Below are 99,923 nucleotides of genomic sequence, written 5' to 3'. Positions count from 1 at the left end.
AGCTATATGACTACGTAAATTGGTTCAACAAACATCGCATCCATGGAACCTTAGGCTATATGAGTCCAGTAGATTACAGAAGATTATCCCTTAAAAAAGCTGTCTGATTTAGTGTTGACAATCCAAAAACGCATTTAAATTCACTAAAAATGATAATAAATAGTTACTCTTGAAAATCAATAACTTTGGCATCAATTCTGAATAGAAGCCGAGAGCATCACATAACACCGTATCTACGCTGAAGGCTTCGCTCTATGACCCTAGTCGCTTGCGCTTTTATAAACTTCTCGGGTTCATAGATACAAGAACGTTATGTGAAATTACTGTAAAATTAATTTGAGGGGATATTTCATGAAGTTAGAATTAAATAAGACACTTGATAACAAATTAATAAATACATCTTTGAATCTAATAAATTTATTGTACTCCACATTTCCATGCGGGCTTCTTGATAATTTAATGGCAAACAAGAAAACCAGTAAATTAGTATATGATTTTGAGTAACTTGGATTTATCGAATCCAGAAGACGAATTGGTCGAATTATGAAGTCACAAGGCCTTGTATCCTCCTACACAGTTGCTCAATACAAACCTCACAAGGCTGCATGTAACGAATCACAGCAATCCAATGAATTGGAATCGTCAATTGAAGCTAAACGTGTAAGCGATTTAACGTATGTCAGAGTCAAAAATAGATGGCGCTATATCTGTGTGCATTAGTCGATCTCTTTAAATCGAGAAATTATTGGTTCCAGTGTGGGATCTAACAAAAATGCTGCACTATTAGCACGGGCATTTGCTTCCGTACAAGGTCATCTTCGTCAAATTCAATTCCGATCGTGTTAGTGAGTTTAAGAACAAGTTGATCGATGACGTTGACTGTGTTCAAAATCGATCGTTCTCTAAGCATGAAAGGTTGTCCCTACGACAATACCATTACTGAAGCCGTATTTAAGATCAAGAAAAAGGAGTTCATTAACCAAATGAGCTTTCATCGCCTTCAGCATCTGAAATTGGAGTTAAATGATAATGTAAACTGCTACAATAAACACTGAAGTCACGGAACACTAGGCTATATGAGCCCACTTTATTATAGAAATTTGGTCTTTAAAAAAGTTGTCTAGTTTAGTGTTAACAGTCCAAATACATGTTTATTGGAGATATGGATTAAACCTGTAACTTTAATGATTTTCATTATGGAGTTAGTGAATGGTGAATTATAAGAACAGTACATAACCCCTTTGAAAGAGCTATTTAGAGACTGTTTAACTACGTCCAACTTTGGTATTAAAAGGTGGAAATAAGTGGATTCTTCGATCTTTCTAAGATAGGTGTTATCTATGAAATATCGACATCATGAATACGAGAACGATGCGATAGACATTAAAAATTTAGGAGTAGCTATGAAAAGACTAGAGATATTTGCTTGGAGTATTTTGGGTGCGCTTGTAGTCTATTTTGCTTACTTGTTGACTAAGAATAAGTTTCAGTTTGCGGATATAAAAAATACATTGGCTAATCATAGTCATTTTTTTGCATATGTTTCTGTGCTAGTAGCAGTTTTAGGTATTTGTATAGCTTTGGTAGCTTATAATCAATCTATTAAGCAACCTGAATTTAAAGTGTCTGTGGTAAATGAACAAGGTGAGTATTCAGAAACTATGGGGGGGAACTTATTTTTAGAGAGATATTCTAATGATGAAATCAGATATAGTTTCTCAGTCCCGACTACTTGGAGATTAAAAATTACAAATACCGGGGAACGTTCTGCGAAGAATATTGTTGTAAAGCTATTATTTGATAACATTTCCTTTGAAAGTGAAAATGTATATGATTTTACTTTAAGTCATCATCAGAGGGGGATTGGGGGATACCAAGGTCTTATCTATGATGATGTTGAGTTAATACTTCCTGGAGAAAGTATCGATCTTCCCTATCTCCCTTTAAAGGGACAGGGGCATATAAATAATGCTATTGAGAATTCGGCACAGATCAGTAATAGTGGAATGATAGTGCAAATTTATTCTGACGATGTAAAAAAGTATTCCAAAAAGTATTCAATTGATATTGTGAATCCACAACATGGAGAATTTGAAACAGAATATAACGGTTATAAAAAGTTTAATGATATTTTAAAGGAAGTTAATAGTAATGAGTACTCGATATTCACGGGTGTAAACTATCCAGTAGAAATCCCAAAAAGTATAATTGATGCAGATGTAAAATTTGCCTACTATTTTTGCTTGGGGAAAATAAACAGTAAAAAAGCAGAACAGATGACTCAGTATACGCTTTGGTTTGGGCGAGAATATTACAATAGGCTATTCAACGATGCTAAGCTTTCCGAAGAAAAAATAAAAAATGACATTTTAACTACAAAGATCAGCTCTCATAGAAGTTAGTTTACAAAAAGTCGATCGCATAAACCAGTTAATCGAAGTCAATAGTTAGTTAGCCAGATACTATACCATTATTCAAGTATTGACACACTTAAATAAGCTTACTTGGGTAAAGTGGCATTATGTTTAGATATACATAGCGAGGGCCATAAATCCGCTTTGAAATTCTGGGGGAAGTTGCCTGATAGAGTGTTGTCGAAGATGAGCTGAACCTCATTATACCAAGACTATATTCACGCTGTGTCGCTATCACCTCCTTGGTCTGAAGAGGCCTTCCGAGGAAGTTTATCAGCAGACAACCCTGCGAGGCTAATTAAACATTACATAAACTCTTTGAAAATGCTGATTAGAACCTGTCTGACTGATAAAAAACAAATAGGTATAGGGATTTTTGAATCTAAATCAAAGATAACGAATTTCACAGAACATCACGCATCGGGATGTTCGACTATGGTCTTCCCGACAAATTGGAATCAGGCAGACGACTCCTGTGAGGATAAGTCCGTAAGCGGCTTCAGTTGCTGCGTTCCGTTTAGCCTCTCGGGCTCGTAGATAGAAGAACGATATATGACTCGCCTGAAGAAATTTACCCGTGAGTTTAAGGGACAAATGGCTTCAGTAATACGAGAATGGAAAGTCAATAGCAGAAAATGTAGAGTCGAACTGAGTGCATCTACCTAAAAACATATGATCAAACTATGTCACAGTCGGGATCATTCTTAGAGAAAGACAATCGCTTGCTGAAGTAAATGAACTTATTAACTTATTGCATTACGTATGATTCAGCCGGACATACTCGACTTTGTCCCCATTGATCAATTAGTTAAACTGCGGGGCGTTCACCCTCGGTCTGTCTGAAGGATTTCGGGGATGCGAGAGCAGATAGAAACATCCATCTGCCGGTGGATATCGGAATACAAGTTAGTGACTTAAAAAATAATATATAGGAGATGAATAGTTAATGGAATTTTCCGGAGTGATGGGTTTTCTAAAGAATAAGGATAGTTATTGGAGTTGCCGTGGGCATGAGGAGTTAATTATTCCTTTTGATGTACTGCCATCAGAATACTTATCTTATTCTGAATATGATATTGAATCAGGAATTGAAAAGCGGCATAGATTAATTAATACACTATCAAATGCAAAAAGGTCTCTTGATTGTCAAATTGATTCTTTATTGATTGCATTTGGATTGTATGGATTGGCCAAAAAGGAAAAATGGAATATACCTAAAAAAATAGAAAAATTAAAAGAACTAGGAATTATCGCACCGAGAATATTAAATAAAATCAACTCAGTTAGGAATTTGGTTGAACACAAATTTGAGGTTCCGAATGAAGAACAAGTATCAGATTTTTTAGATGTAGTTGCTTTGTTCAATGCGAGCACAGAAAGATACATTTATGATTTCCCAAGGGATAGTCAAATTGAGAATGACTCTATCGATGATCTTTATTTAGATGTTAGGTTTAATCGCGAAGAAAGTAACATCAAAATTGAGGCAAGAATGAATGAAATATATACTTTTATTATTGATTCTAGCCATGATGATTATATTGAGTTTATTAATCATTATATTAAAAAATTCTCAAAGTCTTAATGATGGTACTCCAAGATGGGATGACATCACTTAACACCGTATGCACGATGGGGAACTCCGATCTTTGGTCAGCAAAAAATGATTTGTGGAAGTGAATCAGCAACAATCCTAAGGGCCTAACAGCGTTTAGTCTACATAAGCTTAATTAAATCATATAGTTATAATTGTTTTACAATCTACGAGGGCTTCTAAAAAGTACTCTCATTTTATTGATTCCGATTAATTTCATTTTCTGTTTATTCTTTTCACGGTGCACTTTGTTAATTAAATTTGAGTGCAATATAATGCTCATTTATTTGTTTAAATTGTGTATATATGGTATTTTCGGTTTTAACTTAATGTAAGCGTGCATTTGAAAGAAGGTGATGATTTGAGTAATGAAAATAGGCTAATCGGTGAGTTAATTTACGATTATCGGAAGAGTCGTAGATACACTTTACCGCATTTATCTACTTTATCAGGTATTCCTAAAGGAACGATATCGAAAATCGAAAGAGGAGAGACAAAGCATCCTGAATTAACTACTATTCTTTCCTTAACTTCTTCGTTATCCATTCCATATTCGGATGTGGTTGGTCATTACATCGTAACGGAGAGGCGTAAGAAGGTGCTGCACCGTCTGCTAATGGAAGCTATTCAGAGGGGCGAAAGCACAGTTATTGAAAAGATAGCAGCCAGGTTCCTGCAATCTGACAGTGAAGACAGCTACGATTTAATTGAAGAGCTGTACAAAATGACAGAAGCTGTGACTGATAATGCGATCAGACTCAGATTATTTGCTTTAATCGCAAAGTATGCCAGAGAGCACGGAGTACAACCTTACGTTGCCAAAGCTTTTTTTCAAACGTACTTGATTGAACGTAATGATTTTAGCAGGCTGGAGCAGACATTCCATACTGGAATATACCTTCTTAATTACATTAGTTTTTTCCCAGAAGAGGAGAAAGCGCTTATTCATTTCAAATTAGGGTTTCATGCTTACGCGCTACAAATGCATGAGAAGAGCATTGAGTTACTCTCTGCTGTTGTGGAAAAGTATAAGAGTGATTCACTTACGAGAGCTCGTGCTTTGCTTCTGACTTGCAATGCCTATTACTATTTGGGTATTTACTTTTTGGCGGAGCAATACATGCTCGAAAGTAAGAAATACCCGTTTGAAGAGATACATGAAAATGTTAAGCTTAATGAAGCTTGCATCCTTGGCAAGAAAGGACATATTGAGCAGGCCATATCACAACTCCTTATCTGTTTAGAGCTATCCTCATCTGATCAAATCATCCATATCATTAATGAGCTTTTCGAATTATACCTTCATAATAAAGATCTAGTTTCAATTAACATGTTACTAAAGAAGTATGAATCTCAAATAATAAACACTGAATATAAGACGCCTTTCAAAAAATCTGAATTGGCTCTGTATTTTAAGTTAAAAGCTGGATATTACATACTGCTAAAGAAATATAAAGAAGCTATTGACTGCTTCATGCTGAGTATTTTGCATTATATAGGTGTAGATTCTCGTGTCAGGGCGAATGATTGTTTCAATTTATTATTATTTATATTACCCAAATGGGCACAGCAACAAGTTGATGACTCGACCAAGTAAGAGGAAGGAAAGTAATTATTATTACTTATCCTACCTCTTATTTTTTTATGGCAGAATATGTCGAAAAGGTTTTGTTAGAGGAAAAAAATTACGAATATAGGAAACCTGGTTTAAATTGTCATTGAGAAGGGGGTATCCAATCTCGATGCTAACTCAAGAAGAGGAATTTATTCAATTAAAAGTTAAAGAATTGCGTGAACGATTGGCAAGAACAGTAGAAAGTATGAAAAACCTAAGTGATAGACATGTAGTGGAAATTAGTCAGGAACTCGACTGGTACATATTGCAGCTTCAAAAAATGAATTTTTCGGAAACGAAGAATAAAGGTAACGAAAAGACGATAGAAGGAGCTAGTCGTATTCTTTTCTATCAAGCAAGATAAGTCGATTAAAGAGGTTGTCTCAAGGTTGCTACATGTTAGTTATGCTAGCTCTCTTGTTTCAATAATATAGAGTCGATTCCAGATGAGCATAGGCAGGCAACACCAAAAATCGACTCCGATGCGCTCTTTCCTTTGCCTTGCAAAGCAAACAGCTAGAGTCATTATAACACCAACTGAATCTTTGTAGTATTGGATTGGGTAGCCATTAACATAAAGGGGGGGTGACTTTTTGTTGTAGTGTTCAAAACTTTTACACAGTCAGCATATATGTACGCTACATCAAGCTTGCATTTAGTGTAGATTCATTTGAATTGGCCCTGTGGTTGCATCTCTAGAAAATTTAAATCATATTATATAGGGAGGAAGATTTTTTTGAAAAAAGTAGTGGTTGCAGTACTCTCTTCAGTTATTCTGACAACGGCAGTTGCACCTTCAATTTCAGCAGCAGCAGTTAATCCAAAACCAGTCACTTATAATATTATTACACAATCTATTCCCACGACAGTCATTTACCAAGGATCTCAGGTGAGCGTAAAGTCTCTTCCAACTTCAATGTTGAAGAAACTGATTGTGAATGGTCTCCGTTACGGTGGAGAACTGCTTGGGGATCTTCTGAAAATCATCAGCAAAGATGGGTCGGACTGGATCAAAAAAAATGCAAGTAAGGCTGCTGACTTTTTGGACAAACTTACTGAATGGCAGACTGAACCGATTAAATTAGGACTTGTTGCACTTGGATTGTCACCTGGAGATGCTCTTACCATTGCAGAATGGATTGTACTCTTTATTGGACTCTAAGCTAATTTGGGACACAAAGGGCTATTAAAGCTCTTTGTGTCCCCCTTATACTTTTATTTAGTAGGGGGGAGATGGTATGACCTATTTGCTGTTTGTGATAATTATTTTTATTGGTTTTTTACATCTTATGAATTATATAGTCAATCGTAAAGATAATGAACCCAAGCCGCCATTTAAAGTAAAGTTGTGGCTAATACCAGTGTTGGCACTTCTATTACTCACAATCGTTTCGTTGTTGGCTGGATTATTCGCAGTATTGTTAACCGGAATCGGAGCATTAAACCAAACACTCTCATTTCCAAATCATTATGCCGCATTCACAGTTTCGATGTACATAATCCTCTTGTTTCTGCTGGTAGAATCATTTATACATCCGTTCATTTATGCGTTATTATTGGCTCTCTTGAAAAAAAAGCCTACTCGCGTGATGAGTCACATTGTCAATGTAATTGGAGATACGTTTGTTATTTACTTCGTCTTTAACATTTTTCCGTATGTATCCATTTCAGGATTGGATACCGCTTTTTATATCTCTGTTCTCCTCTCCATTCTTGGACAAATATGCATCGGGTTTGAGTACTGGATTACGAAAATTAAGCACAGAAAAAAGAAATGACTACATAGATCTATGTTGATTTACATGCAAACCTGCTAGTTTCAATAGCAGTTACATTTTTTGTTCTCGATCTATTCCCAGTCTAATGGTTTATTTCTTTTGATAATTGACGGAGTTCCGAATGGGTTTCATTAATTACATGGCAAGAAGTATTATAAAGAGGTTCATGGCCACGGGTACAAAATATTGCATTTGGCGGAATCGTTCAAAATAAAATAACTTGGCAGGGAGTTGCTGTCACATACAGCGATTCAGAAACAAAGAGCTGGGTAAATGCACTTAATCAAGGTGCAGGCTTATCTGGGTTTTTAGCAAGCATGGCGTCATTGATTCCTGGAGGTCAAATCATGTCGTTCTGGTCGTCGGTTGCAGGTTTCGGCGCTTTATGGTTTGCGAATGAACTGTCCTACAAAAACGATGGAAAGGGAGTAACGTTTAATTTTCATTGGCTCCCTGTACCATATTTTGTTATAACCTCAAATAATTGATCGAACAGAAAGGAGGGGCTATGCACAATATCTTGCTAATTGTATTTGCTGTTTTCATAATAGCCGCTCTTGTAGGTAGCTTGATTTTCAAAAAAACATTTTCAAATCAGATCAAACTGTAATGGTATTGTTTGTACTTATGGTTATCTTGTCATGGAACTATACAATCTCATATGACCATACAAACATATACTATTCGATTACTCTGACGGTTGTCTTGATTTTATTTGCACTAAAAACATTCTTGTGGAGTAAGAAGAAGTGACTTAATAGGGTACGTTAGCTATCACACCATCAAGCATGACCTAAATCTCATTAAGCTGAAATGAGCGGATTGAACTCACAGTAACAGAAACTTGTAGCTTGTGAGTTCTCTCTCATAATTAGAAGGGAGAACGAAGCTTGGAAACTAAGGAGTAAAAGAAATGAATATGGTAGACCCTGTAGTCTGTCAAGGAGTTGAGGACTTTGAAGGTAAGCAGAAGCTCTTTTTTATTTTTTACTATACTCGTTATTACCACTTCGTTCACATTAACAAGCTGTGGAGAAGAGCAAGTCTATAAAGGTAGTGGTGAGTTTTGGAATGTTAAAGTTGTGCAAAATTCGGTACCCGATCACTTTGAGATCGGCTTCGAATATATTGGACAAGAAAGTCTATTGAATTCATTGGAATTCAAGTTTCTAAATAGCGATTTCAATGCTTCTGGATCGACGCAGATCAACAAAGAACCTCCCTACATTTATAGTGTGAAGTATGTAAAAGAACAAGATGCAGGTGAGAAACTTCAAACAGATTCATTAAAAGCAAAGATCAAATGGAATAACAAAGAAGAGGAAGTAACGCTTTCGAAAAGATAGTCCAATTTATGAGTTCAGCAATTACTTAGAGGAATATATCAAAATTATCTGAGCCTTTTACTGAAATGGGACGCTAGAGAACCTCTGGATAGCTTGGAGGCAAGCAAAAAGTCAGTTCTGTTAGAAGAAAAGCTCCTTCCCCATGAAATTGAGGATGAAATAGAAGAATAATGATTTAATAATTACTCTAGGTGAGGATATGATGAAAAAAGAAGCCAGCTTCAATAGTTGGCTTCTTTACTTGTAACCATGTTATTAAAAATGAGGATAGAAAACGAAAAGGAATAAAGAATCATGAAAAAGATAGTTCCTATTGTATTTGTAAGTATACTGTTGCTTATTATTCTGCTCGGCGTGGCTGCCTTTTTCCTATTCTTCCATATTGGTATTTTTGAGGTATTAGGAATTCAATACGAATCGTGGACATCGGTGTTTCTGTTTATCGGTCTATCATTCGTTGCTGATGCGGTTACCAAAGTATTATTTATATTTTTGAAGACAAGGTATTTCCTCTCTACAGGTCTACATTTTAAGCAGTACCATGACGCTATTTTTCGAATATTCCTCGATTTTATTGCCGTTCATCTGATTGATGAATGGATGACATCCGTTCATTTTTCTATATTTTCTGAGATTGGTTTTGTTCTTATTATCTATTTGATTGATACTTTACTTTTTCAGAAAAAAGAATAGGATCGTAGATCATTATAATACCTCCACAACTTTGATACGCTCCAAAACAACAAACCAGATATTGAAGCCTTCTTACAGCACAATTACTCCTACTTTATAAACGAAATTTTGCAATACAGGAACGAGGCGGATAGATGTTTTTAACATTGGTAAAATGATTCCATTCGGTTAACGGGGAGTGAACATTACATTGTCAGTTGTTCGAGAGTATATTCGATTGTATGCAAAAATAACGTTGAATCAGAAAGTAAGTTTTTTGTGGTACTTGCTTTTACCCTTAATTCTTTTTTTCGTATATCATTACAATTGGATCTTGACTAGGCCAGAAGCTTCTTTTTTTCAATATCAAGCCAGCATGTTCTTAGCTTATATTACATTCGTTATGTCTATTGAGGTTACGACAAGTTTGATCCGTACGAGAGAAGATGGCTTCTTGAAAATGTTCGCATTCGTTTCGGGCACGAAGTACCCTATGATTATAGGAAAAGTCTTTACGCAATTATCCTTCCTGATTCTTTCGATCCTCATCTTTTCTCTAGTGACCAGCTTATGCAGTCTACATAACCCTACAGAAATTATATTATTTATGATTAGTTCCGTCGTTGCGGGCTTAATCGGGGCAATTCCGATAATGTTCTTCTTTTTAATACTTATGATCTTCCCGATGAAGCAAGAATCACTAGTTACTGTATTGAATATGCTCCTACTTGTATTTTTGTTAGTAACCGCTAACAATTTGTCACAATCATTGTCGTGGGGAATCCTGCTGTTATATATCAATCCATTAGAACTGGTTAGAGCTTTGAATTTATTAATAGCAGAATTCATAACGGGTAAGGAATATATGAATTTTGGCTCGGCTCATATCGTATTCGGCCTGATTTTATATACGGCTATCGGACTTTTGGGGATGAGATATACAAGAATCGTATCCTCGACAAATCGAACATGAATTGGGGCAGGTATATGATTATAATTGAGAATTTAAATTATAGGCATAAGAATTGTAATAAGAGTAATTTGGAGAATGTAACTGTAGGTTTTAAACAGGGTATAGTAAACGTCATTATAGGTAAAAATGGTTCCGGCAAGACGACGCTTTTTGATTTGATTACAAATGTTATCCCAAGACCCAAAGAAATCAAAGGTGTACCTAACCATTCTGAAATTATTTATCAGTTACAGGGATTATCATTTCCTTCGACTTTGAAAGGGAAGGATTTGTTTCGATTTTTTTTGTACACGGATCACAATAATCATATAAAAGTTTCGAATACTCCTTATACCGATAAATACATGGAATCTTCGGAAATTGAGTTAATGGAAAAAGTATGGGATACCCAATTTGGTCAGTTATCTATAGGCGAGCGACGGTACTTAAGTATTTTGGCGGTAACGCTTATGCAAAGGAAGCTGTATGTATTCGATGAACCGACTTCCGGAGTTGATCCCGAAGCAAGATTGCAAATTTTAAAAAGAATAGAAAGACTTACTCTTGGTACAAGTTCTACAGTCATTCTTTCCACTCATACTTTACATGAGTTTCGAAATATACATTGTAAAATTCATTTATTGCACAAAGGGAGTATAAGATTTCAAGGAACGTATGAGCAATTTACCGAAAAAGGCGAAAACGGCGATCCAGACTCAGCATTTTATCAAAACCTCTTGCTACATCAAGCAGAGTAATGATAAAGTCCACCCAATACATTTCACATCCGAAGAATTCATATGGGCACTGTAGAGCAAATAATAAGCTCTATTGTGTCCTTTTGCTTTTTGGTCAAATATGCGTTGGTTTTGAATACTTGATCAAGAAATATATGAAAAAATAGACTTCATAAAAAAGAATAATCTGCATAATATTCCCTGGTAAGCCACAGCATTGAGTGAACCATTATCGCTAAAGTATCGGAACAGCTGTGGATTATAGGGAGGGAAGGAGGAGCGTTTCAATGAAGGTGGGAATTATCAGCGATATTGCATGTCCGTGGTGTTATGTGGCCAAAACACGTTTCTGGCGTGCGTTAAGCGAATTTTCTGGCTGTAATCGATGACATTAGGTACGCTTGCAACCAAGGATTGACAACGGTAAGAGCTAGTAAGGTTCAAACAAGGAGGAATAGGATTTGATTCGAAAATTGTCAATGATTTTGATGATGCTGGTACTATTCAGTTCTGAAGTGATGGTGGTCTCTGCCGAGACTAATTCCTACACAGACGGAACCTACACATTAGAAGTGAATAACGAGGATCCTTCTTTTGATTCGACAGTGAAACAACGAATGATTGATACCTTCTTTATCGTATATCCTCAAATGGTTGCACGTTTCAATGGTCAGGCAGCTCGGAAAGTACATTTTACAATTGATCCGACATACTCTGGTGTTGCGGAAGCAGGTGGGGGTAATGTTAAATTCAGCTCTAATTGGCTGCGAAAGAATCCGGAAGATATCGATACGGTGACCCATGAGTTAATGCATATCGTTCAAGCCTACCCTGGGGGAAGTCCGGGATGGATAACCGAAGGGATTGCAGACTATGCCCGTTATAAATATGGCAGAAATAATGGCCCGGCAGGATGGTCCCTGCCTAATTATAGCCCTAATCAAAAATATACGGATAGTTACCAAGTTACAGCTCGCTTTTTCGTATGGCTGGAAAATCGGATCCGTCCGTCGATTGTCAATGAGATGGACTTCAATCTTCGTAATCGAACTTATAGTGAACAATTATGGGTGAACGTAACTGGCCAGACTGTCGATCAGTTATGGCAGCAATATTCCAAGGATCCAAACTTGACTAGCAACGATGTGCTTGTGGGAAGACCCTATAAATTAATTAATGTAAACAGTGGGAAAGCATTGGATGTTCAAGGATCAGGGGTAGCGAATGGCACCAATGTTCAGATTTATTCAGATAACGGATCAGCAGCTCAACGTTGGACCGTGTATCGAAACCAAGACGGCACATATAAACTGATTAACGCGGTTAGTGCCAAAGCACTGGATGTGACAAGTTCGGGGACAGGAGACGGTACAAACGTGCAGATTTGGGATGACAACGGTTCAGGTGCACAGAAATGGAGTTTCATACGCAATACAGATGGCTCGTATAAACTAATTAATAGTAACAGCAATAAGGTTCTGGATGTATCCTCATCAGGCACGAACGACGGTACGAACGTGCAGATCTGGACGGATAACGGGACCGCTGCTCAAAAGTGGAAGTTGGTACTTTTAAATTAATATGGGTAGGGATTCAGATGACCAGTTAGATCAAATTGATCTAGCTGTTTTTTCATATTCTCGCGTAATCGGAAGGACTTTGCCCCTTTGCCCGAATAAGTAAGATTCGACTTGTTCGTCTCGGCACCTTGCTGAATGAAGTCATTCACGCTCTCGTCGATGGACAGATTGTTGCCCGCGAGCGGGTCGTTAGGGCTCGTATACAAGCCAGTATTTTTACATATTCCATATCGTTCATTCGCTATATAGCTTTGACAGCTAATTCATTTTATTTTATAGTAAGTAACACACTAACTACTAAAGGAGTTGCCATGGAAGAACTTTTTAAAGAACTTCAGAAATGGGGCTTTTCACAATATGAATGTAAAGCGTACATAGGGCTTTTGAAAAATTCCCCTATAACCGGATATGAAATAAGCAAAAGGTCGGGTGTGCCTCGTTCAACGATTTATGAAGTATTGGCAAAATTAATGGATAAAGGTGCAGTTTATACAGTACCTTCTGACCCTGTAACCTATGCGCCGTTACCAGCAAAAGAATTAATCCGCCGATTGCGTAATGACTTTGACAATTCTATGGATTATCTTGAAAAGAATTTATCTGCCTTAGAAAGTGAGCAAGAAGTAGATGTTATTCGACGCATCAGCAGTGATGAGCGCGTTGTGGCCGAAATGATTGACATAATCGATAAAGCTAAAAAAGAAATATGGTTGTCGATCTGGGAACCACAAGTCGATTCGATAAAAGGTGCTGTAGATACGCGGATAAAGGATGATATCCACGTCTTTTCTATTCTTTTTGGAGCACCTGAGATTCAGCTTGGAGCAACTACGCATCACAATTACATGGCTCCAGAAGTAGCTGAGGAACGTATGAACGGTCGCTTAACGATTGTTGCACGGGACAATGAGGAAGTATTAATTGCAAATTTCTCGCCAAATACACCTGCATGGGCGGTAAAAACGGAAGACCCGGCACTTGTGTTAATCGCGATGGAATACATCAGGCATGATATTATGTTCTCAGAATTAGTGAAAGAAGTGGGCCCAGAGAAAGCAGAAGCGCTTTGGAAAAACGCTCCTAACCTATTTCATGTTGTTACCGGGAAACGGTTCAAATAAATTGAACCGTATTTTCTTTCACTTTTTCGTAGTAGTTAGTAAGTTAGCTTCTAATACTTGAAAATAAAGAGGGAATGAAATGAGTCTGTCGAACGTCCAAATGAATTCGTCTCCGAGAGATGAAGATGGCTTTATCCAAGGAGTAAAAGATTGTGTCCCCACGCTGCTGGGTTATTTAAGTATCGGATTAGCTGCAGGTGTGATCCAAAAGACTGCGGGACTTAGCATCGCTGAGATCGCTCTGATGTCTATGATTCTCTATGCTGGCTCAGCTCAGTTTATTGCTGCGGGTATGATAGCAGCAAGTAGTTCGATTACTGCCATTATTATTACGATTTTCTTTGTCAATCTTCGTCATATTTTACTTAGTGCCGCACTAGCACCTTATTTCCGGCATCTTACTCCACTTCGCAACATGCTAGTAGGTTCTCTACTCACCGATGAGACATTCGGTGTCGCGATTACCGAGGCGGCCAAGAAAAAGCGAATCAGTGAGAAATGGATGCATGGTCTCAACATAACCGCTTATGTAAATTGGCTTGTAGCGAATGTAGCAGGAGCATTTTTGGCACAATGGATTTCGAATCCGGAGAAATTCGGACTAGCATTTGCCCTGCCAGCTATGTTTATTGGCATTCTCGTACTCTCCATGTTAGGGCGAAATAGAATCAAACTTGATATCGTTGTCGCAATTATTGCAGTGGTCATTGCTGTAGGAAGTTCTTTCTTTTTGTCCAGCAGTATGGGCGTTATTGTGGCTACAATTATCGCTTCAACAATAGGAATGGTGGTAGAAAAATGGAAGTAAGATGGGACATTTTTTTGATTATTCTAGGCTCAGCTTTTGTCACGTTCATTCCAAGGGTCGTTCCTCTTATGGTGCTTAGTCGTTTTGAATTACCAGAATGGGCAATGCGTTGGTTAAATTATGTTCCCATTTCTGTAATAGCTGCTCTGATAGGTCAAGAGATATTTATCCATGACGGAAAGCTTACATCTCTTACCAACAACATTGAATTTTTTGCAGCCATACCGACTTTTTTAATTGCGATAAAAACAAGAAGTTTATTGGGAACCGTACTGGGCGGTATTATTTCCATTATCATTTTACGCTTATTGTTTTGAATCTAGATCCTAGAGTTTTATAAAGGATGCAAGGCTATAAATATGAAATTGATATGCGCGATGTACTAAGGGTCTAGCGGCAAGCCGCTAGATCTTTTTGTATGCAGCAACCATTTGAATAGAGCCCCTTTTTCTTTTGTGGTCAGGTACTCTACATATAACCATACTAAATCGATTCATTTGAATAAATTATAGAGATCTTTGTGCTTCTTACAAATCGCTCAAGGAGGAATCATATGGATGACTCATGTATACTAGGCCCTTTAGATCCAAAGGAACGGCGGCATAAAGCATATAAAATTCGAAAACAAGCTGCTAAAGAAGAAAAGTCGCACAAAATCTTGCCGCAGCCTTGCAATCACGATGAGAGAAAATATCCGAACAAAATTGGAAACTTCACGAAGGGACTGCCGCATAACGGTCTTGGAGAAGTTGATCAACATGCTTACCAGGCATATCTCAAAGCATTGAAAAGCGGGAAGCCAAGTAAATTCGAGGATATTCCCCTCGGGGGAATGCTCAAACTCGTTAATCCGCAAGGGGCTTACGTGTATGATCTTGCCGGGCCCGACGGACATTCCTTAACGATTCCAGCTCCTCCTTCGATAAACAGTGCTGCGGCCGCCAGCGATATGGTAGAACTATACTGGCAATCGTTGTTGCGGGATGTTCCGTTCAACAGCTACGACAGAGATCCATTAGCCGCTGCAGCAGCGGAGAACCTTTCGAATCTGAAGGATTTTTACGGGCCTAAAATAAATGGACAAGTAACACCGCAAACTTTATTTCGCGGCGTTACGCAAGGCGATCTGGTAGGGCCGTATATCTCGCAATTTTTATATAAAGATATTCCATTTGGCGCCACTTCTATTATTCAAAAATACAAGGTTCCTTTGGCGGGTCAACATTTCTTAACGGATTATCAAACATGGTTGAGCATTCAAAATGGTGCTGCTCCGTCTGCTTCCATTGTCTATGATCCTGAACCTCGTTTTTTAAGAAACGGAAGAGATCTGAGTGAATGGGTGCATAAAGATTTTTCTTATCAAGGTGTGTTAATGGCCTGTTTATATTTGTTGAGCTTAGGATCTTCCGCACTTGATCCAGCTAATCCGTATTTTCATTCGCGCACCCAGACTGGATTTGTTACCTTTGGTTCTCCGTATATTTTGGATTTGGTCGCACGGGCCGCGAATTTCTCGATGGAATCTGCCTGGTATCAGAAGTTTCTTGTGCATCGGAGACTGCGGCCGGAAGAGTTTGGCGGTCTCGTTCAACAGAAAATAACGAACAATGCAAATTATCCGATTAATGAGCAGCTCCTGAATTCTCCCGCAGTGGATCTAACCTTCAATAAATACGGAACCTACTTGCTGCCGCAGGCTTATCCGGAAGGCTGCCCGGCACATCCGTCCTATCCGGCAGGTCATGCTGTAATTGCCGGCGCAGGCGTTACGATGTTAAAGGCATTCTTCAATGAAGATTTTGTTCTCCTGAACCCGGTTACAGTGAGCGAAGACGGTCTGTCCCTTGAGCCCTTTAACGGAGCGCCGCTCACAATAGGCGGTGAATTGAATAAGCTTGCCAATAACTTTGCTATCGCTCGGGCATTTGCTGGCATTCATTATCGCTCTGACTGTTTCCATGGCATGGAATTGGGCGAGGCTGCCGCCATTGGTTTGCTTCGCAACTACAGGCATACGTTTAACGAACCATTCTGCGGATTCAAGCTTACGAAATTCGACGGTACAACCATAATTGTAAAATGATCGCTGGGGATAAAGCAGCCTTAGCCCGAAGGAACACGAGCTAAGGCTGCTTAAGCATATTACTGTTTATTTGAACGTGGGCGATTCAGTCACGGATTGAAATATGAAAGATACAGCCTTCTTTTTTCAAATTAGTTAGAGATCCTTAAATTAAGCGTACCGCTCGATCAGCGTCTCATACACGCTTTTTGGACGGAGTCCGACGAGTTTCTCTACCGGCTCGCCGTTATGAAACATAATGACCGTCGGCATAGACATAACTCGGTACTCGGACGCGATGGCAGGGGAGTCGTCACAGTCTACCTTGACTACGTTTACCCGTTCCCCATATTGTTGATCCAACTCGTCGAGAATTGGCAGAAGCGCTTTACATGGCGGGCACCACGTTGCTCCGAATTCAACAAGTGTAACCCCTTGCTCGCGAATAGATCCGTGAAAGGATTGTTCATTAACTTCGTATATACTCATCGTTATTCCTCCCGGTTTGTTGTTTTTCTTTCCTTCATAATGAAGCGGATGCGCTCTTGCAGATTGGACTTTATAGATTGAAGAAGATGGATTTGCTCGTCGATTTCCGCAAGCTTTTGCTCATATATCGGGAGCACCTCTTGGCAGAAGGCTTCTTCATTCTTGAGGACGCATTGCAGAAATCCAGCGATTTGCTCCGTTGTGAGTCCAAGGCTTAAATAAAACTGAATGGTGCGCACTTGTTCTTCCGCAAACGTTGAATATTCGCGGTAGCCATTCGTATGCCTAGCGGGAGTAAGCAATCCCTGCTGCTCATAATAACGCAGTGAGCGAAGGCTAACCCCAGTTCGGGTGGAAAGTTCCCCGATTCTCATGTTCAAATCCCCTTCATGAATGATTCTTTTTCATTATAAACCCTGACACTGGTGTTAAGGTCAACCACTAGTTGATGTTTTGTATGAATAACTATAGTCAAGCAAGAAGGGGTGTCTTAACATTTGCGCAAATACAGCAAAACCTCCAGTTCCACATCGTGGGCTGGAGGTCTTATTGTTTTGAATGGTGATCCCTAAAAGGGCACCAAGTATCCTATTTAAATAGATTCAGCGTCGTAATGATGAACGGCATGGCAAACACGTCGATAAGAAAGGCGCCTACAATGGGAACGATCAGGTACGCTTTACGATAAGACCGAAGGTTGCTGCATTGGTATGCGGATGGCGTCAACAATTACATCAAACAAGCCAAAGCCGCCAGATCGCTGCCAGTCGAATTTACGATTCTGGGGTATGAACCCGTGGAATGGCAGCCTGTGGACTCCTTGACGATTGGCAAATACATGGCCTATGATCTGGCAGGCAACTGGGAGGATGCCAAGGTTTATCAAGAGGAAATTAAGGTAAAAGTGGGGGCACCGGTGCCCTATGAAGTTGTCGTGACCCGGAATGGGCCGATTCAGTGTTTTTTTCGGAGTGGTGCCGATCGGATTCGAGTTTGTAGTCGACTTTCTCCCGTTTGTTGGAATGCCCGATGGACGTACGACGCTTGTAAATGAGCTTCCACTTCTCCGAATCCCGAGCGGTTTGGGGGAAGAACCCAAGGTGAAACGTTGCTAGAATTCAACTGTGCTCATGACGAGACTGACTGCATCATGCCGTGAGGCTGGCTGAAGTCTTGGATACAGGGGCAAATCGCATATGCTATCCGCCACAGAAATCATGTACATGTGATAGCCGTTGAAGTACTTTTCTCTGGCGCTGTCCCAACCTGGTCGTGCTAAGTGCCGAAAGATCCCCGAGCAAGCCCAAATTCGCTGAGACCGTAAGAATCTGAGATTGGAAGAAGTCAGATATCCGGTCAGCAGGCAAAGCAGTCTTCTTGTCGGTGTGACGCATCATCCACTCCACGAGACGCTTGATTCTTCTTGGAGTCGTGGTAGGAGCTTTTTCTCCCTTCTTGCCTTTCTTTGTTTTGTTTTTACGCTTGCGTTGTTTCTTGGGTTTGAGATTTTTGTCCACAGTAGGCCTGAGTTGGTTGAAAAAAGAGTTTAACAACGTTTCACACATATTTTTACCAATTGAAGATGTAGTAGAAATAAAGAATCCCCCTACAGAAGTAGGAGGATGACAAGCCCTCGCTATTCGACAGCTTCGACCGTGACGATCGGATTAGCCAGCAGATTCACCTTGATCGATGCATCACCGCTGTCCTCCAGCTTGCCGTCCTCCAGTTGCGCCTCGAAATAATTCTTGAACCGGCTGAAATGCTCCTGCATCCGATCTGCGGCCCGCCAGCATTTGAATCCCCTTGAAGCCAATCATTACCACCGCGGCAGTGCATAACAAGATCATCATATTCAGCGGGTTCAGGACGTTTCGGATCGTCATATACATCAGCCTCTCCCGGCCGAGTCCTGAAAGTCAGGATCCCATTCGTATTTCTCGCGCACAATCCGGTTCACCTCGTCGGCGATGCGATCCCATTTTTCATGCGGGTGCTGTCGAATCATCCGGTGCAGCCGGAGCAAGCGCACCTTCGGCAGTCGATGGGCGTAGCGCCGTACCAATCCGGGATAGGCGAGCACGTAACGCTTCATGCGTACGGCCGCGCCGGCTACGCCCGCCAGGATGTCCTGGCCGTTGTCCAGCCCGAGAATTTCCGGCTCATAATGGATGACGAACTGGAACGTGCGGTCCTTGATCAGATCCCGCTTGATTTTGGCGATCTCGCCGATGTAATCGGCCAACAGCGGATCATATTGCTGTAGCAAGAGCGGTTCCAGTTCCAGCTCCATATCTTTGCGCAGTGCGAAGTAATGAAGCAGTGCCAACTGCTGCAGACGAATCGTATCGTTGCGGATTAACGGCAGCAGCTGGCGCAGCAGTTCGTAGGTGAGCTGCTTGTCGTCATCCCAATGCGAGAAGGCGTGCTCCCAGTCGCGGTATAGATCCTGAGCCAGCTTCTCCTGCTCGCGCTGCAGCAGCTGGTCCAGCTCGCGGCTGGCTTCGGCGGACCTCTCCTTGCGCTGGACGAACCAGAGCAGGCCGATAAGCAGAATGGACGCTGCGGCGCAGAGCGCCATATGACCGAATGTGTCGCTAATCAGGATGCCGATGAGCCCAAGCAGCAGGGCGAAGAGCTGCTTCGTCTGCATTGATCGCCTCACCCGGGCGGCCGCGTACCGTTCGATCGGGCGCAGTGAGGTTTTGCCGCAGACAGGACAGACATCTTCCTCCAGCGCGGTGAAGGCCTGACACGAGCCGCATCGATGCACGAGATGATAGAGCTGCTTCGGCTTGTGGTACGGTCTGAAATAGACAGGTATTTTTTTCATGTCGATCTCCCGCTCTCTCCGTTCACAATAGAGACAAGCCGGGCGTCAATATCCGCCGGCGAAGGCGTCGTCTTCCGCCGAACCCAATAGAGGACGGTCTGGCTGGCGACAAATAGAAACAAAATTGCGATACAACAGTATGTTAACATAGTGAGTCCCTTCCTTTTAACAGCAAACTAGAGTAATAGGATATGCTCCGCAAGCCCATAGTAAACTATCAAGGCTGCGTGTCCTTGTATCGTATACTGATTAGACAAATTTCGACAATGGTATCCTTCATTCGGATGACTTTGTCCCTATTGCATAGTGTCGAATAAGGTTGAACTTTATAGTTACTGATTATATCATAATGACAGATTGGTGGTAGAATCGACAAATATGTTGTCATTTCAGACGATATGGTGGCGGGGAAGCCGAGAAAATTCAGAAAATGTTCATCTAATCTTAATAACTATAAGGTATAACAAAATAGTGCCTTCTTCAGTGGCGCTTGTGTGCCTGCCATTAACCTATCACTTTATGATAAAGGAGTACAATTATGCTTCGGAGAAAATTAGCTGCTTACATGATGTTATTCACTCTGGCATTCGGCTTGCTGCCCGTGCTCGGGAAGGTGCCTGCAGCGCAGGCGGCCGAGGCGGCCTCGAAGATCGATGCCATGCTTGTTATCGATGTGAGTAATTCGATGGATACGAGCGATACAGACAAGATCGGCAACGAAGCGATGAAGATGTTCATCGATATGCTGTCTTCCGCAGGCGACAAAGTCGGCATCGTCGCTTATACCGATAAAATCGAACGTGAGAAAGCGCTGCTGGAAATTCAGTCCCAGGAGGACAAGGAGGATCTGAAGCAGTTCATCGATCAATTGAACCGCGGGGCCTATACCGATATCGCGGTCGGGTTGAAGGAAGGCGTCAAGGTGCTCGAGCAGGGAGCCGACCCGGCCCATGAGCCGATGATCGTGCTGCTGGCTGACGGCAACAACTATTTGAACAAGAACAGCGGCCGCACGCAGGCGAAGTCGGATCGGGAGCTGAGCGCGGCGGTAAAAGAAGCGAAGCAAAAGGGCATCCCGATCTATACGATCGGACTGAACGCCGACGGGCAGTTGAACAAGGAAGCGCTGGCCGAATTGTCGAAGCAGACGAACGGCAAATCGTTCGTCACATCGTCGGCGGACGACCTTCCGCAAATATTGAGCGAGATTTTTGCCAGCCATCAGAAGCTGAAAATCGTTCCGATCCAGCCGATCACCGGGAACGGGAGCTATCAGGACGTGACGGTGAACGTGCCGAATGCGAACGTCATGGAGGCCAATATTTCCATCCTGTCCTCGAAGCCGGTTGAATTGAAGCTGTACGACCCGTCCGGCAAGGAGGTCGCGATTCCTTCCGATGACGTCCAGCTATCCCGTTCGAATAGCTATTCGCTCCTGAAGCTGATCCAACCGGTCCAGGGCGACTGGAAGCTGCAGGTCAAGGGGGCGGATAAGGACAAGATCGATATTAATCTCGTCTTCAACTATGATCTGGATCTGACGATGGACCCGATTTCGGCCAAAACGTATAAAAAAGGCGATAAAATCAAAATCGGCGCCTACTTGACCAGCAATGGCCAGAAGCTGCAAAATGATGCGCTGTACCAGAACATGAGCGCCGTGCTGAATGTCAAGGATCTCGATACCGGCGATACGGTCGATCTACCCCTCGCTCAGGCGGGCAACCGCTTCGAAGGGGAATTCGAGGTGAAGGACAAGCATGATTACGAGATCATAGTAAGGGCGGAGGAGAAGAGCTTCTACCGGGAGACGGAGCCGGTCAAGGTGAGCGCCAAGCCGGCGGGCGCCGGATCGTCCGCTCAAGCAGGGGCAGGCGAAGGAAATGCGGCTAAGCCGTTCCCGACGTGGATCGTCTATGCGGCTATCGGCCTCATCGTCCTCGCTCTGGCCGGCGGGTTCCTCCTCGCGGCATGGAAGAAGGCGAACCGCGGCTTCGTCGGCCAGATGGTCATCGAGATCCGCGATGAGAATACGGGAGAGAAGACCTATCCGCAATATAAGAAGTTGACCGCCTTCAAAGGCAAATTCACGATTCACCAACTGCTGCAGTTGGCGCCCGAGTTCAAGGAGACCGAGAAGATGGTGTTTATGCCGGGCAAGAGCGACCGCATCCTGCTCAAGAACGGATCGGCCGGGACAGTTGAGAAATCGGGCCGCGCCGTCGATGCGAGCAGAGGGCTGGAGATGAAGAGCGGCGACCGGATTACAGTGCCGCTGCAACAGGTTGATAAAACGGTCTGGATTGAATATATCGTGTAGAACCGTTCCGCAAGCCCGTTTTTGAATTTGAAATGATAGGGAGGAACATCCATTTATGAAACCAATCGTCAGAGAACATATTCAGCAATTGGACGTATCGCTGGGCGGAGGCATCGTCAGCGACAAGATCCGCGTCGACACGATCGACAATCCGATCCTGATTATCGGCTTGGGAGGGACCGGCATCGACGCCCTGCTGCGGTTGAAGTATCAGATCAATCGCAGATTCAAGCTGCCAGAGGATCCGATCTCGAAGAAGAAGCGTGGGAAGCCGGACAATGTGGAGTTCCTGGCATTCGAGACGAATGAACAGGATCGCAACAAAACATACCGCGGCATCGGACTCGATCCGCTCAATGAATTCGTGCTGCTGTCGAACGCCGAGATAGGCGGGCTGCTGCAGAACCGCAGCATTCTGGAGCCATATATTACCGAGTGGCTCTCCCCTGAGCTGAGCATCACCGACGGAATGAACGGCGCCGCCGGCGTGCGCCAGGCGGGCCGCCTGCTGCTGTTCACCAAGATCAATCAGGTCGTGCAGGCGATTGACAAGAAGATTAAGACGCTGTCCGTCGGCACGAACAAGAAGCTGATGGTGTTTCTGCTGTCCGGCTTGTCCGGCGGGACCGGCAGCGGCTGCTTCTTGGACATCGCCTATATCGTGCGCGGCATTATCGAGCGGGATTATGGCTCGGCAGGCATCGATCGCGTCAATACGCTCGGCTATCTATTCACTCCGGACGTGAACCTGTCGAACAAGAGCCTAAGCGAGCATACGCGCGAATATATCAAGAAGAACGGCTACGCTGCGCTCAAGGAGCTTGATTACTGGATGAACGTCGATGGCCGCGGCGAGCGCTTCCGGCAGAAGTACGGCAACATTTTGACGGTCAATTCTCCACTGTCACCGTTCAACCTGTGCCATCTGATCTCGGCGACGAACACGGAAGGGAAGCTGCTGGAGAACGCGTATGACTACTGTATGAACGTGACGGCGGAGAACATCACGAACTTCATGGCGAGCGAGGAGAAGCAGTCCGGCGAGGAATTCGCGATTCACGATTACATCAGCAACATCCGCACGAATATCGCCCAGATGAACCGGGCGTATCCGGCGAATTACGAATATAACATCATCGGGGCTTCGTCGGCCGTCCTGCCGATCGAAGAGATGACAACCTATCTCGGGTACCGCCTGTTCCAGAAGATGGAGAAGATGTTCCAGAAGGCGCCGAGCCAGGAGGAGGTCGAGAAGTTCGCCCGCAAGCTAGGCGTCGATCTCGACACGATGGTGCAGACGTTCGAATCGCGCGTGCCGGAGCCGCTGCCAGGCTTCGAGAACAGCGAGCGCCTGAGCTATAACAATGTCATCAAAATGCAAGTCGTCAATATGGATACGGAGCTGGAGCAGACATTCCTAGCACGGGCGCGCGAGGAATACATCAAGGCGAAGAAGCAGCTTCCCGGCGAGATCGTCGGCAGCTTCACCGATCAGATCCGGCGGATGTTCCTCCATCCGGAGCAGGGGCCGTTCTATGTGTCTCGTCTTATCTACACGGAGAAGGGCTTCTGCTTGTTGAAAATGCTGCTCTCCTACATCGAGACGCTGCGCGAAAATCTGCATCATATTCCGCGCGACATCGAGGCGGCACAAGAGCAGGCGAGCGAGCGTCTCGGCGATGCGAAGAGCGCCTTTATTTCCAAGGACAAGAAGAAAAATATGTACATCGAAGCCAAAATTCAGGAATATTGGCTGCATGCCGATGTGGAGCGCACGGAGCAGATGATCGAATTCTACGAAGATCTGTATCAGTTGCTGAACCATGAGAACAACCGCATTTATAGCGTATTTACTGAAATATTGAACGCTCTCAACTCGATCTTCGAGAAGAACGGCGACATTCTGATCAACGGCGAGGAGCAAGCCGACCATAAGGGGAACCGGACCTATTACTGGAACATCGTCAGCGTACCGGACATCTCGAAAGTGATCAGCAACATTATGGATCAGAAGGAAGTCGACGACCTGATCCGCGACTTCTCGCTGGAACTGCTGAATCACTCGAACCAATGGGTCAAGGAGCAGGAGCTTGATATCGTCAGATCGATTTCAGATTTCCTGTCGGACAAGTTCGGCGATCTGATTACGCAATCCATGGAAGAGTTCCTTGTCATGAAGTTCGGCAACGACGAGTCGATCGATAAGTTCGTCGAGCGCCAGATCGCGAGCAAGCTGGATGACGAGGCGGTTCCGGTGTTCCATTTGAGCAACAGCTCGGGCAATCTGCATTTTCCGCGCTGGGGCTTCGTATCAGTGCCCGTCAAGGCGCCGAGCATTCTCAAAGGGATCCGCAACTACCAGAACAATGCGGTCGGCAAGTCGAACTTCACCGTCAAGGAGAGCGAGGTGAAGAACCGCATATTCTGGCTGAATACGCATAACGGGGTGCCGCTCTTCGTCTATACGCCGCTCAAAGTATACGAGGAGAGTTATGAGCGCACGATTCTCGACAAAGAAGGGATCGGCCGCCATCTTGTGCAGACCGACAAGGCGAACTGGACGTATCTTCCTTCCCCAATCCCGGAGCAATCTTGGGGAGATACGTACCGGAACGAACGGGTGCAGAAATACAACGCCCGCGTCCGCACCGAGTTCGAGCGGGGCGCGCGGTTCAAGACCGTCATCGAAAAGGGGATGGACGACAATACGAGCAACCGCTATGCCATCGTCTTCACGAAGCCGTTCAACCTCACGGACATGCTCACAAGCTACGATATGCAGCTGCAGGCCGCGAAGCCGAATCTCGGGGAAGTGAAGCGCGCATACCTGGATCTGAAGCGGCTGCTCGAAGAGGGCTTGGAGCCGGTTGAGACCAAAGATATTTTCGGCAGCATCACTGAGGAGCTGGCGAAGGAGAATCTGATCCGTTCGCCGGAGCTGATCGCGCGTCTGCGTGAGGAGCTGGCCAAGTACGAAGCGATCAAGGCGAAGGTGGCGGAGTTCGAGCAATTGCTCGGCCAGCATCAGGACGAGGAGAAGCAGCAGGATCAATTCATCGAAGCGATGTACACCGGAACGATCTGCAAAAAAGGCGCGCTCTATGTATATGACCGCGACGAGGAAGAGGAAGCGTGGGAGCCGTTCGTCAATCTGATGAAGAGCCGGGATTATGTCGAGTACGAGGTATACGAGCATTTCCGCGGCCTGGATGAGAAGCATCGCGGCACGCTGCTGCGCAAATCGGCCCGCCGCGCCGCCGAGATGACGGCAACGGAGGATGTCGATCCGCTGCTGGCGAAGCTGGATGAGCTGTACACGGCGTTCCTAGAGGCGCGCGAGCGGCTGGAATACGAGAAAATCGAGCTGGCGAACGGCGAGGATACGTACCAGTTCTACAAGCAGTTGACGACCAAGCTGAACGCCATTCGGAGAAAGTTGAAATAAGATGATGACGCAGACCAAAGTGGAAAGGTTCGCAACCGAATATGCGCGCGACGAGGATCGACTCACCGGCCGGGACGATAACCAGAGCAGCATTCATTATCCGACGGTGTTCCTCTTCATCGGCGACAAGGCGGGGGACGCGATTGAGCCGATGATCCAGATTAGCGACCGGAAATGGGATAACAGTGCCGGCGTCATGTACGTGCACATTGCGTCCCGTGGTCTAGGGGTAGAAGTCTCCGGCGGGGAAGATTCCGCCGCCCGCAGCGCCGCTTCTGCACGGCATGGCGCAGAACCCGGCGGCAGAGTTGCCCGGCTCGTGCTTCCGCTCGGCGGAAGCGGGGATAACGACAGCCGCAGGACGATACGCCGCGATGTGCACCGTAAGTTCTACGCGGAGGAGGGCGGCCTGCTTGAGCTCAACCGCATCTTGCGGAAGGTGAGCAGCGATATCGCGGAGTACGGCCGCCTCTATGCTTCGTTCGACCGGATTCATCTGGCGGTCATTACGCGGGCCGATGATCCGCTCACTGTGCTGGTGCCGGAAATTACGCTGCTGGCGGAAGCGATTTTTCAGCAATCGTTCAAGTCGGTGCAGACGGATTTGTACGCGCTCATCAGCGAGCGGGAGCAAGCCGAATCCTTCGGCTATGCCAGCTCGGCTGGAGTCGCGTTCCTGCGTGAGCTCGATTATATGCAGAGTCCAGACTACTCGTTCTCGGCCCCGCTGCATGTGACGGAAGACAGGATTGCGATCGAGGTGACGCATCCCGCTTCGCCGTTATTCGATCTCGTCTATGTGCTGACGGACAAAAATGAACGTGGCATGTCATCCTTCGACGAAGAAGACAATTACGAGATCATTTGCCATATGAACCTGTTGAAAAACCGGAAGCGGATCGACTCGGCTGGGGCGCATGGAATGGATAGCTACAACAACACCTCCCTGCGTAACAATCTGATGACCGAATCCGGCCGGATCGGGTTCGTCTCGGCGGGCTTCTCAAAGGTGAAGCGCCCGAATCATTCGATAGCGCTCGCTGTGCTGTACCATTTCTGCCGGGAGCTGACCGAGCGGATGAAGGGCGGGCCCGAGCGAACGGCCGCGGAGAAGCTTGCCTGGTTCGGACTGAACACGGAAGCGATAGAGGCCCAGGTCGATCAGACGGTCCCGGCCGCGGAGCGGCTCGGCGACATGAACGGCTTGATGACGCATGGCATCAGCTTCAGCCAGCTGAAGCGCATGACGCTGCGCGAAGCAGAGGAAGCGCTGTTCGGCAGCGGCTGCACCGCTTTTTTCCGGGAGAACTATGAACGGGCCGCCGAGAGCGCGATCCGGCAGCTTCCGGACGACGAGCTGCATGATGCGGTCCGGCAGCGGTTGGCCGCCCAGACGGATACCTGCTTCTATCATGTGTACGCCTGGACGAACGAGGCCGAGGAAGCGGGCAGCGTCTGGCCGCTTCTGCACGGCCGCATCCGCGAGGCGGCAAGAGCGCTGGAAGCGGCGCGGGCGGAGCTGGAGCAGAAGTATAGCGAGACGGTGGAGGCGCAATCGTTCCAACGGCTGCCGCTGATGGATAAGCACAATGTACGCAGCTTCATCCGCGCCTTCTTCGACACCGTGTACTTCCAGAAGCTGGAGGTGCTGCGGCTGGAGACGGAGCTGCGGCTGTATCGGAAATATGAAGCGGAACTGGAACGGCTGCACGCGATCTGCAAGCAGTACGTGCAGCAGATGGAGTCGCTGGAACGGACGCTCCGGGAAGCGGCGCTCGCCAGCATCCGCCGGGCTGATGATTATATCGGCCAAAATATTATGGAGTATTATGAACGTGTGACGGCGGATGTCATGCGGGACATCGAGGCGAAGCGGGGGCCGGGGGCCTTCGGCGAAGAGCGGTATATGGGCAGCGTCACTCGCCTGCTGGAGCAGGGGATAGAAGCCTTGGCCGCGCGACTGTGCGAGGTATGCCGGGATCATATGTTGACCGCGGCTCCGTTCCGGCAGACGTTCGAGGAAGAACTGCTGCGGCGGGCGAACGTGACGATCGACTATAGCAACCAGGAGGTGCTGTCGCGGGACGAACTGTTCAAGAAGCTGTATCGGACGCTGGAGGAAAATGCTGGCATTCATATCCGCTTGCTCGATTATACGCATAAGCACCGCTACGAGGAGAAATATTTTTTCGGCGACGCGACGAGCGAATTTATGCGGTATGCGTTGAACGAGGAGGAGACGTCCCGCATCTACAAGCTCGGCTGCGTGCACGAGAAGCGAAGCAGCGGGGTAGAGAAGCTGAACATGATGGGCGGCTTCCGCGTCGAGGACCTGATGTATTACCGGAACGGCAAAATGTATTACGAGAGCTACGTGCAGAACGGGTACCGATTCCATGGTATCGATCCTGGACTGCTGCCGCCTATCCGTTAATCCGGGTATGCCAGGCGAGCTTCCGCCGGGCTTCCGTGCGGGACAGCAGGCGTTCCGTACAGACTGCTGCCGTTCTCGGGGGGGATGGCGGGGAAACGGAACGCCAGCGCATCGATCCGGGGGGCAGAAGCTGCGTCCGGGGCAGCGGACCTGGCATGGAGCGGGTCATGACGATTACCTGAACGTATATGTAAATACCGGCCTTTATGAACACGTATTTTATGTGAGGTTATGTGAAAGGATGCTATATTTATGCAGCGAAAAGTGAATTGGCTCATGGTGCTGTTCAGCCTGATTGGAGGCATGGTCGGCTGGGCCGCCGGGGAGTGGCTGCTGTGTCGTATGGTTGGCCACTGGCCGGATGTCGTGGTGAGCGGGCTCTACTTCGGGATCATCGCCCTATTCATCGGCCTGGCCTGTCTGACGGCCGAGATGATCTCGCCCCGGCTGAATGGCCAATCGTGGCGGCAGCGGTATGCGGGCACATCGTGGCTGGTGCTCGTGCCCGCGACGCTCGTCCTGCTGTTCATCGCGGGGCTGACGCTCGAAGCAGCCTACCAGATTGAAGCGGGCGGCGTGAAGTCGATCGAAAATATCGTGCTTGTGATCGACAATTCGGGCAGCATGGAGCAGACGGATCCGAACCAGGATCGCTATAAAGCGGCCAAGCGAATGATCGAAGATATGGATCGGGACAAGCGGGTAGCTGTGTTTGTATTTAACGACAGCGTGACCCTGCTTCAGCCTTTCGTGCAAGTGAAGGATCAGGCTGTCAAGGATGAGCTGTTCGCTAAGATGGATGGGCTCCAGCCGACGCAGGGCCGTACGGATATCGGCCTGTCTCTATCCGAAGCGATGAAGCATATTAAGGACAATCCGGCTGATTCGGGCGGCACGATGGCCGTCCTGCTGTCGGACGGCTTCAGCGAAGTGAATACGAACGAAGTGCTCGCTGATTATAAGGCGAAGCATATTGCCGTTCACACGATCGGCCTCAGTCTGGTGGACGCGGAAGGCTCGGGCCTACTACGCCAGATCGCGGACGAGACCGGCGGCCAGTATTACGATGTGTCCAAAGCGGACGATCTGTCGTTCGTTTTCGAGCAGATCTACAGCAGCATCGGCGATCGGACGTTGGTGACGGAGCGTTCCGGGCCGCTTCGGGACAGCGGCTATTATAAGGCGCTGCATGTCATTGCCCTCGCGCTGATTGGCACTACGCTTGGCTTGTCGCTCGGCCTCGTGTTCGACAACCGCTATCTTGCCAAGAGCTTCGCTATCGGCGGGGCTGTGGCGGGGCTGCTTGCTGGTCTATTGCTGGAGGCCGGCTTGTCCGGACGACCGCTTGCGGACGGAGCCGTGCGCCTCGGCGCCGATCTAGTGCTGGCGGGCGTCATTGCGCTGTTCACGCTGGCCGTGCCTGTGCAGGAGAGCCAGCGGCAGCAGGAAAGCCGCCGGCGAAGAGGAGCGGCGGGGAATGAAGGCAGCAGCCTGTCCGGACGGCAGACCGATCAGAACAGCCGTGGATTCTAGTGTGGAGGGGGCTATGATAGATGTATTATTCGGAAGCGGGTCCGGAGACGCCGATCATCCGCAGACTGGCACATAGTATTGACGAAGATCGATGTACGCTGCGATGGCTGTGGCCCGATACGATTCAGGCCGTCTACGTGCACAAGGCGGCGGCGGATCGCCCGGCGGCCGAGCGTCCGCCGGCTGCGGAGCTGAAGCTGTATACGAGAGACGAGTACAAAGCCAACAACGGGTACCATGACCGGATTGATGGGATCGGGCGGCTCGTCTATACCATCTACGCTTGTCTGCTGCAGGAGGACGGACAGCAGCAGCTCGTCATCCAGCAGGATGGCGGGAACCGGATCGCACTGAGCACCGGCCGGGCGAGAATCTGTTATTCGATCCGCTATAAAGGCGGCTGGTTCAAAACATTCAAGACGGCGCAAATCCAGGTGGCGGCAGAGGTGCCGCTCCCTGCGGATGTGCTGTGCTATGTGAAGAAGCACGGCGGCTATCCCGCCAGTAAAGACGACGGCACGGTCTACCCGTTCGTCGAGCCGTTCGCCCCGGGCCGGAACATGCTGCCGGAGATTGAGATCGGGAAGGACGATTTTATTCGGCTCTTCTTCACCGACGGCCGCCAATACGGCCAGCTGTACGAGCTGATACCGGAATGAGGAGGAGAAGACATTGGGGATTTTTGATTTTCTGAAGCGCAAGCCGCAGCCGGCGTCACGGCCGCTGTTCTATGATATCGTATGCCCGTACTGCTTCAGCAAGTTCTCGCCGGCGGAGGTTGTGTTCCGCGCGGCGCATCACCGCGAGGATGACGAGAATTATGCGCTGCAGGAGGATGAGAAGCTGAACAAATACCGGGATCGCTTCGGTTTGGACACGGTCTATGATATGGAGGCGGTCATCGAGCCGCGCGATGTTCCCGAGGAGCATCATCTGTATTCCGACCATGTGCTTATCGGGCTGAATGACCGCTATGGCGTCGTCACGCGCAGAAGGCTGTGTCCGCACTGCCATAATGAGCTGCCCGTAACGGCAGGGAAGGTGCCGAGCAATATCATTTCCATTATCGGAGCTTCCCAGGTCGGCAAATCGGTCTACATGACCTCGCTGATTCATACGCTCCAGCATGTGACGGCCGATCATTTCGATGCCGCCTGCATGCCGCTCAATGCGGAGATAAGTCGCAAGTTCCGCACGTTGTACGAGGAGCCTCTGTTCGAACGCGGCGATCTGCTCGCGTCGACGCAGAAGGAGAAGATGCAGGAGCCGTTCATCTTTCAATTCGTCTTCAAGGATGAGACGAAGCCGCCGCTCACACTGGTGTTTTTTGATGTCGCGGGGGAAGGGATGGTCGATCAGGATTATCTTGGCCTGCATGGCCAGCATATTAAAAATTCGACCGGCATTCTGTTCATGATTGATCCGCTGCAAATTCGGTCGATTCGTGAAAAAATCCGTATGCAATACGGCGGAGCCTCCGACGATTGGGTACCGCAATATGACGAGCCGCGCGATGTCGTGCTGACGCTGTTCGGCGACTTCATCGCTTACCAGGACAAGAATAAGACCGACATCCCGACGGCGGTCGTACTGACGAAGAGCGACATGCTGCATGCGTTGAAGGATGAGGATGGAGACTATATTAAGTCGAATAGCAATATTTTTCACAATATGGTTCATCGCAAATATCTTGATCTGACGGAATTCCATAATATCGACGGCGAGATCCGGCGCTTCATCGAGAAGGTGGACCGTCCATTCAAAGGAACGATGGATGTCTATTTCTCCAATACGGCCTACTTCGCCGTGTCGGCATTGGGCAGCAACCCGGTCAATCAGAAGCTGCAGGGGGTTGTCAGTCCAATCCGGGTAGATGAGCCGTTCATCTGGCTGTTGCATCAATTGAATTATATCGAGGGGAGAGAGCAGCATTGACATCGAACAGATCCTCTCGCATCCAGCAGCAAATGTACACGCGGGAGCGGCGCGGTATTTTCCGTTCCAACGAAGGCTTCGACACGATCGCGGTCTCCGGCGGGCTTGATACCGGATTCATCAAAAAAGTACTGCACCCGTTCTGTGTCTATGACGCACCGGCGGAGCTGGCCGCGCGCGGTGAGAAGGACGAAGCGCGCTATCCGCAAGCACTGCACCTGTTCCACGCTGAGATGGGGCAGCTCGTCCTAGGCCGCAGCATCTATCAGGCGGCGGATTTCACGGGCTTGCGCAGCGCCTTCTTCACCCATAACTATATTATGCCCGCCGATCAGGCGGCTGAAGCGGTGAAGGACTACCCCTCGCTGCTGAACGCGGACTTCGGCGGCAGCTATGACATCGAGCAGGGCACAGAGCTGCCTGAGTTGGAGAGGATTCCTGCCGCGGCGGAAGCGCGCCGTCCGGCTTCGCCGGCCTCCCTGCTCGCCAGCCTCGGCATCGACGAGAAGATGTTCAAGAAGCTGTTGTTCGCCGTCATCTCGTCCGTTGTCACAAGACGCAAAGTGTTCGTGGCGCTCGACGTCGCGGTGGAGGAATTGTCAGAGACTGCCTTGCAGCTGGTCGGCGTGCTGTACGGCAGTCTGCCGTATGCGTACCGCCGTGCGTTCGGCTTCCTGACGTTCTCGAAGGAGCCGCAGAGCCGGAAGGGCATTCATCTGACGTTCGTCGAGCAAGGGAGCTTGCGCCCGAATGATCGCAGCATCGACAAGGATTATACCTTCGATCTCGCGTCCAAGCGGGTGACGAATGTCGATATCGATCTGGGGAAGCAGCCCTACTTGAGCTTCGCCTGGAGCAATCTGGATCAGCCCGGGCGGGCGGAAGCCTTCTATGTCTTCCACGAGCAGATGCTGGAGGGTATGGACTCGCAGCGGCATACCGCGATCGCGAGCTGCCACGAGCTGGCTGTCTTGTACCAGATCGAGGAAGGCAGTGATTCTGTGTATATGCAGAATCGGGTTGGCGCGCTGCGTTCGATGCTCGATTACTTGGCGCCGGAAGGGGCTGTTCAGTCGAAGCGGCGGCTGGCGGAGCTGTTCCGCGGAGGCTTCCAGCGCGAGTATGAGCTCGTCAAGCAGGGCGAGATGCCCGATCCGGCTATCGTGAAATGCTTCATGGAATTCGAAGCGCTTGCCGGGGCGGCGCTGGGCAGCGATCTGCTCGGGTACTTGATCCGGAGCTTATATGAAGCCAATCAGGCGAAGAGCCGTGAGCGAACGGAAGCCTATTATGCGCTCATCGAGGGCAGCGACAGCGTCAGCAAGCCTTTCTTCGACACGTTGCTGCGGGGCGGCAAGACGGTGGAGCTTTTCTTCCCGTATATGCGGCAGAAATTCCAGGAGATCGTCCGGGCCGAGGAGCTTGTGAAGCTGGCTCACCATTGGTCCAGCCAGCATCCGGTACTGCTGCGCAAGGCTGAGTTCACCGAGCTGGCTGCCGGGCAGCTTGCCGAGAAGCTGCGGCATGATGCGGAGCCGGTGTCCGCCGTGAACGCGGTGCTGGATACGGTAGACCGCCTTCTCGCGGAGAAGGGGCGGATTGCCGGCGAAGATATGCTGCTCTTGATGGAGCAGTTGTCTTATGCGGCGAATGTGTTCCTGCTGACGGAGCTGAATCTGGAGCAGACGCGCCAGGAAGCGTTCCTCCAGATCGGTTTCCTAGCGCACCCGGGCGAGGTGAGGGAATGGGTCGCCCGTTATTCGCCTCAGGTGCAATCCACGGCGAATGTCATGCTGGCTGCATACCGCTGGTTCCGCGACGCCGAGCCGGATGAATCGATCTTCGGCGGGTTATCGCCTGCCGAGCTGGATCGGTTGCAGCAACTTGGACGACGCTGGCTGCAGAAGGATCTGGAGCCGTCCCGCTTCCGGCGGCTAGTGCTGGCGTTCTACCGGGATGCCGACACAGGCTTGATCGAATACGGAGCGCTGCTCCATTATTTGCACCTGCATGCGCCGAACCGGGAGACCGTCTATCTGTTCATGAACTGGTCCGAGAAGCAGCGCTTGTTCTCGCGAGAAAGGAAGCTCGAGCCGGGATATGCCGCGGCGGTGGTCGCTTATTTCAAAAAATACGACCAAGACGCGTTCAAAAACCGGACGAACCGTAAGCTCTATTTCGAGCAGGCGGGTGCGCCGCTTCAGGCTGCATACGTCAAGGCCCGCAGTGAGTTATCGCCGCCCATCGTCAGATGGCTGCGGCGCAACCGGAAAGCGATGGTGTGGTTCGCGACCGCGATCCTGGTCATCGGCGGCGGATTGGCGGCTTCCGGTGTCTTCGACAGCGGCAAGCCCGCAGTGGCGGATATCACTGCGTCCAATCCTGCGCCGTCTCCGCAAGAGCGGACCAATAAGATCGAACCGCAAGTCTACGCGAGGCAAGTCGAAGATTCCGTGGACGGCGAATGGAAGCCGACGACAGAGCTTGTATTCGAGTTCGGAACGGAGGCGGAATGCTCTGCTTTTCAGGCGGGCACGATTACATTGAAGCTGGAGGGTGGCCCCGAGCAGACGTATAAGGATCGTCCTGTGCAGCATCTCTGTTCTTCGGGGGCCGCTTCTTCTTCCACAAGCGGCGGGCAGCAGGCTCAGAATGGCGGCGGGAGCGGACAACCAGCCGATTCTTCTGATAGCAAGCCAGGCTCGACAGGGGAAGAGGACAGTGCGCAGCCGAACGAGACGGTGGGAGCCACGCCGCCGGTAGACACACCGCCGGGAGAAGCGGCGCCACCAGCCGGAGGAGCAGATGGCAGCGCTGGCGGGACTTCGGCCGAGCCGACCCAGCAGCGATCCTATCAAGCGATTGTTTCTTTGGGTGAAATGGTAGATGTAGGGGAAATAAGCGAAGTACTTGTGAATCAGAAAATAGTTGAGTATATTGAGAAATAGAGGCTGACAGTCAGCCTCTATTTTTTTGTCATCCTGTACCGAATGACAGAGAAAACTATGAGCCATGCGCTCGCTGCCGGTACGCTTGAACCGCGAACGCGAATGGATTCGATGGGAACGGTGCCATCGCTCGTGCTGACGATTGGATTGTGGGGCGTCCGCTATGTGGCGGAGGGTGCGGAGAAAGATAGATTCGAATAAACATTGAATGCTAGGTTACTAGGGGGATGTCGGATATACAATGTCTAGTTTGGAAAACGGCCTAAATCATTTTGTCGCGTTTGGCTTGACATCCGTCTTTTTACGTGATATGACATACAATTCATGTCCGCGCATGTCTGCTTGGAGATGGGGAATAAGAGCCATCTTCTCTGGTATAGAAATTTCTTTGTATCGGTCGATTTCTGTAGACTTAGATTGATATCCATATGAATTCGGTGTGGAGCTTGGCGAGAAAAGATAGTAATTGGTTCTGGAACATGTTCGAGCACATGCCAAAAAGCAACGGCGTTAAAGGTTGAACCAAGCTTCATTATAAATTTCCGGAATAAATTTTTTAGTATTGATATTTGATAATCCTTCCTGAAATACCAACTCGCAATTAGAACATTGCAATAAGTTAAATTGGCTATAACGATGAAAGTATTTAATGAATTGTGATTTGCATACCGGACAATTCATGGATAGCCCTCCCCCTTCACATTATGGTATATGACTTCGTGGAGCATTGTGTTTTATCCTAAAAAAAGAAATCAGGAACAATCGTGGAACAAGGCTGGCATGACGAGTTGTTGACATTGGGTGGTTTGTATGCCCGGCTGTGAAGACGACAGCAGGAAGGGAGCGACTGGAGCTTATCTTCATGAGGCTGCAAATCTTATTACGCTCGATTCCTTGGCAGACACACTGGATTGCAGTACCATAACCAGTTTCCCCGTTGGATAAGTGGCAGTCTACAACTACGAGCGGTTACCAAAAAAATGAAGCAGCCTTAGCCCGATGAAAGCACGAGCGAAGGCTGCTTAAGCATATTATTTTATTTTATTGAGAATAAGCGTACCGCTCGATCAGCGTTTCATACACATTTTTAGGACGGAGCCCGACAAGTTTTTCTACCGGCTCGCCGTTATGAAACATAATGACCGTCGGCATAGACATAACTCGGTATTCGGACGCGATGGCAGGGGAGTCGTCACAGTCTACCTTGACTACGTTTACCCGTTCCCCATATTGTTGATCCAACTCGTCGAGAATTGGCAGAAGCGCTTTACATGGCGGGCACCACGTTGCTCCGAATTCAACAAGTGTAACCCCTTGCTCGCGAATAGATCCGTGAAAGGATTGTTCATTCACTTCGTATATACTCATCGTTATTCCTCCCGGTTTGTTGTTTTTCTTTCCTTCATAATGAAGCAGATGCGCTCTTGCAGATTGGACTTTATAGATTGAAGAAGATGGATTTGCTCGTCGATTTCCGCAAGCTTTTGCTCATATATCGGGAGCACCTCTTGGCAGAAGGCTTCTTCATTCTTGAGGACGCATTGCAGAAATCCAGCGATTTGCTCCGTTGTGAGTCCAAGGCTTAAATAAAACTGAATGGTGCGCACTTGTTCTTCCGCAAACGTTGAATATTCGCGGTAGCCATTCGTATGCCTAGCGGGAGTAAGCAATCCCTGCTGCTCATAATAACGCAGTGAGCGAAGGCTAACCCCAGTTCGGGCGGAAAGTTCCCCGATTCTCATGTTCAAATCCCCTTCATGAATGATTCTTTTTCATTATAAACCCTGACACTGGTGTTAAGGTCAACCACTAGTTGATGTTTTGTATGAATAACTATAGTCAAGCAAGAAGGGGTGTCTTAACATTTGCGCAAATACAGCAAAACCTCCAGTTCCACATCGTGGGCTGGAGGTCTTATTGCTTTGAATGGTGATCCCTAAAAGGGCACCAAGTATCCTATTTAAATAAATTCAGCGTTGTAATGATGATCGGCATGGCAAACACATCGATAAGAAAGGCTCCTACAATGGGAACGATCAGGTACGCTTTGCGGGAAGGACCGAAACGTTCCGTTACCCCGGCCATATTGGCCATTGCATTAGGCGTGGCGCCGAGGCCGTGTCCAGTAAAACCGGCGACCATCACGGCGGCGTCATAGTCTTTGCCCAGCAACCTGAACAAAACGAAAATCCCGAACAGAACGATAAAGAGGACTTGTACCAGCACGATGGCGAGAATCGGAAGGGCAAGATCTGCTACTTCCCATAACTTGATGCTCATAAGCGCCATGGACAGGAAGATGCCAAGTGTAACGTCGCTTACTAGGTTGATACTCTTCATGTCGATGGCATTCGGATTAAATTTGTCCACAATGTTGCGGACGATAACGGCCACGAACATGGCTCCGACATATCCAGGAAGGACAAAGCCTGTCGCTGACGTGAACAGCTCTCCCAAATACGTCCCAAGCGCCATACAGAATGTAATGAGCAGCACTTGAATGAAGAAGGAATTTGTCGTTATCGGTTGAACGTATGCTTCTACGCTCGCAGCTTCCTCATTTGTTTCCGTCGGCTTCAGGTTGTATTTCGCTATCAAATATTTTACCGTCGGGCCTCCAACCAGACCGCCTGCGATAAGACCGAAGGTAGCTGACGCGATCCCAATAGACAATGCCGAATGGATTCCCAGATCTTCAATGGTTTGTCCAAATGCGCTTGCCGCTCCATGTCCGCCTTCCATAGACACGGCTCCTGCCATCATCCCAATAAGCGGATGAATGTCGAATAAGGAGGCGAGGGAAACCCCGATTACATTTTGCGCCAAAGCGAGGAATCCGCAGGCAAGCCAGTAAATGACGAGCAGCTTGCCGCCTAACTTGATGAGTTGAAAGCTTGCTCCCAATCCTACCGTGGTGAAGAACGTGAGCATGAATAGACTTTGGAGCGAAGTATCCAAGGTAATTTCTAATAGACCTGTCGTTTTCAGGATCGTAGCTAGGATAGCAAACAGCAGTCCACCGACAACGGGCGCTGGAATACAAAACTTTTGCAGTACTCCCGATTTTCTGACAAAAAAGGTTCCAAGTACAAGTAGGGCTACAGCTAAAAATATCGTATTCACTTGATTAAGCGCCAGCGTCATCAGTGTTCCTCCCCATAAATGTCATGATTGCTTCATTCGTCAAGTATGCTCCCAGCTTTATGGTTCTTCCGTTCTCGTCAACAGCCGGATTTACCTCGCAAATATCAAACGAAAGCGTTTTCTTATGAGCGGCGACTGTGCGAATAAGGGTACGAACGACCATCGGTGTTAATCCGAAAGGAGAGGGAGCGCTGACTCCCGGCGCAAATGCCGCATTGAGAACGTCGGTACATAGGGTGAGCATGACATAATCTTGTTGTTCCATGAACGTGTGTAAGGATGAAATGATGGTATCGATCTGTTCTTCATGCATGTCTTCTTCTAGAATGTAGCGGGCACCGAGTTCGTCCGCTTTGTCGAACAGTTCTTGTGTATTCCCGAAACGCTGGATGCCAAGCACAAAGTAGCTGCTGCTCTGATCCTGCTCTAGTATTTGACGAAACATCGTTCCTGATGATGGCTGAGTGTCGTAGGGGCGTAGGTCGAAATGGGCGTCAATATTGATAATGCCTAGCGAAGCATCTGGTCCGATATGCTGCCGGACACCTAAATAATGTCCATACAGCGTCTCATGTCCTCCGCCTAAAATAATAGGAGTAGTGGATTTGGAAAAGAGTTCAGAGACGGCATGGCCCAATGCTGCCTGGGCTTCTTCCAGCTTGTCATTTGAACAAGTTACATTCCCCGCATCGACAAGACGATGACCTTCCGCTGTTCTCCAGGGGAGGCTTGCGAGCGCTTGCCTGATCGCATTTGGAGCGTTCGCTGCACCTAATCTCCCTTGATTGCGCCGCACGCCTTCTTCGCATTCAAAACCGATGATGGCGCAAGTGTTTGGAGAAAAGGTTTCCCATGGTGCATCCAGCTCCATCCGCTCCACAATTTGATGGTAGCGGAAGCTGCTTCTTCTCTCTGCATGATCCGTTCGGCCGACCCATACATCGGCTCCAATCGATTTTCGCAATGACCCCACCCTTTCTCGTATTCTGTTGTTTCATTATATGATGACATTCTTATAATTTTAAATATATAATACAAATATATTAATAGCTTTTAGCTATAAATAGGGAAAGGAAGATCGTTCTGGATATCAAACAACTCCATTATTTTGTGACGGTTGCCGATCAGTTGAGCTATTCCAGAGCCGCGCAAAAACTGCATATTTCACAGCCCTCCTTAAGCAACGCTATTAAAAACTTGGAGCATGAGGTCGGATCGCCGTTGTTCGAACGAAGCACGAGAAAAATCGAACTGACGGACGCTGGCAGCGTGTTGTATGAGAAATCGATTCGGCTGCTCTCCCAAATGAACATTTTGAAAAAAGAGATGGAGGAAGTAAAGCTGACCGGAAGAGGGGAGCTCGTGATTGGCATGATCGAGTCCGTAAGGCAATGGGTGCCCCAAGTGATCCGTGAATATCACAGTCGCTTTCCTTCGATGCATATTAAGCTGTTCGAGGTGCTGAGCAGAAAGGCGGTCGTCGATTCCTTGCGGAAATACCATACCCACCTCGTCATTACGAACCAGTGCATCCATGAAGACGATATTGAATCGCTCCCTTTGTATAAGGAAAGGTTAGTCCTAGTGCTGCATCGGGAACACGCTTTAGCCCAGAAGGATTCCATTACATTCAAAGAGTTGGAGAAAGAACCCTTCATTATTAGCATGGAAGGATTCCAGACGAGAGAAGATATTTTGAGAGCCTTTGCGCTTGAGCAAGCATCACCGAACATCAAATTCGAAATCGAGCGGTTCGAGACCGCTTTGACATTAGTAAGAGAAAACCTTGGGGTTGCTATTATTCCAGAAAACTATTTGGTTGAACCGAAGGATGAATCGATTGTCCGCAAAACGCTGGATTCGCCTGCTTTGGAACGTACAGTCTATTTAATGGTTATGAAAAATCGGTATTTGGCACCTGCGGTTCAGTGCTTTTTGGAAGAGATACAACGCAACTTTGCGCCGGGGCACATAGCAACGGATGTAATATATAGTATGGGTAAGGGTGAAAAAGAGAAGCTAGAGAGTAGTAATCTTTAAGGTAAGGAGGTTCGTGTCATTTCTCTACTTTGTATCTATTCGTGAAGTTCATAGGTATCATCGGGGTATTTGCAATTCGCAAAAATCACGTAATTGGAAATCAGCAGAAGAATCAAAAAAGGCCCTGAGATGCAAAAAATATATTGCGAAAACTTAACATTAAGATGATAAAATTAAGATATACCGAAGAATTAGACGGATTTGTAGGAGGTAACGAATGATATGGCAAGAAGTAAGAGAACTGTTTCCTGACCAATTTGTTCTGGTTTCAAGCCAGGGAATATCGTGTACCATACTTCAAATCAAGATTTTGTGATTCATCTTCGCCGAGATCCATTAATGAGAGTGAGACGTAATAGTAATGAAAATTAACTATGACGGCTATAGAATGAAATGGGTATAGCTTAGAGTTGGTCTTGATATGTTCAACTTATCAGCCGGAGGCCTTAAGGTGTGAGACGTCGGGAACATATTAACGTTAAATGAAATTTCAACAGCCAGGCCGTAAGTCAGCGGGTTATCCGATGATTTACGGCTTTTCATGTTATCCATAAAAATGAACATTGAACAAAGTATTCATTAATACACATATAAATAGATACTCCGTAAATTTGTAAGCGCTTAACTATTTACATTGAATAATTTTACAAAATACATCCAAAAGTCTGGAGGTGGCTTTGCATGAAGCTATTGGCCGCTGTAACCGTTCCGAGCGTCAAACGTCACAAGAAGAAACACTGGCTTCGTGTTACCGGAATCATTGTTTTGGTATTAGTCCTTTTGCTTGCCTGCGCTGGGGGATACGTTTATTGGTTCGTGAATAAAAGCCTGCCTGTCGTTCAGGGGAAACTCAACATTTCTGGACTAGAAAAGGAAGTGACGGTATGGAGGGATGCTTCCGGCGTTCCGCATATCGAGGCGCAAAACGAACATGATCTCTACATGGCTCAAGGCTATGTAACGGCGCAGGATCGCATGTTCCAGATGGATATGAGCCGAAGGCAGGCTTCCGGACAGCTTAGTGAAGTGGTGGGGGCTAAGGCTATCGACCGCGATAAATTTTTCCGTGCGTTTAGTTTGCGGCGGGCGGCGGAGGTTTCTCTTGGAGCTTACTCAAAAGAGTCCAGACAGGTGCTGCAATGGTATGCGGATGGCGTCAACAATTACATCAAACATGCCAAAGCCGCCAGATCGCTACCGGTCGAATTTGCGATTCTGGGGTATGAACCCGGGGAATGGCAGCCTGTGGACTCCTTGACGATTGGCAAATACATGTCCTATGATCTGGCAGGCAACTGGGAGGGTCAGGCTTTTAGGTACGCAATGGCGCAGAAGCTGTCCCCCGAGAAATTTCAGTCGGTTATGCCAACCTATCCGAAGGATGGGGCAATGATCATTCAAGCGTTAAAAGAACAACCGGTCGATCTGACAGCGCTGGCAGCTACCGCGGTTCCGCGGGATCCATTTAACGGCAGCAACAACTGGGTCGTATCTGGAGAGAAGTCGGCATCCGGCAAGCCAATGCTGGCCAATGACCCGCATCTGGGCCTAAGTACGCCGTCCATCTGGTATGAGACGCATCTCTCGGCACCGGAGCTGAACGTGAGCGGAGTGATTTTTGCGGGCGTTCCAGGGATCATTCTCGGGCATAACGACACGATAGCCTGGGGGGTGACGAATCTAAGTCCGGACGTACAGGATCTCTATATTGAAAAAAGAAACCCGAACAATCCGCATCAATTCGAATATATGGGCCAATGGGAAGATGCCAAGGTTTATCAAGAGGAAATTAAGGTAAAAGGCGAGGCTCCGGTGCCGTATGAAGTTGTCGTGACCCGGCATGGGCCGGTTATCTCTGAATTCGCACATGATCAGCGTCAGGAAACGGCGCTTGCGATGAAATGGACCGCCTTGGATGCAACGACCGAGCTCGAAGCGGTTCAGATGTTCGCGAAAGCGCAGAACTGGGAGGATTTCAAGCAGGCGTTGACACATTTTGAAGCACCTGCTCAAAATTTTGTTTTTGCTTCTACGGACGGCACGATTGCCTACCGTGGGAACGGCCTGATTCCGATCCGCAAAAAAGGCGACGGTTCGGTTCCGGTACCAGGCTGGACGGATGAATATGAGTGGACGGGATATATCCCGTGGGATGAACTGCCCACAACCGTGAATCCAAAGGAAGGGTTTATCGCTACGGCGAACAATAAAGTGATTGGCGACAGCTATCCGTATCATCTAACGGACGTCTGGTCCCAGCCATACCGTGAAGCGCGTATCCAACAGGTGCTATCTGCCAAGGATAAGCTAACCGTAGAGGATATGATAAAACTTCAATTTGACCGCGATAACCTTCAGGCAGAAGAGTTTGTTGATGAGTTGATTGCCAAGATCAAAGACTCGCCGGATTTGCGGCAAATCGACCGCGACGTGCTTTCGCTTGTACAAGGATGGAATAAAGTGAATGATCCGGATCTGGCTGCACCGCTTGGCTTTGAGCTGTGGATGCAGGGTTTTGATGATGTGCTATTCACATCCGAAATCAACGCTGATTTGATGGAGCTATTTAACAATAAATCGGTTGTTAAGGATGAAATGCTCCGCAGGGCGCTTCAAGGCGAGCGGGAGCCATGGATCGACGAAAAAGGCGGAATCGAGAAGGTGGCGCTGCAGGCATTCCAGCTGGCTGTGGATCAGGCTGTTTCGCTGCAGGGCAAACATCCGGACAAATGGCAGTGGGGCAAGTTCCATCAGGTTGATTTTGCTCATCCTCTTGGTGCTGTGAAGCCGTTGGATCTGATTTTTAATGCCAAGTCTGTTCCGATGGGCGGCGGCCGTGTCACCGTCGGGGCTGCAGGTTGGGATGCAAAGAGCGGCGAAGTCACCCATGGGGCACCGTGGCGAACGGTCATCGATATGTCCAATCCGACCCGTTCGTTGAATGTGGTGGGGCCCGGCCAATCCGGACATGTGCTGAGCAAGTGGTACCATGACCAGGTCGATGACTGGTCGACCGGACAATACCACGTCTCGAGTATCGAACCGAATGAATACCGAAAGGCAGGAAATGAACTGAAATTAGCGCCGGAATGAGAAAATGAGAAGAAAAATGCGATAGATTCCCAAACAACACACGACCCAGTCTAAGATAGCGCTATGTAAGGCTGGGTTGTGTGACCCTTACAAGAATACATGGAAAAACCGGCCTCGCGGCCGGCAGGAGTCTATCGGAAAAGGTACCCATGCTCTCAGATGGACATCTTCTGCAAATGCGCTTCGAGCCGGTCAAGATTTTCCTTGGTGTGTAAAGATGCGATTTCCTTGATGGCGTTGAATACGGCTTCATCTTCGAAAAGCTGGCGCATAGTTAATCTGGTTGTGCCGCCAAAATCCTCGAAGGTTGCCATGAGTTGAAAATGGGGGTCATATAGATACCGCAGCACGATCCGTTCTGGCCCGATTTCGACAAATTCGTTTTTATTGGGATAATCGACTCCGTCCGGTTCGTGCATCACAAACTCCCATATCCCTCCCGGCCGTAAATCAAATTCGAGAAAAGTGTTCGTAAACCCGTTCGGACCCCACCACTGTGCCAAATGCTCGGGTTTTGTCCAGGCTTCGTAAACGAGAGATGGAAATGCATTTATCACCCTCGTTGTTACCAACTCCTTTTCTTCCGCTGCGCTGATTTCACAGTTTGCCGCTTGGTTTCCCGTCATGTCCGTTCCTCCCTCGCCTTAGGTTCTCAGATGGACATCTTCTGTAAATGCGCTTCGAGCCGATCAAGATTTTCCTCGTTGGCTGGAGTTGCAATTTTCTTGATGGCGTTGAACACGGCAGCGTTCTCGAAGAGCTGGCTCCAAGTTAGTCTGGTTGTACCGCCTAGATCCTCGAAGGTTGCCGTGAGTTGATAATGGGGTTCACATACGTGCCGCAGTACGATCCGTTCTGGCCCGATTTCTACAAATTCGCTTTTATTGGGATAATCAACTCCGTTCGGTCCGTGCATCACAAACTCCCATGTCCCTCCCGGCCGTAAATCAAATTCGTGGAAAGTGTTTGTAAACCCGTTCGGACCCCACCACTGTGCCAAATGCTCGGGTTTAGTCCAGGCTTCGTAAACGAGAGAAGGGGATGCATTTATCACCCTCGTTGTTACCAATTCGTATTCTTCCGCTGAGCTGGTTTCGCTATTTGCCGCATGGTTTTCTGTCATGCTCGTTCCTCCTTTACATAGTTTGAATAGGTTAGTCGATCTCCAACTGCACACCCAGCTTATCCATCATCTCCTTGGTTCCGTGCTCGCGCTGAGCCGGCGTATCGTGGCCATCGAGAAAGACGCCTTGCTCGGTGAAAATCAGCTTTGTTCCTTCGCCCTCTGGCTTGAACTCGACGGTCGTTGCGGAAACGGAAATTCGGGTCTCGCCCATATCCAACGTATAGGTGTACACGATGCGTTCGTCCGGCACAATGTCGTGGTACCGGGCATTGAAGGTAAACACCGCTCCGCCGGGAGGCCCTCCTTGAGTGCGTTCACCACCGCCGACACGGAAGTCAAACTCATCTGCTTTCGAAAACCATTGCTCTTTCATGTGAGGATTCGCCCAGTAGGCAAAAACCTTTGCCGGCGAAGCTTTGTACACTCGCTCAACGACGAAAGTGTGATGAATGGCTGATCGTTCATTCATGATTTTCAGCTCCCTTGATTCGATTCGTCGGCATCCTTATCGAGGAGGTCGCCCAGCTGATCCAGGCGATGCTCCCAATTCATCCAACGTTCGAGGATCACTTTTTCTTGGCTCTTTTTCATCATTTCTAATAATTTTGTAAAATCTTCTACCGTCACTGGTTGTTTCAAAAGCATGAGGTCAGACACGGATTCCAATCCGGCCAAAAGCTTTTGTTGCATCTGGATCGTATCTTTTAGACGGGCGATTTGCAGCGACACAATTTGCAGCGGACTAAAGTGGCCGCCGGTTATTACGGACTTAATCTCCTCAAGCGATAAGCCTAGCTCCTTTAAGGACAAAATTTGCTGCAGTCTCGATAGGTCGGCTTGGTTATACAGCCTGTGCCCCGAATCGGAATGCGCCGAAGGAGAAAACAGGCCAATCTGATCATAAAATCTCAATGTTCGTAACGTGAGTCCCGTGAGCTTAGCAAGATCTCCGACTTTCCAAAGCTGCTTCATAATCACCTCTTTTTGTGCTGCGCATCAATTTGCCGGCAACTATACTATAAAACATGACGTTACGTCAGGTGCAAGTGTTATCTCTTGAAACGGAAAAAATATAACGAAAAGGCCCTAACATAACGTTATGCTAGGGCCTTTCGTATTTCTAAATCACTCCAATTACATTTAAAAATACGATTATAATTGCAATTGGTGCTATATAGCGAAGTAAGAATAACCATAATACGAATAATTTATAGCCTTTATTTTTACTTACTTCCAATTCTCTCATTAACACATCTTTTTTCATTTTTAACGGTACGAAGATTGCAACTAATAATACACCGAGTGGCATAAGAACATTACTTACTGTAAAGTCAGCTAAATCAAAGACGGTTTTGCCAAACAATTCAACATCGCTTAATACGCCATAGGATAGCGCCGATGGAATCCCTACGACAAAGATTAGTAATCCGACAATCAGTGCCATTTTTTCGCGTTTTCCGTTCCCTTTTTTCGTTAAAGAGGCAACGCTAATTTCCAACATCGAAATTGCGGATGTTATCGTTGCAAAGAAAAATAGTAACAAGAAAATAATGAAGAATAGCTTTCCGAATGCCATTTTACTGAAAATCGCTGGCAATACAATAAATAATAGACCTGGCCCTTGAGATGGTTCCATTCCAAATGCGAATACAACCGGGAAAATAGCAAGTCCCGCAAGCAATGTAATCACAAGCGTTAAACCGACGATAGAAAACGCGGAACGCGGTAAACTTTCTTCTTTCGGTAAGTATGAGCTATACGTTACCATGACTCCTACACCGACAGATAATGAGAAGAACGATTGCCCCATCGCATATAACACAATTTCAGACGTTACATGTGAGAAATCTGGTTGTAAGAAGAAACGAACTCCTTCTCCAGCACCATCTAATGTAAGTGCTCGAACAATTAAGACAAAGAATAAAACAAATAGTGCGGGCATGAAATATTTATTTACTTTTTCAACACCGTTTTGTACACCTTTACTTACGATAAAAATAGTAATCAAAATAAATAATAGCTGTGCTCCAACCGCCAAATATGGATTGGAAATGATTTCACCAAAAGTTGCTTTGTACGCGCCATTTCCTTCCCATAGTCTTCCTGTAATTGCGTTCCATAAATATAATAGAATCCATCCTCCTACAACACTGTAGAATGAAAGCAATATGAAGCATGTTACAATCCCTAATTTGCCGACCCACGGCCATAGCGTCTTAGGAGCAATATCTCTGTATGCCTCAACAGCCTCTTTTTGTGCACTTCTTCCAATTACAAATTCCGCCAATAATAACGGTAAACCAATTAATAAAGTAAAACCGATGAAAATAAGAAAGAACGCACCGCCGCCTCCAATACCGGCCATATATGGGAACTTCCAAATCGCGCCAAGGCCAATTGCTGAACCTGCTGCAGCTAAAATGAAACCTAATTTCGATGTCCATTGCTGTGAATCCATCGCTTTATCTCCTCTCTGCTTCTTCTATTTCTTTGTCTATTACGATTCGGTCTTTATTCATATTGTTCTATCGTGGATCAGTGGATCCTTTCCCATACAACCACTTCCTTTCAAATAAAAAACGTCCCTACGTAAATACGTAGGGACGATAAAATATCGCGGTACCACCCTAGTTGTGAAGATAGAACAAGAGTAAGACCTAAATAAAAACGTCCCTACGTAAATACGTAGGGACGATAAAATATCGCGGTACCACCCTAGTTATGAAGATACAACAAAAGTAAGACCTAAATAAAAAACGTCCCTACGTAAATACGTAGGGACGATATATATCGCGGTACCACCCTAGTTGTGAAAAAATTCTTCACCACTTTATTTGATAACGGTATTCACTACCGTCTTTCATTTCCTCACAACGTGAGATTTATGAAAGATGCTCCAGGACGAACTTCATGAATAATCTATATGCTGATTCACACCAACCATCAGCTCTCTGAGATAGGGAGATTTCCACTACTTTATCCTTTCATAGCCCAAATATGTAGTTTTCCGAAATGGATATTAACATTTTTATCACGCATTAAAAATAGTGTCAACTAATTTTTTGATTTTCTATGTATTATTCTTTTATTTTTCGCTATAAAAATACTCTTGAATGAATACTACTGAACCTATTTCCACGATATGCCTTTACTTGAAATTACAAACGGTTGTAATATTTAGTCAGGAAATTTCCGAAAAAATAACTGAATCTAGCTTATATTTAGTTGAGAAATTCGGATTTAAGCCGATTCAAGCAAGTAGTGAATCTGTAAGTGAAGCGGCTAAAGAGCTTAAACTTAAACATGGCCTTGATAAAGTTTATCCAGTAATTTATAACGTAGATCAAAAGTTTTTAGTAAAAAGAACTTTTGATAAAGTTAGTGGGAAATTGTCAGTAAGCGACATGTGGTCAATCAACTTTGTCACTAGTAATACTGGGATAACAGTAACTGTATTGAATATCGGCAATGATTCATAACGTGGCATCATCTAAAGTAAACAACCCTTATTTTCTCTTTCCAACTAAGTGTAGCCGATCCAAATGACCAATGATGTATAAGAGGGTGAGATAATTGAATCTAATGCAACTTAAGGTGCCAGCAGGTTATGCCGTAACCTATAACAAATTCTACGATATAGATCCTATGCTTAGTGAGGGTAATGATTACCTAATTGAGAACTGGGGATTCTTCACAGAAGACTTATTACAGATCGTTAAGCTGAAAATTAATAATGGAAAATGGTACATTCCTGAAAATGAAGACGCTTTACTCTTTGATCTAGGTTGGTACCCAGATTCAGATATTAATGGCCATTATCATTTGCAACTTGTTGATGGACAATGGAATCAAATTAAAAGTATCTCTTCAAAAGATCGATTTTTAATTAAAGTGGCACTTGAAGAATGGATGGAAGAACATCAAAAAGTGTAAATGGATCATTGTAGCGCAACTCGTAAGATCAAGTGAAACAGTAAAGGGTGAAATCCAATAAAGCTACATTACACAGAGTCGGGAAATACAGAAGCTTCTCTCATCGTTTTCTTACATGGGGGAGGAGTGAGTGGTTGGATGTGGGCGAAGCAAATTGAATACTTTACTGATTATCATTGCTTAGTTCCGGACTTACCTGGACATGGGAAGAGTCCTTGCACAGACTTCTCAATTCAGAATTGTGCCGAAGAAATATTAAATTTGATTCTAACTAAAGCACAAGGCAAAAAGGTTATTTTAATCGGATTTTCTTTAGGCGCACAAGTTGCTATGAAAATACTAAGTATGAACCCAGATGTGGTAGATTATTCAATAATAAATAGTGCACTTGTTAGACCAGCTCCATTTGTAAATAAAATGATTCAACCTGCCATCCGGTTAACTTATGGGCTAACAAAAAATCGAACTTTTTCGAAGCTTCAAGCCAAACAGTTATACATTGGTGAGGAAATGTTTGAAACCTATTATAAAGAAACCAGTAACATGGATATGAACCTTCTTATTCAGATTTTAGAAGAAAACATGTCTTTTCGTATACCAACAGATTTCAGCAAGTCTACATCAAAGATATTAATTACGGTTGGGGAAAAAGAGAAGAAAATGATGAGGAAATCCTTATTAGACATCGTAGATAACACAATCCATTGTAAAGGCGTTATCATACCTAATGTTGGTCATGGAGTATCTCTTGCCCAACCTGAGTTATTTAACAAGCTTGTTGAAGCCTGGATTCATGACCGAGAATTACCGTATGGACTTACCCTTGTAAGGTAATGGATTGACCGTACTTCGAAAAGCCGTTGATTTCCAGTTCAACCTGTTTTCCTACCCATTAGCCTTTCATAACGAGCTGAGACTTTTATATCTTCCGTTGCGAGTGCATATAAGGAGAGACTAAATTGATAATTTGTTTTTACGATAATTCCGAGATTAAGGACGAACCAATTATTAATATTGATCGTGTATATTGTTTGGATTTTGAGAAATTCACTAACGATTCATGGGATAGATTGGCTGAAATTTATTCTTTGCTCCCATCTCAAATAATTATGAATCATATTGGTCAACCATGTTGGTTTGGTGAAGAAGGTAAAACTGACTTCTTTCTATGGGCATCAGTAGAACCATCAGGGCTGCAGATTGCAGGGACTCTGGAATCAGGTGATTGGAACGAATGGGAAGGTAAATTTAATAAGTACATAGCTGTGTTTCCCTTTTTTGAATGTTAGCGATTACAGGAATCGATAGGAACTCGAAGAGAGTCATGGCCTCATCTAACACCATATTTAAGTATAGAGAAGACTATTTTTCCTTGAATGTCAGATGTATAATCATGGAAGGCGCCAACCACTTATAACACCATCTACGCAGCGGAATTTTCCAAGAACGTCATATCTATTATCAAGTAACGAATAAGGGGACGAGCGGATATGAAAGGAATTACGAATGAAAGATTCGCAGTTATAAGACGTTCCCTTCCATTTTATTTATGCGCTTTATATCTAATTTTAGAGGTCGTTACGATATGGCACTTAAGTAAAGGCGATCATCCAAAAGAAGTGAACTACTTTCAAATAACTGCTGATAACGGTGTTGTTCTTCATGTACTGAAGACGGAGCCGAGTCGTATTTCGCTTCATAGCATAAACGACAACGTCGTGAAATCGGGAACCAATGGGATAAATGGTGGATTCTTTTGGGGAAATCAGTTGTTAAGCATCGCGGCTATGGATGGTATGCCCGTAAGCGGAAGTCCGAAAGAATACGGATCAGGCTGGTTTAATGTCAAATATGCTCGGGGAACCATCGTTTATGATCGGGTCACAAAAATAGTCGACGTGCAACGAGCTGCAAGCGTCGATGATCTACATATCTCAGATGCTGCGAACTTCTGGGCTCAGGGTGGAATAAGTATGAATATAAAGGACGATAGCAACTGGTATAGAATTGCGGTCCAAGAAGAAGGGTTGCCGTTTCCCGATGACGAGCGCCTTCGCAGTGGTATGGTCTATGATAATTATGGGGAATTATACCTAGTTGTTACTTCTACCAAATGTACGGCGGATAAATTTCGTACTGCGATTAAGGGAAGTATTGCCGATGGGGAGTTGAATGAGGCCATATTTCTAGACGGGGACGGGTCTTCACAACTACTCGCTGGTAACATCGAACTGAAGGGTGACGGCCGACCAGTGGTGCAGATGATCGCGGTAAATGGAGAATAACAAGAATAACACGATCAAGGCTATCGCCCTTTGATTGTAAGCTGTATAATCGTGGATGGAATGATGACTTAGCCTGAGATAAGAGCTATCTAAGGCTGGGTCATTTCGTATATATAAAAACGTTAGAAAAACGTTAGACGGAATTGTCTGACATGAAGGGAGATAAAGTGAAAATGAAATTGGATATTATACATGTACCATCGGTTTGGGGACTGAATTAAAACATAACATTTCAGGAGATTCAAGTGGTTGGCATTTTGAGTCATTTTTGAATCGTTCTTGTATTCAGAATCTTAAAAGAAGAGGGGATGACAATCCTTTGGATTTTCTATGGTACGAGCTAGATGACATTTTACATGACAAGATTACGTTTGTTGTTATGATAGCAAAATATAAAAATGAACTAATTATAATTAGAAACAGGAATCGAAAAGTTTGGGAGCTTCCAGGAGGAAGAAGAGAAGAAGGAGAATTTATTATAGAAACAGCAAGCAGAGAATTGTATGAGGAAACAGGCTCCATAAAATTCGAATTATCACCATTAGGCATATATGCGTTTCATGATAGTTATGGGATGGCATTTTATGCAGAGGTAGAGGAAATAGATGAATTACCGGAATCAGAGATCGCTGAAATACGATTGATAAAATCATTACCCGAAGGACTGAACTATGGAGAAGTGTATTATAAGATGTATGAGAGACTAGAGCTAGTAAGGAGAACGAATAAAGGATTGAAAACGTATAAAATCAATTACATGGATCGACCTGCTAAATATGAATTTTGAAAGCAAATTCAGAAAATATAATAATTCTTAAACACTTAGCTTCGTATTTCGAAGATCCATTTGGTGATATGTTGAGAAGGATGAACGCAGCATGGACACTTTAGGTATTTGGTCGTCAGGGAAATTTTTTTACGATTGTTTTGAGGATAGTGTAGTTGTTTTTACAGGGACGGATATTGGTTATATCGTGTTTTTCAACCTTGTATGTGAGGATATTATCGTGTTTAAGCATCGAAAAGATGCTGATGGTGAGTATATAAGTACACGATTTGAATGTTCCTTCATGGACGGAAAACTTACGCATATCGAAAGAGTGAAGCAAGAAGAGAAGTTTACATACAAGCAATATGAAGAAAAGATTTATACTGGGGAAGTTGTAGAAGTTATCGAATTTGGTATGCCGGTCATAATGGATGATTCTAGATTTGGTCTTGAAACTCGAGATTTAGAATCAAGTCGTATATTTCTTACAATTCAGAAAAGACTTCAGTTAATTCCAGAGGAATATAGGGCTCTTTTATAGTAAAGTAAATGTAATCTAGGAACAGTGAGGACATAAAGATGACGAAGAAGCTATATTATGAATCCGCCTATATCCGGGAGTGGAAGACACAAATCACTCGCAGAATGGAGCGGGAGGATGGAACCTATCTGGTATTGAATGAGACAGCCTTTTATCCACACGGTGGGGGACAGCCCTGCGATCTGGGGTGGATCAATAAAATTCCGGTTCTTGATGTCGTTCTCGAGGAAGGGGAAATTCTGCACAAAGTCGAGCGTTCTCCTGAGGTGGAAGAGGTCGACTGTCGATTGAATTGGGATAGAAGGTTCGACCATATGCAGCAGCATAGCGGCCAGCATCTTCTGTCAGCTATGTGTCTGGAAGCATGCCAGGCGGAGACGCTCAGCTTCCACCTAGGTGAGGATTATGCCACGATTGATGTTGCCCGACCTGATTTACCGAAGGATCAGCTTATGATGTTGGAACTGGAGGTTAATGATCAGATTTACCTGAATCGCAAGGTAACGAATTATGTTGTGACTCAGGAGCAAGCGGCCGAGCTGCCACTAGTGAAGCAGCCGAAAGTAACCGATGATATTCGAATCGTTGAAATCGAAGGTATCGAATATAACGCATGTGGTGGCACACACGTCTCAGCAACAGGTGAGATCGGAATGATCAAGCTGTTGAGAGCTGAGAAGCAGAAGGGGCATATGCGTATCTATTTTAAGTGTGGATACCGTGCGTTGAACGAATTTAATGCCGGTGTGGAGATTCTCGGCAGTCTAGCGGCCCGATTCAATACGGGAAAGGAAGAGATCCTGGATCGGATTGAGAAATGGGATCAGGAGCAGAAGCAGCTGCAAGCTGAATTGAATGCGGTGAAGGCTGAGAATGATGCATATCTGGCTGAGAAGCTGTTGGCAGACCGCCAGGGAAGCTTAGTTAGGCATGAATTCGCGGATAAGATGCTGAAGGACATGCAGAACTTGGCTGCTAAGCTCACTGAACAAGCTGACGTTATCGTGCTTTTCGTGTCCAACTCAGATCATAAGGTACTACTCGCCCGAGGAGGAGAGGATGGTCTCGCCTGCGGTGCCTTCTTCAAACAGCATTTGGCTGATTATCGCGGCAAAGGCGGAGGCAGCGACAAGATGGCACAGGCCGGATTTGCCACTCGAGAGGATGCAGAGGCATTTTATCAATTTGCAGCAGAGTCATTATAAGGGAAATAGATTTGTTTTAAACAGACAACACGCGGCCCAGCCTAAGATACCAGCTATCTAAAGCTGGGTTGCGACGTATTTACACCTGTCATCGAGGGCATTGACTAGCAAATACATAAAATGTTCAAGCCAATGAAAAGGGACGATTCAAAGTGAAAATAGTAAAATTAGTATTATTGTTGTTATCTATGCTTTTTCTGCTGGTTGGCTGTACGACAAATGTCGAGCAAGAATTAACGAAAGAAGAAGCGATTCGATTAGCCGTAGAAGGCGAAAACCAGTTATCGACGATTGTTGTATTTGGTCAGATGGATCGTAACAAAGCGTTAGATCCCAGGTGTGATAGCTTTCAATCAGAAGATCACTACTTTACTTATATTTGTGATGCAACAACTGAAGCAGACATTAGAAACAAGCTTGATCCATTTTACACTCCGAAGTACATTGAAGAAATCATGGGAGATTTCCGTATACAACATGATAAAAACGGAGTTCTAGCGGAACTATTCGACGGAGGTTACTCCCAAAAATCAAAGGATTCTATACGCAATGTTACCATCGAACAGAATGGGAACAGAACAAAAGCAATTCTCGATATGTATGTAGGCTTAGATGGAGAAAGAGATGTTAAAACTTCAAAAGTAGAATATGAATATATACAAAACGCAGGCTGGAGGATTGCATCGAACGGTTTATTATTCTCAGAAATGAAGCAATAATAGGGCAGAAAAGAGGGTTAGATCATGAGGATCGTGTTGACCGAGCTAACCAAACGAAATATGAAAATGGCATCGGGAATCCATATCTTATTTTCGTTCATATACTTTTTCGTATTTGTATGCGATCAACCTCTATATACCGAGCACAAACTATTGATTAGCGTCTTGGGAATTATCAGTTATATCTTCATTGGATTCCTTATGAAGGAATCATCCATAGTGCAAAACTTCATTTCTGCTTCCGCCATTTCTCTTCTAGGTTTAGGATATTGGTTACTCGTTCTCATGATGTTCAACTCCGCATCGATGCATGATCAAGGCGGATCATGGGTTGGACCCGGTATTGTCTGGATATTTTATATTCCGCATATTCATGGTTTGGAGATACTGCCCATAGAAGGCGGGAATTATGCTCATCTTATCTTACTAATGTTGAACTTCGCGCTAACTCCCATCATGTTTTTGATCATACAATTGAAAGCTCTGGTTAAGAGGATGGTTAATGTTTAAAACCATTGGCCTCTATTGATAAAGTCAATATCCAGTCCAAATAGGTTCGACAAGATCTGTATCAAAAATAGTTGTGGAGCACCCGGTATCTAACAAGACGTTATTAAGAAGGGTGGATTTATTCTTATAGGAAAGAGGGAGAGATATAATAGGAAGGCCATTGATAAGATGGATTTTCATCGAAGACCTCTAATACCGGTAAAGGGTTGTTCAATGACTTCAATACATTCATTTCCGGTATAGAATACATAAAGTTCTCTAGAGGGCTCTGCCAGATGAAGTTTCTTGTAAGAAGCCCATGCATGTTTAGGGTCATCAAAATCAGAAACAACGGACATGTCATCGATAGATCGTTTGTAATTATTAGAATGAGTTTCAAGAGCTTCCAACCAGAACCCAACGATATGGGTAGATATCACGGATATTAACCCATTTCATACAGGAACACCTCCAAATGAGTTATAAATTAATTGTACAATCCTATTTAGAAACAAGCAACAATAGCGAACTTCATGAAGAATGACCCAGCGCATAACATTGCATCTAAGATGGGGACAAGCCCTTCGGTATGTTGGGGAAAATAGAGATATTTGAACGTTTGCAGCTACTAATAAAGATAGAGTGTCGGTGATTTGAAGATTAAATATCGTTAAGCTTGAACATAAATGTCGGCGGCTCGTGCCTTTAAGGTACGGGCTTTCTTTGTGTTACTTCCGTTTTTCTGGAGTGAAGCTGTTCATAACTCATATTTCGGATTAGTGGATGCACATTTTGGGTATAGATCATAAACTTTACAATTATGTCAAAAAAACAACAATTAGTATTGTGTTACAAAAAATTAACGAATTTCGACATGATTCTTAATAATTCCTTTATATAATTACAAAAGGTACCATTTGTCGCCGCGATTCGGGCGACAAGGTGCCAGCAAATTGAAGGGAAGGAAGTGATGACGTCCGTCTTGAATAGAGCGTCATTGATTATGAATTCAATAACTGTACTGTACGGATGTGAAGAAACAGAGTATGGGAACATGTAAAAAATCATATTCGGAAAGGGATGGTTTACTTGTCAAGTAAAACGTTTATCAAAACAATTCCGTTGTCAAAGGGACAAATCCCGTTTATATCGCATGAATCGATGTATCCAAACAACACTTGCTACAATGAATCGTTTGCGTGGCATATTTATTCAAAGCTGGATATAGAAGCTGTACAAAATGCTTTTATTGAATTCGTAAAACGTCATGAATGTTACCGAACTGTCTTTATAATGGAAGAAGAGCCTGTGCAAAAAGTGTATAGCGAACCAGTTCTCGATTTCAAGTCAATCGCAGTAGGGGACTGGGGAGAGTCGGCAGTTAACCAGTACCTGTTGGCAGAGTCTCAGGAGAGTTTTGACCTGAGCAATGGGCCATTGTTTAAAGTCAGGTTGCTGTGTTTTAGCGAGGAACATTATGTGCTGTATATCGTACTCCATCATATTGTTTTTGACGGCTGGTCTTTATCTCTGATATTAGATGAGTTTGGTTTATTGTATAAACGTTTATATAACGGAGATCTGCAAGAGAATACCCAACTGCAATGCGTGGAGTACTCATATTCGGACTTTGTCAGTTGGCAGGAGAGCTTGTTGCAGAGCGAAGCAGGGCAAACATCAGCACAGTTCTGGAAACATAAACTATCAGACGAACTTCCTGTGCTGGAACTGCCCGCTGATAAGAAGCGTCCGCCTGTTCCTGCTTTTGCCGGGGGATTGGCGCCTTTTGCCTTGCAGGCGAAAACGAGCGAGAAGCTGTTTGCATTTTGCAATAAAGAAGACAGGTCATTAAATCGCGTGTTTTTAGCGCTTTACTTTGCTTTTTTACATCGGTTATCGGGGCAAAACGAAATTATCGTTGGAACGCCCAGATACGGTAGAAAGAATCGAAATTTCCATCATTCTTGTGGTTACTTTGTGAATTTACTTCCAATTCGGATGCGTTTTAGTGAAAATGACTCTTTTAAACAATTGCTTCTGCAAGTACAAGAAGAATTAACGGATTGTACCAATCATCAGGATTATCCCTTCTCGCTTATGGTTAGCGAAAACAGTCTTCAGCGTGATATGAGTATTCCAGCGGTTTTCCAAGCGGGGTTTGTATTGCAAAAAGCTTGCAAGCAAGATGCGGCTATTTTTCTGGGCAATGCTACAAATGTTTTCGATTTGCACGGGCTAAAGCTCGCTCCGTTTCCTTTGGATAAGAAGGTCTCCAAATTCGATCTGACTTTATTTGTTGAACAGGAAAGTAATGGAACGATTGCAGCGAATTTTGAATATAATAAAGATATTTTTCATGAAGATTCAATTCAAAGATGGATTCGTCATTTTGATCATTTTATTCAAACGGTTCTGGATAATGCTGAAGAAAGAATGGCTGACATTCGTCTTTTATCTCAGGATGAGGAGCAGCAGCAACTGGTGGCATGGAACCTGACGAAGACGGCGTATCCACGGGATCAGGTGATTCAGGAGCTGTTCGAGGAACAGGCGGCGGCACGGCCGGAAGCGGTGGCTGTCGTTGACGAAGACTGCCAGCTGACGTATGGGAAACTGAATGCGCGGGCTAACCAACTGGCGCACTGTTTGCGAAGGAAAGGCGTGAAGCCGGAGACGCTGGTTGGAATCTGCTTGGAACGCTCGGCGGACCTGATCGTCGGGATCATGGGGATCCTGAAAGCTGGGGGCGCGTATGTGCCGATGGATCCGTCGTATCCGCAGCAGCGCTTGACTTACATGACTCACGATGCGGGGATTGAGTTAATGGTAACCCTGAACGAGGCAAGCGGATGGGTGCCGGAGCCTATCACGCGCATCTGTCTGGACAGCGCAGCCGATCAGGAGATGCTGTCACAGGAGAGCGATCGGAATCTGCCGGTCATGACGACATCGCAAAATGCAGCTTACGTCATGTATACGTCAGGATCTACCGGAAACCCGAAAGGCGTCGTTGTGGAGCAGCGGAACGTGGTTCGTCTGGTGAAACAAGCGGGCTACATCCCTTTCAGCGCCGAAGATAGAATGGCTCAAACCGGTGCCATCGGGTTCGATGCCAGCACGTTTGAAGTGTTCGGCGCGCTGCTAAACGGAGGATCACTGTATCCTATCCCAAGGGAAACGTTGCTGGATGCGCCTGCGCTTGCGGCGTTTGTACATCGTCATCAGTTGACTACGATGTGGTTGACCTCTCCATTGTTCAACCAGCTCGTTCAAAAAGACGCTGCTATGTTCGCGGGTCTTCAGCATCTCATCATCGGCGGGGATGCGCTGTCGCCAGTTCATGTCAATCAGGTGCTGCGTGCTTCTCCTGAATTGTCGCTGTGGAACGGGTACGGTCCGACCGAGAATACGACGTTCTCCACGTGTTTCTTGATTGACCGTGACCGTGCGTATGAGGAACAGATCCCTATCGGTAAGCCGATCGGCAACTCGACGGCGTATGTGGTCAATCAGCACAATCACTTGAATCCTGTCGGCGTGCCGGGGGAGCTTTGTCTGGGCGGAGACGGCGTGGCGCGCGGGTATTTGAACCAGCCTGACCTGACAGCGGACAAATTCGTATCCAATCCGTTCGTTGCGGGAGAGCGCATGTACCGGACAGGGGATTGGGTAAAGTGGATGCCCGATGGGAATCTGGTTTATTTAGGGCGGATGGACAAACAGGTAAAAATCAGAGGATTCCGGATCGAAGTCGGGGAGATTGAGACGATTCTCAACCAACATCCGACTCTGCGACAGGCGACCGTCGTCGTGCGGGAAGACAGGCCGGGGGAAAAGCAACTGGCGGCATATCTGGTCGGAGAAGGCAGCGCGCAGGAATGGCGGGCATACTTGAGCGAGCGATTGCCAAGCTATATGGTGCCAACGTTTTTTGTGCAACTTGATAGTTTACCGATAACGCCGAACGGGAAAATCGATACGAGGGCGCTGCCGATTCCGACAGTGTCGTCGTGGAGTCACGAGGACTATGCGGCACCGCAAACGCCAGCGGAGGAACTTGTTTCGGCGGTATGGAGCCAGCTGCTTGGCGTGGAGAGGATCAGTATCTATGATTCTTTCTTTGATTTGGGAGGCCACTCGCTGCTGGCGACGCAAGCGGTTTCGCGTCTGCGCGAGGTGTTCAGCGTGGAGGTGGCGGTGCGCGACCTGTTCCAACACCCGACGATCGAAAGCCTATCCCGTCGATTAACGCTGTTAGCTCAAGGTGGAGAAGGAGAGAAACGCCCGCCGATTGAAGCGGTGGAACGATGCGTGCATATGCCGGCATCGTATGCCCAGCAGCGGCTCTGGTTCCTTGATCAACTGGAACCGAACAGTCCGCTATACAATATTCCATGCGCATGGCGGTTACAGGGAGCCTGGAAGCTGGACGCGTTGGAACAGGCCTACGATGCACTGATCCAGCGTCATGAAGCGCTGCGCACCGTCATTGGCGAGGCGAACGGCGAGCCGGTGCAGATCATTCGCGAACACCAGCCCGAGCGTCTGCCTGTGACGGACCTTCGCCATCTGGCAAGCGAGGACAGAGAGCGTGAGATGAAGTCGCTCATGCAAGCGGAGGCAGATAAGCCGTTCCAACTGGCTGAGGGGCCGTTAATCCGGGCACAGGCCATCGCGATGGGCGAGAACGATTGGGTGCTGCTGTGCACGCTGCACCATATCATCTTTGACGGATGGTCGCTGGACATTTTCGTCCGGGAATGGCTCGCGCTGTATGAGGCGTTTGCGGAAGGGCAACCCACGGCATTGGCGCCGCTATCCTTGCAATATGCCGACTACGCTCATTGGCAGCGGAACTGGATGAGCGAAGACGTGATGAACCGTCAGTTGGCGTACTGGGAGGAAGAGCTGGGCGGGGAACTTCCTGTGCTGCAGCTGCCGACGGATCGTCCGCGTCCGGCGCAGCAAAGCTACCGGGGAGAGCGGTATGAAGCGGATCTTCCGGCCGATTTGCTCATCAAGCTAAAAGCGCTCAGCCGTCAAGAGGGAGCAACATTATTCATGACGCTGCTCGCCGCCTACCAAGGTTTCCTCTCCCGCTATACGGGACAGACGGATATCGCCGTCGGCAGTCCGATTGCGAACCGGCATTACGGGGAAATCGAGGGGATGATCGGATTCTTTGTCAACACCCTTGTGTACCGTGTGAATGTGTCAGCCAATCCGAGCTTCCGGGAGTTAGTGTCGCAAGTGCGCGGGAAAGCATGGAAAGCACAGGAGCATCAGGACATCCCGTTTGAGAAGATCGTGGCGGCACTGCAGCCGGAGCGGTCGGCGAGCTATGCGCCATTGTTTCAGACGATGTTTACGCTGCAAAGCCGTCCGAGCGAGCTGCCGATGGACTCGGAACGCCGGATGGATACGATAAGCAGCTTTATGTCGGTCTCGAAGTTTGACTTGACGCTCGGAGTGCAAGAAGCCGAAGAGGGGATGCGCATCAGCTTCGAATACAGCACGGACTTGTTCGACGCGTCAACCATCGAGCGGATGGCGGCACACTTCGAGCGATGGCTGCATGAAGTGGCGGAGCATCCGGAGCGAGCAATAGGCCAGATGCAGTTGATCAGTGAAGCAGAAACGAAGCAGCAACTGGAGATATGGAACCGGACGGAGACGGCGTATCCACGGGATCCGGTAATTCAGGAGCTGTTCGAGGAGCAGGCGGCGGCACAGCCGGAGGCGGTGGCAGTCGTTGACGAGGATCGCCAGCTGACGTATGGGGAACTGAATGCGCGGGCGAACCAACTGGCGCACTGTTTGCGGAAGAAAGGCGTGAAGCCGGAGACACTGGTTGGAATCTGCATGGAACGCTCGGCGGATCTGATCGTCGGGATCATGGGGATCCTGAAAGCCGGGGGCGCCTATGTGCCGATGGATCCATCGTATCCGCAGCAGCGTCTGACTTACATGGCCCACGATGCAGGAATTGAGTTTCTGGTGACCCAGAGCGAGGCAAGCGGATGGGTACCGGAGCCTATCATGCGCATCTGTCTGGATAGCGCAGCCGATCAGGAGATGCTGTCGCAGGAGAGCGATTGGAATCCGCCGGTCATGACGACACCGCAAAACGCAGCTTACGTCATGTATACGTCAGGATCTACCGGAAACCCGAAAGGCGTCGTTGTGGAGCAGCGCAACGTGGTTCGTCTGGTGAAACAAGCGGGCTACATCCCTTTCAGCGCCGAAGATAGAATGGCTCAAACCGGTGCGATCGGGTTCGATGCCAGCACGTTTGAAGTGTTCGGCGCGCTGCTAAACGGAGGATCGCTGTATCCTATCCCAAGGGAAACGTTGCTGGATGCGCCTGCGCTGGCGGCGTTTATACACCGTCATCAGCTGACGACGATGTGGCTGACATCTCCATTGTTCAACCAGCTTGTTCAAAAAGACGCTACCCTGTTCGCAGGTCTTCAGCATCTCATCATCGGCGGGGACGCGTTGTCGCCGGTTCATGTCAATCAGGTGCTGCGTTCTTCTCCTGAATTGTCGCTGTGGAACGGGTACGGTCCGACCGAGAATACGACGTTCTCCACGTGTTTCTTGATTGACCGTGACCGTGCGTATGAGGAACAGATCCCTATCGGTAAACCGATAGGCAACTCGACGGCGTATGTGGTCAATCAGCACAATCACTTGAATCCTGTCGGCGTGCCGGGGGAGCTTTGTCTGGGCGGAGACGGCGTGGCACGCGGGTATTTGAACCAGCCTGACCTGACAGCAGACAAATTCGTATCCAATCCGTTCGTTGCGGGAGAGCGCATGTACCGGACAGGGGATTGGGTAAAGTGGATGCCCGATGGGAATCTGGTTTATTTAGGGCGGATGGACAAACAGGTGAAAATCAGAGGATTCCGGATCGAAGTCGGTGAGATAGAGACGATGCTCAGCCAGCATCCGACTCTGCGGCAGGCGTCCGTCGTCGTGCGGGAAGACAGGCCCGGGGAAAAGCAGCTGGCGGCGTATCTGGTCGGCGAAGGCAGCGCGCAGGAATGGCGGACATACTTGAGCGAGCGATTGCCAAGCTATATGGTGCCGACGTATTTTGTGCAACTGGACAGTTTGCCGTTAACGCCGAACGGGAAGATCGATACGAGGGCACTGCCGATTCCGACAGTGTCGTCGTGGAATCAAGAGGGCTATGCAGCGCCGCAAACGCCAGCGGAGGAACTCGTTTCGGCGGTATGGAGCCAGCTGCTTGGTGTGGAGAGGATCGGTAGCTATGATTCCTTCTTTGATTTGGGAGGCCACTCGCTGCTGGCGACGCAGGCAGTTTCGCGTCTGCGCGAGGTGTTCGGCGTGGAGGTGGCAGTGCGCGACCTGTTCCAATACCCGACGATCGAGAGCTTATCCCGTCGATTAACGCTGTTAGCGCAAGGTGGAGAAGGGGAGAAGCGCCCGCCGATTGAAGCGGTGGAACGAGGCGTGCATATGCCGGTATCGTATGCCCAGCAGCGGCTCTGGTTCCTCGATCAACTGGAACCGAACAGTCCGCTGTACAATATTCCATGCGCATGGCGGTTGCAGGGAGCCTGGAAGCTGGATGCGTTGGAACAAGCCTACGATGCGCTGATCCAGCGTCATGAAGTGCTGCGTACTGTCATTGGCGAGGCGAACGGCGAGCCTGTGCAGATTATTCGTGAACACCAGCCCGAGCGTCTGCCTGTGACGAACCTTCGCCATCTGGCAAGCGAGGACAGAGAGCGCGAGATGAAGTCGCTCATGCAAGCGGAGGCAGACAAACCCTTCCAACTGGCTGAGGGGCCGTTAATCCGGGCACAGGCCATCGCGATGGGAGAGAACGATTGGGTGCTGATGTGCACGCTGCACCATATTATATTTGACGGATGGTCGCTGGACATTTTCGTCCGGGAATGGCTCGCACTATATGAGGCGTTTGCGGGAGGGCAACCAGCGGAGTTGGCACCGCTATCTTTGCAATATGCCGACTACGCGCATTGGCAGCGGAACTGGCTGAGCGAAGACGTGATGAACCGTCAGTTGGCGTACTGGGAGGAAGAACTGGGCGGGGAACTGCCTGTGCTGCAACTGCCGACGGATCGTCCGCGTCCAGCGCAGCAAAGCTACCGGGGAGAGCGGTATGAAGCGGATCTTCCGGCCGATTTGCTCATCAAGCTAAAAGCGCTCAGTCGTCAAGAGGGAGCAACGTTATTCATGACGCTGCTCGCCGCCTACCAAGGTTTCCTCTCCCGCTATACGGGACAGACGGATATCGCCGTCGGCAGTCCGATTGCGAACCGGCATTACGGGGAAATCGAGGGGATGATCGGATTCTTTGTTAACACCCTTGTGCACCGTGCGGATGTGTCAGCCAATCCGAGCTTCCGGGAGTTGGTGTCGCAAGTGCGCGGGAAAGCATGGAAAGCGCAGGAGCATCAGGACATCCCGTTTGAGAAGATCGTGGCGGCGCTGCAGCCGGAGCGGTCGGCGAGCTATGCGCCATTGTTTCAGACGATGTTTACGCTGCAAAGCCGTCCGAGCGAGCTGCCGATGGACTCGGAACGCCGGATGGATACGATAAGCAGCTTTATGTCGGTCTCGAAGTTTGACTTGACGCTCGGAGTGCAAGAAGCCGAAGAGGGTATGCGTGTCAGCTTCGAATACAGCACGGACTTGTTCGACGCGTCAACCATCGAGCGGATGGCGGCACACTTCGAGCGATGGCTGTATGAAGTGGCGGAGCATCCGGAGCGAGCAATAGGCCAGATGCAGTTGATCAGTGAAGCAGAAACGAAGCAGCAACTGGAGATATGGAACCGGACGGAGACGGCGTATCCACGGGATCCGGTAATTCAGGAGCTGTTCGAGGAGCAGGCGGCGGCACAGCCGGAGGCGGTGGCAGTCGTTGACGAGGATCGCCAGCTGACGTATGGGGAACTGAATGCGCGGGCGAACCAACTGGCGCACTGTTTGCGAAAGAAAGGCGTGAAGCCGGAGACGCTGGTCGGGATCTGCATGGAACGCTCGGCGGATCTGATCGTCGGGATCCTGGGGATCTTAAAAGCCGGGGGCGCGTATGTGCCGATGGATCCGTCGTATCCGCAGCAGCGTCTGACTTACATGGCCCACGATGCAGGAATTGAGTTGATGGTGACCCAGAGCGAGGCAAGCGGATGGGTGCCGGAGCCGATTACGCGCATCTGTCTGGACAGCGCTGCGGATCAGGAGATGCTGTCACAGGAGAGCGACCGGAATCCGTCAATCGCCACGACGCCGCACAACATGGCCTATCTGATTTACACCTCAGGAACTACAGGGAATCCGAAAGGGGTTATGGTCGAGCATCACACACTGATCAATATGGTGTTCTGGCATCAGCAATTTTATCAAGTAACGGAACAGGATCGTGTGAGTCAAATAGCAAGCATCGCATTTGATGCTGCAGTTGCAGAAATATGGCCCTGCTTGAGCAGAGGCGCCAGTTTGTATGTGTGCAAGGAAAGCGTAAGAACGGATCCTGCAGCGTTGCAGAATTGGGTCGTTGAGCAGCAAATTACGATCGGTTTTATGCCAACGCAGATGGCCGAAATCATGATTCATCTGCCCTGGCCGTCGCATACATCGTTACGCTGTTTGCTGACGGGGGGGGATTTGCTGCGGCAGTCTCCGCCAGCTTCATTGCCTTTTGCACTCATCAACAACTACGGTCCTACAGAGTGTACAGTCATAGCTACAGCAACAGAGGTCAGCCCTTTGCAGGAGGGCGTACCGCCGATTGGAGGGCCAATAGCGAATACGAAGTTATACGTATTGGATCGCCATCAACAACCTGTACCAATCGGTGTCGTCGGGGAGCTGTACATTGGCGGGGCAGGGGTTACCCGTGGATACTTGAATCGTCCAGAGCTGACGGAGGAGCGATTCCTTCCGGATCCTTTCAGCGGTGAGTCTGGAGCGAGAATGTACAGAACGGGAGATGCTGTAAAGTATCAGCCGGACGGCAACCTGATCTATGTAAGCAGGATCGACGACCAGGTGAAAATAAGAGGATTCCGGATTGAGCTCGGAGAGATTGAAATGGTGCTAAGTCAGTTGCCGACGATCAAGCAAGCTGTCGTCATCGTGCGGGAAGACAGGAAGGGGGAAAAGCAACTGGCGGCGTATCTGGTCGGTGAAGGCAGCGCACAGGAATGGCGGACATACTTAAGCGAGCGATTGCCAAGCTATATGGTGCCGACGTATTTTGTGCAACTGGACAGTTTGCCGTTAACGCCGAACGGGAAGATCGATACGCGGGCACTGCCGATCCCGACAGTGTCGCCGCAAGAGGGCTATGCGGCGCCGCAAACGCCAGCGGAGGAGCTCGTATCGGCGGTATGGGGTCAACTGCTTGGCGTGGAGAGGATCGGTATCTATGATTCCTTCTTTGATTTGGGAGGCCACTCGCTGCTAGCGGCGCAGGTGGTTTCGCGTCTGCGCGAGGTATTCGGCGTGGAGGTGGCGGTGCGAGACCTGTTCCAGCACCCGACGATCGAAAGCTTATCCCGCCAATTAACGCTGTTAGCGCAAGGGGGAAAAGGGGAGAGACGTCCGCCGATTCAAGCGGTGGAACGAGGCGTGCATATGCCAGCATCGTATGCCCAGCAGCGGCTCTGGTTCCTCGATCAACTGGAACCGAACAGTCCGCTGTACAATATTCCATGCGCATGGCGGTTGCAGGGAGCCTGGAAGCTGGATGCGTTGGAACAAGCCTACGATGCGCTGATCCAGCGTCATGAAGTGCTGCGCACCGTCATTGGCGAGGCGAACGGCGAGCCGGTACAGATCATTCGCGAACACCAGCCTGAGCGTCTGCCTATGACGGATCTTCGCCATCTGGCAAGCGAGGACAGAGAGCGCGAGATGAAGTCGCTCATGCAAGAGGAGGCAGACAAGCCGTTCCAACTGGCTGAGGGACCGTTAATCCGGGCGCAGGCCATCGCGATGGGAGAGAACGATTGGGTGCTGCTGTGCACGCTGCACCATATCATATTTGACGGATGGTCGCTGGACATTTTCGTCCGGGAATGGCTCGCACTATATGAGGCGTTTGCGGGAGGGCAGCCAGCGGCATTGGCACCGCTATCTTTGCAATATGCCGACTACGCGCATTGGCAGCGGAACTGGCTGAGCGAAGACGTGATGAACCGTCAGTTGGCGTACTGGGAGGAAGAGCTAGGCGGGGAACTGCCAGTGCTGCAGCTGCCGACGGATCGTCCGCGTCCAGCGCAGCAAAGCTATCGGGGAGAGCTGTATAAAGTGGATCTTCCAGCCGCTTTGCTCGTCAAGTTAAAAGCGCTCAGTCGTCAAGAGGGAGCGACGTTATTCATGACACTGCTCGCAGCCTACCAAGGTTTCCTCTCCCGCTATACGGGACAGACAGATATCGCCGTCGGCAGTCCGATTGCGAACCGGCATTACGAAGAAATTGAGGGGATGATCGGATTCTTTGTCAACACCCTTGTGTACCGTGCGGATGTGTCGGCCAATCCGAGCTTCCGGGAGTTGGTGTCGCAAGTGCGCGGGAAAGCATGGAAAGCGCAGGAGCATCAGGACATCCCGTTTGAGAAGATCGTGGCGGCGCTGCAGCCGGAGCGGTCGGCGAGCTATGCGCCATTGTTTCAGACGGTGTTTACGCTGCAAAGCCGTCCGAGCGAGCTGCCAATGGACTCGGACCGCCGGATGGATACGATAAGCAGCTTTATGTCGGTCGCGAAGTTCGACTTGACGGTCGGCGTGCAAGAAGCCGAAGAGGGGATGCGCGTCAGCTTCGAATACAGCACGGACTTATTCGACGCGTCAACCATCGAGCGGATGGCGGTACACTTCGAGCGATGGCTGCATGAAGTGGCGGAGCATCCAGAGCGATCGATAGGCCAGATGCAGTTGATTAGCGAAGCAGAAACGAAGCAGCAACTGGAGATATGGAACCGGACGAAGACGGCGTATCCACGGGATCCGGTAATTCAGGAGCTGTTCGAGGAGCAGGCGGCGGCACGGCCGGAAGCGGTGGCAGTCGTTGACGAAGACCGCCAGCTGACGTATGGGGAACTGAATGCGCGGGCGAACCAACTGGCGCACTACTTGCGGAAGAAAGGCGTGAAGCCGGAGACGCTGGTTGGGATCTGCATGGAACGCTCGGCGGACCTGCTCGTCGGGATCCTGGGGATCTTAAAAGCTGGTGGCGCGTATGTGCCGATGGATCCGTCGTATCCGCAGCAGCGCTTGACTTACATGACCCAGGATGCGGGAATTGAGTTGATGGTGACCCAGAGTGAGACAAGCGGTTGGGTGCCGGAGCCGATCACGCGCATCTGTCTGGACAGCGCTGCTGATCAGGAGATGCTGTCACAGGAGAGCGACCAGAATCCATCAATCGCCACGACGCCGCACAACATGGCCTATCTGATTTACACCTCAGGAACTACAGGGAATCCGAAAGGGGTTATGGTCGAGCATCACACACTGATCAATATGGTGTTCTGGCACCAGCAATTTTTCCAAGTTACGGAGCAAGATCGTGCGAGTCAAATAGCAAGCATCGCATTTGATGCCGCAGTGGCAGAAATATGGCCCTATCTGAGCAGAGGCGCTAGTTTGCATGTGTGCAAGGAAAGCGTAAGAACGGATCCTGCAGCGTTGCAGAATTGGGTCGTTGAGCAGCAAATTACGATCGGTTTTATGCCAACGCAGATGGCCGAAATCATGATTCATCTGCCCTGGCCGTCGCATACATCCTTACGCTGTTTGCTGACGGCGGGGGATATGCTGCGGCAGTCGCCGCCAGCTTCATTGCCTTTTGCACTCATCAACAACTACGGCCCTACAGAGTGTACAGTCGTGGCTACAGCAACAGAGGTCAGCCCCCTGCAGGAGGGCATACCGCCAATTGGAGGACCAATAGCGAATACGAAGTTATACGTGTTGGATCCACATCAACAACCTGTACCAATCGGTGTCGCTGGGGAGCTGTACATTGGCGGGGCAGGGGTCACTCGTGGATACTTGAATCGTCCAGAGCTGACAGAGGAGCGATTCCTTCCGGATCCTTTCAACGGTGAGTCTGGAGCGAAAATGTACAGAACGGGAGATGCTGTAAAGTATCAGCCGGACGGCAACCTGATCTATGTAAGCAGGATCGACGACCAAGTGAAAATCAGAGGATTCCGGATTGAGCTCGGAGAGATTGAAATGGTGTTAAGTCAGTTGCCGGCGATCAAGCAAGCTGTCGTCATCGTGCGGGAAGATAGGCCGGGGGAAAAGCAACTGGCGGCGTATCTGGTCGGTGAAGGCAGCGCACAGGAATGGCGGACATACTTGAGCGAGCGATTGCCAAGCTATATGGTGCCGACGTATTTTGTGCCACTGGACAGTTTGCCGTTAACGCCGAACGGGAAAATTGATACGAAATCTCTCCCGAAAATCGACAGTACACTGCAAACACCTGCAAGTTATATCGCGCCTCGTCATGCAACAGAGAGAAAACTTGTACAGATTTGGTCAAGCGTGTTAGGGATGAAGGAAACTTCAATTGGCGTCCACGATTCCTTCTTTGACTTAGGCGGGCACTCCATGAAAATTATGGAGGCATTGGCAAAAGGGCTGACAGAAGGATGGCATGTAACGGTTAAGGATTACTACGATCTGCAAACCATACAAAAAATCGCGCAAAAGATTGACCATGGTTCAAAAAAATACTTGCATTCCGATACATCTAGGCTGCAATTTCTCAAGCCTCCGAAGAAAGACATCGCTCATGCAACCTACGACCCTATCGGTAATGTATTGCTTACAGGGGTCACGGGTTACCTGGGCATACATTTACTTGCGGAGCTGCTGGATGGAACCAATAGCAGAGTATACTGTTTGATTCGGGGAAGAGACCCCCGGAATCGGTTGTTGGAACAGATTTCCTTTTACTTTCATGACAAGTTTGAAAAGTATAAAGTTATGCTAAGCAGCCGGGTTGTTATCGTAAAGGGTGATTTGTCTGAGAAACAATTCGGCTTAAGCGATGCTGAATATGCTCAACTTGACAGTACGATCAGTAGTGTCATTCATTCTGCCGCGTTGACCAAACACTTCGGTAATTACGCTGATTTTGAAAAAGCGAATGTAACAACGCTTGAAGAGCTTATATCGTTCGTAGGACGTAATAAAAGACTGCACTATATGTCCACGATGAGCGTATCAGGTCATATTACATTTGGGGAAGAGCAGCATGTATTTACCGAAAATGATTTTTACGTTCAACAAAATTATGAGGATAATGTGTATGTGAAAAGTAAATTTTGGGCGGAACATGCACTGTTCCAAGCGATCTCGAATGGGGTGGACGCTGCCATTTACCGGGTGGGCAATCTGACCAACCGGCACAGTGATGGGCAACATCAACATAATATCGCGGACAATGCATTTATGAGCCGCTTCAAATTTATGTTGCAACATGGGGTTGCCTCGAACCAATTCATATCTAATGATATAGAGTTTACTCCTGTTGATGCGTGCAGCAGAGCCGTCGTTGCCTTAATAAAAGCAGATGCAAGCGCTGGGGAAAACTACGTTTTCCATTTGTACAATCATCATAAAGTTGGACTCGGTGAGGTCGTGCAATTGCTATACAAGTCAGGGCATGCGATTGAATTGTTGGATGGTGCGGCGTTCCAGGATCTTATGCTTCGATTATCTCAGGATGATAAGCACATTCATGACATTCAAATGTTAATGGCAGCAGGAGAACAGCTTGAAGGCGATTATGCCATTGTCAAGCATGATTCGTTACAAACACAAATCGCCTTAAGCAAGGCCGGATTTTATTGGCCGAAAATTGATGCACTGTATATGCAAAAAATCGTGACCTACTTGCAAAATTCCGGATACTTACCAGTGAATGAGATGAGAAGCTTGATCCAGCACGTGTAGTGCTATGGCTGTGTAACTTGGTTTCGATCTCACATGATTCCAGGATTGACATCTAAACTGAGCATATTTTTAACCTCGCAGCAGCTCCCTTGTGATTGGAGTGCTAAACTCTCGTCAAGTAGACATCACTAAAGAAGCAGCCTGTAAGCAACCTTAGTTCGGTATTGAACCGGACTAAGGTTGTTTAGTCTCTTTGGAAAACGCTCGTTGTTATAGAACTCTTAAAACCTCTATCATTTACGTATGGCTTATTGTCTTTTCCATATAAATGCTTACAATAGGTCTTGTAGCATTTGCTAATTCGAGGAACATTTTGTCAACGAAATTCATCTGAGGGAAAAATAAAAATGAAAATAACATTTCGAAAGGCGACGTCGGATGGTCTCTCAGCTTAGACTTCTATGATCGAGAACTCTGGAAAAGATGAACATCACCTAACAACTATTTACGCATCGGGCTAGAAAGGTTGAAAGAGATGGAAAAAATCAAAGCTATAAAAACCGAATTGGGTGAAATTCATGGAAGAGACGCGATTTTCCTTGATGATATTCAATTCAATTATCAAAAGAAAGAAGTTACATTAATTGGCGAGATAAGCGGAGGATTATGTACAGAATCAGATGATGATGAGTTTATTGGATATGAATTGTTATTCAAGAGAGTTTATTACTTTAATATGGTTGAGTTAGATGTAAGTTTACAGATGTTTGATCATTCATATCATGAAAGTAGTAGCTTCGTAGAAATAGGTAATACAAAAATACTTAGAGATATAAAGAATGCAAGAGGTCTGGAGTTAAAGCAATATGTAATATATACATATGACGAGGTTTTCGTTATCGCATGTCAAGAATTTGAATTACGTTTAAAGAAATAAAAGCAGGAAGCAACATTACACGAAAGATTGGGTATAGGTTTTGTCGTAATATAAGTTTGACTAAGCGCTTGGTTCGCAAATAGTATGAAGGAAGATGAAATTTCCTGAGGAGGTATAGATCGATATGTCTGATCATTGGGATATTTATTTTTGTGAGATTGAAGGTAAGTTTGCATCAGTTGTATTGGATATGGATATCTGGAAGGAGATTGAGAAATCTGAGTATCCACATCCGATGGTTTTAAGAATACGAATCAAGAACCCTGGAGAAAGCGGTACTCCAATTAATGAAGAGGCTGAATTAATCAACGACCTAGAAGACAAAATCAATGATGAAAGTGCAGGTTTTGGATTCCATGTTGGCAGGGTGACTACTGATGGGATACGGGATGTATTTTATTATTTTTCTAAACCTTACGAGCTAGAAAAAGCAGCAGAGACGTATTTCTTGGAACATGGATATGAGATAGAGGTTCTTCATCTTGAAGAGGAAAATCCTTGGGATTTTTATTTTGAGTACCTTTACCCCGACAAATATCAAATTCAACATATGGGGAATCGAAAAGTTGTTGATCAGTTACGAGAGTCAGGGGATACATTTGAAGATGTGAGACAGGTAGATCATTGGGTCTATTTTCAATCTATTGAAGATAAAGAGTATTTCGATGCTAAGGTTGAACTTTTGGGATTCGAAATCGATTCAGATCCTGCTAATGATGAAAAAATTTATTCTCATATCTATCGTTCAGATTACGTCGACTTCCATTCGATTAATGAAGTTACGGATACTCTTGTTGATTTAGTAGAAGAATGTAATGGCGAATATGATGGATGGGGAACTACAGTAGTTAAGTAGATTAGAGGAGGAGGCAACTTCGCCTGGCTTGAATCATAACAACAAGAGAAAGTAAAAACCCACCCTAAGGTTGCACGCCGAAGGTAAAGTATGTTTCATTATGATTGGACATGATGTGAAGGCGAGTAAGAAGCCGTATCTCTGCCATATGTATATAAAAAGACTGCAAAAGCGAGTGCGGTGCTCGGAAATCACGAAATATGCGTGAATAAGGACACACACCTCACTTTCATCTCCTCTAAAGAGTGGTATAATAGTGCGTCACTATGTGAGGTCAAGGGGATCCTTGGCACAATACATGAAGAAGAGATGATACGGTGAGTACAATTGTTCCCAGTATAAAGAGAAGAACGACCTTCCTGTTGAATAAATATTTCACAGGAGAAACGCTTGATTATAAGCAAATTATCGCGATTATTATTCCGATATTTGTGGATCAAGCTTTTATTATTTTGATGAGCCTGCTGAATACGGCCATGATCAGCTCCTCGGGGGTAGCGGCGGTTAGTGCGGTCAGCATGGTGGACTCGTTGAACATCTTCTTGGTCAACGTGTTTGTAGCTGTGGCGACGGGAGGAACCGTCATCGTCGCACAGTATAAAGGCAGGGGCAATGCGGATATGGTTTCGAAGTCAGCTGCTCAAGCCATATCGGCAGTTGCGCTGCTGTCGATCTTGATCAGCGCGGTCGTTATTATTTTTCATAACCCCACACTAAATTTATTATTCGGTCGTGCGGAAGCGGATGTGCTGGATAACGCAAGGATCTTTTTGATCGGGAGCTGCCTCACGTACCCGTTCATTGCGATTTTTCAAGCTGTGACGGGGGCGTTGCGCGGCGTGGCAGAGACGAAGGCCTGCTTGGGTCTATCGTTCATTATGAACTTGACCTACCTGTTTCTGAATGTATTGTTCATTACGGTACTCGATATGGGCGTAGTCGGATTGATCATTTCCATGCTTACGGCTCGTGTGCTGGGAATGGTGATATCGTTAATTTATTTGTTGAAGATCAATCAGACGCTGCAGTTCCGAATTCAGAATGCATTGAAGTTGGATTTCTCAATTTTGAAAAAAATTATGATTATCGGTGTTCCTTTTGCAGCGGAGCAGATGTTCTTTAATGGCGGGAAGCTGCTGACGCAGACGTTTATCGTTCAGCTCGGTACGCTTGCGATCACGGTCAATGCCATAAGCGGCTCCATATCGCTTGTGTTCCAGATCGGAGCGAATGCCTTGAGCATCGCGATCGTCACGGTCGTAGGACAATGCATCGGACGACGCAACATTGAGGACGCGAGGAAGTTTATCAAGTCATTCCTGTGGCTGTCCTCCATCATATTCGTTATTGCGGCAGTGATTCTCATGCCTTTATTCCCTTGGATCGTGAGATTGTTCTCTCCTCCGGCGGAGATCATTCCGGAGATCTTTAAACTTACGGTGCTGATTGCGATTACCCAGCCATTTTTATGGTCGATCAGCTTTATAATGCCATCGGCTCTTCGTGCAGCGGGTGATTCCAACTTTACTTCGATTACTGCGATGCTCACGATGTGGTTGTTCCGTGTCATTCTGGGCTATGTACTCGGGATACCGCTTGGCCTTGGTATCTTAGGGGTATGGATCGCAATGGTTATAGAGTGGGGGATCCGGGGCTCCGCCTTCCTCTGGCGTTTCCGCGGGGAGAAGTGGTACAGCCGGAAGTTGATTTGATAGTTTCAAGAGCCATTACGGCTCTTAAACAAAGAGAAAAGACAGCGAAATCCTAGTTGAAGAGGAGTCACGCTGTCTTTTTTTATTGCTCTCGTTCACTGGATAGCTCCTGGAGAAGCAGGAACAGGGTGGCATTTTGTGGAATATTCTAAATGAAATATATTTACATATGATAGTAGCAGCCCAGTCACATCAGCAGTTACGTTTATCCGCATCGTGCAGCCCCATCTATTGTTCAATTTTACAGCCACCTGACAACCACTTCGTAATGTTCCAACCGTTTCATCACAACAATTAATGAAAGGGAGGTTTCTATGGAATTGCAAGAAATCAAGCAAAACGTAAAGGAAACAAGAGACAAACTGCTCGGAATTCTGAAAGGATTAACTGAAGACCAATTAAATGAACGGAAAGACGAAGATAGTTGGAGTATTGGTCAGATATGTCAGCACCTTGCCAAGGTAGAAGAAATATATGTCGTAGCCATTAAGAGGGGGTTACAGAATACAGAAGAATCATCCGTAGAACACAAATCAATCGATTCTTTACTGGACAGAAAAATAAAGCTAGCGGCCCCGGACATTGTAAAGCCAACGGATGAACATTACGAATATGAAGACATCATTGCAAAGCTAAACAATTCTAGACAACAATTTATTGAGATGCTAAACGCCTTAGAGGATCCGACGATACTGAGTAGAAGACATTTTGTTCACCCTGCCTTTAAAGAGATGTTATTGATTGATTGGGTGAAATCGACGTACGTACATGAAGAAAGGCACATTCAACAAATTCAAGACATTATAAATGGGGTTAGATAAAGACTGGCATGCGAAAGATGCGGTCATTTAATTCCGAAATATACAGGTGAAGTCAATTCACTAGCGAATAATAATTTCATATGAGCAACAGCCGGTAATTGAAAGCGACTTTACGCTTGCATTCGATTACCGGCTTTTTTAACTTTTCTCATAAAAAAGGGGGATGTCGATGTACAAATTAATTCTCGTTGATGATGAAGAAGACGTGAGAGAAGGTGTGCTGCATGAAATTGATTGGGAGTCATTAGGGTTTACGGTCGTGGAGACGGCAGAGAATGGTCAAGAGGCAATGGAGTACATAGAAAGATTGCAACCGGATATTGTGGTGACCGATATTCATATGCCTTTCATGAATGGATTGCAGCTGGCGGAGTGGATTCGCAGTCATGATCCTTCGATGAAAATAATGATATTAACGGGCTACGATGAATTTGAATATGCGCAGAAGGCGATCAAGCTCCAGATAGACGAATACGTGCTCAAGCCATTTTCCGCTGCGGAATTGCAAGCCGCACTGGTGAAGGTCAAGCAGCAGATGGATCAGGAGGTTGCGGAGAAGAACAATTTACTAACGCTACAGGATCATTATCGAAAGAGCTTACCAGTATTGCAGCATGTATTTCTATCTTCTCTCCTTACAGGCAAGTGCTCTTTGGAAGACATTCAAGAGAAATGCGAGCGCTATGAGATAGATTTATCGGGTTCTGCTTATTTGGTCTCTGCGATTCAAATGGATCATAGCAAGGAAGAGAAGAACCGCTATTTATTGCAATTTGCCGTATGCAATATTGCCGAGGAGCTCGTGCTGAAGCATATGCCGGGACGAGTATTTATTCACCATGATCATGTCATTGTGTTAACGATGAGCGCAAGCCGAGAGGGAGTTGGAAATAGTCAGGAGACGATCGGGATACTAGAAGAGATTCTTCAGAGTGTCCATCGATTTCTCAAAATAACGGTAACGATTGGCGTGGGGACTGTCGTGAACGATTTGTCCGAGTTGGTATCTTCTTATCAGGAAGCGGTACAAGCGCTTCATTATCGATTGATTCACGGAAATCATCGCGTCATCTGGATTGAAGATGTAGAGGCGAAGCGGGTGAATCCGCTTGTATTCGACGACATGAAGGAGCAGGCCTTAATCCGTTGTATGAAGGTAGGGACGATAGAAGAAGCGCAAGTGATGATGGGCGAGTTTTTTGATGTCGTGGAATCCAGCACGGTTTCGCTGCAAGATTTTCAAAGCTATTGGATCGAAATTTGGACAGCCATGATGAAAGTGGCGAAAGATATGGACGTCAACTACGAGCAGTTCCTCGGGGGTGCCGTACATCCATTGATGGAAATCTATCATTGCAATAATGCGTCAGAGGCAAAGAATTGGATGCTTCATCAATGTATGAAAATTATGAATTGCATCGCCGTCGAGCGGCAGACTGGCTACAAGAAGCTGGTGGATGACGCAAAAGCGTATATGAAGCTTCATTATGCGGATCTGGATATTTCGATTCATACGGTGTGCAGGCATTTGCACATCAGCACAGGCTACTTCAGCCATATTTTTAAGAAGGAAGCCAAAACCACCTTCGTGAGCTATCTACTAGAGCTAAGAATGGAAGCGGCGAAGGAACTGCTGCGGTCAACAGATCTCAAAGCGTTCGAGATCGGTGAGAGGGTTGGGTATGCGGATCCGAATTATTTCAGCTTCAGCTTCCGCAAGCGCTACGGATTGTCGCCCAAGGAATACCGCAATCGGGATCGAGGGTGAAGGTGGCATGATCAACGTCAGGAGCATTCAGTTTATTATCGCAAAAACGTTTATTTTCATAACCGTTGCTGCGGTGTGTATGGTCAGCATCATGCTGTATAACAAATTTTCCAGTACGGCGGAGACAAATGCGGACTTGAATATTCAGCAAGTCGTAGAGCAGGTCAATTATAATTTGGAGATATATGTGAACAACATTACAAGTATCTTCGAGGTCGTTCAGGACCTGATTCGTAAGAGTCCTTCCGTGACGAATCCTATTTTAGTAGAGCAGCTGAGATCTATTATGAAAACAAGAGAAGATTTGATTTCGATTGCCTTGTTTACCAAGCAAGGAAAGCTAGTCTTTAACACCCCTCAACTGACCATGCGGAGCAATACACAATTAGAGCGGCAAAGCTGGTTCGAGGCCGCTATGGCGCGGCCGGATCATTTATCTTTTTCATCACCTCATATTCAGAATTTATTTAAAACCACTTACAAATGGGCCGTCTCCATCAGTAAGCAAGCTGGGTATCGTGTAGCGGGAGGCCAGCATGATCAGGGTGTGCTGGTTATCGATATGAACTTCAAGACGATCAATGAATTAAGCAAGCAAGTATCCTTTGGCAAGAGGGGCTATATCTACATTATCGATTCGTTCGGCAACATCGTCTATCATCCGCAGCAGCAACTGATTTATGCAGGGTTAAAGTATGAGAACTTAGAACGCGTCCTTACCTACGCATATGGAAGCTTCCAAGATAACAGCAATGACGAGAGCAAGCTGATTACCGTCAAAACGGTAAATCCGATCGGCTGGAAAGTTGTAGGCGTCGCCTACAAAGATGAGATCGTAACAACCAAGTCTGAACTAAATACCTTTATACTGTGGTTTCTCGTCATCGTCATTCTGATCGTTCTATTCGTGTCGATCGTTGTATCTGCGAGAATCTCACTGCCCATTCAGAATCTAGCGAAATCGGTAAAGAGCGCGGGGGAAGGGGACTTTACAGTACCGATCTCGACGATGGGCATCTATGAAGTGGATCAATTGTCCAGCCGGTTCAACATGATGCTTCGGCAAATTCGGCAGTTAATGGATCAGATTATTGTGGAGCAAGAGGCGAAGCGCAAGAGTGAGCTTGATGTGCTGCAAGCACAGATTAATCCACACTTTCTATACAACACCTTGAATTCGGTCATCCGGCTTGCGGAACGGGGAGAGACAAGGGAGGCCGTTACGGCAATTACATCCTTATCGCGATTTTTTCGGATTAGCCTGAGCAAAGGGAAGAACATCATCACCGTACAAGAAGAGATTGAACATGTCAGACATTACTTAATCATTCAGACCATCCGTTATAAACGCAAATTTCAATATGCAATAAATATCCAGGATGAGGCATTGGATTGCATGACCATGAAGCTTATTTTGCAGCCAATCGTCGAAAATGCGATCGTGCATGGGATTGAGATGATGCAGGAGGAAGGGATGATCACCATAACAGCCGCTATTGTAGAAGATAAGTTGATGCTGCAAGTAACGGATAACGGCTTAGGCATGAGTCCTCAGATTGTGAACAGTCTTCTAACGAAGAAGGTAAGAAGTGAAAGTGGGTCAGGCGTTGGCGTGAAAAATGTACATGATCGTATCCAGCTATGCTTCGGTCAAGGCTATGGACTGGAGTTCGAGAGCGAGCTGGAAGAAGGCACGACGGTCAAAATCTGGCTTCCCATTGTCCGGGATGAAAGGGAGGCAGAGTCGTGAATCGAAGAATGAATCTATTGTTAATTGTGATTATATCACTCTCCTTCTCGCTGTCGTCTTGTTCCATTCAGACCAATATGATGTCGGATAATATGCTCGCTATAGACCTAATCGTCAAGATGAATCAGGGCGATTACTGGAACACGCTGAAGAGCGGGGCTGAGGCTGCGGCCAAGGAATTCAATGTGAAGCTTCATTTTCTGGCTCCGAATCATGAAGATGATATTCCAGGTCAGATTGAATTAGTGAATCAATCCATTCAGAATCGTCCGGATGCCATCATTCTTGCAGCGAGTGATTATATGGGGTTAGCACAAGTGACCGATCGAATTGCCTATCAAAATATTCCGATCATATCCATCGACTCAGAGGTTGGATCCGCACGTGTGAAGACGTATGTCGGTACGAACAATTATGAAGCAGGGCAGCTGGCCGCGAAGCGAATGATCGAATTGATTCATGAATCGGGTCAAATTGCGGTCATGAACTTTGTAGAGGCAGCCAAAAATGCGAATCAACGGGAAGAAGGGTTTCAAGATTATGTGGCCAGATTTCCCAATGTTCGTGTAGTGGATATTCAATATTCACAGTCCAATCAACGAAATGCGGAGGAGATCACACGCAGATGGCTCGCACAATATCCGAGTCTGGATGGGATAGTCGCACTTAATGCAGAATCTTCAATCGGCGTAGGGCGTGAGATTCAACGATCCGGCCATGGTGGAAGTGTGAAGGTGATCGCATTCGATAGTCCACCCGAGACAATGGGGTTGTTGCAGGATGGAGTTGTTCAGGGGTTGGTTCTTCAGAATCCATTTAATAACGGATATCTCGCCGTGAAGTACGCCGTCGACATTATTGAGGGGCGGAACGTACCTGAAAGAATAGATACAGGCGTTAAGCTAATTGATCTGGACAATATGCTGTGGCCAGAAAACCAGAAGCTGTTGTTTCCGTTTGTAAAATAACTCAGTGCGCGCAAGATGATGAGAATTTCGATAGAACTCAGGAGGATTTTCGATACCGGATCCCATGAGAATCCATCATAATGAAAGCGTATTCTTTTCTAGGGTATTCAGGAATGATGTTGAGGAGGTCTTGATTAAATGAAGAAAGTATCAGCTTTGATTCTGGCGAGTGCATTAATTGCGACAGTTGTTAGCGGCTGCGCAAACGGGAAAAGTTCAGGCGGTGACGGCGGCAGTGAACCCCAAGTAGGTGTTGCGATTTATAAGTTCGACGATACGTTCATGACAGGCGTGCGGAATGCGATTTCGGATTCAGCGAAAGGGATTGCCCAAGCCGATATCGTGGACAGTCAGAATTCACAGCCGACCCAAAACGATAAGGTGGATTTGTTCATCACGAAAGGGGTTAAAGCCTTGGTCGTTAACCCTGTTGACCGTACGGCAGCGGGTGTCATTATCGATAAGGCGATGGCCAAAGACATTCCGGTTGTATTTCTGAATCGCGAGCCGCTGCCGGAAGATATGAAGAAATGGGATAAAGTCTATTATGTTGGTGCAAAGGCCGAAGAATCCGGTACGATGTCCGGTCAGCTTATTTCGGATTACTGGAAGGCGAACCCGGGAACGGATAAGAACAAGGATGGCGTTTTGCAATATGTCATGTTAAAAGGGGAGCCTGGTCATCAGGATGCTGAACTCCGTACGAAGTACTCGATCCAAGCGATCGAAGACGCGGGGATTAAAGTTGAGAAGCTGCAGGAAGATACCGGGATGTGGGATCGCGTAAAAGGGCAGGAGAAGATGGCGGCGTTCTTGGCTGCACATGGCGATAAGATTGAAGCCGTCTTTGCGAACAATGACGATATGGCCTTGGGCGCCATTGAGGCATTAAAGGCGAATGGCTATTTCAAGGATAACAAATTCATTCCTGTGGTAGGTGTCGACGCGACAGCGCCGGCGCTGCAGGCATTGGAGGAAGGAACCTTGCTTGGAACCGTTCTGAATGATGCGAAGAACCAAGGAAAAGCTGCGATCACGCTCGCTAGCGTGCTGGCGAAAGGCGAGAAGCCTTCGAAAGATAATGTTGGTTATGAGATCACGGATAATCATTATATTTGGATTTCTTATAAGAAAATTACGAAAGACAATATGGCTGACGCGAAGTAATGTGAACCGTTGAACTATTGGCTTCAAGTTGGGGAGGTAGAATGATTCGTTATTCGTACCTCCCCTTTTTACGAAGAGACTTAGGGGGCGAAAGGGATGGGGCAGCATGAATTCGTGCTCGAAATGAACAACATTTCTAAGGAATTTCCCGGAGTTAAGGCGTTGAACCAGGTGACGCTGCAAGTGAGGCCTGGAAGCGTACATGCACTGATGGGCGAAAATGGAGCGGGCAAATCAACATTGATGAAATGCCTCTTCGGGATCTATACCCCTGATGAAGGCGAGATTATGGTGAATGGCGAAGCTGTGCAGATTCCGAACTCCAAAACGGCATTGAATATCGGGATATCGATGATTCATCAGGAGCTTCACCCTGTACCTTACCGAAATGTGATGGAGAATATTTGGCTGGGACGATTCCCGACGAGAGGGATTGGCCCTATTCAATTTATCGATCATAAGCGCATGGCGCGAGATACGCATGATTTATTCAAACAACTGGACATCGATTTGCAGCCCGAGACAATGGTTCATACGTTATCGGTTTCCAAAATCCAATCCATCGAAATTGCCAAGGCGGTATCTTTCCATTCCCGTATCATTGTGATGGATGAACCGACGTCGTCCCTTACCGATGTCGAGGTTGAGCAGTTGTTCCGAATCATTCGAGAGTTGAAAAAAAATGGCGTCGCCATTATTTATATATCGCACAAAATGGAAGAAATCCTTCAGATATCAGATGAAGTGACGATTATGAGAGATGGGAAAAAAATCGGGACGTGGCCGGCATCCGAATTAACAACGGACCTGATTATTTCTCGAATGGTTGGACGCGATTTGACGAACCGATTCCCACCACGGAACAACGTGCCCGGCGAGGTCGTGATGCGCGTTCAAGGACTGACCTCCCCTCTACCCAAATCGTTCAACCATGTGAGTTTTGACTTGCACCGTGGTGAAATCGTTGGGATCGGCGGATTGGTAGGCGCACAGCGCACCGAATTGATGGAGGCCTTATTCGGACTTCGGGACATCCAATCGGGTACCATCTCGATTCGAGGCAAGGAGGTACGGATCGATTCTCCCGTCATTGCGAAGAAACATGGTATGGCATTGTTAACGGAGGAACGTCGCGTGACAGGCATTTTCCCGGTGTTATCGGTTCATGAGAATGCGGCAATCGCGAATTTGGAGCGCTATCGCAAGCCTTATTTCCTGTTAGACGGGAAAAAGAAAAAGGCGGAAGTGGACGCGATGGTTCAGAAATTGAGAACCAAAACACCGTCTACGCGCGAACTCATCATGAACCTGTCTGGCGGGAACCAGCAAAAGGTGCTGTTTGCACGCTGGCTCCTGACGGAACCGGATATATTGCTGTTGGATGAGCCTACCCGCGGCATTGACGTCGGGGCTAAGTATGAAATTTACTCGATCATTGCTGAACTGGCCTTGCAGGGCAAGAGCATTATTATGATCTCTTCGGAAATGCCGGAGCTCATCGGGATGTCAGATCGCATTATGGTTATGTCCGAAGGGCGGGTGACCGGGATTTTGAATGGGAAGGAAGCGACGGAAGAGGAAATTATGCGGCTAGCGGCGCAGCATTAAGCGGCAGAGAAAGGTGAGATCTACGATGAACGCGAAGCGAATTCAATCTTTTATTTCCCAAAATGTCATCTATATGGTTCTGGCTGTCCTTATCATAGGAATTGCGATTTACGATCCTTCATTTATAGGATTAAATCCACTCCGGGATATCCTGAATCAGTCATCTACACGGGTCATTATTGCCCTTGGCGTTGCCTTTGTTCTCATTACAGGCGGTACGGACTTGTCTGCAGGCAGGATTGTGGGTTTATCCGCGGTCGTATCGGCGTCCATGCTGCAGACAACCGATTATGCGCGCAGGTTTTTCCCCGATCTGGAGGAACTGCCGTTATTCGTACCGATTCTACTAGCAGTCGTTGTAGGTCTAATATTTGGACTCATTAACGGGGTAATTGTTGCTAAGTTCAAGGTGCCACCATTTATTGCGACGTTAGGTACGATGGTGGCTGTGTATGGCGTCAACTCCTTGTACTTTGACACGGCTCCGAATCATTCGCAGCCGATCGGCGGCTTGCGGCCTGATTTTAAAGAATATTTCGGCACAGGAAGCATCGGCTTTGGCGGTGTATCCATTCCGATTATTGTGGTGATCGCAATCGCAGTTGCGTTTATCGTATGGGTTGTGTTCAACCAAACGAGATTGGGCAAAAACATGTATGCGATCGGCGGGAATCAGCAGGCAGCAAGGGTATCAGGCATTAATGTAGGCAAAAACCTAGTGTATATCTATGCTATTGCCGGCGCGCTGTATGGTCTGGCTGGGGTTCTCGAAGCGGCAAGAACCGGGGGAGCGACGAATAACTACGGAAATATGTACGAATTGGATGCGATTGCCGCCTGCGTAGTCGGCGGCGTGTCGACCACTGGGGGCATCGGAACGGTCCCAGGTGTAGTGACGGGAGTACTTATTTTTACGGTCATTAACTACGGTCTGACCTTCATCGGCGTAAGCCCGTATTGGCAGTTGATCATTAAAGGGTCGATTATCGTAGCAGCTGTTGCCTTCGATATGCGGAAATATGCAGCTAAGAAATAAAGGATTTGATTAGGTTGAGGCCTTCCTTACGGAGATCCCTGCAAAACGAATACAGTTTGTGTAAAAAGCAGGGGCTGTCCCAAAAGTGTTCGCATGAAATGAGAACATCCCAATTCATGAACGAAAGGACCTCAAACTCCACCGCTAAGTTGAGGATGAGGTCCTTTGTGAAATTCAACTCTTAGTGGGGCTTGAAAATCGTAAAATGACTTCTGGGACAGCCACAATGTTTTTACTCCTTCTGTTTCAGTTGGCGGTTAATCAGAAGGGTGCTTAAATAATTATTCAAAGCACCGCGGGGAAATCCCCAGCAGTCTATTCATGAGACATTCGTTACGCCAATAACGATGGCCTTATTTTATTTGTAGTTATTTCTTACTCTTATGATAGATATTGGTATATTCACATATATCTCGATAAGTCGATATAGCTCAATAGACACTAATATATGCAAGTTATATCAAGATCACACCACAAATATACATAATTTCAATTAGATTAGCATTACATAGCCTCCTCTTTGGACATCTAAATTAAAGTCAAAAGATCACTATATAAAGTAATCATTGTCTACTATTTCCTTCCTTTAGCGCATCATATAATAAAGGCAGAGGAGCAACTATCAAACAAAAGGAGACTATTAAAATGAAAAAAGTAACGATGGGCTTATTAAGTGTCGTGCTTTTGTTTTCGGTAGCAAGTTCTGCATTGGCTGCTCCATCAGTAAGCAGTCAAGGTAACATCAGCGCTATGAGAGCAGAATGTCCTTCTGCTGGCGCAGTGCAACCTATTGAAGTAGGAGTAAAATGGTTAATACCTACGAAAGGCGCAAGCTACTCGATTGCTTCTAAAGAGAATATTGAAATTGTTAATGGTCGTTATGTGCTTGCCCACGAACGAGGAAATGCAGACGTAAAAGTTTTTGACAAAAACGATAGATGTATTGCTCGCTATTATATAGCTGCGAGCAACTAATCAAATGGTGCTCCTCTAATTGAAGCAAGGAATGGACTGTAACCTGTAACCGTACTTGTAACCCTAATAAGTGGGTCATAGAAAGGTGAAAACCACCAATTCTATGACCCATTTTAAAAATAATGCCTTATTATCTTATCTAGCCAGTCCATTCAAATCATATGCAAACGCAGAGTTTATCTAAGGCTACCCGGCAGATACTGCATATTCCGGTAAGGATAATTTGGTAGAATGAAAAAGGAGAACATATTACCTGTCGTACCGCTAAACCCCGTCGTTCACGAGGGAGGCCAGCGTCGGGAAGGATTTGAATATAACAAGGACGCCAATTTCTTCGTCTGTCCGGCCGGTGAGCAAAGTAAGCGCAAGGCGGTTCAAGGTAGCAAGACCAGTGGAGATAGTCGCTCTCTTGTGTATTACTTTGACGTCGAGAAGTGCAAGACGTGTCCGATGCATGAAGGGTGTTACAAGCCAGGCTCCAAGAGAAAAACTTACTCGATTCGAATCATCGCCGAACATTTCAAGGAACAGATCGAGTTCGAATTAAGCGACACGTTCAAAGAACGAATCAAACACAGACCGATCATTGAACATAAAAATGCAAAAATGAAAAGATCCCATGGTATGGACACAGCTAAATACCAGGGACTCTTTCGTATGCGAATACAAGGCTACCTCACCGCGTTCGAAACGCAAAGCGGATGGTAAAGCTAATAGAGCAAAAGCAGCCCATACCTCGGGTGAGGATGGACTGCTTTTTTTCTCTCAGGGGACTCTATTTTCCATTTTTGGGCTTTCACCTCGATGAAATTGGGGCTTTTGCAGTAGTCTCCTTACGGGAGGGCTTATTTTTTGTTAGTTCGTGGAAACTTTTATGGAGAATGGAATGTATAGTAATGGGAGGGGCATGAACGCTGCTTGTTTTCATTATTTATTCTGAGATTGCAATTGTCCAAATTTATCATAAATAATGATGTTGCTACAGAATCCAAAGATGAAGTATGGTATGAGAACACCTGAGGTGCAAAGGAGATACATATAAAATGACATGGAGTTTGGACAGTGTTGTAGAAAGACATAAGGAAGCGCCCTATACGTTTTATGTACCTAGTGAATACGTGTTGAACAAGATTGAGATTGGCGAGTTGGTCAAGCTGATTTTTTTATGCGAGGAAGAAGATGCAGAATATCGTGGGGAAAGAATGTGGGTTGAAATCATTCATCGATCAGGTGATGAACTGATTGGAACATTACGGAATGAACCGGTATCTATCAAGGATCTGGCTTTTGGTCAAGAAATCCATTTTAGAATCGAGCATATTTGTGACACGATGCATCACGATCCTAGCGCCGTCAATTGGGATTATTATTTTGTGAAGAAGGTTGTTGTAACGAACGATGTGCTGGAGCGAAATGAATTTAATTTTATGGTAAGGGACTTTCCGAATGAAGGCTCAGAATCGGATACGGGATGGAGTTTCTTTACGGGGTATGAAGAAGAAAACGATCCTGATGATATCGATAATTACCAATTTATTTCGATTGGAAAGGTATTGAATATAGATGATTCGATTCTTGCTTTTATAGATCGGGAGCCTCAATGTGCCTTTGAGAGGAATCTTGAAACGAAAGAGTTTTATGAGGTATTTGATTATGAATGGGAAGAATAGTTGAACGCTGTGCCGGATATCGCACATTCGATTTATGAAAAAAATTAATTTCTTGGAAACGAAGCCTGCTACTCGATTTGATGAATTTGATCTGAATCAAGATGGAAATAAGAACACCCGATTCGCAGACTTGATTATTGACGGAAGATCTATCTATCAAATGTTCAAAAAGCATGACTTGGTTCCATCTCTTGGTTGGGGGAGCGAAGCGAATCAAAAACTTATGATCGATTATTTTTTGTTGAGAGAACAACATGAATATATGTACAATAGATATCCGATTTTAGTATGTCCCTGGTGTGGCGACGAAGATTGTGGATTTATTTCGGTATTTATTGAGAGAGAAGAAGATATCGTAATCTGGAAGGATTTCATGAAAGATCATGATAACAGAACTATTCCTTTAGGGCCTTTTTACTTCAAATGGGATAACTATAAACAGGTAATTGACAGTACGTTTGGAACCGTAGGTATCCAGTAATTATTGTGTTCGTAATTCATGACTGCTGTGACTGCAAATCGGCTTCCGATTGTTAGTTTGTTAGGACTGGCTATGTCGGCTTTCATATGCATTCTTACGGAATGCCTGCTGGCAGGTTTTTTGCCACAAATGGAACAAGATCTGGGGTCGGGTTGATTTGCATCGGGGACTATATATGAAGCAATTGCCGACTATTAAATTAGAAAGATTGCTGCTGCGACCATTTCGTTTAGATGATGCGAATATAGTTCAAGATAGCAGGTGATAAAAATATGAACTGAGTATATGCACGTATTTTTAGGGAAAAATCCTGCAACTGGTCACCGGAACAGATAGCGGAGAAGACCGGTTCGAAAGCAGGCCCTTCGTCTGCTTCAAAACCATCTATCGGTGGATATACAATGGACGGTTGGCAGCCGGTGATTACGACATAAAGGCAAGCGTCAGAGGCCTCTGGAAACTCGATGTCGGTTCAACCGATTAGCAAGCGCCCTAAAGAGGTTCGTAAGCGTGAAACCTTCGATCACTGGGAGCTGGAACCATTGCCTCTAGCCGTGGCAAAAGCAAAGCTTGTGTAGTCAATTTTATTGAGCGTAAGACACGGCACTACTTAGCCTTGAAAATGCCTGATCTTACCGCCTATTCGTTGGAGGTCGCCTTTGGTGGTTGCCAGTCAGTATCCTCAAGCTGCCCTTCAAACCACTACAGTAGATCGTTTTTGCTTCGGTCACCGATGAAGATTTGGCTAGGGCTATCTGTCTCATTAACAATCGTCCTCGTAAATCTCTAGGCTGGATGTCTGCTTACGAAGCTTTCATGGATGACCTGTCGCACTTAGCTGACAATCGATTCATGAATCAAGAATTGCCTTACACGTCCTTGTAATACAAAATAACAATTCGTAGGAACATCTCCTTGGCTAAGGAGCACTGTTCCTTTTTTATATTCCTCTAAATGAATATATTCGGGAAAAACCCGCTGTTCCACTTTAGTAAGGGATGTATATTTCGCCATGTACTTCACCAATGATTCTTTCATGCTTCTCCCACTGATCACTTGGATTGATGAAATAAATAAATAGGAATAATCCTATCGCGAACCGGCTCACGTACCTAAACGAGCTTGTTAGCACCGTTATCATGTTCAATACAGAGATAACCAAGAAAAGAGCGAAATATGTCAAAAATAGCAATTAAATCTATCTCTATTTATTTACATAAAGAGTACATGAGCATTATTTTCCCGTTTAGTGACAAAAAAACAGGTCGTAAGACATGTGTTCAGGTATTCAGTAATGATATTATTATCCTGATTTTAAAAAAGAAGGAAAAAATAAAGGTTCTACAATTGATTACATTATTCACCATTTGCCCAGGGAAGTGGAAGTGATGTGGCGTGAAGTTGGTAGAAACGGTGCTAGCTATATAGAAGCTCGTTGATCTGTTCAGGCTGGCATTCGAATGAAAAGTAATATCGTAATCGATACGGAAATAATGGAGACCAAGAAGCAAATTCCAAAAAAAACGACAAAAATAGACAACCGTCGTTATTTTCTATTGTTTTCAGAGGTATTTCTCATCGTACTTCGGTGTTGTTACCTCGTTTTGTGACAAAATTTTAGGTCTGAAGACATGATTTTTTAAGTGCTCAGCAATCCTTAGCTGTACAAGAATTTTCTACAATTCACTACACCCAAAACCCACAGCAGCGATCAAATAGAATAGGGCTGTAACGCTAATAATACGCAAGTTTTCCCACATTTGAATCGCCATAAAGCAGTTAAAAAGCGGATGAATGAGAATAGGGAAAATAAATCAAATTATTGAGTACCTTTTGCATGATCGATACAGAATTAATGGAGCCCAAAAAGTGAGCTACAAAAAAAGACAAAACTAGACAGTTTCCGCTATTCTCTTTTATTTCCATGGGCATTATAATTAGTACATTGGTATTATTTTCACGTTTTGGGGACGGAATATTAGGCCTGATGACATGATTTCAAGTACCCAGCAATGATGTCATTGTCCCGATTCTTGAATAAAGAGGGGATGTAGTCAGGGGTGAAGTGATGAATTCAATTAAAGAAATGGAGAGGCCGATGTCAGGGAAACCAGGAAAAGAAAAGTTGATTTCGATCATTATGGCAGTCATGGGCATTATTCTGATCGCAGGTGGAGTAACGAAGTTATAGGGAAAGGAATGGGCATGGAAAAGTTATCTTTAGTCATAGGGTCTTCGGAACAAGATTATTTGGAAATGTTAATGGGTTATGTTCGACAATCTGAATTTGTATCATCAATTTCAATTAAGGCATTTTCAAATAAGGAACATTTCATCTCCTATCTTAATAAACCCTCGTTGACACATATCACTCTAGTAGAGCCTGATTTTATTGATGAGGCTGAATAAGTATTCGCATATTCTCCCAAAGGTGCAATTTATACTAAATAAATATACGGAAACGTCAGCAATGAGATAAACTTCACAGAGCTGGGGATTGAAGGATATGGCAAAGCGATGCCTCGCGTCACAGGAATCTAATACGGAGGTTCTAAGATTACATTCATTCGGATCTAGAGATGCACATAGAGTTCGCATACAGCAAGCACCGGTCAAGCACCATACAATGCTCCACTATGAAGAGGTTCCGGCTGTGTGAACGAACTATGAAACAAGTGTGGGGAATAAGCGAAAGAACTTCTGGTCTGATTTTAGACATAACGATTTTGCAATCAAGAAAGGTCATACATACAATACAGGTATCCATAACCTCAAGGTCGAGACAATGCTTGATCTGCTGCCGGGTCGAAGTCTGGAGGATATTTACATATGCCCAAACGCGTTCAGATTTCTTTTTTATAGTCCTTAAAGCGTGGGCATGGATTTTCCATATCTAGATTAGCGAGTGTTATCCGAATGCTATTCGCATCGCGGATCGTTTTCATGTTCATGGAATGTTGATTGAATGCGTGTGGGAAGTCCGGAAAACCATCCAGAACACATTGTCGCCGTGGCGAAAGCGTATCTAACAGCCAAGCATGGATTGCTGAATCCGTCAATGAATAAGCTTTAGGAAGAAAGTAGGAAAGGGGTGAAAACGCTTCCGTAAACTCCCGACTTTTTCGAAATGTGTTGGAGTGGAAAGAAGTGTTCACCAGGTATGACTGCGCCTCCAGTTTTGCTGTTGGTAGATTAGGATTTGACCGTTGGTGTGAGCAGGGCACTCAAATCGACCATACCGCTGCCCGAAACACTCTCAAGACGATGTGTAATTGGAAAGAGGAAATTGTGAACTGTCATCAATGTCGATGGACATACTCGCCCGTAGAAGGTCGCCATAATCGAATAAAACCTTTCAGCGACGACATTATTTACGCGAAATTGTGATCGCTGTAAAGCAGGCATTCTTATCGAATGCAACAGCCATCAGATTCTGAGCTAACAGTCAAGAACTGATTATGATATTGAGCCTTAAAAGTTTCATGAGTTTTGCTGCAAGATTGTCGTATATATAAGATACAATCTTTGCTGGGCTCTGCTAATCAATCAACAATAGAAGGAGTGTTTAGTGTTCAATGCAGAATTTAGTTGCAAGAGTTTTTGTATTAAGCATAGTCTTCAATTTATTTGCAAGTCTAGGAATAGCAATGCCTTACTCGTTTGCATCGGATGCCCCAAATCAACAGAATCAATCAGTTTCAACAGTAACTTACCAAAATTACTCATCGTTACAAAAAGAAATTATAAAGATCAATGATATGGACAAAACAGTTATTCAAGCTGTATATGGAACAGAAAAGACAGCCAAGGCCCTACAACTGCCACAACAAGTTGGAGTCACCTTACAAGACGGCAGCAGTATTTTGGTAGATGCAGCATGGGACTTAGCGAATGCTGAATATGACCCTGCTCTCAAGCAAGCACAAATATTCAAGGTAAAAGGTAGTTTAACCAATCTCCCAGTCGATGTGACAAATACGTTGGGTCTGACCATGTATGTCACCATAGAGGTTGGAGTTAACAATATTAAAGCAATGGAGAATATTTCGCCGATTACGATTGCCAATGGAACAATGTTATATGACTGGCTGAAGGTTCTACCTGAATTCATGACAGTCCTACTGGACGACAACAGTTCCAAAAAGGTCGATTTAGCATGGGATATTTACAATATACCTTATGAGAAGCAAATAGAGGAAACGCAAGTTTTTTCAGTGTCGGCTAATCCAAAGCTTCCGTATGGGGTAACGAATAATGAAAATCTTAAACCTACTGCAAATGTGACAGTAGCTTCGGTGACCGATTCAACTTATATCGTTAAAAGTGTAGAGTTGAATAACCAGTATTATGAGATTGAGAATGAGACTGACATATCGCCGGAGTCAGTTGGTTTACCAACCTATCTTGAAGTAACGTTAGGCAATGAGAGTAAAATTAACGCAAATGTAATATGGGGAATTACCCCTGTAGACGGCAATGAAAAAAGTGAAAAAATGAATTATTATGCGTATGGAAGGCTCGCTAATCTTCCAGAAGGGGTCACTGATCCGGGTTTTAGAGTAAGGGTAGATATATCTACCTATGCAAAAACGGATATTAAACAAGTACCATACCTGAATGTGCAGGCAACCAACGGAACAGCAAAGACAGTTGAAGCTTTGGGATTGCCATCTCAAGTTGAAGTAACCTTATATGGCGGAAGCAAAGTAAACGTTCCTGTCATGTGGGATTTTACAGGGGTCACCTATGACCCAACGATTAAAACCCCGCAAACATTTATTGTACGCGGCATATTCAACTCGCTTCCGTCAGGGGTAACGAATAGTAAGTCATACTCTGTCTATGCCAACGTGACGATAAATGCGGATCATAAAAATTTGGAAATCATAACTACTCCGACAACTCTGTACAAAAGAGTACCTGTCAGATCGGATAAAACAGTAACAGGCTTGGGCCTTCCGGCGCAAACTGAGGTGACTTTGTCCGATAACAGCAGGATCTACGTAGATGTGAGATGGGTTTTGGAAACTGTATCCTATGATCCTGCATCGAACACTCCTCAGAACTTCTTGGTTTCGGGAACGTTAGTGAATCTTCCTACAGGAGTTTATAACAGCTCGGGGTATTTTGTATGGGCCAATGTCATAACGGAGTCAAAGAGGATTATTGATGTTTCGCCCATTTCGAAGACACTGCAAAACGGCGTGCCAAAAACGGTTGCAGGCTTAGAATTGCCGGCGCAAGTTGAAGTCACGCTCCATGATTCCACTAAAGTTAATGTCAATGTAACTTGGAATGTGTACGGCTCAAGTTATCGGCCTGATTCGTGGGAGCAACAGTATCTTACAGTACAAGGAACATTAACAAACCTGCCCGAGGGTGTGGCTAATTATGGATATAATGCGCAAGCTTATATCACAGTAAGTGCCCATGAGGGCCTTAGGTATGTGAATGAAATTGCTTTTAACCCGCAAATTACCACCCCCAATGGAGTTCCTAAAACCGCCGAGGGTCTAGGACTACCTGCTCAAGTTGAGGTAGAACTTTCTGATCAAAGCAAAATCAAAGTCGATGTTAGCTGGAATGTGGAATCTACCAGTTATGAGGTTGATGAAAGAACTCAGCAATATTTTGTTGTATACGGTACACTTGTTAATCTTCCGACAGGGGTCGTTTGCCCAAATTGGTTACGGCCTAACGTTAATGTTAGGGTAGCAGCTAATCCTAATAATAAAGAAATTGTTGACGTAGCCACTATATTCATCAAAGCCGAAAATGGGGCTCCAAAAACGGCTGAAGGCTTAGGATTACCTGCTCAAGTCGAGGTCACTTTATCGGACAATAGCAAAACTGATATAGATGTTAGTTGGAATATGGGGTATAGCTATAGCTCAAAGTATGATCCGAGTATTAAGACAATACAGAGCTTTGATATCAGCGGTTCCTTAGTGAATTTACCTGTAGGGATCTATAATACCAATTATAAATTAGCGTGGGCTAATGTCGTGGTTGAGGCTGATACGAATCTCAATAACATTGTAGATGTGCCCAAATTAAGCTTTAGACTGCCTCATGGAACCGCAAAATCGGTCGAAGCGATAGGGTTGCCACCGCAAGTGGAAGTTACATTATATGATCATAGCAAAGTAATGTTAAATGTAGACTGGGATCAAGCATACAACGGGTTGTCGTCATCGTCATACGATCCTCTGAAGAAGGATCTTCAGTGTTTTAATGTAACCGGGTATTTTAACCAACTTCCGGCTGGTGTTTATAATGAAAAAGGGGAAACAATTATTGCATCAGTGTGCGTATTTGCAGATTCATCAGTAGGTAAAAATATTTTTGAGATTCCGTATCACAAATTTGATGTGCACAATAATTTCGATCTGCCGGCTAAGGTAGAAGTCTTATTGGAAAATGGTAGTACGACGTTGGTAAACGTGAGCTGGAGTTTTGAGAGCTGGAGTTTTTATAATATTATTAGGGGTACATTAGAACCAACTGGTGGAATTACAAATAATTGGAATCTGAAAGCTCCATTTATATTCAGGGAGTGGCCGACAAGAGATACCGTAGCAAAGATTGTCCATGTAGAGAATGCTTCAGTTAAGGTGGGCAATCCGTTACCAACCCAAGTAAATGCAACGCTTGATGATGGCAGGATCATTCCTGTAACCATATGTTGGGAAAATGGTGTTGTACGTAGTGGGGATTCAACGTTTAACATAGGCGTTTTGTGCGGTGTGCCTGAAGATGTATCCAGTAGCTATAGTTACACCTATGGATTCATAGAAAACAAAAATGTAGTGGCTGTGCAGCAATTTCCGCAGACGATAAGATATAGTGAGCAACCTCGATATATAAAAGCCATCTTGGAAGATGCTACTCAAATCGAGGTTGGCGTTTGCTGGTATATTGGTAATTTCCCACCAGGAGCGAGCGTTATAATTGCAGGTACTTTGTGCGATTTGCCTGCAGGTGTGTCCAATCCGTATAAACTGCATACCACTGGCACGTTCAAATTAGGTGATGAATCAACAACGGATCCATACGACCCTGACATTATAGATGTTCAATTTGCGTATGCTTTTCAAATGCTTGATGATTTGAATGCACTCTTGGGAGAGGGTGTAGAAGCAATTTCTAATGTCATGATGGTCAGTGATGTGTATACGCTGTTAGACCCTGATTCGACTATATTTGATAAAGTGTTAGCGAGTTTGAATTTTATCCCAATCGGTAGAATTATCGAAGAGGGAAAATTAATAATTATACTTAAAAATACAGAAGGGAAGTTTACGCTACGAGGTGTTCAGTTAACCGAAGAAACTTTGGATGCATCTAAGAGTCTACTGACCAGATGTAACTGTTTCGTAGCTGGAACTAAGGTTCAAACAGACGAAGGGGAGAAGAATATCGAAGACATTCAAGTCGGAGATAAGGTTCTCTCGAAGGATGAAGTAACTGGTGAGGTAGCCTATAAGAAAGTTACGGCTACGTTCAACCATGAGACGGATGAGATTTATAAGATTCATGTAGGCGGTCAGACGATTGAATCGACCTTTAACCATCCTTTCTATGTGGAGGGCAAAGGGTGGACGTATGTCAAAGACCTCAAAGTTGGTGACTTGCTTGTTCAGAGTGATGGGAATACACTGGAAATAACCAGTATTGAACTGTTGCACAAGCACGTTAAGGTCTACAACATGACGGTTGATGGATTCCATACCTATTTCGTCAGTGACCTTGGGATTTGGGTGCATAACACAAATTGTAGTGTAAATAGTGTTACTAAACTTTTAGACAAAATGCCCGAATTCTCTGGCTCTACTAGAGAAAGATTGTTATCTGCTGTTCAAAATAAAGATTTAAGAAGTACAATAAATGAACTTTATAGAGAAGGTGGAGTAGTTGGAGATGGCGGAACTGCAGCTATACTAACACAGGAGTTTTTCGCGGGTTCTTCAAAACATCTATTAAAAGCACAGGAACGGTTAGATAATTTAAATAATCTAGCGAAATCCGGGAAACTTGGTCTTAATGACTTAGATATACTTGATGCTTTAAGAGATGATTTAGAGGCAGCAATAAGATTGTTTAACTAGAGGAGTCGGTGCTTATGAATAAAAAATCGGAAGAATTCTTGAGAAAAATGCTAGAGTTTTTACCGTCAACTGAGGCTGCGTATAGAAAATCAATCACGTTTAACGGCAAAGTGCTAGAAACGGTCATAATTGAGGACATCTTCATGCCTGAAATAATTAAACTATTAAGAGAGGAAAGAAACATCAATTTGTTAGAAAGTATTTTTAAATATTTTGAAGAAGTATCTAATGACGAAGATGCTCACTTAATGAACGTTTTTTCAGTTACGGTTTTGGAGATACTCGGGAATGACAGATCGATTCTAGGGACTGCACAGAAATACATGGGATCTAAAACGATAGAGCTTCAAATAGAAGCTGATAGAGATTTAGGTAGGAGAATCTAGTCAGCATAGCTCATAAGATATGCATTGACCTTGGGGGCGGTAATCCCCAAGGTCTTTCTTTTACCCCCACCCAGTGCCGAATGAAACGGCGGCTGAGTCTAATCATGCGTAACCTATGTAATACCAGTATAAGAACCTCATTAATTCCTTGTACGCACATCCATGCTTGAGAAAGTATACCTAAATAATGCAATGCAGTTACACGATTCAGGTTGATTATGGTCAGATACCACCATGATTGACCCTGTTTTTTATTAGCTTCGTTATCTGCGTTTTTTTCAAAACCCATCGCAACTGTACGATACCCTGTCCCGATAGAGACGGTGAAAAGGTAAGAAGTCGCATCTTCTAGGAAGGATAGCACGACAATTCATAGTAGGGGCGGTAATGCTCACCGCAACTGAACTGACCTTTACAGCGATTGTTACGTCGTAAGAAAGAACTCTGCTGACGAGCAGTTTACATATACAGGTAAGGCAACGTGAAGGCTAGCCGCCTTCCTGACATCATAGACGCCGCAGGGCGGAACACTCAAAGAGGAGGGCAACGAAAGTGAAAGACCTATGGTTGAAAAAGAACAATCAAGCTGCCAACACGTACATGGATGAAGTAAGTCGGGCGAATCAGTTCACGTCCCATCACAACGGCTATATCAAAGTACCAGTAAAGATTCTCCGTTGCATTGGCTTGAGTGCGTTTGAGAAGCTGATTCTGATGGATTTAATCGCTTATATGAGCGATAAGACGTTGTGCTACCCTACCATTGAAATGATTGCACGTAATGTCGGATGTAGTTCCAAGTCGATAGAGCGGCATATCAAGGAACTTGAAGAAAAGAAGATGAATCTAGTCAGTCAAGACCGAAAGAACAACACGTATTATCTGCCGAACTATCTACACTGCCATCCGTATTTGCTAATGAGCGAAAAGACACATGAGTTTATCGGAGGTGTGAGGAAGCAAGTCAATGAACGAGAGCTGACGCTATGGATGAAAGGGATAGTAAAGAGTGATGAGTCCAAAGTGTTTAAGCCAAACTGCAACGACTTCATGAACATCGCTTTCCTATGGATAAGTTTGCAGAGAAGGAGATACTGGACAGTTATACCCAGTTCCTGAAAGTGGAATTAGCTAAGAGATTTCCGTCCGATGTGAACGAGCAATAACGGACACTGTCTGTTATTTCAACCGAACTTGTGTCCTGATAACCGTCAACCAGTCTGTTGAGGGATACCAAACAGCCGTTGTAGACAAATTGTCTGCGATTTTGACAGATTGTCGGTTATCGTGGACGGATTGTTTGCAATGAGGACACAAAGTCTGTCGTAAACAGACTGGCAGTCTCACTAATAAGAATCATTAACAAATACTCAATAAACAAGAATCAAGAGAAAAATCATTTGAATAAGAAACAGCAGACACGCCGTGGGCGGTCTGCATTTTCAGGGAGATTCTTAATTCTTGGAGTGTAAATAGGGTGGACTTTTCTTTACATGAATAGAGAGATATTCCGCTGTTGCCGCTGTGAGCGGTATGACGGCTCAATCAATCTCTATTAGTTCTTCAATCCTGACGCCCAGGGTCTTGCAGACGAGTTCTAATGTCTCTAAGTAGACCCTGTCAACATTGTCAGAACACAGATGGTTGATTGTGCTAGCTCGTAATCCTGTTAATCGTGCCAGTTCCCGTTGAGATATTCCTTTCTGCTCTAACAACTGGCGTAACTTTACTCGAATTGCCATGCTTATCCTCCTGACGAGTAACGCTTAACCGTACTGATTTATGAAGTAATTATATCACCGCACTTATAGAAAGTCATTGTTCGTTTCGGTTAAGCGGTATATAATCGAGTTAATGATTCGGTTAAGCGTTACGTTAATCTCAATTACCGTAACGGAGAGGGAGGATACAGCATGAATGTTATCGGCTATATCAGGGTTCGAACGGCCCGAATATGTACCTGCGGGATCGCCAGGATACGGATTCCCTCGGTTGAATGAAGCCTCGATGTGGTGTGCGAACGCAGATCGATTCGCAGGCGCCGTGCTATTAGGCGAGATGCTGGCTTCATGCACAGATACGTTCGTATCGCAAGTATGGGGGGAGAGTTATTACGCGCCCGGCGAGCTCGGAACGAATTGCGAGCGGTATCAGGCCATGAAGGAATCGCTCCGCATGGCGTGGGGCGAGGAATTGACATCCTTGTTCGTTCGAGCGTGGGGAAGCCATGATCTCAGTCAATGCCCGACATTCGGGGAGTGGCTCATAGCGTTATCGAAGATGGAGCAATTGATTCTTGGCAAGGCACAGCCCGAAGTTGCGGTAAGGCAGACGGAGATTGAGAGTGAACAGGGGACATTGAATGCATCGCTTCTGAGTCATGCGAAGGATTTCGAAGCACAAGGCATGTTGCAGGATGCAATGGCAGTATACCGATCCTTACTCGCGTTGAACGCGCAGTCTAGCGTTGCAAAAGAGCTGGAGATGGCGATACATATGCTGGAGATGAAGCTCCAGCGAGCGGCAGCCACGCGTGAGAAGTCAACGAAGCGTCAGGACTGGAGCGATTCGACGTCCGTGTCACCCACACGGCGTGGCAATGGATTGTGTGGACCTGTATCGTGGCGATATTAGCCGGCTTGGCGGGGTATGGCATTCGAATCATTCAGCCGGGTGCATCCGCAAAGGATCAGATTACCGCGGAATTGAAACAACAAGCGGTAGAGTTTGCTAAGATCAAGCAGCAACACCGCCAAGAGATGGATGTGATGGAAGCAACGGTTCAAGAGTTGAAGACGCGTGTCAAAGAGTTGAACAAGCCGTATGCCGCGAAACGGGCAGATCTCATAAAGCAGTTAAACGAGGATTATGAGAAGCTAAAGCGTGCATCGAAGTCAGAGCCTGGGAAACGTACGAAGGGAGAACAGAAGACGTTCGACGCATCTAAGACATATATGGAGCATCTGCTTCAGTTCGTCGCGAGGACGTATAACTTAGATCAACCTTTTATGAAGCAGGCGCATATTGTGGGCGGATATTATTTCCCATACATGTATAACGCGGATCGGAATTCGCAATTGAATATACAGTTTCTCAAAGATTATAAAGATAAATTCCAATGATTCAGGTGAACTCATTCATGGGAGGAAGCAGGACACATGATATATGGAGCAGCATTAGGCCCATTTGTTAAGAAAGCGTTAGGAGAGAAAGGGTTTCAGACCAATGTGAAGAAAATGATAGAGACACTTCCACTGAACCCGGCGGTCTCTAATATGGATGCGATCGTGCTTGGGCCGAAAGATATGCGGGGGGCCTTGGGACTGCGATTGAACGAAGCGATCCAAGAGCGGCATCCTTCGGTCGGCGTCGTCTACTTCTATCAGAAAGATAAGGATACGGAGCTGATTCAAGGCGATGTGACGAAGGTGAAAGCGGACAAGGTTACTCCCGAAGGCATTCAGGATGCGATTAATACGATTATTGAGATTCGTCTCATTGGATCGGACAACCGTGTGTTGGAATCAGCGGATAAGAAGACGTATGATGCTTCGCTGCTCGAGACGGTCTTATTGCCGCCAGCGCCGCCGCAGATACAGGAAGAACCACCTGTCGAACCCGAAGCGGACTTAGAGCCGGAGCCTACCGTCTTGCTGGCTGAAGCTGAGGTTGCAGTGGCGGAAGAACCCTATGTCGAACCTTATTCGACGCTGGAAGCCCGAGTGGCTGAGATGGGGAAATTCGGTGATTTTGACTTTTTTAAAAAATCACTGCAGAAAGATACGATTCTACGCGAGTTGATGGACGAGAATACGCAATATGCGAATCTGATGAAGATGCTGGAACTGCTCGATCAACAGATTATCGATGTCTTCAAGGATACGTCGCTCTCGGCAGAAGAACGATTCGAGAAGCTCAAAGCGTTGGGGATTGATCGTGCCGCATACAAAGGACTGGAGAGCAGCATCGTCGCCGATAAGATCATGTCCATCATGGTCGCCATTATGAAATCCGCGGAAGAGACGGTGGATGCCCGGATCGCTGGCGTGAGACAAGCATTGGACGGTGTTGCTTCTGTGAAGCTCGTCTACCAAGATCAGAGTCGATTGCAGTCACTCATCGAATCTCGATTGCAGGTTCAGATGGAGCTCATGGAATTATCGAAGGGAGTCATCGAAGTCTATCAAGCGATGGATCAGAGCGTGAGCGGGCTGCTCGAACAATTCGAAGCGGAGTTGCCGTCGAACAATGACTATATTAATGCGGTGATGAATCCGCTGAAACCCATCTTCACCCCTTCGAATATTGGAGCGCTGACGACGAAGATATTAGGAGACTTACAGCAGAATCGCGTATCGTTGTCCATTATGGAAGAGAAGATTAAGAGCCTGATCAATCTTGTGTTCAAGTTATGTGAGGAAGATGCGACGATTATTGAATATCAGCAGAAGTTAATCAATTTGCTCTTATCGCAGCGTGTAGAAGATGTCGTGATCGTGGATAGTGTCATCAAAAATTCTCTGCGGATCTTCGTTGGGCCTGAGGACACGGGTCGTACGGCTACAGTATTAACGTGGGCGGGCGTGGTATCGCGTCGTCAGAATACATTGCTGCTCGATCTCACCGGGGAGTCAAAGTTACGGCAGTATGGCGTGGAGCCGATAGCGCTGGATACATTCTTGGAGCAGCGGCTGGAGCAGCAATTTGTCTGTGTTGAAGGGAATCTGAATCAGACGTTGGAGCGTGTCGATGAGGTCGTCGCTGAATTGAAGACGCGATTGAACTATTATGCGCATATTCATGTGATTCTGGATGCAGGACAATCGGAGTTGCTCAGTCGCCTTGCACCTTCCGCACTATCTGTTCATTTCATCACAGATGGCACGACACGGGGGACGAAGTTGTTGAAGCAGACGATCGAATCGTTCACGGAAGAGAATATTGCGAAGAAAGTGATTCTCATCGATCCGCCGATTGATACGGTACGCATGATGCACGATCTATCAATTGATCCGTTACTCGCGAAATTAATTATTATTCCGCATCTTCCGCATATTCGCGCATGTGCATACAACCATACAAAGCCTTATGAGAACAAAGAAGTCATGGCCGTATTTGAAGAAGCGTTTCGGTAAAGTAGCAATAGATTAAAATGTCTACAAGGAGATGTGATAAATATGTTTAAGAAAACGTTGATGGCGATCATTGTGGGTACTACCGTTTTCTCGTCGGTCCCTATGGCAAGTGCAGCAACTTCTTTACCTGAGGTACGGAAACCGTCCCTTGCAATTGATCTTATTGTAGATGGTAAGAAAGTAACTCTACCAGATATAGAGCCTTATATTGATGATGCTGGCAATACGATGGTTCCTATCCGATTCGTGAGTGAGAAACTAGGGGCCGATGTTAAGTGGGATAATGTGAAACAAATCGTAACTATCATTCATAAGGGCAATACGATCGTAATGCCGGTTGGTTCGAAGAATGTTACTGTAAACGGAAATACTACCACACTTGATGCAATGGCAATCAAGAAAGAAGGTCGGGTCGTAGTTCCTCTTCGATTTGTTAGTGAGACACTTGAATCGGCAGTTACTTATGACGGCGGTTACGGTGGTATCAACATCACGAGTGTTGCATATCAGAATAAGATTGATTCCGGAGCTGTCACTGTAGACAGATGGGGTCGTGAGCTTCGTACTAAGCAAACATCTAAAGAATGGAATCTTATGTCCGATACTCCAGACAATGTATACGGAATCAAGAAGTACATGATCACCCATATGAAAGGTCAGATTGATGCGAAGAACTACATCAACAGATTTACTAAGGAAGAACTTGACCGAATTGCTAAGAATGTCAAGGATTATTACAAATTTGCCCTGAACGTAGACTATCGCACGATTAATGCAACTGCTTACTTTAGCAAGTCTTTCGATTTAATGGGTCACAACGGATATATGAATCCAATGCCTTTTGATGAATTTGTTAGTTTCATGAAAAAGAATAAAGTCATTGTAGAAGGGTATGCTTTTCCTGATACAAGTACTATTTATTCTTATCATGGAACTCAGTTTATCAGAACTAAGTTCAAATTCCGTGTATTGAATGCAATAGATATAACTCAATTCAACGGTGACAGTTACAATCCTGGAGGTAGATCTGACAAAGTAACTTGGGTGAAGAAAGGTAAATGGTATGAAACATACTCTGATGTTTCTTTGTTCTCGAATAGTCAAGATATTCAAGGTACTCTAAAGATAGGCTCTACTGGTAATATGTTTACAAAGGGAGCTTATCTATATAAGGAGTTGAAGTAGTTGTATAAAAGGATACTCAACTCTTTACTTTGTATTATACTCATACTTGCACTGTTTCCTATAGATGCCTATGGGGATATAGGTGGTGGAGCTAATGACGGTGTCGTCGGTACAGGACAGTTAGGTCTAAGATTTGATGAAGAAACAGGTATTTTACATTACGAAGCTCTGAATAAAACAGCTGGTTCTGGTATACGATTTAAATCAGTAGGTTGGATATTAAGGGCTGATACGACATGTGATGATAATGAGGAACCTAAACCACCTAAACCAAAACCTCCTCTTAAACCTCTAACCGCACAATGTACGCCACTAGAAGGCGATGATTATGTGCGCTTGGAATTCGATGAATTTGGATTGTCAACACTAAATCAGACAGCTTTTTTAAGGGATAATCTTCTGTAATCTACTGGACTCATATAGCCTAAGGTTCCATGGATGCGATGTTTGTTGAACCAATTTACGTAGTCATATAGCT

At 46.0% G+C, this 99,923-nt stretch carries 80 protein-coding genes, 5 pseudogenes and 1 other annotated feature; of the genes and pseudogenes, 65 read left to right on the top strand and 20 right to left on the bottom strand.

Annotated elements, in window-relative coordinates; genetic code table 11:
• The 12 genes from M3661_RS30905 to M3661_RS25790 form a co-directional block, all read left to right on the top strand.
• A partial coding sequence (locus M3661_RS30905) for an IS3 family transposase (RefSeq protein WP_397376560.1) occupies nt 1-107 on the top strand: 107 nt, incomplete at its 5' end.
• A gap of 762 nt (nt 108-869) precedes the next feature.
• Nucleotides 870-1,055 carry an IS3 family transposase gene (locus tag M3661_RS30900; RefSeq protein ID WP_397376559.1) on the top strand — a complete coding sequence of 62 codons (186 nt, stop codon included), beginning with the start codon at nt 870-872 and terminating at the stop codon, nt 1,053-1,055.
• Between the two features lie 285 nt (nt 1,056-1,340).
• Nucleotides 1,341-2,402, top strand: a complete 1,062-nt coding sequence (locus M3661_RS25835) for a hypothetical protein (protein ID WP_251489851.1) — start codon at nt 1,341-1,343, stop codon at nt 2,400-2,402.
• 958 nt (nt 2,403-3,360) lie between these two features.
• A complete protein-coding gene (locus tag M3661_RS25830) occupies nt 3,361-3,999 on the top strand; it encodes a DUF4145 domain-containing protein (RefSeq protein ID WP_251489849.1) in 639 nt (212 codons plus the stop codon).
• Nucleotides 4,000-4,369: 370 nt separating this feature from the next.
• Nucleotides 4,370-5,605 carry a helix-turn-helix domain-containing protein gene (locus M3661_RS25825; protein WP_251489846.1) on the top strand — a complete coding sequence of 412 codons (1,236 nt, stop codon included), beginning with the start codon at nt 4,370-4,372 and terminating at the stop codon, nt 5,603-5,605.
• Between the two features lie 145 nt (nt 5,606-5,750).
• Nucleotides 5,751-5,987, top strand: coding sequence for an aspartyl-phosphate phosphatase Spo0E family protein (locus tag M3661_RS25820; protein ID WP_251489844.1), 237 nt, complete (start codon nt 5,751-5,753; stop codon nt 5,985-5,987).
• A gap of 372 nt (nt 5,988-6,359) precedes the next feature.
• Nucleotides 6,360-6,785, top strand: coding sequence for a hypothetical protein (locus tag M3661_RS25815; protein ID WP_251489842.1), 426 nt, complete (start codon nt 6,360-6,362; stop codon nt 6,783-6,785).
• 76 nt (nt 6,786-6,861) lie between these two features.
• On the top strand, nt 6,862-7,401 hold the full coding sequence (locus tag M3661_RS25810) for a hypothetical protein (protein WP_251489840.1): 540 nt from the start codon (nt 6,862-6,864) through the stop codon (nt 7,399-7,401).
• 956 nt (nt 7,402-8,357) lie between these two features.
• Nucleotides 8,358-8,747: a hypothetical protein gene (locus tag M3661_RS25805; protein ID WP_251489838.1), complete on the top strand. Its 390-nt coding sequence runs from the start codon at nt 8,358-8,360 to the stop codon at nt 8,745-8,747.
• A 294-nt stretch (nt 8,748-9,041) separates the two neighbouring features.
• Nucleotides 9,042-9,440: a YrvL family regulatory protein gene (locus M3661_RS25800; protein WP_251489836.1), complete on the top strand. Its 399-nt coding sequence runs from the start codon at nt 9,042-9,044 to the stop codon at nt 9,438-9,440.
• Nucleotides 9,441-10,406: 966 nt separating this feature from the next.
• Entirely contained in the window at nt 10,407-11,129 is a 723-nt protein-coding gene (locus M3661_RS25795) for an AAA family ATPase (protein WP_251489834.1), read from the top strand.
• A 440-nt stretch (nt 11,130-11,569) separates the two neighbouring features.
• The gene (locus M3661_RS25790; protein WP_251489832.1) at nt 11,570-12,688 is read left to right on the top strand and encodes an RICIN domain-containing protein; all 1,119 of its coding nucleotides are present in this window, start codon (nt 11,570-11,572) and stop codon (nt 12,686-12,688) included.
• Here the strand turns inward: M3661_RS25790 and M3661_RS25785 are convergent.
• A complete protein-coding gene (locus M3661_RS25785) occupies nt 12,685-12,894 on the bottom strand; it encodes a hypothetical protein (RefSeq protein WP_251489830.1) in 210 nt (69 codons plus the stop codon). The genes M3661_RS25790 and M3661_RS25785 overlap by 4 nt on opposite strands.
• Before the next feature lie 105 nt (nt 12,895-12,999).
• Here M3661_RS25785 and M3661_RS25780 point away from each other — a divergent pair, with 105 nt between their 5' ends.
• The 4 genes from M3661_RS25780 to M3661_RS25765 all read left to right on the top strand — a co-directional run bounded on the left by M3661_RS25780 (nt 13,000) and on the right by M3661_RS25765 (nt 16,703).
• Entirely contained in the window at nt 13,000-13,809 is an 810-nt protein-coding gene (locus M3661_RS25780) for a TrmB family transcriptional regulator (protein WP_065294114.1), read from the top strand.
• A gap of 79 nt (nt 13,810-13,888) precedes the next feature.
• Nucleotides 13,889-14,617, top strand: coding sequence for an AzlC family ABC transporter permease (locus tag M3661_RS25775; protein ID WP_251489828.1), 729 nt, complete (start codon nt 13,889-13,891; stop codon nt 14,615-14,617).
• A complete protein-coding gene (locus M3661_RS25770) occupies nt 14,608-14,934 on the top strand; it encodes an AzlD domain-containing protein (RefSeq protein WP_021255845.1) in 327 nt (108 codons plus the stop codon). Before M3661_RS25775 ends, M3661_RS25770 begins: the two co-directional genes overlap by 10 nt.
• Before the next feature lie 236 nt (nt 14,935-15,170).
• Nucleotides 15,171-16,703 carry a vanadium-dependent haloperoxidase gene (locus M3661_RS25765; protein WP_251489825.1) on the top strand — a complete coding sequence of 511 codons (1,533 nt, stop codon included), beginning with the start codon at nt 15,171-15,173 and terminating at the stop codon, nt 16,701-16,703.
• A gap of 150 nt (nt 16,704-16,853) precedes the next feature.
• Here the strand turns inward: M3661_RS25765 and trxA (M3661_RS25760) are convergent, their stop codons facing one another.
• Both trxA (M3661_RS25760) and M3661_RS25755 read right to left on the bottom strand, forming a co-directional pair.
• Nucleotides 16,854-17,171: a thioredoxin gene (gene trxA / locus M3661_RS25760; protein WP_251489815.1), complete on the bottom strand. Its 318-nt coding sequence runs from the start codon at nt 17,169-17,171 to the stop codon at nt 16,854-16,856.
• Between the two features lie 2 nt (nt 17,172-17,173).
• Nucleotides 17,174-17,545 carry a MerR family transcriptional regulator gene (locus tag M3661_RS25755; protein ID WP_251489813.1) on the bottom strand — a complete coding sequence of 124 codons (372 nt, stop codon included), beginning with the start codon at nt 17,543-17,545 and terminating at the stop codon, nt 17,174-17,176.
• 317 nt (nt 17,546-17,862) lie between these two features.
• Here M3661_RS25755 and M3661_RS25750 point away from each other — a divergent pair.
• Nucleotides 17,863-18,039: pseudogene (locus M3661_RS25750) on the top strand (penicillin acylase family protein); the annotation flags it as partial.
• A 331-nt stretch (nt 18,040-18,370) separates the two neighbouring features.
• Here the strand turns inward: M3661_RS25750 and M3661_RS25745 are convergent.
• The 4 genes from M3661_RS25745 to M3661_RS25730 form a co-directional block, all read right to left on the bottom strand.
• Nucleotides 18,371-18,688, bottom strand: a complete 318-nt coding sequence (locus tag M3661_RS25745) for a hypothetical protein (RefSeq protein ID WP_251489810.1) — start codon at nt 18,686-18,688, stop codon at nt 18,371-18,373.
• Between the two features lie 119 nt (nt 18,689-18,807).
• Nucleotides 18,808-18,987: a hypothetical protein gene (locus tag M3661_RS25740; RefSeq protein WP_251489808.1), complete on the bottom strand. Its 180-nt coding sequence runs from the start codon at nt 18,985-18,987 to the stop codon at nt 18,808-18,810.
• 75 nt (nt 18,988-19,062) lie between these two features.
• On the bottom strand, nt 19,063-20,004 hold the full coding sequence (locus M3661_RS25735; RefSeq protein WP_251489806.1) for a hypothetical protein: 942 nt from the start codon (nt 20,002-20,004) through the stop codon (nt 19,063-19,065).
• Nucleotides 20,001-20,153, bottom strand: a complete 153-nt coding sequence (locus tag M3661_RS25730; protein WP_175400634.1) for a hypothetical protein — start codon at nt 20,151-20,153, stop codon at nt 20,001-20,003. Before M3661_RS25730 ends, M3661_RS25735 begins: the two co-directional genes overlap by 4 nt.
• Nucleotides 20,154-20,542: 389 nt before the next feature.
• On the opposite strand from M3661_RS25730, the gene M3661_RS25725 reads away from it, so the two are divergent.
• The 9 genes from M3661_RS25725 (at nt 20,543) to M3661_RS25685 (ending at nt 34,820) form a co-directional block, all read left to right on the top strand.
• Nucleotides 20,543-22,324: a vWA domain-containing protein gene (locus tag M3661_RS25725; protein WP_251489777.1), complete on the top strand. Its 1,782-nt coding sequence runs from the start codon at nt 20,543-20,545 to the stop codon at nt 22,322-22,324.
• 55 nt (nt 22,325-22,379) lie between these two features.
• Nucleotides 22,380-25,769, top strand: a complete 3,390-nt coding sequence (locus M3661_RS25720; RefSeq protein ID WP_251489775.1) for a tubulin-like doman-containing protein — start codon at nt 22,380-22,382, stop codon at nt 25,767-25,769.
• A gap of 1 nt (nt 25,770) precedes the next feature.
• Nucleotides 25,771-28,203, top strand: coding sequence for a transcription initiation factor TFIID (locus M3661_RS25715; RefSeq protein WP_251489774.1), 2,433 nt, complete (start codon nt 25,771-25,773; stop codon nt 28,201-28,203).
• 35 nt (nt 28,204-28,238) lie between these two features.
• Nucleotides 28,239-28,385: a hypothetical protein gene (locus M3661_RS25710; protein ID WP_251489772.1), complete on the top strand. Its 147-nt coding sequence runs from the start codon at nt 28,239-28,241 to the stop codon at nt 28,383-28,385.
• Between the two features lie 70 nt (nt 28,386-28,455).
• Nucleotides 28,456-29,736 carry a vWA domain-containing protein gene (locus M3661_RS25705; RefSeq protein WP_251489770.1) on the top strand — a complete coding sequence of 427 codons (1,281 nt, stop codon included), beginning with the start codon at nt 28,456-28,458 and terminating at the stop codon, nt 29,734-29,736.
• Nucleotides 29,737-29,756: 20 nt separating this feature from the next.
• Entirely contained in the window at nt 29,757-30,395 is a 639-nt protein-coding gene (locus M3661_RS25700) for a beta-mannanase (protein WP_065294001.1), read from the top strand.
• A gap of 13 nt (nt 30,396-30,408) precedes the next feature.
• Nucleotides 30,409-31,671 carry a hypothetical protein gene (locus M3661_RS25695; RefSeq protein WP_251489768.1) on the top strand — a complete coding sequence of 421 codons (1,263 nt, stop codon included), beginning with the start codon at nt 30,409-30,411 and terminating at the stop codon, nt 31,669-31,671.
• Nucleotides 31,668-34,619, top strand: coding sequence for a GAP1-N2 domain-containing protein (locus M3661_RS25690; protein ID WP_251489766.1), 2,952 nt, complete (start codon nt 31,668-31,670; stop codon nt 34,617-34,619). The genes M3661_RS25695 and M3661_RS25690 overlap by 4 nt, the downstream gene beginning before the upstream one ends.
• 57 nt (nt 34,620-34,676) lie before the next feature.
• The gene (locus tag M3661_RS25685) at nt 34,677-34,820 is read left to right on the top strand and encodes a hypothetical protein (protein WP_251489764.1); all 144 of its coding nucleotides are present in this window, start codon (nt 34,677-34,679) and stop codon (nt 34,818-34,820) included.
• An 840-nt stretch (nt 34,821-35,660) separates the two neighbouring features.
• Here M3661_RS25685 and trxA (M3661_RS25680) read toward each other — a convergent pair.
• The 4 genes from trxA (M3661_RS25680) to hutG all read right to left on the bottom strand — a co-directional run bounded on the left by trxA (M3661_RS25680) (nt 35,661) and on the right by hutG (nt 38,736).
• Nucleotides 35,661-35,987 (bottom strand): thioredoxin, encoded by a 327-nt coding sequence (gene trxA, locus M3661_RS25680; RefSeq protein ID WP_251489762.1) that lies wholly within the window; start codon nt 35,985-35,987, stop codon nt 35,661-35,663.
• Between the two features lie 2 nt (nt 35,988-35,989).
• Nucleotides 35,990-36,361 (bottom strand): MerR family transcriptional regulator, encoded by a 372-nt coding sequence (locus M3661_RS25675; protein ID WP_251489760.1) that lies wholly within the window; start codon nt 36,359-36,361, stop codon nt 35,990-35,992.
• 214 nt (nt 36,362-36,575) lie between these two features.
• A complete protein-coding gene (gene gltS / locus M3661_RS25670; RefSeq protein ID WP_251489759.1) occupies nt 36,576-37,763 on the bottom strand; it encodes a sodium/glutamate symporter in 1,188 nt (395 codons plus the stop codon).
• Nucleotides 37,747-38,736 (bottom strand): formimidoylglutamase, encoded by a 990-nt coding sequence (gene hutG, locus M3661_RS25665; protein WP_397376558.1) that lies wholly within the window; start codon nt 38,734-38,736, stop codon nt 37,747-37,749. The genes gltS and hutG overlap by 17 nt, the downstream gene beginning before the upstream one ends.
• A gap of 110 nt (nt 38,737-38,846) precedes the next feature.
• Here hutG and M3661_RS25660 point away from each other — a divergent pair, with 110 nt between their 5' ends.
• A complete protein-coding gene (locus M3661_RS25660; RefSeq protein ID WP_251489855.1) occupies nt 38,847-39,803 on the top strand; it encodes a LysR family transcriptional regulator in 957 nt (318 codons plus the stop codon).
• Between the two features lie 681 nt (nt 39,804-40,484).
• Nucleotides 40,485-42,896: a penicillin acylase family protein gene (locus M3661_RS25655; protein WP_251489755.1), complete on the top strand. Its 2,412-nt coding sequence runs from the start codon at nt 40,485-40,487 to the stop codon at nt 42,894-42,896.
• Nucleotides 42,897-43,051: 155 nt separating this feature from the next.
• Here the strand turns inward: M3661_RS25655 and M3661_RS25650 are convergent, their stop codons facing one another.
• From M3661_RS25650 to M3661_RS25630, 5 genes are all read right to left on the bottom strand, one after another.
• Entirely contained in the window at nt 43,052-43,522 is a 471-nt protein-coding gene (locus M3661_RS25650) for an SRPBCC family protein (protein ID WP_251489753.1), read from the bottom strand.
• 26 nt (nt 43,523-43,548) lie between these two features.
• Complete coding sequence (locus M3661_RS25645; RefSeq protein ID WP_251489751.1) at nt 43,549-44,019, bottom strand: SRPBCC family protein; 471 nt, start codon at nt 44,017-44,019, stop codon at nt 43,549-43,551.
• A gap of 31 nt (nt 44,020-44,050) precedes the next feature.
• On the bottom strand, nt 44,051-44,491 hold the full coding sequence (locus M3661_RS25640) for an SRPBCC family protein (RefSeq protein WP_251489749.1): 441 nt from the start codon (nt 44,489-44,491) through the stop codon (nt 44,051-44,053).
• Between the two features lie 5 nt (nt 44,492-44,496).
• Entirely contained in the window at nt 44,497-44,994 is a 498-nt protein-coding gene (locus M3661_RS25635; RefSeq protein ID WP_251489747.1) for a MerR family transcriptional regulator, read from the bottom strand.
• A 148-nt stretch (nt 44,995-45,142) separates the two neighbouring features.
• Nucleotides 45,143-46,480: a sodium-dependent transporter gene (locus M3661_RS25630; RefSeq protein ID WP_251489745.1), complete on the bottom strand. Its 1,338-nt coding sequence runs from the start codon at nt 46,478-46,480 to the stop codon at nt 45,143-45,145.
• Between the two features lie 315 nt (nt 46,481-46,795).
• Nucleotides 46,796-47,019, bottom strand: a binding site (T-box leader).
• Nucleotides 47,020-47,174: 155 nt separating this feature from the next.
• Between M3661_RS25630 and M3661_RS25625 the strand changes: the two genes are divergently transcribed.
• From M3661_RS25625 to M3661_RS25580, 10 genes are all read left to right on the top strand, one after another.
• Nucleotides 47,175-47,501 carry a hypothetical protein gene (locus tag M3661_RS25625; protein WP_251489743.1) on the top strand — a complete coding sequence of 109 codons (327 nt, stop codon included), beginning with the start codon at nt 47,175-47,177 and terminating at the stop codon, nt 47,499-47,501.
• A 103-nt stretch (nt 47,502-47,604) separates the two neighbouring features.
• Complete coding sequence (locus M3661_RS25620) at nt 47,605-47,955, top strand: hypothetical protein (protein ID WP_251489853.1); 351 nt, start codon at nt 47,605-47,607, stop codon at nt 47,953-47,955.
• A 57-nt stretch (nt 47,956-48,012) separates the two neighbouring features.
• Nucleotides 48,013-48,789 (top strand): alpha/beta fold hydrolase, encoded by a 777-nt coding sequence (locus tag M3661_RS25615; protein WP_065294118.1) that lies wholly within the window; start codon nt 48,013-48,015, stop codon nt 48,787-48,789.
• Between the two features lie 125 nt (nt 48,790-48,914).
• Nucleotides 48,915-49,244, top strand: a complete 330-nt coding sequence (locus M3661_RS25610; RefSeq protein WP_251489741.1) for a hypothetical protein — start codon at nt 48,915-48,917, stop codon at nt 49,242-49,244.
• 201 nt (nt 49,245-49,445) lie between these two features.
• The gene (locus tag M3661_RS25605; RefSeq protein ID WP_251489738.1) at nt 49,446-50,240 is read left to right on the top strand and encodes a hypothetical protein; all 795 of its coding nucleotides are present in this window, start codon (nt 49,446-49,448) and stop codon (nt 50,238-50,240) included.
• 319 nt (nt 50,241-50,559) lie between these two features.
• The gene (locus M3661_RS25600) at nt 50,560-51,027 is read left to right on the top strand and encodes an NUDIX hydrolase (protein WP_251489736.1); all 468 of its coding nucleotides are present in this window, start codon (nt 50,560-50,562) and stop codon (nt 51,025-51,027) included.
• 91 nt (nt 51,028-51,118) lie between these two features.
• Nucleotides 51,119-51,550, top strand: coding sequence for a hypothetical protein (locus M3661_RS25595; RefSeq protein ID WP_251489734.1), 432 nt, complete (start codon nt 51,119-51,121; stop codon nt 51,548-51,550).
• 38 nt (nt 51,551-51,588) lie between these two features.
• Complete coding sequence (locus tag M3661_RS25590; RefSeq protein ID WP_251489731.1) at nt 51,589-52,755, top strand: alanyl-tRNA editing protein; 1,167 nt, start codon at nt 51,589-51,591, stop codon at nt 52,753-52,755.
• 152 nt (nt 52,756-52,907) lie between these two features.
• Nucleotides 52,908-53,474 (top strand): DL-endopeptidase inhibitor IseA family protein, encoded by a 567-nt coding sequence (locus M3661_RS25585; protein ID WP_251489730.1) that lies wholly within the window; start codon nt 52,908-52,910, stop codon nt 53,472-53,474.
• A 1,578-nt stretch (nt 53,475-55,052) separates the two neighbouring features.
• Nucleotides 55,053-68,942, top strand: a complete 13,890-nt coding sequence (locus M3661_RS25580; RefSeq protein WP_251489728.1) for a non-ribosomal peptide synthetase — start codon at nt 55,053-55,055, stop codon at nt 68,940-68,942.
• 128 nt (nt 68,943-69,070) lie between these two features.
• Here the strand turns inward: M3661_RS25580 and M3661_RS30895 are convergent.
• Nucleotides 69,071-69,163: pseudogene (locus M3661_RS30895) on the bottom strand (IS3 family transposase); the annotation flags it as partial.
• A 254-nt stretch (nt 69,164-69,417) separates the two neighbouring features.
• Here M3661_RS30895 and M3661_RS25575 point away from each other — a divergent pair.
• The 15 genes and pseudogenes from M3661_RS25575 to M3661_RS31085 all read left to right on the top strand — a co-directional run.
• Nucleotides 69,418-69,819, top strand: a complete 402-nt coding sequence (locus M3661_RS25575) for a hypothetical protein (RefSeq protein ID WP_142544331.1) — start codon at nt 69,418-69,420, stop codon at nt 69,817-69,819.
• Between the two features lie 124 nt (nt 69,820-69,943).
• Entirely contained in the window at nt 69,944-70,675 is a 732-nt protein-coding gene (locus M3661_RS25570; protein ID WP_065294483.1) for a DUF695 domain-containing protein, read from the top strand.
• Between the two features lie 317 nt (nt 70,676-70,992).
• On the top strand, nt 70,993-72,387 hold the full coding sequence (locus M3661_RS25565; protein WP_251489726.1) for an MATE family efflux transporter: 1,395 nt from the start codon (nt 70,993-70,995) through the stop codon (nt 72,385-72,387).
• 314 nt (nt 72,388-72,701) lie between these two features.
• Nucleotides 72,702-73,208: a DinB family protein gene (locus tag M3661_RS25560; protein WP_065294091.1), complete on the top strand. Its 507-nt coding sequence runs from the start codon at nt 72,702-72,704 to the stop codon at nt 73,206-73,208.
• A gap of 169 nt (nt 73,209-73,377) precedes the next feature.
• On the top strand, nt 73,378-74,976 hold the full coding sequence (locus tag M3661_RS25555) for a response regulator (RefSeq protein ID WP_251489725.1): 1,599 nt from the start codon (nt 73,378-73,380) through the stop codon (nt 74,974-74,976).
• Between the two features lie 7 nt (nt 74,977-74,983).
• Nucleotides 74,984-76,726 (top strand): sensor histidine kinase, encoded by a 1,743-nt coding sequence (locus tag M3661_RS25550; protein ID WP_251489723.1) that lies wholly within the window; start codon nt 74,984-74,986, stop codon nt 76,724-76,726.
• Entirely contained in the window at nt 76,723-77,694 is a 972-nt protein-coding gene (locus M3661_RS25545; RefSeq protein ID WP_251489721.1) for a substrate-binding domain-containing protein, read from the top strand. The genes M3661_RS25550 and M3661_RS25545 overlap by 4 nt, the downstream gene beginning before the upstream one ends.
• A gap of 138 nt (nt 77,695-77,832) precedes the next feature.
• On the top strand, nt 77,833-78,861 hold the full coding sequence (locus M3661_RS25540) for a galactose ABC transporter substrate-binding protein (protein WP_251489719.1): 1,029 nt from the start codon (nt 77,833-77,835) through the stop codon (nt 78,859-78,861).
• 96 nt (nt 78,862-78,957) lie between these two features.
• Nucleotides 78,958-80,469 carry a sugar ABC transporter ATP-binding protein gene (locus M3661_RS25535; protein WP_251489717.1) on the top strand — a complete coding sequence of 504 codons (1,512 nt, stop codon included), beginning with the start codon at nt 78,958-78,960 and terminating at the stop codon, nt 80,467-80,469.
• A 25-nt stretch (nt 80,470-80,494) separates the two neighbouring features.
• A complete protein-coding gene (gene mglC / locus M3661_RS25530) occupies nt 80,495-81,505 on the top strand; it encodes a galactose/methyl galactoside ABC transporter permease MglC (RefSeq protein WP_251489715.1) in 1,011 nt (336 codons plus the stop codon).
• A 645-nt stretch (nt 81,506-82,150) separates the two neighbouring features.
• Nucleotides 82,151-82,480 carry a BLB8/JUQZ-1 family protein gene (locus M3661_RS25525; RefSeq protein ID WP_072730762.1) on the top strand — a complete coding sequence of 110 codons (330 nt, stop codon included), beginning with the start codon at nt 82,151-82,153 and terminating at the stop codon, nt 82,478-82,480.
• 193 nt (nt 82,481-82,673) lie between these two features.
• Nucleotides 82,674-83,188: pseudogene (locus M3661_RS25520) on the top strand (transposase); the annotation flags it as partial.
• A 335-nt stretch (nt 83,189-83,523) separates the two neighbouring features.
• On the top strand, nt 83,524-84,150 hold the full coding sequence (locus tag M3661_RS25515) for an immunity protein Imm33 domain-containing protein (protein WP_251489713.1): 627 nt from the start codon (nt 83,524-83,526) through the stop codon (nt 84,148-84,150).
• A 34-nt stretch (nt 84,151-84,184) separates the two neighbouring features.
• Nucleotides 84,185-84,631, top strand: a complete 447-nt coding sequence (locus M3661_RS25510) for an oxidoreductase (RefSeq protein ID WP_251489711.1) — start codon at nt 84,185-84,187, stop codon at nt 84,629-84,631.
• 317 nt (nt 84,632-84,948) lie between these two features.
• Nucleotides 84,949-85,516, top strand: a pseudogene (locus M3661_RS31085) (IS30 family transposase); the annotation flags it as partial.
• Here the strand turns inward: M3661_RS31085 and M3661_RS25505 are convergent.
• A pseudogene (locus M3661_RS25505) lies at nt 85,478-85,669 on the bottom strand (cyclic nucleotide-binding domain-containing protein); the annotation flags it as partial. The pseudogenes M3661_RS31085 and M3661_RS25505 overlap by 39 nt on opposite strands.
• Before the next feature lie 1,030 nt (nt 85,670-86,699).
• On the opposite strand from M3661_RS25505, the gene M3661_RS30395 reads away from it, so the two are divergent.
• The 7 genes from M3661_RS30395 to M3661_RS25485 all read left to right on the top strand — a co-directional run bounded on the left by M3661_RS30395 (nt 86,700) and on the right by M3661_RS25485 (nt 94,244).
• Nucleotides 86,700-86,822 (top strand): hypothetical protein, encoded by a 123-nt coding sequence (locus tag M3661_RS30395; RefSeq protein WP_260612302.1) that lies wholly within the window; start codon nt 86,700-86,702, stop codon nt 86,820-86,822.
• Nucleotides 86,823-86,836: 14 nt separating this feature from the next.
• Nucleotides 86,837-87,040: a hypothetical protein gene (locus M3661_RS25500; protein ID WP_251489707.1), complete on the top strand. Its 204-nt coding sequence runs from the start codon at nt 86,837-86,839 to the stop codon at nt 87,038-87,040.
• Nucleotides 87,041-87,528: 488 nt separating this feature from the next.
• On the top strand, nt 87,529-87,660 hold the full coding sequence (locus tag M3661_RS30890; protein ID WP_397376561.1) for a transposase: 132 nt from the start codon (nt 87,529-87,531) through the stop codon (nt 87,658-87,660).
• Nucleotides 87,661-87,760: 100 nt separating this feature from the next.
• Nucleotides 87,761-88,018: a transposase gene (locus M3661_RS30885; RefSeq protein WP_397376557.1), complete on the top strand. Its 258-nt coding sequence runs from the start codon at nt 87,761-87,763 to the stop codon at nt 88,016-88,018.
• 188 nt (nt 88,019-88,206) lie between these two features.
• Nucleotides 88,207-92,739, top strand: a complete 4,533-nt coding sequence (locus M3661_RS25495) for an Ig-like domain-containing protein (RefSeq protein WP_251489705.1) — start codon at nt 88,207-88,209, stop codon at nt 92,737-92,739.
• A gap of 14 nt (nt 92,740-92,753) precedes the next feature.
• The gene (locus M3661_RS25490) at nt 92,754-93,125 is read left to right on the top strand and encodes a DUF7674 family protein (RefSeq protein ID WP_251489703.1); all 372 of its coding nucleotides are present in this window, start codon (nt 92,754-92,756) and stop codon (nt 93,123-93,125) included.
• 552 nt (nt 93,126-93,677) lie between these two features.
• Nucleotides 93,678-94,244 carry a helix-turn-helix domain-containing protein gene (locus tag M3661_RS25485; RefSeq protein ID WP_251489701.1) on the top strand — a complete coding sequence of 189 codons (567 nt, stop codon included), beginning with the start codon at nt 93,678-93,680 and terminating at the stop codon, nt 94,242-94,244.
• Nucleotides 94,245-94,666: 422 nt separating this feature from the next.
• Here the strand turns inward: M3661_RS25485 and M3661_RS25480 are convergent, their stop codons facing one another.
• Complete coding sequence (locus M3661_RS25480; protein WP_251489700.1) at nt 94,667-94,867, bottom strand: helix-turn-helix domain-containing protein; 201 nt, start codon at nt 94,865-94,867, stop codon at nt 94,667-94,669.
• Nucleotides 94,868-95,042: 175 nt separating this feature from the next.
• On the opposite strand from M3661_RS25480, the gene M3661_RS25475 reads away from it, so the two are divergent.
• From M3661_RS25475 to M3661_RS25455, 5 genes are read left to right on the top strand one after another with little or no spacing between them, the layout of a single operon-like run.
• Nucleotides 95,043-95,759, top strand: coding sequence for a tetratricopeptide repeat protein (locus M3661_RS25475; protein ID WP_251489698.1), 717 nt, complete (start codon nt 95,043-95,045; stop codon nt 95,757-95,759).
• Nucleotides 95,747-96,247: a hypothetical protein gene (locus M3661_RS25470; RefSeq protein ID WP_251489696.1), complete on the top strand. Its 501-nt coding sequence runs from the start codon at nt 95,747-95,749 to the stop codon at nt 96,245-96,247. The genes M3661_RS25475 and M3661_RS25470 overlap by 13 nt, the downstream gene beginning before the upstream one ends.
• Nucleotides 96,248-96,283: 36 nt before the next feature.
• Complete coding sequence (locus tag M3661_RS25465) at nt 96,284-98,260, top strand: hypothetical protein (protein ID WP_251489694.1); 1,977 nt, start codon at nt 96,284-96,286, stop codon at nt 98,258-98,260.
• A 42-nt stretch (nt 98,261-98,302) separates the two neighbouring features.
• Nucleotides 98,303-99,445, top strand: a complete 1,143-nt coding sequence (locus M3661_RS25460) for a copper amine oxidase N-terminal domain-containing protein (RefSeq protein WP_251489689.1) — start codon at nt 98,303-98,305, stop codon at nt 99,443-99,445.
• Nucleotides 99,446-99,850: a hypothetical protein gene (locus M3661_RS25455; RefSeq protein ID WP_251489687.1), complete on the top strand. Its 405-nt coding sequence runs from the start codon at nt 99,446-99,448 to the stop codon at nt 99,848-99,850.
• On the opposite strand, the gene M3661_RS30880 is transcribed toward M3661_RS25455, so the two are convergent.
• Nucleotides 99,817-99,923, bottom strand: a 107-nt coding sequence (locus tag M3661_RS30880; RefSeq protein ID WP_397376560.1) for an IS3 family transposase, incomplete at its 5' end; no start/stop codon positions are given. The two genes, M3661_RS25455 and M3661_RS30880, sit on opposite strands and share 34 nt — an antisense overlap.

It is taken from the genome of Paenibacillus sp. MER 180, assembly GCF_023713665.1.
In the GTDB taxonomy this organism is placed as follows: Bacteria; Bacillota; Bacilli; order Paenibacillales; family Paenibacillaceae; genus Paenibacillus_B; species Paenibacillus_B suaedae.
The sequence above is the reverse complement of the archived record's forward strand: the minus strand, read 5'-3'. Positions and strand labels throughout refer to the sequence as shown.

Bases quoted from the DNA above. Each gene is read 5' to 3' on its own strand.
- M3661_RS25830 (WP_251489849.1), top strand. From the start codon at position 3,361: ATGGAATTTTCCGGAGTGATGGGTTTTCTAAAGAATAAGGATAGTTAT.
- M3661_RS25525 (WP_072730762.1), top strand. From the start codon at position 82,151: ATGAAAAAAGTAACGATGGGCTTATTAAGTGTCGTGCTTTTGTTTTCG.
- mglC (WP_251489715.1), top strand. From the start codon at position 80,495: ATGAACGCGAAGCGAATTCAATCTTTTATTTCCCAAAATGTCATCTAT.
- M3661_RS25725 (WP_251489777.1), top strand. From the start codon at position 20,543: ATGCTTCGGAGAAAATTAGCTGCTTACATGATGTTATTCACTCTGGCA.
- M3661_RS25605 (WP_251489738.1), top strand. From the start codon at position 49,446: ATGAAAGGAATTACGAATGAAAGATTCGCAGTTATAAGACGTTCCCTT.
- M3661_RS25780 (WP_065294114.1), top strand. From the start codon at position 13,000: ATGGAAGAACTTTTTAAAGAACTTCAGAAATGGGGCTTTTCACAATAT.
- M3661_RS25500 (WP_251489707.1), top strand. From the start codon at position 86,837: ATGGAAAAGTTATCTTTAGTCATAGGGTCTTCGGAACAAGATTATTTG.
- M3661_RS25765 (WP_251489825.1), top strand. From the start codon at position 15,171: ATGGATGACTCATGTATACTAGGCCCTTTAGATCCAAAGGAACGGCGG.
- M3661_RS25495 (WP_251489705.1), top strand. From the start codon at position 88,207: ATGCAGAATTTAGTTGCAAGAGTTTTTGTATTAAGCATAGTCTTCAAT.
- M3661_RS25795 (WP_251489834.1), top strand. From the start codon at position 10,407: ATGATTATAATTGAGAATTTAAATTATAGGCATAAGAATTGTAATAAG.
- M3661_RS25700 (WP_065294001.1), top strand. From the start codon at position 29,757: ATGTATTATTCGGAAGCGGGTCCGGAGACGCCGATCATCCGCAGACTG.
- M3661_RS25635 (WP_251489747.1), bottom strand. From the start codon at position 44,994: ATGAAGCAGCTTTGGAAAGTCGGAGATCTTGCTAAGCTCACGGGACTC.
- M3661_RS25775 (WP_251489828.1), top strand. From the start codon at position 13,889: ATGAGTCTGTCGAACGTCCAAATGAATTCGTCTCCGAGAGATGAAGAT.
- M3661_RS25630 (WP_251489745.1), bottom strand. From the start codon at position 46,480: ATGGATTCACAGCAATGGACATCGAAATTAGGTTTCATTTTAGCTGCA.
- M3661_RS25705 (WP_251489770.1), top strand. From the start codon at position 28,456: ATGCAGCGAAAAGTGAATTGGCTCATGGTGCTGTTCAGCCTGATTGGA.
- trxA (WP_251489762.1), bottom strand. From the start codon at position 35,987: ATGAGTATATACGAAGTGAATGAACAATCCTTTCACGGATCTATTCGC.
- M3661_RS25460 (WP_251489689.1), top strand. From the start codon at position 98,303: ATGTTTAAGAAAACGTTGATGGCGATCATTGTGGGTACTACCGTTTTC.
- M3661_RS25820 (WP_251489844.1), top strand. From the start codon at position 5,751: ATGCTAACTCAAGAAGAGGAATTTATTCAATTAAAAGTTAAAGAATTG.
- trxA (WP_251489815.1), bottom strand. From the start codon at position 17,171: ATGAGTATATACGAAGTTAATGAACAATCCTTTCACGGATCTATTCGC.
- gltS (WP_251489759.1), bottom strand. From the start codon at position 37,763: ATGACGCTGGCGCTTAATCAAGTGAATACGATATTTTTAGCTGTAGCC.
- M3661_RS25675 (WP_251489760.1), bottom strand. From the start codon at position 36,361: ATGAGAATCGGGGAACTTTCCGCCCGAACTGGGGTTAGCCTTCGCTCA.
- M3661_RS25650 (WP_251489753.1), bottom strand. From the start codon at position 43,522: ATGACGGGAAACCAAGCGGCAAACTGTGAAATCAGCGCAGCGGAAGAA.
- M3661_RS25800 (WP_251489836.1), top strand. From the start codon at position 9,042: ATGAAAAAGATAGTTCCTATTGTATTTGTAAGTATACTGTTGCTTATT.
- M3661_RS25755 (WP_251489813.1), bottom strand. From the start codon at position 17,545: ATGAGAATCGGGGAACTTTCCACCCGAACTGGGGTTAGCCTTCGCTCA.
- M3661_RS25620 (WP_251489853.1), top strand. From the start codon at position 47,605: ATGCAACTTAAGGTGCCAGCAGGTTATGCCGTAACCTATAACAAATTC.
- M3661_RS25640 (WP_251489749.1), bottom strand. From the start codon at position 44,491: ATGAATGAACGATCAGCCATTCATCACACTTTCGTCGTTGAGCGAGTG.
- M3661_RS30395 (WP_260612302.1), top strand. From the start codon at position 86,700: ATGAATTCAATTAAAGAAATGGAGAGGCCGATGTCAGGGAAACCAGGA.
- M3661_RS25645 (WP_251489751.1), bottom strand. From the start codon at position 44,019: ATGACAGAAAACCATGCGGCAAATAGCGAAACCAGCTCAGCGGAAGAA.
- M3661_RS25655 (WP_251489755.1), top strand. From the start codon at position 40,485: ATGAAGCTATTGGCCGCTGTAACCGTTCCGAGCGTCAAACGTCACAAG.
- M3661_RS30900 (WP_397376559.1), top strand. From the start codon at position 870: ATGACGTTGACTGTGTTCAAAATCGATCGTTCTCTAAGCATGAAAGGT.
- M3661_RS25535 (WP_251489717.1), top strand. From the start codon at position 78,958: ATGGGGCAGCATGAATTCGTGCTCGAAATGAACAACATTTCTAAGGAA.
- M3661_RS25835 (WP_251489851.1), top strand. From the start codon at position 1,341: ATGAAATATCGACATCATGAATACGAGAACGATGCGATAGACATTAAA.
- M3661_RS25490 (WP_251489703.1), top strand. From the start codon at position 92,754: ATGAATAAAAAATCGGAAGAATTCTTGAGAAAAATGCTAGAGTTTTTA.
- M3661_RS25510 (WP_251489711.1), top strand. From the start codon at position 84,185: ATGAAAAAAATTAATTTCTTGGAAACGAAGCCTGCTACTCGATTTGAT.
- M3661_RS25575 (WP_142544331.1), top strand. From the start codon at position 69,418: ATGGAAAAAATCAAAGCTATAAAAACCGAATTGGGTGAAATTCATGGA.
- M3661_RS25730 (WP_175400634.1), bottom strand. From the start codon at position 20,153: ATGTTAACATACTGTTGTATCGCAATTTTGTTTCTATTTGTCGCCAGC.
- M3661_RS25550 (WP_251489723.1), top strand. From the start codon at position 74,984: ATGATCAACGTCAGGAGCATTCAGTTTATTATCGCAAAAACGTTTATT.
- M3661_RS25480 (WP_251489700.1), bottom strand. From the start codon at position 94,867: ATGGCAATTCGAGTAAAGTTACGCCAGTTGTTAGAGCAGAAAGGAATA.
- M3661_RS25515 (WP_251489713.1), top strand. From the start codon at position 83,524: ATGACATGGAGTTTGGACAGTGTTGTAGAAAGACATAAGGAAGCGCCC.
- M3661_RS25595 (WP_251489734.1), top strand. From the start codon at position 51,119: ATGGACACTTTAGGTATTTGGTCGTCAGGGAAATTTTTTTACGATTGT.
- M3661_RS25465 (WP_251489694.1), top strand. From the start codon at position 96,284: ATGATATATGGAGCAGCATTAGGCCCATTTGTTAAGAAAGCGTTAGGA.
- M3661_RS25540 (WP_251489719.1), top strand. From the start codon at position 77,833: ATGAAGAAAGTATCAGCTTTGATTCTGGCGAGTGCATTAATTGCGACA.
- M3661_RS25475 (WP_251489698.1), top strand. From the start codon at position 95,043: ATGTTATCGGCTATATCAGGGTTCGAACGGCCCGAATATGTACCTGCG.
- M3661_RS25685 (WP_251489764.1), top strand. From the start codon at position 34,677: ATGAGCCATGCGCTCGCTGCCGGTACGCTTGAACCGCGAACGCGAATG.
- M3661_RS25560 (WP_065294091.1), top strand. From the start codon at position 72,702: ATGGAATTGCAAGAAATCAAGCAAAACGTAAAGGAAACAAGAGACAAA.
- M3661_RS25810 (WP_251489840.1), top strand. From the start codon at position 6,862: ATGACCTATTTGCTGTTTGTGATAATTATTTTTATTGGTTTTTTACAT.
- M3661_RS25570 (WP_065294483.1), top strand. From the start codon at position 69,944: ATGTCTGATCATTGGGATATTTATTTTTGTGAGATTGAAGGTAAGTTT.
- M3661_RS25720 (WP_251489775.1), top strand. From the start codon at position 22,380: ATGAAACCAATCGTCAGAGAACATATTCAGCAATTGGACGTATCGCTG.
- M3661_RS25555 (WP_251489725.1), top strand. From the start codon at position 73,378: ATGTACAAATTAATTCTCGTTGATGATGAAGAAGACGTGAGAGAAGGT.
- M3661_RS25770 (WP_021255845.1), top strand. From the start codon at position 14,608: ATGGAAGTAAGATGGGACATTTTTTTGATTATTCTAGGCTCAGCTTTT.
- M3661_RS25735 (WP_251489806.1), bottom strand. From the start codon at position 20,004: ATGAAAAAAATACCTGTCTATTTCAGACCGTACCACAAGCCGAAGCAG.
- M3661_RS25715 (WP_251489774.1), top strand. From the start codon at position 25,771: ATGATGACGCAGACCAAAGTGGAAAGGTTCGCAACCGAATATGCGCGC.
- M3661_RS25590 (WP_251489731.1), top strand. From the start codon at position 51,589: ATGACGAAGAAGCTATATTATGAATCCGCCTATATCCGGGAGTGGAAG.